The organism is Hyphomicrobium sp. (assembly GCF_047600905.1).
In the GTDB taxonomy this organism is placed as follows: Bacteria; Pseudomonadota; Alphaproteobacteria; order Rhizobiales; family Hyphomicrobiaceae; genus Hyphomicrobium_B.
On the sequence record NZ_JASGKD010000001.1, the window covers coordinates 2,335,943 to 2,451,285 of the forward strand.

Genomic DNA, 115,343 nt, shown 5'->3' on the forward strand with positions numbered 1-115,343 from the left:
GTACCTGTCCGCGAAATCATTCCCTGGGCGATCTTCGCGGGGCTCTTGTTCCTGCTGGCGATGTATTTCGTTGGTGTCGAGGAAGGCGCAACGGCGGTGTTCAACGGCATGTACGTGCACGAGTTCGTGCATGACGGCCGGCACCTCCTCGGCTTCCCTTGCCACTGATCGCAGCGGAGATTTTCAGACATGGGATCTTTGCTTGTGCGCGGCATGATTGCCGGGCTTCTCGCTAGCCTATTGGCGTTCGGGTTCGCAAAAGTCTTAGGCGAGCCTCAGGTCGACCGAGCCATCGGGTTCGAAGAGCAGATGGCGAAAGCCAAGGGTGAACCGGAAGAGGCGGAAATCGTAAGCCGCGAAGTGCAGGCGAGCATCGGTCTTCTGACCGGCGTGGCGCTCTACGGCACGGCATTGGGCGGACTGTTTGCGCTGGCCTTTGCGTTCCTCAACGGGCGGGTGGTCAATCATTCGCCGCGGACGACGGCCATCATCATTGCCGCACTTGGGTTTCTGGCGATCTATATCGTCCCGGACCTCAAATATCCGGCCAATCCGCCAGCGGTCGGTAATCCCGACACCATCGGGTACCGGACCCAGCTTTACTTCGGGATGATCGTGTTCTCGCTGGCGGCACTTGCGATTGCGGTCAGCGCGGGACGGCAGTTCTTCGCGCAAGTCGGAGGTTGGAATGCCATTCTGATTGCCGGAGCAATCTATGTGGCGTTGACCGCCCTTGCCGGCTACTTCCTGCCGCCGATCAACGAAGTGCCTGAAGGCTTCCCTGCGGATCTGCTTTGGAAGTTCCGCGTCGTTTCGCTCGGGATCCAAGGCATCCTGTGGGGTGCCGTGGCGATTATCTTTGGCGCATTGGTCGAGCGGACGAGCCTTAAGCCCGCTCACTAGACATTGCGGCCGGGCCGGATCGCTGCGGCGTTCCGGCCTATCTGCGCATCAGACGATCCATTTCAAAAAGGGCCAGACGCACGTGGCTCGCCATTCACCTTGCATCGGCATTTGCAAGCTCGACGACGCGACCGGCTTCTGCCTCGGTTGTGGTCGCACCGGGCGCGAAATCGGCGACTGGATCGCGATGAGCGAGAGCCAGCGCGATGCCATCTGGGCGGCGCTACCGCAACGCTTGGCGAAATTGTCGGTCCGTGTTCGCCTGTTGCCCTGGGTTCAGGAAGAGCTTGTCGATTGGGTGCGCGACACCATCGTCGCGCGGCAGGGGACTTGGGTCGCCGGTGTTCCCGGTGCGGTCGCGGAGTTTCCGTGCAAGGGAGATGGCGCGATCGACGTCGTTGTCGAAAACGGCGCTGTCACTGCGGTGCGTTCGGACGGCGCGTTTCGCGTCCGGATCAACGAGAAGGTTCGCGCCTTTGCTTTCAGTGAAGGTGGCCCGGTGGTTCTGGGATTGCCTAAAGGACGCGCCGGCATTCGCTCATCTGTTACGCTGCAATCGCTTGGGCCCGATACGGAAGCCATCGCCGAGACGTCACGCGCGGATTCTTTATTCGATATCGGAATCGGCCGAATGTATTCGCGGTTCTGCGTCCGTACCGACAATGAAGCGCTCGTCTCCCTGCTTTCGGATTTCGAAGGCAGGCACTGGTCCGAATTCATGCCGATTTTAGAGTGCCGGCTGATTGCCGCCAGCCCGCATCGTGTCGTCGAAAGCGCGGTTACGCGGATCGAGGTGTTCGCCAACTTACCGAGCGCCGGCCAATCATCGCCAAACGGATGTCATACGCTTTTCCTACCCGAATTCCTGAAATCGGGCGACGAAATCGCAGAAGGTTTGACGCCCCCGGATTATGCGGCGCCCGTCGCGATCTTTTATCCCAACAAAAGCTAAGCAAAACGGTGAGTTGAGGCGGGATAAGCGTCTTGTCCCCAGCTCTCGACCCGCGCTCTTGCGTTGGCGGGTTGAGAGGGCGCTCGCGCCGTAGTAGTGACGTTTTTATTGAATAGCCTGAGGCTTCGATAGTCAGAGAGGAATCGGATGCGCAGCATCGGCTTTGGACTTCGCGCTCGCTACCGCAGCGGCTTTGGTTTCGTCGCCCGTTTCAGCTGATGATCGGCTGCAATCCTCGTTCACCGAGCTGGTCGGCAAGGGTTTTGAGGTGAAGTCCGTCACACTCATTCCCCTCGAGGTCGCAAAGAGAGTGACCGAGAAGGTCAAGACCGACAACGTGATCGTCACGTTGCAGAAGCAGGAAGCCGTCGCAGTCTGCTACATCGCATTCGCGAACTGGGCGTTCATGAATAAGACGTCGCTCGACTCGCCGACGCTGTGCGAAGTTCGCGCGTCTACTACGGAGGAAAGTGCAGCGCCGGCTGCCGCTACTCCCCCGTCAGCGGCTGCAGAAGCGCCGCCAGCAGCGCCCACGCCCGAACCAACACCCGAAGCGACGTCGCCGCCGAGCCCGCCGGCTGCTCCGGCTACGAATCCATAGAACTCAGGCTTGATCCGTAAGGTCGCCACTCTTGACGAGTGATGCCTTCAACCGAGGCGTCGCAAAGTCGAGGAATGCCCGGAGCTTCAAAGGCAAGAGACCGTTGCCCGTGTAGACGAGGCTCACCGGAAGCGGCGCAGGTTCGAAGCGCGAAAGCACGATCGCGATCTTGCGGTCCGCAAGCGGCGCCGCGATCTGATAAGACAGCACGCGCGTTATTCCGATACCCGACACTGCCATGTCGATTGCCGCCTCCGCGGTGTTGACGACGAGGCGAGAATGCACGGGCACCGTCTGCGCTTGTCCGTTGCTCCAAAAAGTCCACGAGCGTGGGGACATCAGTCCTTCGAAAGTGATGCAATCGTGCGTCGCGAGGTCGTTCGGGCTTTCGGGTATGCCGCGCGCGTCGAGATAGCTGGGGCTGGCGCAAACAACCCTACGGATCGACCCAACTCGCGCGGCGACGAGGCTGCTGTCTGGAAGGTCGCCAATCCGGAGCGCGACATCGACATGCTCTTCCAGAATGTTCACCACGCGATCGCTTAGGGTAACGCGGACGTCTATTTCGGAATAAGCCCTGAGAAAGGCGCCGACGATTGGAAGGAGATGCAGGCGACCAAAAACGATCGGCGCGGTGATCGCCAGCTCTCCTCGTGGCGCGCGATATTCTCCAGAGGCGGTGCGTTCGGCCTCGACCACGTCTTCCAGGATTTTACGGCAAGCGGCGACGTAGGATTGGCCGGCGTCCGTCAGTTCCAATCGACGGCTGCCGCGGTTCAACAGCCGTGTGTGAAGGTGAGCTTCGAGCTCGGATACCTTTCTGCTGACGGTCGCCAGCGGCATTCCGAGACGACGTGCTCCTGCCGAAAGACTCCCCGCATCAGTAACGGCGAGCAGAACGGACATGGCCTCGAAGCGATCCATCGAGTCTCTCGAATTTCGGGAGGATGATTGCCGATAATGTCGTCTATTTCGCGAAATTGAAAGGATTTACCTGAGCGACGGCCAATTTGGGCCTGATCTCAGAGGAGTTGCCCATGTCACGCATCCCAACGCCAGCGACAATTGCCGATGCCCCCGCCGCCACTCACGCACAGCTCGAAGCCGTCAAAAAACAGCTCGGCACTGTCCCGAACATGTTCCGACTGATTGCTACGAGCCCAGCGGCTCTCGAAGGGTATCTCAGCCTTTCCGGGGCGCTCGCAAAAGGAAAGTTGCCGCCGCAGACGCGTGAGCGGATCGCTCTTGCCGTCGCGGAGATCAACGGGTGCAGCTATTGCCTTTCAGCGCACACTTATCTCGGCCGAAATCTTGCCAAGCTTGACGACGCTGAAATCACGGCCAATCGAAACGGCGCGTCAAACGATACTAAAGCCGATGCCGCTGTTCGTTTCGCGGTGCAGGTTCTCAAAGCTCGCGGCCATGTCAGCGATGCCGAGTTCGCCGCTGTCGGTGCGGCAGGCTACGACCATGATCAGATCATTGAGATCGTTCAGCATGTGGCGTTGAATGTGTGGACGAACTTTTTCAACGAGACGTTCAAAACGGACGTCGATTTTCCAGTCATCACTCCGGCTCAAAGCCGCGCGGCCTGACCTTGAACGAGTTCGCCGCCGCGCAGGAGTTGCGCGGCGATTTTAATCCGCGATGAGGGCATTAACTAGAATGCCCTTGACGACCTTTGATAACGAATAACTCCACGCTGACAAATTGCGATGGATGTGCCTTAGTCTCACCACCGAGTGAAGTCATATCAGACAAAAATCGGGCACATCACCACATCAATCCGCGAGCGAACGTGAGGATCGGAACAATTTGGGTGGGGCGCGCAATGGCGCGCGGTGCGGTTCTCGCGATCTCCATGTTGGCTGGCGCGGGAACGAGCTTCGCCTACAGCGGAAGCGCCGATGAGCAGCAGGCGTGCACTTCGGACGTATTCCGACTGTGCTCGGCCTACATCCCCAATGAAGACCGTATCGTTGCCTGCTTGAACAAGCACATGGCAAAGCTCAGTCCGGCCTGCCGGTCAGTGATGAAAGGCGAAAAGCCGAAATCGAAGTCCGGTGACACGCGCTAGTCCCGAGGTGATCGAAACCAATTCTGCGAGGTCTGAACCGTGCGAGGAACATTTCGACTTGGGACGATGCTGGCCGTTGGCATGGCAGCCGCACCGCTCACGGTTGCGAGTACGACGGCGTCATTCGCGCACAGCGGCACGCCCGAGGAACAATCGGCCTGCACGCCCGACGTTCTCAGCCTTTGCTTCTGGCAAATCCCGAACGAAGACAAGATCGTCGCTTGTCTCAACAAGAACATCAATCGTCTCAGTCCCGAATGCCGGAAGGTGATTGCGGGAGACGACGATAAGAAGGGCAAAAGCTCAAAGAAATAGCCCGCCGCCATTCGCCACGTGCCGCGAACGCATTGAGACGCTCGCGACGTGAAAAATCAGCGGGCGCTGCCGCGTGCGGCCCGGATGGCGGCCGTTTCGAGTTGGATGGCATCGCAAACTGTTTCGACGATGCCCTGCGCGGATAGTCCAGCGCGCTGGTTCATGATCTCGGGCTTGTCCTGATCGACGAAGACATCGGGCATGACTTTCGATCGAACCTTCAGTCCTCGATCGAGAAGACCATTTTCAGCGAGATAGTGGAGCACGTGGCTGCCGAAGCCGCCGACGGATCCTTCCTCGATCGTAATCAGCACGTCGTGGTTTTCTGCGAGCCGACGAATGAGATCGGTGTCGAGCGGCTTCATGAAGCGCGCGTCGGCGACGGTCGCAGACAAACCCAGCGCAGCCAACTGATCCACAGCCTTCATCGTCTCCTGAAGGCGGGTGCCGAGCGACAGCAATGCAATCGTCGATCCTTCGCGCAGGATGCGGCCCTTGCCGATTTCCAGCGGTACGCCGACTTCGGGGAGGGCAACGCCCGTGCCCTCGCCTCGCGGATAGCGGAACGCGCTCGGGCGATCGTCGATCGCGGCGGCAGTCGCAACCATGTGCACCAGTTCGGCTTCGTCGGCCGGGGCCATGATGACCATGTTTGGCAAGCAGCCAAGGTAGGCGAGATCGAACGATCCGGCGTGTGTTGCGCCGTCGGCGCCGACGAAACCGGCGCGATCAATCGCAAAACGAACCGGCAGGCTTTGCAGCGCGACGTCATGGACGACCTGATCGTATCCGCGCTGAAGGAACGTCGAGTAAATAGCGCAGAACGGCTTCATGCCTTCTGATGCCAGGCCCGCCGCGAACGTGACGGCATGCTGCTCGGCGATGCCGACGTCGAACGTGCGATCAGGGAACGAGCGTCCGAAGACGTCGAGCCCCGTTCCGTCGGGCATCGCCGCGGTGATGGCAACGATCTTGTCGTCTCTCTTGGCTTCGGCGAAGAGGCTGTCGGCAAACACGCGAGTGTAAGACGGTGCTGACGCCGCGGCCTTCGCCTGCACACCGGTGATGACATTGAATTTTGCGACGCCGTGATATTTATCGGGCGACGCTTCGGCCGGTGCGTAGCCCTTGCCCTTCTGCGTTACAACGTGAACGAGGATCGGGCCCTCTTCCGCATCGCGGACGTTGCGCAAGACAGGAACGAGCTGGCTCAGATCATGGCCGTCGATCGGTCCGATGTAATAGAAGCCAAGCTCCTCAAACCAGGCGCCGCCGTGCCATAGATTGCGGGTATATTCCTCGACGCGTGCGGCGCGCTGTTCCCAGCTCTTGGGCAGACGCTTTGCCAGCTGCTTCGCCAGATCGCGGACGTAGAGATAGGAACTGCTCGACGTCGTTCGTGCGAGATAAGACGACAAGGCGCCGGTCGGCGGCGCGATGGACATGTCATTGTCGTTCAGAACGACGATCAGCCGCTCGCTGCGCGCGCCGGCATTGTTCATGGCCTCGTAGGCCATGCCCGCGCTCATCGCGCCATCGCCGATGACGCAGACGACGTTGTTCTTGCCGCCCGACATTTCGCGCGCGACCGCCATGCCAAGGCCGGCGGAGATCGACGTCGAAGAATGCGCGGCGCCGAATGGATCGTATTCGCTTTCGGTGCGTTTCGTGAAACCTGATAAACCGCCCGGCTGACGAAGTGTGCGGATGCGATCGCGCCTGCCCGTCAAAATCTTGTGCGGATAGGACTGGTGGCTGACATCCCAGATCAGACGATCGCGGGGCGTATCGAAGAGATAGTGCAGAGCGACCGTCAGCTCGACGACACCGAGCCCGGCGCCAAGATGTCCACCCGTTTGAGATACCGCATCGATCAATTCCGTGCGCAATTCGGCGGCAAGCTGCGGAAGTTCGCTTTCAGCCAGCTGTCTCAGATCGTCCGGCGTATCGACTTGATCCAAAAGCGGTGTTTTGGAGAGCCGAGATACCCTTGCGTCCATTGACCGAACCCCCAACTGCCGACCGAGTCCCGCTCGATAACAAATTATGGACCGATGACTCGGCTCAAAAAATGGAACATCTGGCGCGCAACGGACTCTACGGGGATGTGTTGCATCCGTGCCTCACGAATCGGAGACACACTCGGCTAAATACCGCCATTGTGCCTGCCTAGGACCTTTTGGCCGAAACGCTGATAACAGCGGGGGCCGGCTTTTACTTTTCGAACACTCAGGGAGGGGCAATGGTCCCGATCAGAAAATTGCGTGCACTTTGGACATCGACTCTAGCTTTCGTGATGATGTCGGTAACCATGATTTCGCTCGCCGCCGCACAAGCGGCAGATTCACCGGAAGCAACGATCAGCAGCCTCAACGCGACGCTTCTCAGCACGATGAAGCAGGCGCAGACCTTGGGCGTGGAAGGGCGCTATCAGGTGCTCCAGCCCGTTCTTACCAAAACGTACGACACGCCTTTGATGACGCGTTTGGCGGTCGGCCAGACCTGGGCTTCGCTGCCCCCAGACCAGCAGGCTGCCATCACGGATGCGTTCCGGCGGATGATGATTGCGACGTATGCTAAGCGCTTCGACGGATTTTCTGGCGAATCCTTCCAAATCGTCGAGATTTCAAATCGCGGAACCGCGGACAAGATGGTCAAGACTCAGATCATCCAGAGCAACGGCAAGCCGGTCGCCATCAATTATCTGATGCGGAAATCGGGGCCAGACTGGAAGATTGTCGACATCTATCTTGACGGCACCATCAGCGAGTTGGCGAGCCGGCGCGCCGAGTTTTCGACGATCCTCAAATCGGGTGGACCGGACGCATTGATCGCTTCGCTGAAGAAGCAGGGCGACAAGCTGCTCTCTGGCAGCTGAGCGCGGCGCGGCCGCGATTAGCAATCACGTAATAAATAGGGCGCTGGCTGCACTCGGCCGGCGCCTTTTATTTTGCCCGTTTTAGAGCCTTTGCTGTGTGAGAGCGATCGATCGTGTGGTCGATCGGTTTCTTACTCTTCGGCGGGAGATTTCTGCTCTTGAGCGGGAGAGGTCTGCTCTTCCGCCGGAGACGTTTCCTCCTCGGCGGGCGATCTCTGCATTTCGGCAGGAGATGCCTGCGCGGGCATCGGCGGTCCGACGACAACGAGTGAACCGCGCTCGGCCGTACGCGTCATCTTGGGAACGTCGGTCACCTGACGCTTTTCGAGCATCATTGGCGACGACACCAGTTCGGTCACAGGCTCAATGGCGTTGGGATCGGGCGGCGGCGGTGTGCTTGTCAACGCGCTCGTATCCAGGGCTTCCTGCAACTCCGCCTGGCGCTTCTGCTGGCTGACGCTGCGCAGCATCGAATAGAAGTCGATCGAGCTGTCCTCGAGCGTCTTCATGTCCTCGGCTTTGCTGAGGTTCGAAAGCGGACTCGACACTGTTCCAGCGAGATCGACGCGGCTTGCGAGCGTTGCGAATTTGGTTGGGATCAAAGCGGCTGCCGGCAGCGTCGCTGCAAATTCGACGCCGCTGCCGATCGCATCACGATACGTTGTCGGTCCGAGTACGGGAAGCACGAGGTAGGCGCTGTCGCGATAGCCCCAGACGTACATCGTCTGTCCGAAATCACCTGACTGATGGGCCATACCCTGTGTCGCGGCGACATCGAACAAGCCGCCGAGGCCCAGAGTCGAATTGAGCGCAAACCGGCCAAACGTCGTCGCCGCCGCCTGCAGACGAAGCTGCAGGATGTTGTTGGCGAAGGTCATTGGCTCGGCAAGGTTGGTCGTAAATGCGTCGATCCGATCGCGGACGTTTTCGGGGACGTTGTTGTTATAGCTTTCCGCAGCCGGATAAAGGAAATCGTGATTGAATTGCTGGTTGTTGTCGAAGACCTTGCGATTGAACGTTTCGTTGGGATCAGCAACGGGCTTGGGCGTCGGATCGTCTTCCTTCGCGGCGAGGTGCTGCGGCGGCAGCCCAGGCGGGGACGCGCTGGCGCATGCCGACAGGCTTGCACCAGCCAAAACGCAGCCGACCCAATTTAGGATGGCGCTGGATTTCACGTCCCGATATTCCCCCTGCTTGGCCCCCACAGCCGAGCAAATTCAGATCTACCGCAGCTACTTGCAAACCGCTAGCCTTCCGGCCGCTGCCGACAGGTCTGCTTCACGAACTCACATCAGAAAGTAGCGTCCGAATGACGTCCTGTCTGTGGCTTGTATGCACCCTCGTTGCCATAATTGGCAGCGCCTATGCTGTGTTAGCTGCACTTTTGGTGGCACGATTTGCGCGCCGGCCCAAGCCGATTTTAGCCTCAGCCGAAAATGTCACGCTGATCAAACCTCTCTATGGCGCCGAAACCGGCCTGGAGGCGAGTTTAGCTTCGTTTTGCGCACAGAAATATCCAGCCGAATTGCAGATGCTTTGCGGAGTGCAGGATCCGACCGATCCGGCGATCAAAATCGTGCACACGCTTCAGAAGCAGTTTCCGTCACTCGATCTGGAGGTCGTTCAGGGCACTCGCCGGGCGGGAGGCAATCCGAAAATCGCAAATATTATCAGCATGTTTCCGCGCGCCAAGCACGACGTGATCGTCCTCAGCGACAGCGATATGCGCGTCGCACCCGATTACGTCGGCGAGACTTTGGCCTGCTTGCAGCAACCCGGAGTTGGGCTTGTTACCTGCCTTTATCGCGGCGATGCGCTCGAAGGCTTCCGGTCGCGGATGGCAGCGGCGGCGGTCAACCAGCATTTTCTGCCGAGCGTGTTGGTCGGCGTAGCGTTGGGCCTCGCGAAGCCTTGCTTTGGGTCTACGATCGCGCTCCGTCGCGATACTCTCGAGCGGATCGGCGGGTTCGAGGCCTTTGCTAATACTCTTGCCGATGACTACGCCATGGGGGAGGCCGTGCGCGGCTTAGGCCTGAAGGTCGAGATCGCGCCGTTCGTCGTCAGCCACACGTTCGCGGAAAAGTCGTTCGGCGAGCTTTGGGCGCACGAGATTCGTTGGGCGAGAACGATTCGCCTCGTCGATCCGATGGGATACGCGGGGTCGATCGTCGCACATCCCCTGCCCTTCGCGCTGGCCGCGTTGCCGTTAAGTGGCTTCAGCGCCATAGCGTGGATGATCCTCGCAGGGACGCTTGCCTGCCGCCTTTTCGTTCCGATACAAGTTCTACGGTTGGGCGGCGGGGATAAGAGTTCGATTTGGCTTAGCCCGCTTCGAGACGTGTTGAGCTTCGTGGTGTTCGTTGCGAGCTACATGCCCGGAGCCGTCAACTGGAGAGGCCGACGCTATAACGTCGGCTCCGATGGAACCGTTACGCCGATATGAAAGGCGCCAAGATGCGCACACTCTTTCTGCAGGCCCCTTCGTTCGATGGCTTCGATGGCGGAGCCGGTTCGCGCTATCAGGCGCGCCGCGAAATTCAGTCGTTCTGGTATCCGACCTGGCTGGCGCAACCGGCGGCGCTTGTTGAGAATTCGAAGCTGATCGATGCGCCGCCTCACCGCACAAGCCTGCAGGACGTGCTGGCGCAAGTGCGCGATTACGATCTTGCGGTGCTGCACACCTCGACGCCGTCGTTTGATTCCGACGTCAAAGTCATCGAGGCGATGAAGGCGACCAACCCGAACCTCAAGGTCGGGCTGATCGGCGCCAAGGTCGCGGTGCAATCCAACGAAAGCTTGCAGGACGCACCGATCGTCGACTTCGTCGCGCGCAACGAGTTCGATTTCACGATCAAGGATGTCGCCGACGGCGTGGCCTGGAGCGACATCAAGGGACTGTCGTACCGCAATTCGCAGGGCGTCATCGTGCACAACGAAGATCGTCCTGTTATGCACGACATGGATACGCTGCCGTTCGTGACGCCGGTCTACAAGCGCGACTTGGTGATGGAGAATTACTTCATCGGCTACCTGAAGCACCCGTACATTTCGTTCTATACGGGGCGCGGCTGCAAGAGCCGGTGCACGTTCTGCCTGTGGCCGCAGACCGTCGGCGGCCATCGTTACCGGACGCGCTCGGTCGGGCACGTCATCGAGGAAGTGAAATACATCCTCAAGGCGTTCCCGCAGATGAAGGAGCTGATGTTCGACGACGATACCTTCACCGACGACCTGCCGCGCGCGGAGGCGATCGCCAAGGAACTCGGCAAGCTCGGCGTGACGTGGTCGTGCAATGCGAAGGCGAACGTGCCGCGCGAGACTTTGAAGGTTCTCAAGGACAACGGCCTGCGCTTGCTGCTCGTCGGCTACGAGAGCGGCAATCAGCAGATCCTGCACAACATCAAGAAGGGCATGCGGGTCGAGGTCGCGGAGCGGTTCACCAAAGACTGCCACGAACTCGGCATCAAGATCCACGGCACCTTCATCCTCGGACTTCCCGGCGAATTCGAAAGAGACGATCGAAGAGACGATCAAGTTCGCAACGCGGATCAACCCGCACACGATCCAGGTTTCGCTCGCGGCGCCCTATCCGGGGACATTCCTCTACAAGCAGGCGTCGGAGAATGGCTGGCTCGATGTCGACAACGCCGAGCTCATCAACGCCAACGGAATCCAGATCGCGCCGCTGCACTATCCGGGACTGTCGCATACCGAGATCTTCTCGTCGGTCGAAGACTTCTATCGCAAGTTCTATTTCCGGGTGCCGAAGATCGCCTCGATCGTTGGGGAGATGCTGACCGAGAAGGACATGATGAAGCGTCGTCTTCGCGAAGGCGTCGAGTTCTTCCAGTTCCTGCGCGAGCGCCGCAGCGCGGCGGCCTGATCTTTTGCGTTGGGCGCGGACAACTTCACATAAGCGCAACCGGCCGACTCGCGGAACGCGAGTTGGGTGCACCAAACAACAAAGGGGCGGGACGGCACGGCCTCGCGCTTTGTATTTTTGATTGGGGATGCGGACCATTGCCGCCCCGCACATGCCAACTCTCCGCCTCGTCCCCGGCCCATATGTCCGGAGCCTCTCGTATGAGTGCGGATCGTTTCTTTCGAAGCGATCCCTGAGCCGTCGAACCCGCCATCCGCTCCCGCATCCCGATGCAAGAAGCGTTTCACCACGCCGCCTCCTCAAGAGGCCCAAGCGTGCAGGCAGCGAACCCGCGGCATACCGATTTCTCCGCGCGGCCCCACATGCTCTTCCCACCCACGTCTCGCGGCACGAGCTCATGCCCTTTGTTGAGCGCGGGAAGATGAGAGAAGTATGCGGGAGGTTCAGAGAGCGGGGATAAGTTTTTTTCCGTTCTTCTGCTTCGCAGTTAACGCCAACCCACCACCGTCATCCCGGCGACGGCCGGGATCCCGTCAAGCCTCAACAAACAGGATGATGACACTTGTCTGGGTGCCGACCCCGGCCTTCGCCGGTGCAGGCCCTGCGTCGGCATGACGTCAGAGAGGTGGGGCGGAGTGCGGTGGCGTTTCGTCTTCGCCGGCCGCGACTTGCCGTGGCGGGCCCATCAAGATCGGCTGGAAGAGAACGGCTGCCGCGAGCGTCGTGACGAGCGACAGCGCGAGCAGTTCGCCCATGCTCGATGTACCTGGATGGCTCGAGAAGAACAGACTTCCAAACGCTACCGCCGTCGTCATCGCGCTGAACATGACGGCGCGCGTGAGCGGCGATGCGAGCAGGCTCGTCTCGCCCTGACGCCAAGCCAAAACGTAGTAGATTTTAAAGGCGACGCCGACGCCCAGAAGTACCGGCAGGGCGATGATATTGGCGAAGTTGAGCGGCAGTTTCAGCAGCACGCACAGTTCGAGCGTCACCACGCCCGCGAGCAGCAGCGGCACGAGTGTCAGCAGTACGTCCGTCACACGGCGCAGCGCGACGAATAGAATGAGCGTGATCGAGACAAATGCCAGCAATCCTGCCTGAATGAAAGCGCGAACGACGGTCTTGGCCGATTCCTGGATGAGGATGGGAACGCCCGTCGCCTGCGGATCGACAGCGAGAACAGCCTGAGCAAAGCGGCGCAAATTGGCGTTGTCATTGCCGTCTCCTTTGGGGCCGACCTCGACGCGCGCGCGGCCGTTGGACGTCATCCAATCGGCGACGATTTCAGGCGGCAGGTTTTGCAGCGTGATCGGTTCGGCTTTCAATGCGGCGCGGATCTGCGACAGGCGAAGCTTCATGCCGTCGAGGAGCGTGGCACCGATCTTGGCTCGAACTTCCGGCGTCGCGGCGGCGAGCTGGCGCAGCGTGCTTGCCATGTGTGCGGCGAGCGGCGAAGCGCCCGGCAATTTACTGACATCTTCGAAGTCTTTGGCGGTATCGAGCAGCGTCTGCCGAGTGTCGGCATCCGTGGGCGTGGGTAGAATCTCGTCCGGCTCGATGGTCGGGCCGATCAGATCGTAGCAATCCTGAATAAGCGCGAGCTTTTCGTCCTGATGGTTGGGAACGAAGCTCGCGAGCGTGACCGTGCGGTCGACCTCCGGCAGCTTATCGAGCTTTGCAGCGAGTGCTTTTGCGGCGTCGAGGTTGGGCGTCAGAATTTCGATAGTGTTTGGCGCGGTATTGGGGTCGCGCATCAAGTCATTGAATGTCGAGACCGATTCGACCTTGGCGGAACGAAGGTTGATCGGATTGAAGTCGAACTCGAGCCTCGTCAGCAAAGGCAGGCCGGCAACGACGCCCAGCGCAGTCAGCGCCAGAATGATATGACGATGCCTGGCCATAAAGCGATCGGCGGGTCGAAGCCACTGATAGCCGACGTCGTGAAGTTCGCCGGGTGGATTGAGCACCTTGAGCAGTGCCGGGAGCAACGTGATGCTGGTCAAGAAGGCGACGATCATTCCACTACCGGCGATGAGGCCGAGTTCGGATACGCCGCTGTAGTCGGTCGGGAGAAAGGAATAAAATCCCGCCGTGGTGGCAGCCGCTGCAAGCGCGAGCGGCTTTCCCGCGTTACGTCCCGCCACCACGAGAGCGTCGCGCAGGCCCTGCCGGCTGAAGCGCTCATGCCGATAGCGAACGGCATACTGGATGCCGAAATCGACGCCGATGCCGACGAACAGAACGGCGAAGGCAACGGAAATGAGGTTCAAGGCGCCGACAAGATAGAGGCCTAGCGCGGCCGTTATCGCCAGACCCGAGAAGAGCCCGACAAGAACGGCAAAAATGATTTTGCCGGATCGCAGCGCAAGCCAGAGAATGCAAAGGACGGCGGCTATGGTGATGCTGGTATTGAGCGCCGCGCCCTCTGCAACGGTGCCGAATTCCTCGTCGGCCATGGGCACGGCGCCTGTCAGGCGAACGCGCACCCCGTTGTCCGGTGTTAGTCCCAATCGCTTGGCAGTGGCGCGAATGAGATCCGTCGCATCGGCGCCAGGCTGCAAATCGGAATAATTCAGGACCGGTTTCACTTCGAGGAAACGGCGGAGCTCACTGGGAGCAGGCTTGGTTCCCGCCAAAAGCTCACCCCAGGAGAAATATGTGGGCTTTCCCGCGAGCATGTCGTCGATGGCATTGCCGAGAACAGCCAAGGGCTTCTCGAAATCGATCCATTTGGCGCGGTCTTCCTTGATGCCGAGAGGGACGAGCGCGAGTGCCCTTGCAAGGCCGTTCAACGTCGGATCAGCGGACAGCGTGCCGAGCACGGGCTGCGCCTTGATCAAACCGGCGGTGATATCCTGGACTTCGGGAAGCGACAGATAGAGCAACCCGTTCTTGTCAAAGAAAGCGCCGCCGTCGCGACGCCGAACGATTTCAAACGGATCGGGCTTTGATTCGCTGAGCGCCGTCGCCAGCCGAGCGGCCGCGCTTTCGGTCAATTCGGGCGTCTTGCCGTCGATGACGATATCGATCGTGTCGGTGTGCTGGGGAAAGGCAGCGTCGAACTGGCGCTCGCGCTTGCGCCAATCGAGTTCCGGGGAGATCAGCTGGCTGGTGTCGGTGGTGATCGCGAAGTTATGGGCGACATAGTAGATGGCGCCCGCGGTTGCTCCGAGGGCCAGCAAGATCGTGAGCCATGACAGCCTCACGGCTGCCGCGACGATTGCGGCAACGGCGCGCTCGATCATGCACGGGCCGCCGTCACGTTCGTGTCGCATGCGGAGCGGAGATCGCGATCAGTCATCGGCGCCAGATTTCGTGATCTTCGTAAGCAAGTGTCGATCTCCAACCACTGCACTTTGGACGACCGTCATGTCGAGCCGCCGGGCAAAGGAGCGCGAGGCTTGTGTTGCTTTTGAGACACGTCATACAGCCCGGATGAACGACGCGACGCTGGCTCTGCTGCCTGCCACAGAGTTCGCGCGTAATGTCAGGTTTATTCGGCAGTTGGATCCTCGGCCGGCATGGGTTTCCGAGGCGCGATATTAGGGCATCGGCTCGCGAAAGCGATGGCGCGTTGGCAGAAAACGGGGGTTTCTGCATGAAGGTTATCTTGGCGCAACCCCGGGGTTTTTGCGCGGGTGTCGTGCGCGCCATCGATATCGTCGAGCACGCGCTCTCGCATCGCAATGGGCCCGTTTATGTGCGGCACGAAATCGTCCACAATCGCCATGTTGTCGAAGGCCTGAAGGCCAAGGGTGCCCGCTTCGTCGAAGATTTGGCGGACGTACCCAATGGCGCCGTCACGATCTTCAGCGCGCACGGTGTCTCGCATGCCGTCGAGGACGACGCGCAGCAGCGCCGCCTGAACGTCGTCGACGCGACATGCCCGCTCGTTTCCAAGGTTCACAAGCAGGGGCAGCGATATTCATCGCTCGGGCGCACCGTCATCCTGATCGGGCATGCCGGCCACGTCGAGATCGAGGGGACGCTCGGGAGGATTTCCGGGCCCGTTTACCTTGTCGAGAACAGCGAAGATGTCGCAAATCTCGATCTTCCCGATGATACGCCGGTGGCCTACATCACGCAGACGACGCTGAGCGTGGATGATACCCGCTCGACGATCGAAGCTGTCAAAAAGCGGTTCACGGACGTAATTGGGCCGGAAACGCGTGACATCTGCTATGCGACGCAAAATCGGCAGACGGCTGTCCGCGATCTTTGCCGGCATGTCGAGCTTCTGCTTGTCGTCGGGGCAAGCAACAGTTCGAATTCAAACCGCCTGAGGGAAATCGGAGCGGAATGCGGAGTACCAAGTCATCTCGTGGCTGACGGCAGCGAAGTCGATCTGTCGTGGCTCAACGGGGTGAAGACAATCGGCGTGACGGCGGGAGCTTCGGCACCCGACGTTCTTGTCCAGGACGTGATTGCGGCAATAGGTAAGACTGGGCCAATTGAAATCGAAACGCTGGACGGTATCGAGGAAAAGATAACGTTCCGTCTTCCGCCTGAATTGCTCGAAGCATCATGACCGGGATGAGTGCTGTTTCGGGGATCGTTAGAAGGAGCCCGTCGGGGTGGGAATTCCGTTAAACCAAGCTTTGTCTGTGGGTGCCTACGTCATCGGACAGCACCTCAGGGGGAATAAGCGCTATCCGCTCGTGCTGATGCTGGAGCCGCTCTTTCGCTGCAACCTCGCGTGCGCGGGCTGCGGCAAGATCGATTACCCCGACAAGATTTTGAACCAGCGCATCTCGGTGGCCGACGCGCTGCATTCGATGGACGAATGCGGTGCGCCTGTCGTGGTGCTCGCGGGCGGCGAGCCTCTGCTGCATAAAGAGCTTCCGGAGATCGTCGAGGGCGCGTTGAAGAAGGGCAAGTTCGTCACGGTGTGCACGAACGCGCTGCTGCTTGAGAAAAAGATCCACCTCTATAAGCCGCACAAGAACTTCAACTGGTCGATCCATCTCGACGGCGACAAGGAGATGCACGACCGCTCCGTCTGCCAGAAGGGCGTCTATGATCGCGCCATCGAAGCGATCAAGGTCGCAAAGGCGAAGGGCTTCCGCGTCAACATCAACACGACGCTCTTCAGTGACGCCAAGGCCGAGCAGGTCGCGAAGTTCCTCGATGAGATGAAGAAGCTCGACATCGGCGGCGTCACGATCTCGCCCGGCTATGCCTACGAGCGCGCGCCGGATCAGCAGCACTTCCTCAATCGGACGAAAACGAAGCAGTTGTTCCGCGACATCTTCAAACTCGGCAAGGGTGGTCGCGCGTGGCCGTTCTTCCAGTCGGCGCTGTTCCTCGACTTCCTGGCGGGGAACCAGACTTACAACTGCACGCCTTGGGGCAACCCGACGCGAACCGTGTTCGGCTGGCAGAAGCCCTGCTATCTGCTGGGAGAGGGCTATACCAAGACCTTCAAAGAGCTGATGGAAAGCACGGACTGGGACAAGTACGGCACCGGCAATTACGAGAAATGCGCCGACTGCATGGTGCATTCCGGCTTTGAGGCGACTGCCGTCATGGATGCCGTCAAGAAGCCGTGGAAGATCGCGGCCGTCGCGCTCCGCGGCGTCAAGACGGACGGGCCGATGGCTCCGGAGATCGCGCTCGATAAACAGCGACCGGCCGAGTTCGTGTTCTCGCGCCACGTCGAGAACAAGCTAGCCGAGATCAGCGCCGCCGAGGCCCGGGCCCAGAAGCCGGTGGCAGCGGAGTAAGCTCTTCATCGCGCGACGCGTCGCGCCCGCTATGCGGACGATGTCCCATAGCTGGCCGGGCTGTGTCGCGAGCGATTTCAGCACCGCCGAAATATTGGGCGAGCCATCGGGATTGAGGCCGTTGACCGCTGCGGGCGGCAGGCTCAGCGTCGCGGGATCGGCAACTGCGCGCAAGACAGCGAAGGGCAGGCCACGGTCGGTTGCGACCTGCGCCACGACGTGGCTTTCCATATCGGCGGCGAACGCTCCGGACGAGAGATAGATCGCGCGCTTCTCAACCTGGTTGGCGATGATCGTGCTGGAGCCGGCAACAGGTCCCGTCTCGGCGTTCGGGAGGGCTTCGAACAGCCGGTCGCTCCAGCGCGCATCGGATGAATAGATTCGACCGCTGCTATGAACCACCGACGTACCGATGACGATCGTTCCGGGCTTGAGGCCGGGTCGTAGTCCGCCCGCTATTCCGAAGCTGATGAGCCCGGTAACGCCATCGCCGATTGATTGCGTCAGGACAGACGCGAGATGGTCTTCGCGGGCTCCGCCGATGACGGCTTTGACGCCCGGCGAGCGCTCCGCGATGCGGGCCTCGGCTTTGAGGCCGGTCGCGGCGATGACGAAGCCTGAAACCACATTACATCCCGACAAGCACGGCCTTGGTGTTCGACGTCTTCAGATTGCGATAGCGGGCGAGCGCCCACATCGGGAAGAACTTCGAATACCCGTGATAACGAAGATAAAAGACGCGCGGAAAGCCCGTTGCCGTGAATCGCTTCTCGTTCCAGAAGCCGTCTTCGCCTTGAGTAGAGGTGAGATAGGCGACGCCCTTCTTGACCGCAGGGTTGTCGATTTCACCGGCGGCCATCAGGCCCATAATCGCCCACGCCGTCTGTGATGCCGTGCTGGGCGCCGGTTCGTAACCCTTGTAATCGAGCGCATAGCTTTCGCTGTCCTCTCCCCAGCCGCCGTCGCTGTTTTGGATGGCGAGCAACCAGGTCACCGCGTTTCGAACGACGGTCGAGGATGCGGGGACGCCAGCGGCATTGAGCGCGCACAGCACCGACCACGTCCCATAGACGTAGTTCAAGCCCCAGCGGCCATACCAGCTTCCGTCTTTCTCCTGCGTGCGCTCGAGATAATCGATGGCGCGGTCGAGTTCGTAGCTGTTGCCGCGACGCTCGCCGAGTTGCGCCAACATGGAAACGCAGCGTGCCGTGACGTCGGCGGTCGGCGGATCGAGCAAAGCGCCATGATCGGAGAACGGGATCTGGTTCAAATATTCGTAGGTGTTGTCGGCGTCGAAGGCTCCCCAGCCGCCGTTCTTGCTTTGCATGCCGACGATCCATTCGCGCGCCCGCGAAATGGCTTCGCGATACGAATTATCGGACTGCGGCATGCGGCCGAGGGCGCGATCCATCGCCATGACGACGACGGCGGTGTCGTCGGTATCGGGATAATGCGGATTTGCATATTGGAATGCCCAGCCGCCAGGGCGCACGTTCGGACGCGTCGCAGCCCAATCGCCGACGGTATCAAGCACCTGCAGCGGCTTCAGCCATTCGAGAGCGCGGTCGGACGCAGCTTCCGTCTCGGCATCGCCGACTTCCATCAGGGCGTGGGCCGAGAGCGCCGTATCCCAAACCGGCGACAGGCATGGCTGGCAATAGGCTTCGTCGCCGTTGACGGTGACAAGCTTCTCGATCGAGCCGCGCGCCGTTTTGTAGTTCGGATGGTCTTTCGAATAACCGAGTGCATCGTAGACGAGCAGCGCATTGACCATCGCCGGAAAGATCGCGCCCAAGCCATCCTCTCCGTTCAAGCGCTCATCGACGAAGGCGACTGCCTTGTCGATCGACTTCTTGCGCACCGATTTCGGAAAGAACGGTTCGGTGACACGGAGGACGCGGTCGATGCCGCCAAAGATTTCCGACCATGGTGATTTCTGATGCGGCCCCTTCGGCCACACTTTCACTTGGTCCGGCGGAATGGTGAAAAGCTCGGAGATGCCGACGCCTTTCGGATTGCGCGCCTTGGGCTTCAGCGCGTTCAATACTGTGAGCGGGATAAGAACAGTCCGCGCCCAGTAGGAAATCTTGTCGATGTGAAACGGAAACCAGCGCGGCAACACCATAATCTCGACCGGCATGACGGGAACACCGGTCCACGGAATGGCACCAAACAGGGCGAGCAGATTGCGCGTGAAGACGTTGCTGTGAGAGGCGCCGCCTTGTGAAAGGATCCAGCCGCGCGCCTTCTTCATATAAGGCTCGTCGATACCAACGCCGATCATCTTCAGCGCGAAGTAGGCTTTGACACTGGCGCTGATATTCGATGCGCCATCGTGGACCAGAGGCCAACCGCCGTCGCCCGACTGAATGCGGCGGAGATAATTGGCAATCTTGCGCTCGAGTTCCGCATCGACGGGCTCGGCGAGATAATGACGCATCAGGACATATTCGGCCGGGATCGTGGCGTCAGCTTCGAGTTCGAAAACGAAATGGCCGTCGTCGCGCTGAAGCGCCAACAGCGCATGCTTTGCGGCAGCAATTGCGCCTTCGATGTCGGATGGCGTGGATTCGCGCGCAGTTATCTCGGAAGCGAGGCGAGCGGACTGTGTTGCAGATTCGAAATTCATGTCGGCACTCCAAGCGTCCGAGCGTCGTATCAGAGTTAGGCGGCCAGGGCCAGATTGGCGGCTGTTTCGCCGGATCTTATCGCGCCCTCGATTGTCGCGGGCAGTCCGGTTGCGGTCCAGTCCCCGGCGAGGAAGAGGTTTTTCCACTGGGTCCCGGCGCTTGGCCGCAGGGCGTTCTGAGCCGGTGTCGCTGCGAATGTCGCACGACGCTCTTTGACGATCTGCCATTTCGGCAGTTCGGCATCGATACCCGCAATCGTGGAAATCTCGGACCAGATTTGCCGGGCAAGCGGCTCGCGCTCGGCTTCATTGAAGCGATCAGCCGAACTTACCGTGACGGATAATCGGTTCTCGAACGCAAACAGCCATTCGGTCGTCGCGTTGATGACGCCGGTGATCTTCGGCAGGTCTTTCGGTGAAGGGTGCGCAAAGTGGGCGTTGAAGATCGAGCGGTATTCGGTCGGCACCGACACTTGCGGCACAAGCGTGCGTGCGACCCACGCCGGCACCGCGAGAATGACGTGATCGTCGCGACCAAGCTCAATCGTTTCGTCGGAGAATTGCAGCGCGCGCGCACGGGCGTCAGACCGCTCGATTGCACGGAGCGCGTGGTCGAAGCGAAACTCGCCGCCTTTCCGAGTGATGAAGGAAAGCGCTGGATCGACCAACGCCGGGCCAAGCCCGTTTGCTGCAAAGAGCGGACGGCAGGCTTTGCCGCCTCGTCCCAACGTCTCGCGAATAACGGCTGCCGCGAGCTGCGCCGAGCCTTCCTTCGGATCGCAGTTCAGCGCGGCGAGAAGGACCGGCTCCATCAGCCGCTTGTAAAGCAACGAATTGGCGTCGATCTTATCCGTGACAGTTGCGAGGGCAGACCCGTTCAAGAGAGAGCCAAGGCGGATGTAATCGAGCGCAGCCGTTCCCGGGACACGCCGGTTCTTGGCGAAGATCCACCACGGCAGTGGACCATCATTCGGACGGAGAACCCAGCGTTCGTTGCTTGCGAGATCGATAAAGTTGAATTCGGCGTGCAGCGGTTCGTCGAGGAGATGCTTGCCGCCGATCGTGTCGAGAAACGCGAGCGCGCCGGAGTTTCCCGACAGCAGCAGATGGTTGCCGTTGTCGATCGTCATTCCAAGCGCAGGCTCAAAATACGAGCGGCAGCGGCCACCGGCGTGACGCGCAAGCTCGTGGACGATGACTTTCTGCCCCTTACTGGTTATCGCAACCGCCGCCGAGAGGCCGGCAAGACCGGCCCCGACGATGTGGATAGTGCCGGCGGTCATTCAGAAAATGCCGTCACGCAGGACCGCCCAGATCACGGTGCGTTTCGAGCGGCGCACGTCAACGCGCGGCGCTTTCCAACCGCGCGCGATAAGCTTTTCGAGAATGCCGCGGTAGACGGTCGCCATCATGCGCGGCGAGCGCACGGTCCGGCGCGGCGCATGGGCCATGATCGCTTCGGAGCGATCGTAATATCTCCGCGTCGTCTCGGCGATTCCCCGGCAGACGCGATCGAGCGCCGGGTGGGCGAGGATGGCATCGATCGACGTGTCGGCGATGCCAGCGTCGCGCAACGCTTCCTTCGGCAGATAGAGACGGCCCAAGGCGGCGTCTTCGTCGATATCGCGAAGAATGTTGGTCAGCTGCAAGGCGCGCCCGAGGTTGTGAGACAGTTCGATGCCGGGCTCTTCGTCCATACCGAAAATGCGGACTGACAGGCGCCCAACCGCAGAAGCAGCGCGATCGCAATAAAGGTCGAGCACTTTCCATTCCGGCGCCCGAAGATCGCGGACGATATCCATTTCCATGCCGTCGATCACGGCGATGAAATCGTCCTTTAGAAGTCCGTATTCTCGGATCGGGCCGAGAAGATCGCGCGTTCGCGGCGTCACGCGGCCGTTGGCGTAGAGCTGCTGGATGTCGGAGCGGTAGAGTTCCAGGTCGGCATGGCGAACCTCGCGCGAGCCACCATTGTCGGCAACATCATCGACGGCGCGGCAGAAGGCATAGACGTGATACATCGCGTCGCGCTGAGAGCGCGGTAGCACGCGCATCGCGGCATAGAATGAGCTGCTTGCCGCGGCCGGAATTTCGTCGGTGGCCAGCGTATCGACTTCAGCGCTCATGCGGCATCATCCCCGTCGACTTCGAATACGCAAAGCGCGCAACAGCGCGGTTCGCAAAAGTTGCGGCGGCGGCGCGCATTGCGATCATCACCGCCTGCGATTTTGAAAGATGTACGGGCTCCGCCAGCGGATCGCGGATTTTAAGGATCGCGATCAGCTTGCGCGCGAGTTCGACGATCGCGGCCGTTTCAGCTGCGAGCCTCAAGTCCGCGACGCTTGAGGGCAGTAAGCGGGCTTCCGGCATCAATGACTTTGTCCGGTCGGCGAGCGCGCGGATGCAGTCCAGCAATTGGGCGGAGGACCGTGGTGAAGCCAAGGCTTCGACGCCGAGACCGCGCGACGACAATTCGTCCAACGGAATATAAACGCGGTCGAGCGATCGGTAATCCTTGGCGCAGTCCTGCAGATGATTGATGACTTGGAGAGCGGCGCACAAAGGATCGGAATGCCGCCACGTCGATTTTGGCTCGCCGTGGACATCGAGGACGAACCTGCCGACGGGCATGGCCGAATAGCGGCAATAGTCGATGAGTTCTTCCCACGACTGGTAACGCCGTTTCGTCACGTCCTGACGAAATGCCTTCAGAAGATCGAGCGCGTGCTGCGCGCTCAGATTTCGGAGCGCGAGTTCTTCGCGAAGCGGGATCGCGTCTGCCGCAGCGTCCGAACGGCCAAGTAGCGTTTCTTCGAGCGCGGTGAGGATCGAAAGCTTCGATTGTGCATCGAGCGTCGGATGGTCGGCAGCGTCGTCGGCGGCGCGTGCGAAGCGATAGAAGGCGAGGATCGGCGCGCGATACCTGGCGGCAATCATCCGCGAGGCGACGGGAAAGTTCTCGTCACCTTCGGACTTGCCGGACTTGTATTTCGTATCGACCGTCATTGCCGTCCTACTTCGGCCTGGACGCGACCCTTCCACATGCCGCCCCGACCTCGCATATGCTGATACGCCGAATCTAGCGTGAAACCCACATAGGCCATTGCGATAAGTGGTAACCCAAAGCCCCAAATTGGCGAACGGTTGTAAAAGCGCAACGTCGGCTGATAAGCGAGAAACATCAAGAGGTACGTCGCGGCCGCGAGCATATTCGCGGGAGAGGCGGCGGATACAGCCAGAACGGGCGGCGCGATATATATCACAGCCATCGCAACGACAGTCGCTGCAAGCAAAATCGGCGAATAGCGCAATTGGGCGTATGCGGATCGCGCAACCATTCGGCGAATGTCTCCGAATGTCTCGTAGGCGCGCAGGCTGATCACTCTGTCAGATAGGCCAAGCCAAATTGGCCCCTGTGTTTTCAACAGTTTTCCGAGCGCGCAATCATCGATGAGCGCGCCGCGGATCGCGCCGATGCCGCCTGCACGTTCGAGCGCCGCGCGTTCGACCAGCATGCAGCCGCCTGCGGCTGCCGCGGTGCAATCGGCCGGACGATTGACCCGGCGGAAAGGGTAAAGCATCTGAAAGAAGAAGATGAATGCCGGTACGAGCCACCGCTCCGCGAGACTTTCGCATTTGAGCTTCGCCATCACCGAAGTCATCGCGCGATGGTTTGCAGACGCACCGACCGCCAAGGATTTCAAAACGCCTGGGAGGTATCCGATATCCGCATCGGTCAGGAGCAAATAGTCGGGCGGATTCGCGACAGCTGATGCTGCGGCGATGCCCTGGTGCATTGCCCAGACCTTGCCTGTCCAGCGTGGCGGAAGAGGCGCGCCGCGCACGATCTCGACGTCGCGATTTGAGGCTGCGGCGATGGTCCTGGCAACATCGGCGGTGCCATCGGTGCTCTGGTCATCAACGAGGACGATCGAGAATTCGCCCGGATAATCCTGCTTCACAAGCGAAGTTAAAGAGCCAGGGAGCATATCGGCTTCGTCGCGCGCGGGGATGACGGCGGTGATGCGCGGCCAAATTTTCGGCTCGGCATATTTGCCCTGTTCCAGTTCCTCGCGTTCGCTGCAAAGCCAAAACCCGCCGTTGGCAACGATCAGATATGCCCAGGCGGCAAGGCCAATGCCGGCAATGAGATCAAGGGCGGTCACGTCAGGTATCCTGCGCTCTTGAACCAGCGATACGCCTCATCAAGGGCTTCAACCGCCGGACGCGCATGATAGCCGAGTTCGCGCTCCGCCTTGGCGGATGAAAAGAACATTTTGTACTTTGCCATGCGCAGACCATCGACGGTGGCGAAGGGCTCTCGTCCTGTTAGGCGGGCAACTGCCTCCGCGCCATAGGCGAACGGATAGATCAACGAACGCGGCAGCTTGATCGTCGGCGGACGTCTGCCCGCCAAACGCGCTATCTCGGCAAGCATCTGCCCGAGCGTCATGTCCTGGCCCCCCAGAATGTAGCGCTCGCCAATTCGCCCCCGCTTCAAGGCGGCAACGTGGCCGTTGGCGACGTCGTCGACATGGACCAAATTCAAGCCGGTCTCGACATAGGCGGGCATCCGGCCCATCGCCGCTTCGACAACAATTCGACCCGTCGGCGTCGGACGGACGTCGCGCGGACCGATCGGCGTCGATGGGTTAACTATAACCGCGGGCAAATTCTCGTTGGCGACAAGGCGTTCGACGAGCCGTTCCGCCAGAACCTTGCTCTTCTTGTAGGCGCCAATGGCGGCCTCCTCCGAAAGAGGCATGGTTTCATCGGATGGCGTGCCATCGTCGCTCAGGCGAAGCGTGGCGACGCTCGAGGTGTAGACGACGCGTTCGACGCCAGCCTTCAGCGCCGCATCCATCACGGCGCGCGTTCCTTCAGTGTTGGTGCGAACGATCTCCTGCGGATCGGGCGCCCATAGCCGGTAGTCGGCGGCAACGTGGAACACATAACGCGCGCCCTGCACGGCTTTTTCGACGAGTTGCGCGTCGCGAATATCGCCTTCGATGATGTCGAGATCGACACCAGCGACATTGGCGCGGTTGCTCGATTTGCGGACAAGTGCGCGAACAGAAAATCCCTCGTCGATCAGTCTGCGCGCGACGGCGGATCCGACGAACCCCGATGCGCCTGTCAGGAACGCGATGTCTTTTGCTGCCAAGTTCCCGCGCCCCGCTCGCGATCGAAATTCGAAACGTCAGCCCTTATAGACGATGCGCCAAATGCGGCCGGCCGCGTCGTCGGCCACGTAAAGCGCACCATCAGGCCCCACGGCAAGTCCCGTCGGGCGATGCTCGGTACCTGATCCGTCTCCGTTGCGAAAACCGTCGGCGAAAATGACATAAGGACCGGAGGCTTTGCCGTCCTTTAACGGCTGAAACACGACATTGTAGCCCTGCTGACCGCCCTCCGAGCGGTTCCACGAGCCGTGAAAGGCGATGAACGCGCCGTCCCGGTAGGTCTCAGGAAATTGGCTTGCCTTGTAGATTTTGAGATCGTTCGGCGCCCAATGGGCCGGAAAGGCCGCGACGGGGCCAAGCTTATCGGCGCAGCGTCCGACCGCTTTGCCATCGCCGCCATATTCCGGAGCAAGGACGAGTTTTTTCTGGAAGCCGTCGTAATAACAATAGGGCCAGCCGTAGTCGCCGCCCTGCTTGACTTCGACAAGTTCTTCCGCGGGCAATTCCGAGCCTTGTTCGGAGGAATAAAGCTTCGGCCAATTCTGATAGAGCTGATCGCGGCCGTGCTGGGTCGCAAATAGTCGTCCGGACGAGTCGAAGTCGATGCCCTCAGCGTTGCGCAGTCCCGTCGCGTATCGGGTCGCAGATGAAAAGAGCTGGCCTGTTTTGTTTGCGTCGAAGCGCCAGATGCCCCCGCGCGTTTCGCGTTCGGTGCACGGATCGATGCCACGCGATTCCTTGGCTCGATTGTCCTCCTGGCAGGAATTCGTCGCGGAACCGAGATCGACGAACAGATTGCCTTTCGGGTCGATCGCGAAGGGGCGCGGGCGGTGATCGCCGTCTATCGGCAGTTCCAGAACGACCGCTTCGGGGTTTCCTTGCGGCACGATCGAACCAGGGTTGAGTTTGTATCGGACGATCTCGTCGCCGATTTCGGCGTATAGCCAATCGCGATAGATGCCGATGCCGGTTCCACCGCCATTTGCCGGACCGAACTTTTCGATGACGTCGGCGCGGCCTTCGCCCTTGGTATCTTTCAAAGCCAGAAGCGAACGCTGATTGTTGACGTAGACGGTTCCGTCGGATGCCACGACCAGATGGCGCGGAGCGCCGACGTGATCGGCGAAGATCGTGGCGCAAAAGCCTTTCGGCAGAGTCAGCCCGGCGTTCCCCGATTCGCATTGGGCTCCTGCGGTCGATGCGCCGGAGGCAAGAGGAACGAATGTTGCGGCGAAAAGAACAGTCGCTGCGATCGAACGTGTGCGTGATCGGTTTCCGGAAATCGATACGTTCGAGCCGTTGGACATGAAGACGTTCTCCGGAACCAGGAATTTCGGGTACTGCCGACACGTGGCGGTCGCGTTTGCGGCCTACAAGACCCGCTGAAGGTGGACAAGCCTTGTTCGCGCTTCCGTTTCGCTCAGTTCGGCCAAGCTTTCAGCGCCATATCCGCGACCGCGAGCAGATCCGCCCGCGAGGCGCCACCGGCGGCCTGAACCGACATGCCCTGCGTCACCGTGACGACGTAGCGTGCCAGGGATTCGGGGTTCTGCGCGGGGTCGAGGTCGCCTTCGGCCTTCGCGCGCTCGAAACGCCGGCGCAGGTTCTGCTCGCCTTCCGAGCGGCGCTTACAGAGTTCCTGCTTGATCGAATCAGCGGCCTGGCTGCACGTCAGCGCACCTTGCACGGCTAGACAACCGGCTGGATTGCACGGGTCGGTGAGCGACAGAGCGACAGAGCGCAGAAGGTGCTCGACGACCTTTCTTGCCGTTGGCTCGGACAGGGCTTCGCTTTGGAGCGCACCGGGGCCCTTTTCGGCATAGCGATCGAGCGCACGGCGAAACAGTTCTTCCTTGTTTCCGAAGGCGGCATAAAGGCTTGGGCGGCTAATGCCCATGGCGTCCGTCAGATCGGAGAGGGACGCGCCTTCGTAGCCGTGCTGCCAGAACACCCGCAGCGCTTTGTCGAGGGCCTCGTCGGCATCGAACTCTCGCGGGCGGCCTTTGTGCGCCGCTTCTTTTTGCACCAGTTCTCTCCCGGATCGCGTTTTCTTTATAATGGCACTATACATTTCAATACCCATCAGTACAAATAGTAGTTGACAGGCCGTTACGCTGACCTATATCCGTACCGTTCAGTACATATATAGGGAATGCGCGCGCCATGAAAAGCTCTCTCAATTCGACGACCGCGGCCGCCTTTCGGGGGTTTGTGGGATTGTTCGCGGATCGGACCAACGGTTCCGAGACCGAAGCGGAGCACATCCCTTTCGTTGTATCGGCCTGCGGGTATCACGCCGAGGACGCCGGCCGATCCGGCGAGCCTGCGCAATTCGAAAGCCGGCCCGAAGGTTGGCACCCGGGTCTCATCGTCGACAATTTTTCCTGACTCTCCACGCCTGACCAGCACGCGGCTGAGGCTCACAGACATTCGAGGGACTAAGCATGTACGTCCAAGCACAAACCAAATATCTGAAGAGCTTGCTGGGCTCGGTTGCCCTTGCGGCGCTTGTGGCACCGCCGCTCGACGCTTTTGCGCAAGATGCGCAAGCGCCGGGCGCCGTCGCGGTATCGGTTGCGACCGTGCAACCGCGAGAAGCCAATACCTGGGACGAATTTTCGGGCCGGCTGGAAGCGGTGGAAAGGGTCGACCTCCGGCCACGCGTCGCCGGGCAGATCGTCGCCATTCATTTTCGCGAAGGCGCTTTGGTCAAGGCGGGTGACTCGCTCGTTACCATCGACCCGGCTCCTTATGCCGCTGAAATCGATCGCTTGAACGGGGCGGTTGCAGCGGCTCAGGCTCAGGTCGTATTCACGAAGGCCGACGTTGCGCGTGCCCGACAGATCATCGGCGACGCGCTGTCGGAGCGTGAACTCGATACACGCGCCAATGCCTACGACGCCGCGGTTGCAAATCTGAAGAGTGCGCAAGCCGCGCTCAGGACCGCGAAACTCAATCTCGAATGGACCGAAGTTCGCGCTCCGGTTTCGGGCCGCGTCGGGCGGCGCGAGATCACCGTCGGAAACCTCGTCGAAGCCGGGCCAAATGCGCCTCTGCTGACGACGATCGTCTCGGTCAATCCGATCTACGCCAGTTTCAACGCCGACGAGAACGTCGTCGCGCGGGCGCTCGCAACTCTTTCGCCCGAAGCCAACGCAACGGCGCATGTCGAGAAGATTCCGGTCGAAATCGCGACGGCGACGGATGACGGCGGCTGGCGCTCGGGTGTGCTGCAGTTTGTCGACAACAAGGTTGACGTCTCGAGCGGCACGGTTCGGCTTCGGGCGACATTCGACAATAGCGATGGCCGTCTGATCTCGGGGCAGTTCGTCCGCGTTCGGCTGGCGCAGCCAAAGTCTGCGCCCGTGATCGCGATTTCCGAGCGCGCCATCGGGACCGATCAGGACAAGAAATACGTGATGGTCGTCGGCCCGGACAACAAGACTTCGTATCGCGAGGTGAAGCTCGGGGCGATGACGGACGATCTGCGCATCATCACCAAGGGGCTTCAGGCGGGAGATCGCGTGATCGTCGCGGGGCTGCAGCGCGTCCGGCCCGGCGTTCAGGTCGCGCCTGAACCGGTGGCGGTGAACGGCCAGCCTCTCTCGGAAGAGCATGCCGCAGCCGACTCGCGCAACGATAAGATCTCGCCCAACTAATCGAGCACGCATTATGAATATTTCGAAGTTCTTCATCGATCGCCCGATTTTCGCGGGCGTACTGTCGACGCTCATCTTCCTCGGCGGCCTGATCTCGCTGCCGGCGATGCCGATCTCGGAATATCCCGAGGTCGTGCCGCCTCAGGTCGTCGTACGCGCCAACTATCCGGGCGCCAATCCGAAGGTGATCGCGGAAACGGTTGCGACGCCGATCGAAGAACAGATCAACGGTGTCGAAGGCATGCTCTACATGAGCAGCCAGGCGACCACCGACGGCCTGATGACGCTCACCGTCACGTTTCGCCTCGGCACGGATCCGGACAAGGCGCAGCAGCTCGTCCAAAACCGCGTTTCGCAGGCTGAGCCGCGGCTGCCTGAAGACGTGCGTGCGCTCGGCATAACGACCGTCAAAAGCTCGCCCGACCTGACGATGGTCGTGCACTTGTTGTCGCCGAACAATCGCTACGACATGACGTATCTGCGCAACTATGCGGTGATCAACGTCAAGGACCGGCTGGCGCGCATCAACGGCGTCGGCGACGTGCAGCTCTTCGGCTCGGGCGACTATTCGATGCGCGTTTGGGTCGATCCCGCCAAGGCGGCGGAGCTTGGCCTTTCGGCAATGGACATTGTCAACGCGGTGCGCGCAGAAAACGTGCAGGCGGCGGTCGGCGTCGTCGGCTCATCGCCGTCGCTTCCCAATCTCGATTTCCAGCTTTCGGTGAACGCGCAAGGCCGCCTCGCCAGCGAAGAGGAATTCGGCAACATCGTCGTCAAGGCCGGGACGAACAATCAGGTGACGAGACTGCGCGACGTGGCGCGCATCGAGCTTGGCGCCGCCGATTATTCGTTGCGTTCGCTTCTCAACAACAAGCAAGCGGTCGCCATCCCGATTTTCCAGGCGCCTGGTTCCAATGCCATCCAGATCTCCGACGATGTCCGCAAGACGATGGCGGAGCTGAAGCAATACATGCCGGAAGGCGTCGACTATAGCATCGTCTACGATCCGACCCAGTTCGTGCGGGCTTCAATCGAGGCGGTCATTCACACGCTGCTCGAAGCGGTGGCACTGGTCGTTCTGGTGGTCATCATCTTTCTGCAGACGTGGCGGGCGTCGATCATTCCCCTCATCGCCGTTCCGGTATCGATCATCGGCACGTTCGCGGTGATGCACGCCTTCGGATTTTCTATCAATGCGTTGACGCTGTTCGGGCTCGTGCTTGCGATCGGCATCGTGGTCGACGACGCGATCGTCGTCGTCGAGAATGTCGAGCGCAATATCGAGAACGGCTTATCGGCGCGCGACGCCAGCATCCAGGCCATGCGCGAGGTTTCCGGTCCGATCATCGCGATCGCGCTGGTGCTCGTCGCGGTGTTCGTGCCGCTGGCGCTGATTACCGGCCTGACGGGCCAGTTCTATAAGCAGTTCGCGTTGACGATCGCGATCTCGACGGTGATTTCGGCGGTTAATTCGCTGACGCTTTCGCCAGCGCTCGCCGCGGTGCTGCTGAAGGGGCACGACGAGCCGAAAGATCGGCTGACGCGCGCAATGGACTTGCTGTTCGGCTGGTTCTTCCGAGGCTTCAATCGCGCGTTTGGCTGGGGCTCGAATGCCTACAGCGGCGGCGTCAAGCGCATCCTCGGTCATAAGGCGCTGGCGTTCTTCATTTACCTGATCCTCATCGGCGTCACCGCCGGACTGTTCAAGGCGGTGCCCGGCGGATTCGTGCCGGGACAGGACAAGCAATACCTGGTCGGGTTTGCGCAACTTCCGGACGGCGCCACGCTTGATAGAACCGAAGACGTCATTCGGCGCATGAGCGACATCACCCTCAAAACACCAGGCGTCGAGAGCGCGGTGGCGTTCCCTGGGCTGTCGATCAACGGTTTCACGAACAGCTCGAACTCGGGCATCGTGTTCGCGTCGCTGAAGGCGTTCGATGAGCGGCGTTCGCCTGAACTCAGCGGCCCTGCGATCGCGGCTAAGCTCAACCAGGAATATGCCGTCATCAAGGATGCGTTCATCGTCATGTTCCCGCCGCCGCCCGTGCAGGGCTTAGGGACAATCGGCGGCTTCAAGCTGCAGGTCGAGGACAAGGCGGGTTTGGGCTATGACGCGCTGACGGAAGCAATGACCGCTTTCACGGCGGCATTGAACAAGGCCCCGGAACTCGCGGGCATCTTCACGTCCTATCAGGTAAACGTGCCGCAGCTTTACGCCGCCATCGATCGGACGAAGGCGCGCCAGTTGGGCGTGGCCGTGCAGGACGTGTTCGACACGATGCAGATCTACCTCGGATCGCTCTACGTCAACGACTTCAACAAGTTCGGGCGGACGTACTCGGTGCGTGTCCAGGCCGACGCGAAATATCGCGCGCGGCCTGAGGATATCGGCTTGCTGAAAGTTCGTTCCAACACCGGCGCGATGATCCAGCTCTCGGCGCTGCTCGACATCAAACAGATCGCGGGGCCGGAGCGCGCCATGCGCTACAACGGGTTCCTGGCGGCCGACGTCAACGGCGGCGCAGCACCGGGATATTCGTCGGGCCAAGCGAAGGCAGCGGTCGAGCGCATCGCGGATGAAACGTTGCCGAAAGGCATCGGCTACGAGTGGACGGATCTCACCTATCAGGAAATCATCGCGGGCAACTCGGGGATCTGGGTGTTTCCGCTATCGGTCTTCCTCGTCTTCCTGGTGCTTGCGGCTCAATATGAAAGCCTCGTGCTGCCGTTGTCGATCATCATGATCGTGCCGATGGGGCTGCTCGCCGCGATCACGGGCGTTTATCTTTCGCACGGCGACAACAACGTCTTCACGCAAATCGGCCTTATCGTGCTGGTCGGCTTGTCGGCGAAGAATGCGATCCTGATCGTCGAGTTCGCGCGTGAACTGGAACTTTCGGGACGCAACCCGGTGCAAGCTGCAATCGAGGCGAGCCGCCTCCGGCTGCGGCCGATCCTGATGACGTCTATGGCGTTCATCATGGGTGTCGTGCCGCTCGTCACATCGATCGGCGCCGGCGCCGAAATGCGGCGGGCGATGGGCATCGCGGTGTTTTCGGGCATGATCGGCGTCACGCTGTTCGGCATCTTCCTGACGCCGGTCTTCTACGTGATCCTGCGCCGGTTGAGCGGCAACAAGCCGCTCAAACACGTCGGCGAAGTCGCGGCGCCCGTTCACGGTCACGTTGTGCCAACACCCGCGGAATAGTTGCAACAGTTCCGGTTCGGAAGCGTTGACAAGGCGGATGCGATACGTGATGCCCTGCCGATGCTTCCCCCATTTGCCAAGAGCATCAGGATGCCGCCGATCATTCGTGTCGCAAATCTTTCGAAAACGTACGCATCCGGATTCAAGGCTCTCAAGGACATCAATCTGGAGATCAGGCAGGGGGAGATCTTCGCTCTGCTTGGGCCTAACGGTGCGGGCAAGACGACGCTCATCAGCACGATTTGCGGTATCGTCAATCCCAGCACTGGTTCGATCGAAGTCGACGGCAAAGATATCGCGCGAGATTATCGCGCCGTGCGGGCAATGATCGGGCTCGTTCCGCAGGAACTTTCGACAGACATGTTTGAGACGCCGTGGGCGACGGTGAATTTCAGCCGCGGGCTTTTCGGCAAACCGCGAAATCACGCGCTGGTGGCGAAAGTCCTCAAGGATTTGTCGCTCTGGGACAAGAAGAATGCGCGCATCATGACGCTTTCTGGCGGCATGAAGCGGCGCGTTCTGATCGCGAAAGCACTGGCACACGAGCCGCGCGTTCTCTTTCTTGATGAGCCGACGGCGGGCGTCGATGTCGAGCTTCGCCGTGAGATGTGGGACGTCGTCCGGGAAATGCGCGAGAGAGGCGTCACCATCATCCTGACGACGCACTATATCGAGGAAGCGGAGGAGATGGCGGATCGTGTCGGCGTCATCGCGAAGGGCGAGATCATTCTCGTCGAGGAAAAGGATGAGCTGATGCGCAAGCTCGGCAAGAAACGCCTGCAACTGCAGCTTTCGGTGCCCCTCGATCATATCCCCGAAACGCTTGCACCTTACGACCTGCAGTATGGCGCCGACAAAAGCGAGCTGATTTACACCTACGATACGCGAACCGAGCGTACCGGCATAACTGCACTTCTCAACGACATGCGGGCGGCGGACATTTCGTTCAAGGACCTGTCGACGACGCAAAGCTCGCTCGAAGACATTTTCGTCGATCTTGTTAGGGCAAAGCGATGAACATCGAAGCGGTTCGGGCCATTTACAGCTTTGAAATGTCGCGGTGGGGCAGAACGCTGTCGCAAAGCGTCATTTCTCCGGTGCTGTCGACGTGCCTTTATTTCATCGTGTTCGGCTCGGCCATCGGCTCACGGATCTCGCAGGTCGAGGGCGTCGATTACGGTGCATTCATCGTTCCGGGCCTCGTCATGATGCTGCTGCTGACGCAGAGCACGCTCAATGCGTCGTTCGGCATCTATTTCCCGCGCTTCACGGGAACGATCTACGAGCATCTATCGGCGCCGGTGTCGCCATTCGAAATCGTTCTGGGCTATGTCGGATCGGCGGCGACGAAGTCGGTTATTCTCGGGCTGCTCGTGCTCGCCACGGCGAGCTTTTTCGTCAAGCTTCACATCGCGCATCCGATCTGGATGCTGACCTTTCTGGTGCTGACGGCCGTCACTTTCAGCATGCTCGGCTTCATCATCGGGATCTGGGCCGACGGCTTCGAGAAGCTGCAAATCATCCCGCTTCTCATCATCACGCCGCTGACATTCCTCGGCGGCACGTTCTATTCGATCAAGATGCTGCCGCCGGTCTGGCAGACCGTCACTCTCTTCAACCCCGTCGTTTATCTGATCAGCGGGTTTCGCTGGAGCTTCTTCGAAATTTCGGACGTGAACGTTGGCGTCAGTCTGCTGATGACCTTCGTGTTTCTTTTGGTGTGCATGAGTGTCGTTTGGTGGATCTTCAAGACGGGATACCGGCTCAAGGCGTGAAGCCAGCGATCAACTCTTGAGATACCAGCCCCAGGCATCGCTGCTCTGATATTTCAGGATCTGCTTGGGCTCCAAAAAGTTGTTGAGGCCCCACTTGCCCAGTTCGCGGCCGATGCCGCTCTTCTTGACGCCACCCCATGGCGCTTCGAGGAACGTCGGCTGCGAGCAATTGATCCAGACCACGCCGGCCTCAAACGCGTCGGCGACGCGCTCGGCGCGCGTGTGATCTTGCGACATGACGGCGGCTGCGAGGCCAAACTCGCTGCCGTTGGCAAGTTTCACGGCTTCGTCTTCGCTGGCGAAGGTCGATACGGCGAGGACCGGTCCGAATATTTCTTCATTCCAAATGCGCGCGGCCGCAGGCACATCGGCAAAGATCGTCGGTTCGAGGAAGTAGCCTTCGTTGAGATGAGCTGGACGCGCGCCTCCCGTCACCAGTGTCGCTTCGCTTTTGCCGACATCGATATAGCTCGTGACCTTATTGTACTGGGTCTTGCTGACGAGCGGGCCGAGCAGCGTCCCGGGCGTCATGCCGTCGCCGATCGTGATTTTCTTGGCTTCTTCCGACAGGCGATCGATTAGCTTCGGCGCGATGCCTTTCTCGACGATTAGCCGAGACGTGGCGCTGCAAACCTGCCCCTGGTTCCAGAAGATGCCGAACATCACCCATTCGACAGTCTGCTCGATATCGGCATCATCGAAGACCACGATCGGTGATTTGCCGCCCAGCTCCAGGCTAACGCTTTTAATGTCTCGCGCGGCGGCGGACGCGACCGCGATGCCCGTCGGGACCGAGCCGGTGAAGGCCAATTTGCGCACATCGGGATGAGCCGCGAGTCGTGCGCCCGCCGTCGCGCCGTAGCCGGTGACGACATTCAGCACGCCGTCGGGTAGACCGACCTCCGATGCAATCCGTGCCAGTTCCAGCGCGGTCAGAGGCGTATATTCCGAGGGCTTCAGCACCAGCGCGCAGCCTGCGGCAAGCGCAGGCGCGACCTTCCAGGCCGCCATCAGCAGCGGATAGTTCCATGGAACGATCAGACCTGCGACCCCGGCGGGCATGTATTTGACGCGTGCCCGGAAGCGCTCGTCGGGGACGCCGATGATCTCGTCCTGTCGACCGTCGAGTTCTTCGGCGTAAGTAGCGTAGAGATTGAAGCAGTAGGCGGAGTCGCCGATATCCCACAGTGCCTCGGGGAGCGGCTTGCCGTTGTCCCTCACTTCGATCTCGGCGAGTTCCGGTTTGCGCTCTTCGATTTTATCGGCGATGGCGCGGAGGTATCCTGCCCGGTCGCGGCCCGATGTGCGTGCCCACGGTCCGGTCATCGCGGACTTCGCGGCGGCGACGGCAGCATCGATATCGGCGGCAGTTCCCGCGGCGCAGGTATGGAACACACGCTCGTTCGCCGGATTGATGACGTCGAGCGTGCCACCCTCACGAGCGTCAACCCACTTTCCGTCGATGAAAAGCTTCGATTCCATCGTTGCTCCTGCTGTGAAATGCGATGCGGCGTTCAGGATGCGTCGGCTAATGCGCCCTTGAAGCCATCGAGGAAGATATCGGCGTGCGCGCGAGTAAAGCAGAGCGGTGGCCGGATTTTCAAGACGTTGCCGTGGCCGCCGGCTATGCCGATCAGGATGTTGCGATCGCGCATGCCGTTGACGATCTTCTCGGCAGCGACGCGATCGGGTTCGCGCGTCTGCCGGTCTTTGACGATATCGACGCCGATATAGAGCCCGGCGCCACGAACGTCGCCAACGCAATCGCCATCGGTTGAGGCGCTGCGGATTCCGGCACGAAGATAGTTGCCGGTATCGAAGCTGTTCTGCTGCAGGCCCTCGTCTTTCAGCACATCGAGCACGGCGAGGCCCGCCGCGGCCGCGACCGGATTGCCACCAAAGGTGTTAAAATATCCTGATTTCGAGCCGAAGGCTTGCAGCAGATCCGGCTTTATGGCGACGCCGCCCATCGGGTAGCCGTTGCCCATCGGCTTGCCCATCACGACCATGTCGGGAACGAGTCCGTGGCGGGCGAAGCCCCAGGTCTGCTCTCCTGTGCGGCAGAAGCCAGGTTGGACTTCATCGGCAATATAGACGCCGCCGGCGGCGTGGACGGCCTCCTGCGTCTCCTTCAGGAATCCCGGCTCGCCAGGGAATACGCCGTCGCTCGAGAAAATGCTGTCGGCGATAAAGCCTGCAAAACGAATGCCCTTCGTTTCCATGCTCATGATCGCGGTGCGGACATCTTCTGCCAGCCGGCGGCCGACACTTCCAGGCGCTTCGCGATATGTGTCCGGCGCGGGAATGAGAAAGACATATGGCGGGCGCGGTTCGGCACTGGCGGAGGACGGCGAAATCTCGGTCACCGCCGAGGTGTTGCCGTGATAGGCGTTGTCGGTCACGATGAAGCCGGTGCCACCGGTCACAGCCCTTGCGACACGAAGCGAGAAATCGGCGCTTTCGCTGCCGGTGCAGGTAAAGACGATATTCGCGACGGCATCCGGCATGGTGCCGAGAAGCCGCTCGGCATAGGTGTAAATGTTGGAATAGAGATAGCGCGTGTGGGTGTTGAGTGTGCCGATCTGCCGGGCGACCGCGTCGGCGACCCGCGGATGGCAATGACCGACAGACGGCACGTTATTGTAGGCGTCCAAATAGCGCGTGCCGTCGGCGTCATGCAGCCAAACGCCTTCACCCTTCACGAGATTGAGCGGGCGCTCGTAGAACAACATCGAGGTCGGACCGAACGTTTCCTTCCGGCGCCGGACGAGGTTCGCCGTCTCGGGCGAAAGCCCCTTGTCGGAACTCATGTCGAATGCATTGAGTTCGAGTATTTTCTTCGTTGCTTCCATGCAGTCCTCGGCAAGGCTCCCAGTCGATGTGGCGCGGCCGGGCTTGTTTCAGGGAACATATAGGCGCCTATGATCTCAACGCTTGACCGTCGCGCGGCGTAGCTGTTCAGTTCGCCCGGGCCGCACCCTGTGAAGCTTGACCGAAGCCCGTCAACTTCCGGGCAATTAAGGTCAAACTCCGCAGCGGTTCCCGGGAGTATCTTGACCGCCCGATCCAACTGGTCGCTTCATTGCCGAGATCCATGCCATGACGGAAGACTCGCACGTTCGCGCCAATCGCTGGAAGCGGTTTTCTGACTGGGACGAGCGGCCGCTTCGCCTCGACAAGTTCGCGATTGAAGACGCTTCGAGCGGATTTGCAGCCTTCAAAAGCCCGCATGATCCGAAGCCCGGGCTAGCTATGGGCAAGGGCGTCGTCGAATCCATGGACGGGATCGCCGTCCGTGACTTCGATATGATCGACATTTTCATTTCGAAGTATCATCTCGATCCCGAGATCGCACCCGAAGCGATGGCGATGCCCTCGATAGAGGTGGCGCGGATGCTCGTGGACATGAACGTTCCGCGCAGCACCCTTATCCGGCTGGCGCACGGCATGACGCCGGCAAAGCTCGCCGAGGTCGTCGCGCATCTCTCATCACTCGAAATCGCGTTCGCCTACAGCAAAATGCGGGCGCGGCAGACGCCCGGAAATCAGGCGCACGTCACCAACGCCAAGGACGACCCCCTGCAGATGGCGGCCGATGCAGCAACCGCCGTTGCGTTCGGCTTCGACGAGATCGAAACGACGATGCGGGTCGCGCGCAATTCTTGGTCGAATGCCGTCGCCTGCGCCGTGGGCGCCGCGGTCGGGAGATGGGGGACCTTGTTCCAGTGTTCGAGCGAGGAGGCGGAAGAGCTGAAGATCGGCATGGCCGGTTTCACGTCCTACGCCGAGACGCTGTCGGTCTACGGCACGGAGAAAAGCTTCATCGACGGCGACGATACGCCATGGTCGAAAGCATTTCTGGCGGCTGCCTACGCATCACGCGGCATCAAGATGCGGTGCACGTCTGGCGCCGGATCCGAGTTGCTGATGGGATTTCACGAGCGCAAATCGCTGCTGTATCTCGAAGCCCGCTGCCTCTGTCTGCAACGCGCCATGGGCGTACAGGGGACGCAGAATGGCGGCGTCGATGGCGCTCCCGTCACGTGCACGGTGCCGGGCGGCATGCGCGAATTGATGGCCGAAAACCTCATCGCGGTCTGGCTCGATCTCGAATGTGCGTCGGGCAATGACGCGCGGGCGACCGAATCCGAAATCCGGGTCGGGGCGAAGATCCTGCCTTATCTGATCGCCGGGTCGGACCTCATCTGCTCGGGCTTCGGCTCGATCCTGAAATACGACAACTCGTTCAATCCATCGCTTCTCAATGGCGAAGAGCTCGAAGATTACCTTGTCCTGCAGCGAGACTTCGAGGCGGACGGCGGATTGACGCCGGTCGGCGAGAGCCGGATCATGGATCTGAGAGCACGGGCGGTCGATGCCGTCAGCGCCGTGCTCGAAGAGCTTGGGCTCGCGAAGCCTACCGCCGACATGAAGCAAAGCGTCATCGCGGCGTCGGGCTCGGACGAGACGCGGACCTTCTCGGGCCGCGACGTGGCGATGATCAGCGAAGCCATTTTCGAACGATCGATCACTGTGATCGACGTCATCAAAGCCCTGGCCGCACGCGGCTTCCGGGAGGAGGCAGAGAACCTGCTGAAGGTCGTGCGGCTGCGCGTCTCCGGCGACTATCTGCAAACCTCGGCCGTCGTCAGGGACGGCAAGATCATCAGCGCCGTCAACGACCCCAACGACTATCAAGGCCCGGGAACGGGCTACAGGGTGAGCGAAGCCAGGCGCGAAGAGCTGGTCGCCATCCGGGACGTGCTGACACGGCAGGAAGTCCTGCGGGTGGAAGCCACTTATCGTCCGACGGAAATCACTCGGATCTCCTACCGGCCGCTCGGTCCGGCAGCGGTTACTGCCAATCCGCGCGAAGTGGTTATCGGCATCAGCCCGGCGTTTGGGGTCAAGCTGTTCCAGACGGTGGCCGGTCATCCGCTTTCGGCCATCCTGCGCGTGCTTATCTCGGGGATCACGGAAGGTGGGTGCACGGCGCGGGTGGTTCGCATGCGCCATACCGCCGACACGTCCTTCCTTGGCCTCAGCGCGGCGCGATTGGCCGGATCGGGTATCGGGATCGGCATCCAAGCCAAGGGGACAGCCGTCATCCATCAGAAAGACCGGCTGCCGCACAATAACCTGGAGCTTTTTTCCAATTCGCCCATTACCAAGCTTGAGCATTACCGGCGCATGGGTCTCAACGCCGCCGCCTACGCGCGCGGCGAGATGCCCGAGCCCGTGATCGTGCCGACCCGAGGCGAAGCGATGGGATCGCGCTACCATGCGCGGGTGTCGATGATCTATGCCATCGAGACCGAGATGACCTCCGAAGGTGCAGAACCCGAAGAAATCGACATCAAGTTCCTCGGAGCCGCGGCATGAGCGAGAAACCCCTGTCGGTCGCCGATTATCCTCTCGCCGAGATACGCCCCGACGCCGTCCGAACCAAGACGGGCAAGACCCTCGACGACCTGACGCTCGACGGTGTTCTGGGCGATCACGTCACCATGGAAGACCTGCGCATCACCGGACGGGCGCTCCGCCAGCAGGCCGAAATCGCAAACGCCGCGGGACGGCCGACGCTTGCCGCTAACTTCGAGCGAAGCGCCGAACTGGTCGACGTGCCGCAGGACGTCATCATGCGGACCTATGAGCTTTTGCGCCCGGGCCGGGCGGGATCAAAGGATGAACTGCTGGCGGCGGCCAAGGAGCTGCGCGAGGTCTATGGTGCCTCGGGCGTCGCAGCATTCATCGAAGAGGCCGCCGACGTCTACGAGCGCCGCTCCCTTTACAAAAAACGCTATTGAAAGGTCACGCATGAGCTGGAAGACAGCCTACCGTTCCATTTATTACGACGGCGCCCCGGAACCAGCCGATCCCGACCTTTCCAAAGCTCATACCGCCCTTCTCATCATCGACGTGCAGAACACCTACCTGGAGCGGCCGGACCGGGCGTCGCTCTCAGCTGAGGACCAGCGCCGCTATGATGCCTGGACGCCGTTCCACGAGCGCATGCACCAGACCGTGCTGCCGAGGACGAAAGACCTCATCGAAACGTTCCGGAAAAACGGCATCGAATGTCTTTTTGCCCGTATCGCCTGCCACACCAAGGACGGCCGGGACCGCTCGCTGTCGCAGAAAATGCCGGGCTGGAACAATCTGTTGCTGCCCAAGGACGAGTTACCGTCTCAACTGGTGGCGGAGCTGGCGCCGGTCGGCGACGAAATCGTCGTTACGAAGACAACCGACAGCGCCCTGACCGGCACCAACCTGCGGCTTATTCTTACCAACCTCGGGATCAAGACGGTTGTTTGCTGCGGGATCTTCACCGACCAATGCGTCTCGTCGACCGTCCGGAGCCTAGCGGACGAAAGCTTCGCCGTCGTCGTAGTCGAGGATTGCTGCGCGGCCGGTTCCGACGAGCTTCATCACAAGGAGCTCGAGATCATGAACATGATCTACTGCCACGTCATGTCGAGCACAGAACTCAAGGAGATCATGGGGCTCAGTTGACATAGGTCAAGTTTTGACAGCGCAATGTCAAACCGTGCCTTGCGCTGCACATATACGCTCGCAAACAATGTGCGACCCGCCTGTCTATGCAAGACCGAAGGCGATGGGCCGAAGATCACCGTCCGAAGGTACGTGTACGTTCCAAATCGCGCCGAACAGATCCTGGATGTTCGGATGACTGCAACCCAGGGGGAGTAGCCAACGTGACATCATCTAACACAAGTGCTCTCGAAGCCACCGAGAGTTTCGATGTAAGTAAGGATGCGTCGGTCGACAAGCTGCACGCCAAGGCCATCGGCTTGATCGGCGTGCTGTTCTTGACGGTTACCGGCGCGGCGCCGGAATCCGCCATGCTCGGCAACGTGCCGTTCGCCGCAGGCTTCGGTAACGGGATCTATGTTCCTGCAGCGTTCCTGCTTGCCACGATCGTTCTGACGATCTTTTCAGTGGGCTTTGCCGCGATGGCGAGCAAGGTTTCTTCCGTCGGCGGGTTCTACTCCTTCATCAGCCTGGGCCTCGGCCGAGACGTAGGCATGGCGGCGGGCATTTCGTCTCTGGCGTGCTACAGCATTTTCGAGGCGTCGTTGACTGGCCTGTTCGCCTATTTCGGCAACCAGTGGATACAGGCACATTTTGGCGTCAACGTACCCTGGCTCTATCTCGCGTTCTTCGTGATCGCTTTGAGTTCTTTCCTCTCCTATCAGGACGTGCAGCTCTCGGTGAAAGTTTTGGGGGCGGCGCTGGTGTTCGAAGTCATCATGCTGTCGATCTTTGATATCGGCGTGCTCGTCGCCAAAGGTCCTGGCGCTTTCAACCTCGAAGCCCTGAACGTCTTCCATGTCATGACCCCCGTGGTCGCTCAGAAAGTCGGAACGACCGACATAGCGGCCGGTGCTGCGGCGGTCGGCGTGTTCATGGCGTTCTGGTCGTGGGTCGGATTTGAAATGGCGCCGAACTACGCCGAAGAGTTCGGTCGATCCAAAGCGCATCATTCCCAAGTCGCTATATTACTCCGTCATCGGCCTTGGCCTTTTCTACATCGTCACCAGCTGGTGTGCGATTTCGGCCTATCCGACCGAAGGCGACATGTTGGCTAAGGCGGTTGCCGACTCGAGCAACTTCTTCCTGTCTCCTCTTGAGCAATTCGTCGGCTCATGGGCGAAAGAAGCAATGTTTCTCCTCATTCTGACGAGTTCGTTTGCGTGCAGCATGGCTTTCCACAACACCGCTGCGCGCTATATGTATTCGCTCGGCCGTGAGGGCGTGCTTCCGAAGTTCCTCGGCAAAACGCATCCGACGCACAAGAGCCCGCACATTGCCTCCGTCGTTCAGACGCTGCTTGCCGTGCTCTGGGTCGGGCTGTTCGCCTTGGTCTACGGTACGAACGATCCCAATGCCCAAGCCTACCTCGGCGTCTACACCATGTTCGCGGTTCTTGGCACGATGCTGCTTCTCATCCTGCAGGCCGTCGTCTCGATCGCGATCATCGTGTACTTCCGGGCCAACCATCCGGGTGAAGTGAATGTTTTCGCCGGCCTGATTGCTCCGGTGATTGCCTTTGTTTCGCAGGTCTATCTCGTCTACCTGCTCGTCGCGAACCTTGAAACGTTCGGCGGTACGGGCGGCTTCGGTGGCCGCATCCCGCTGATTGCCTTCATCATACTTGGTGTCGGTCTGGTCTGGGGCCTTGCTCTCCGAGTGATCTCGCCGGAAGCGCATGCCCGTATCGGCCGCATGGTTCTGAACGAGTAGCCTCGGAAGCACGGAAGAGAATACGATATGAGGCGGACGCTTTGCCGGCGTCCGCCTTTTCAACAGGAATCCCAGGGAGAGCAAATTCAATGCTCACGTCTATTGCAGGCCGATCAGTCATCGTCACCGGAGCAAGCAAAGGGATCGGAAAAGGCATCGCGCGTGTTTTCGCCAAGAACGGCGGCAAGGTTTTCGTGGTGTCACGCCATCTCGACGAGGCGGAGGCAACTGCCGAGGAGTTCCGCAAAGCAGGCGGCACGGCCAAAGGATTTGCGGCCGACATCACCAGCATGGGCGACATGCAGGTTCTCGCCGACACGGTTGCGAGCGACTACGGCGGCATCGACATTCTCTGCGCCAATGCCGGCATTTTCCCGCAGGCAAAGATCGAGGAGCTGTCGCCGGAGGATTGGGATTTCGTCCAGACGACAAACCTCAAGGGCACGTTTCTGCCGATCAAGGCGTGCCTGCCCTATTTGAAGAAATCGGATCAAGGACGCATCGTCATTACATCATCGATCACGGGTCCGGTGACGGGTTTCCCCGGCTGGTCGCACTATGGTGCGACCAAAGCCGGACAACTCGGCTTCATGCGCACCGCGTGCATCGAACTCGCGAAGTATGGCATCACAGTCAATGCCGTCCTTCCCGGCAACATCGCGACCGAGGGGTTGGCCGCGCTCGGGCCCGAATACGAGAAGTCGATGGCGGCATCCATTCCGCTGAAGAAGCTCGGCACGGTCGAGGATATCGGTTATGCGGCGCTGTTCCTGGCGTCCAAGGAGGCCGCCTACATCACCGGGCAGACGATCATCGTCGATGGCGGCCAAATCCTGCCGGAAAGCATGGATGCGCTGGCGCAAGCCTAAAAGCCGGTGCCGGCGAGCGCTCTTCGTTTCGTGAGATATCAGCCGTGGTTGCGAAAGACCTCGGCACGGAGCGCTCGCGGGGAAAGACCGGTCCAGCGGCGGACAGCGCGGCTGAACGCCGACAGCTCCGAGTAGCCGACGAGAAAGGCGATTTCAGAAAACGAGAGCTGGCGCTGGCGAACGTAAGATAGCGCGAGATCCCGGCGGGTGTTCTCAACCAGCGTACTGTAGCTCAGCCCATCGTAATGAAGCTCGCGCTGGATGGTGCTGAGCGGAAGGCGCAATTCGGCTGCAATGCCTTCGATCGCGGGAAATCCCTCCGGCAGGCGCGCCCTGACGGCGCTGCGCACGCGATCGGTGATGCTGAAGCGGACGTCCTGGCGTTCGGAAAGTCTTTCGAGGCAGAGCTTCATGGCCGACATCAACCGCGCATCGGCCGAGGGCATGCTGTGCTTCAAAATCTGTGGTCGAAAGACGATGGCGTTCGTCGGCTGGGAGAAGAATGCCGGAGACGCAAACGCCCGCTCGTGTTCGCGCCACTGCTCGGGCTTAGGATGCTCGAAGTGGACCTCCTCCGGCGCCCAACCCTGTCCCATCGCCTCACGAATGACATTCAGGAACATGCCGAGCGAAAGCTCAGCATCCTGGCGGCGCTCGACGATCTGCGGAGCGTCGACGCGATACTCGAGCTTCATCAAGCCCTCGGGCGTTCCCGCCAGCGCCATTGTCGAAGATTGCTGATGCAGAGGGAACAGATCGACGAGCGTTTCTAAAGCTGTGCCAAGGGTCGGCGCCGACAGCGCGGCATAACCCCAGAGACCGAGATCACGCGGATCGAACGAATGGCCGAACCAGAGGCCGAAATTGTCATTGCGGGTAATGCGGGCACTTTCTTCGAACAGCCGGCAGTAGGAGCTGAGGCTCAGTTGAAGCGTGGGCGAGCCCGCCATCTCCGGCGAAATCCCAGCGTTGCCGAAGATGCGGTCGACATCGCCGTTCAGCCGTTCGATGAATTTGACGATACCCGTCGCGGCCGATGCAAGGACGGAAGGATCAGCCTTCCTGCCGAGCACGCCCGCGGCCCCCGTCGCCATGGATTCGTTTATGCCGACGTCCATTCGTTCCTGGTGGGAAGGTGCCAATATCGCGAAGAAAAAAGCTAGCAGATGCGTTCGGCTGGTCAACTGCCGCGCACGATTAAATATTCGGCACTTTGCATCTGCAAATGCCTAATTGCACTGCAACATTCAGCCGAACAAGCGGCTCAAAATGCTTTTCTTGGCGGCGGGGGCGCCGGTTGGGGCGTTTCTCGGAAGGCCAAACTGAGAGAGATATTTTTCGCAGAGCGGAATCGAATCCTGCGTGTAGGCGACGCCCATCGATTTGGCGAGTTCGGTCTCGGAATGTGATCCGATCCACGCAACGAGCAGCAGCCTGCGTAGCATTACGAATGTCGGAATTTCGTTCTCGTCCGCCTCGCTCAATGTGCCGATCCGGCCGTAACCGCGGACCCATGCTTTGAGAAGATCGGGCACTTCGGGTGCGTGCTCGAAAAAGGATACCGTCGTGGCGCAATCATAGAGCAGCCAGGAAAAGCCGCAGTCGTCGAAATCGATGACTTTGACGGTGTTGCCGTCCATCAGAAGATTGGCAAGGCGCATATCGCCGTGGACTAGGTTGAAGCGGTCGGGCGCTTTGCCGAACGCCTCGAGACGCTGCTCGATCAGGGCGACGGTCTCGGAGATGGCTTCCATCGCCTCCGCCGTCATCCCCATTCCGTTCTTCCAGTAGCCCCAGTGCGGGCGACTGCCAAGGCTGGTCTCGAAATCCCACGTATGGCGCTCGAACCAGGCAGGGCGCCGCCATTTGCGGACGTGCGCATGCATGCGGGCGGCGGTTTCGCCCAACAGCTCGAAGCCGGCTACATCGGTCTGGTCGGGTTCGTTCCCGTTCTCCCATTCGAAGAGGACGACATTGCGCGGATTGGGCAGGCCTTCGACGGCTACCGTTTGAATGAATTCGCCGTCGGCGCCGCGCACGGCGGTCGGCGTCGCGACGCCGCCGCTTTCACGCAATGCCGCGAGCCAAGCAAGCTCCGATGCAATGGCGGTCCGCGAGTGATAACCTTCGCGGTGAATCCGCAAAGCCCATTTTCGGCCCGTTGCGTCTTCGACCTTGTAGGTCGCGTTCTCGGAAACGTTGATCAGCTTGACGGGAATGCCATCGGGAAGCCCGAAGCGACGCGTCGCGCGCTCGGCCAGGACCTGCAATTGTTGAAGCAGTTCGTCGTGAGTCAACGTAACCGTGCCCGTCATGTCGGCCATGACATCTCGTGTGCGTTTCTGGATGAGGCGGCTGTTCGGCAACCTCTGTTTTCTTGGGCCATAGTAGAAAACGGCGGCAAGGTCCACTTGACCTCGCCGCCGCTTCAGTTGACAGCTCGATAAATCGCGTCGTCGCGAGAGACGAGGATCAGAGCTTCACCATCACATGACGCGGGACGGTATAGTCTTCGAGGGCATACATCGAAAGATCTTTGCCGTAACCCGACATCTTGAGACCGCCGTGGGGCATCTCACTGCACAGCATGAAGTGCGTGTTGACCCATGTGCAGCCATATTGCAGCCGCGACGCAACCTTCATGCCTTTGGCGATATCATTGGTCCAAACCGATGATGCGAGGCCATAGTCGCTGTCGTTGGCCCAGGCGATGGCTTCATCGGCATCGTCGAACGGCGTAACCGAAACCACCGGACCGAACACTTCTTTGCGCACGATCTCATCTTCCTGCTGCGCGCCGGCGATGAGCGTCGGCTCGAAGAAGAAGCCCTTGCCCGACGGCGCTTTGCCACCGGCGGCGACATTGACATGATTCAGTTGGCTGGCTCGCTCGACGAAGCCTTGGACGCGCCCCTTCTGCGCTGATGAGATCAGCGGTCCGAGATCGTTGTCGTCATCGTTGGGCTGATTGTACTTCAAGCTTTTAACCGCGCTGGCGAGATCGGCGACGAGGTTGTCGTAGACTTTCTTGCCGGCGTAGATGCGGCACGCGGCGGTGCAGTCCTGGCCCGCGTTGTAATAGCCGAAGATTTTGACGCCATCGACGACGGAAGCGATGTCGGCGTCGTCGAACACGATGACGGGCGCCTTGCCGCCGAGTTCGAGGTGCGTGCGCTTGATATTCGAAACGGCGGCCTGAAGCACCTTCTGGCCGGTGCCGATGCTGCCCGTCAACGAAACCATCGCGACCTTCGGGTGGTTGATGAGGGCCGAGCCGGTGGTCGCACCCTTGCCGACGACGATGTTGACGACGCCTTCGGGGAAGATGTCGGCGATGATCTTACCGAGCTTCAGCAAGGTCAGCGGCGTTTGTTCGGACGGCTTCAAGACGATGGTGTTGCCACCGGCGAGAGCCGGGCCGAGCTTCCACGCCGCCATCATCAGCGGGTAGTTCCAAGGTGCGATCGAGCCGACGACGCCGACGGGATCGCGGCGGATCATCGAGGTGTGACCGGCGAGATATTCGGCAGCGACCGGGCCGTGCATCGTGCGTACGGCGGCTGCAAAAAAGCGGAAGCAATCGACAATGGCGGGCATTTCGTCCTGCAGGACGCGGATGCGCGGCTTACCGGTATTCAGCGCTTCGAGCGCCGCGAAGGCTTCTGCTTCCTTTTCGACCGCATCGGCGAGCTTCAAAAGCAGCGTCGAGCGTTCGGCAGGTGTCGTCTGCGACCATGTCTTGAAGGCTTTCTCGGCCGCGCTTACGGCGGCGTCGACCTGAGCAACGGACGCGTCCGGCAGATTGGTGATCACTTCTTCGGTCTTAGGGTTGACGATCGGCTCCGGTGAATCCGTTCCCGCGACGAAATCGGAACCGATGAGCATGTTGGTGTCGAGCATGGTTTCCTCCACTGATCGTTCCGGCGCCCCGCTACTTCGAGGAGCCGCCTGTGTGTTCGCCTTCCCGCGTCAAGTAGTAGGCCGCAAGGATCGGCAATAGCGTTACGAGAAAAACGAAGACGGCGACCACGTTCGTCACCGGTCGTTGCCGCGGCCGAATCAGTTCCGACAGCATCCAGATCGGAAGCGTCGTCTGCTGGCCGGCGGTGAATGTCGTGACAATCACTTCGTCGAAAGACAGCGCAAATGCAAGCATTCCGCCGGCGAGAAGCGCGGTGCCGATTTGCGGCAGGATGACGTAGCGGAAGGTCTGGAAGGAATCGGCGCCGAGATCCATCGACGCCTCGACGAGATTGCCCGAGAGCCGGCGGAATCGCGCAACCGCATTATTGTACACGACGACGATGCAGAACGTCGCGTGGCCGAGCATGATCGTCCAGACCGAGAACGGGATGCTCATGATGTCGAAGGCGGAGCGGAGCGCGATGCCGGTGATAATGCCGGGCAAGGCGATCGGAAGCACAAACAGCAGCGAGATCGTTTCGCGACCGAAGAATTTTGCGCGCGACAGTGCGGCGGCCGCCAGCGTGCCGAAGATCAACGCCAGGATCGTCGCGACGGCAGCGACCTGCAACGAAAGATAAAGCGGCGGCCAGATGTCGGGCCGCGAATTCCACGCCACCCCAAACCATTTCGTCGTGAGGCCCGGAGGTGGGAATTGGAAGCTCTTTTCCTCGGTCGTGAAAGCGTAGAGGAAGATGAAGAACAAAGGCAAATGCAGGAACAGAAGACCTGCGACCGCCGAAATGCGCAGACCGAAAGGCGACGGGTTTTTGCCGTTAGAGGACATCGAACGCCCCCATCCGCTTCGCCATCCAAAGGTAGGCCGCCATGATGACCATCGGGACGACCGTGAAAGCCGCCGCCAGCGGAATGTTGCCGGCTGTGCCTTGAAGCGTATAGACCGCCTGCCCGATCATCAGACGAGAATTCCCGACGATCTGGGGAATGATGTAATCGCCGAGCGTCAGCGAAAACGTGAAGATCGATCCGGCTACAATGCCCGGGAGTGCCAGGGGGAAAATCACTGTCCGGAAAGTCTGACCGGGCTCGGCGCCGAGATCGGCCGAGGCTTCGATGAAGTTCGCCGGAACGCGTTCCAACGCGGCTTGCGTCGGCAAGATCATGTACGGCAGCCAGATGTAGACGAAGACGAGGAAGGTTCCCAAATAGCTGAACGAAAGCGACGGACCGCCAACGACCGGCAGCGCCAGGATTCCGTCGAGCAGCCAGCCGAGGTGCAGAGTGTTCGCGAACCAGGTAATGACACCTTCCTTCGCGAGTATCAGCTTCCAGGCATAAACTTTGACGAGATAGCTCGACCAGAGCGGCATCATCACCGCGAGGTAGAAAAGCGCTTTCATCCAGCCGCGGGCGTAGCGCGCCGCGTAATATGCGATCGGAAACGCGATGATGGCGCTGGTGATCGTCACAAGCGCAGCCATAGTGACAGTTCTCAGGATGATCTGGACGTTCGAGCCCTCGAACAGCTGCTGATAGGTCGCGAGCGTGAACTGGTGAACGACGAGACCCGAGAAATCATCGAGCGAATAGAAGCTCTGCAGCAGAAGAGCGAATAGCGAGCCGACGTAGACGATGCCGATCCAGAGAAGCGGCGGCGTCAGCAAAAGGAACGTCAGCCATTGCGGGCGCGCAAAAAAGAAATCGGAGACGGCCCCAGCAGCCCCGCGAGGGCTTTCGTGAGCGGCGACCGTCACGCTCCGTCTCCCATCGCGACCATCGCCGATTTCGGCCAAGCGAGCGTGACCGCATCGCCTTTGTGGAGTGATGCTCCGGGCGGAATGGTCGCCACGATGGGAAGCTTGTCCGTCGCGACCGTGATGCGCGTCACGGCGCCCTGATAGCTGATGGAGCTGATCGTGCCGCGCGCGGAGGTATGATCGGCGGCAATCGACGCGGTTTCAGGAACGACGTCGATGCGCTCGGGGCGAAGGCTTGTCCAGGCGGCGACACCGCCGTGGGCGACGGCAAATTCCGGCGGCAGGACGTTCGAGGACCCGACGAAATCGGCGACGAAGCGGGATGTGGGCCGTTCGTAGACGTCGGAGGGAGTACCGACCTGCACGATTTTGCCGTCGTTGAAAATCGCGACGCGGTTCGCCATCGACAGGGCTTCACCCTGATCGTGCGTGACGAAGACGAAGGTGATGCCGAGGCTGGTCTGCAGCGATTTCAGTTCTTCCTGCATCTGTTCGCGCAGCTTCAAGTCGAGGGCGCCGAGCGGCTCGTCGAGCAACAGCACCTTGGGGCCGTTGACGAGTGCGCGGGCAAGCGCCACGCGCTGGCGCTGGCCGCCGGAAAGCTGGGCCGTGCGGCGCGTGTCGTAGCCTGCAAGCTTGACGAGCGCCAAGGCGTCCTTGGCTTTGGCTTCGCGCTCGGCTTTGGAGACGCCTTTGATCATCAGTCCGTAGGCGACGTTCTCACCGACGGTCATGTGCGGGAAAAGCGCGTAGTCCTGAAAGACGGTGTTGACGTTACGGCGATAGGGCGGAACGCCCTCGGCAGTTTCGCCGAAAATCTCGATGTGGCCTTCGTCCGGCTGCTCGAAGCCTGCGATGAGCCGGAGGCAAGTCGTCTTGCCGGAACCGGAAGGACCGAGAAGGGCGAAAAACTCGCCTGGCTCGATATCGAGCGAAACGCCGTCGACGGCGCGAACCGAACCGAACCGACGCGAGACATTCTGAAAGCGGACTGCTGGAGACATGAAACTCTTTTAGCGCCTTGCGGCCGACCGATGGCGGCCGGCCGCAGGAGACAGGACAACTACTTACCGAGGATGGCGATGTAATCTTTCGCCCACTGCGAATAGGGGACGCAAGAGCTTTCCTTTTCGCACTTTGCTGTCGGCGTGCGCCAGAACCAGATCTTTTCGAAGTTCTCCGAGCCGTTCGTCGCGCAGCCAGCGTCGGTCAGCAGGGCGTTGCCCTTGCAGGCTGCCGGGACGGTCGGCACGGAGCCGAACCATGACGCCAAATCGCCCTGGAGCTTGGGATTGAGCGAGTGCTCCATCCACTTGTAGGCGCAGTTGGGATGTTTGGCGTTTACATGCATCATCGTCGTATCGGCCCAGCCCGTCGCACCTTCCTGAGGGATGGTCGAAGCGATCGGCTTCTTGTCGGCCTGAAGCAGGTTTACCTGATAGGGCCAGGACGAGGATGCGACGACGCCTTCGTTCTTGAAGTCATCGACCTGAACGGTCGCATCGTGCCAGTAGCGGCCGATCAGGGCACGCTGCGATTGCAGCAACGCGATGACGGCGTCGTACTGTTCCTTGTTCAGCTCATATGGATTCTTGATGCCGAGTTCGGGCTTTTTCTTCGCAAGATAGAGAGCGGCGTCGGCGATGTAGATCGGCCCGTCATAAGCCTGGACGCGACCCTTGTTGCTTTTGCCGTCGGGCAGCGTCTGCTCCTCGAACACCACCGACCAGCTCGTGGGGGCTTCCTTGAACACGGTCGTGTTGTAGGCGAGTACGTTCGGGCCCCACTGATAGGGCACGCCATAGTGAACGCCATCGACTGTGTGCCATGGCGCATCCTGAAGCCGCGGATCGAGCGTTTTCCAGCTCGGGATCAAATCAATGTTGATCGGCTGGACTTTCTTGCCGGCGACGAGGCGGAGCGAGGCATCGCCCGAGGCGGTGACGAGATCGAAGCCGCCCTGGTTCATCAGCGTGACCATTTCATCGGAGGTGGCCGCGGTCTTGACGTTGACCTTGCAGCCGGTGTCCTTTTCGAAGCTTGTCACCCAATCGTAATTCTTGTCGGACTCGCCGCGCTCTATGTATCCGGGCCAAGCAACGATATCGACTTCGCCTTCGCCGGGGCCGACCGACGTCAAGGGCTCGCCCCAAGCTGAGAAGCTGCCCATCAAAAGAATTGCCGTCGATGCTACGAGTGTCTTCCGAGTGGGCGTCATGTGTGCTTACTCCTCCGATTTCACGCCGCGACGAAGCGGGCCGGGCGGCATGGCGACCGCCCATCCACCCTCAACGGGTTATACCGTCTGCGATGTTAGTTCAGGAATTTTAGCGACGCCAGAGAGGCGCGAAGCGACGCCATGCGGGGTGGCGCTCGAAATAGCCATTGATTAATTGAAGACCGGTCAGGGGCGTGGCGCTGCGTAAGCTTTGGATCTCGGCCCAACAGGGGCCTACCTTTCGACTTCTTGGGACATCGCCAAAACAGTCTGTGGTCGTGATTGGTTGTCGGGTAGAGTTATCAGCAGTCATCCGGCAAACGCAAAGCAGCAATGTGCGGACCGGCGGGTCGAATGGTAATAACAATTTTGAATGCAGCGCGGTGAAAAATGACAGTCGTTAAAATCCGCATCGACTTCGATGGCGATCGCTATATCGGCCACGGCCGCGTGCAGCTTCTGGAACTCATCGGACAGCACGGGTCGATCGCCAAAGCGGCGAAAGCCATGGACATGTCATACAAGCGCGCGTGGTACCTGATCGACGAATTCAATTCGATGTTCGCCGACCCGCTGATCGAGCGCCATCATGGCGGAAGAGGCGGAGGGGCCGCGAAACTGACGCCGTTCGGCGCCGAACTCATCCGTCATTACCGGGAGATGGAAGCCAAGGCCCTCACCGTTTTTGCCAAGCCGCTATCGTCGATCGAGAGGCATTTGGTGCAACTGGAAAAGCCCGGTCAAAAGGCGGCAAAGAAAGGCGTGCAGCCGGCGCGCGCGTAAGCGTTTCAGCGGGACAGGACCTCGGCCGGGGTTCCGGCCCCGGTCACGCGGCCATCGACAATGCGTATGACGCGCGAGGCGAGCCTTTTTACTTCTTCGGTGTTGTGGGTTACCAGGACGATCGGCACCGAGAACTCGTCGCGGACACGCTCGATCAAGCTCATGATCTCCATGCGGCGGTCATCGTCGAGGCCGGTCATCGGCTCATCCATCAACAGGATGCGCGGCGACGCCAGCAATGCCCGTGCAATCGCGACGCGATGCTTCTCGCCGCCCGACAGCGTGGCGGGGCGGCGCTTCAAGAGATCACCGATGCCGAGCACGTCGACGATCACGTCCTGCGGCAGCGCGTCTTTTTCCCCGCGCTTGAACCATTGCCCGAACTTGATGTTCTGGCCGACCGTCAGATGCGGAAAAAGCTGGGCGTCCTGAAAAACAAAGCCGACCCGGCGAAGGTGAGGCGGCACGAAAATTCCGGAGTCGGTATCGGTCAGGACCTTACCGGTGACGACGATGCGGCCCCTGTCCGGACGGTTGACGCCGGCGATCATGTTCAGAACTGAGGTCTTTCCAGATCCGGAAGGCCCGAAGAGAGCCGTCAGCCGGCTATCGCTTTCGAAGGCGACATCGAGCGTGAAGCCGTTTCGCTTTTGGAATGCCCTGACGCTGAGCGCCCAGTCCTCACTCGTCATTCGAACACGGCGATGCGCTTCTGAATACGGCGGTTCAGGATCTCGGACACGATCAGCGCGAGCATTGCAATGGCGATTGAAACGCAGGCGAGCCGGAACGCCTGCCCCTCGCCGCCGGGAACCTGGGTGTAGGTGTAGATCGCCGAAGGAATGGTTTGCGTCTCGCCGGGGATGTTCGACACGAAGGTAATCGTCGCGCCGAATTCTCCCAGCGCTTTTGCAAAACACAATATGACGCCGACCAGAACGCCGGGAAGCGCGAGCGGCATCGTGACGAGCAGGAATGTCCACCACGCGTTCGCGCCGAGCGTCGAAGCCGCGGTTTCAAGCCGCCGATCGATTGCTTCGAACGACAGTCTGATCGCCCGAAGCATGAGCGGAAAGCCCATGACGCCGCACGCCAGCGCGGCACCCGTCCAGCGGAACGAGAACGTTATGCCGAAAAGGTCGTAAAGCTGCTTGCCGATCGGCCCATGCCGCCCAAACGTCAGCAGAAGAATGTAGCCGGTTACGACCGGCGGAAGCACAAGCGGCAGATGCAGCAGGCCATCGAGCACGACCTTTCCCGGAAAGCGCCATCTCGCCAAAACGTAGGCGAGAAACACGGCCGCCGGAAGCCCGACAAGCGTTCCGACGGTCGCGACCCGGAGGCTGAGTTCGATCGCCGTCCACTCATCGGGAGAAAAGCCAAGCACTTGAGCGTCCTTTGCTGACCTGCGGCGACCGTGCAGTTACTTGAAAACAGTAAATCCCTGCTTGGTGAACATCGCCTGGGCGTCTGGGGTCTTCAGATAATCGATGAACGCCTTTGCGGCATCGCCATTCTTCGTTTCAGCCAAAATGGCGATCGGATAGATGATCGGCGGATGGGAATCTTCGGGGAAAACGTCAACGATTTTGACTTTGGGTTCGGCGGCGGCATCCGTCTCGTAGACGATTCCGAGCGGCGCCTCGCCTTGCGCAACGAGGGCAAGAGCGGCACGGACGTTATCGGCCTGGGCGACTTTCGGCTCGACATCTTTCCAGACGCCGAGCTTCGTCAAAGCGGCCGACCCATATTTGCCGGCCGGGACCGACTTCACATTCGCCATCGCGATACGATTATCGCCGAGGGTGGCGGCGAGAGGAAAGCCGTCGCCAATTTTAAGTGAAACGTTGCTGTCCTTCGGCGCGATCAGGACGAGGCGGTTGCCGAGCAGGTTGAAACGCGTGTCGTCTTTGACGAGCTTCTTTTTATCAACATAGTCCATCCAATCCAGGTCGGCGGAGATGAAGATGTCGGCGGGCGCGCCCTGCTCGATCTGCTTTGCGAGCGCCGACGAGCCTGCATATGAAATGACGACCTTGTTGCCCGTGCTCTTTCCATAGGCGGCAGCCGCGCTGTCGAGCGCGTTCTTCAAACTTGCGGCGGCAAATATCGTAATTGTTGTCGTATCGGTTTTCTGCGCCTGCGCATCGACGACCAGAAGGGTCGACACCAGCATCAAGCCAGCGAGAGCGATACGCAAAGAAAACCGTGAGAGGAACGAGGCCGAGAGCATCAAGATCTACCTTGCTGTTAATTCGCGATATAGCCGCAAGGATATCTAGGCCGTCGGCGTTTGCAACTGGCCCGTTTGGCAGCACAAAACTGTTATGAAACGGACGCGTTCGGCGGGGCGAATGTTTACTATAGCAGACAGGCTATAGAGAGCAGCAGGTCGAAGCTAGACAATCGCCCTCACCCCCAGTGCGGGCTGCACAAGAAGATCCGCAACCTCCTTTAGCGCATCGACAAGAGCGTTGCGGTCGGGCGCGACGCCGAGGGACAGGCGCAACGCCTCGGGCTCGTCGGAGCCGGTCGCGAACACCGAGCTTGGAACGACGGAAATTCCCGCCCGCTTGGCATGGTCGGCAAAATCGGCGGCCCGCCAATGCGGCGGCATCTTCAGCCAGATATGATGGCCGCAGCTATCGGCCACGATATCGGCGTGACCGAGTTCCTTTGCCGCCAAACGCTGGCGGGCGATGTTTTCATCACGAATGGCGACCGTCAGATCATCGATGATGCCGGTTGAAATCCAACGCGAGGCTACGGCGGCGTTGATCGGCGGCACCATGAGATTGACGGCGCGAATGATGCCGGCGAGCCGCATCGCTAGGGCGGCGCCCGGCGTGACGACGTAGGCAATCCGGAGCGCCGGCGTCGCGCACTTCGACAATGTGGCGATATGCCATGTGATCTCAGGCGCGAGCGATGCGAACGGCGGCAGATGATCGACTTGAAGAACGGAATAAGGGTCATCCTCGATAATTATCACGCCGTGACGGCGCGCGATCGCAGCGAGCTCGCGGCGGCGGTCATCGGGCAGCGTCGCAGTCGTCGGATTGTCGATGGCCGGAATGACGTAGAGGGCTTTTGGCGGCCGTTGCCGGCAACAGGCTTCGAATGCTTGCGGCGTGATGCCTTTGTCATCCATCGCTAAGGACTGAAGCGTCAGGCCGAGTTGCTGGGTGACCGCTTTCAGTCCCGGATATGTGACGCAGCCGGCGGCAATGGCGTCGCCGCGCGTAAGAATGCAGGTGCAGATGGCGTAAAGTGCGCTTTGGGCGCCGCTGGTCAGGACGATCGACGAGGGCTTCACCTGATCGATCCGGCGCGACAGCCATACCGCTGCGGCGGCACGATCGGCATCGCTGCCGGTGCTTTCCTGATAGTGGAGGTTCAACATCCCGTGCTCTTCGGAAAGGATGTTGGCGATGGTTTCGGGGATGAGGCGCTTGAGGTTAGCGCTCGCCGGTTGGGAAGGAATGTTCATGCTGAGATCGACGGCCGGGGGCGCACTCAATCCCAGAATGCGGCTGTCGTCGATGCGCCGGCGAACGAATGTGCCGCGTCCGGCATTGGCTTCGACCAAACCACGCCGCCGCGCCTCATTGAAGGCGCGTGTGACGGTGGTGAGATCGACGTCAAGGACTTCGGCGATCGATCTTTGCGGCGGCAAGCGATCGCCGGGCTGAAGCCGGCCCTCTTTCAAATCCGTTTCGAGAGCTTCGACGATGCCGCGATATTTGAGCTGACTGCCGTCAACGATCCAAGGCTTCCACGCCGTCATTGCCGCCCATCCACCATCAAAACCCATACATTTCCTACCATTCTCCTATCTTGTATGGAAGAACAAGTTTCTGATGACTGATAGATTTTGCCGTTCACTCTCATCGCTCCATCGGAAAATAGCATAATATATTGAAATAACGGGATATATATCGTTGTTATGAATATCCATACATTTTGCTGGTGACAGACCTCGCAACCATACAATAAACATACATAGTGGAGCAGCCTCAGCAAAAAGGACATCGGGCGATGTGTGCGGAACATAAGTGGCCGGAGCTTCCTCCCTCGAAAACCGGGGTGTGGGGCCTTTGTCCGCGCTGCGGAAAGGGCAAGATGTTCGACGGCTTCCTGAAGCTAAAGACGTCGTGCCCGGTGTGCGGTTTGGATTTCTCATTCGCTGATCCGGCCGACGGCCCTGCATTCTTCGTCGAGTGCTTTGCCTGCATCCCGAGCGCACTATTCGCGGTCTGGCTGGAGGTCGCGCATTCGCCGCCGTTCTGGGTGCATCTCATCACCAGTCTGCCGCTCATCCTGTTGACGTGCATTCCGCCGCTTCGGCCGCTCAAGGGGTGGCTGGTCGCGGCGCAGTACTTCAACAAGGCCGAGGAAGGGCGGCTCGTATTCGATAAAAAGCCGCCAGCCGCTTCGTAGCGGCTTCGCGAAGCCTGTGTTGGTGAGGATCTTCAACACAGGGTGTGAGGCGTTATATTTCACTCGATGGTTGACAAAGCCGATATTCGCCCGACCGTGCTGCTAACCGGCTTCGGGCCGTTTCCCGGCGTTCCGGTGAATGCGTCCGGAGAACTTGTCCGGCGACTTGTCCGGATTGCGCGCCGGGAGTTTCCCAACGTTCGCTTCGTTGCGGCCGTGCTGCCGACCGAATGGGGCCGCGCGCCCCGCCGCATTGCGGCGCTGCATGCGCGATATCATCCGGTCCTCGCTCTTCATTTCGGCGTTGCGAGCGGTTTGCAGTGCGTTCGACTCGAAACGACGGGGCGCAATGCTCTTCGTGCATCACCGGATGCCGCGGGAGTGTTGCCGGCGGACGAACTGCTATGTCCGGATGGCCTTGCCGAACGCCGGGCGACCATCGACATTCCTCGAATTTCACGCGCGCTCGAAGCACGCGGATGGCCGTGCTCGTCGTCCGACGATGCAGGCGGCTATCTGTGCAACGCAGCGCTCTATCAATCGCTCGCATGCGCGGAACACCATGGCGGTTCGGTCGGGTTCGTGCACATTCCCGCTGATCTGTCTCAATCACCGCTTGCAATGAAGCGAGGCGTCGAGACGGCGCTCGAAATTGTTCGTGCCGCGCTCGGTCCCAAGACGGAAACAGCGGAGGCACCGGCGTTGACCGGACCATAGTCGCGACGATTTTTTTGGGGAATTGATTGGCTGCGGCCCGGCCAAGCGGGGAAGACGGGGGGAGGTCTTGGCTCGGCCGGGCTCAGCAGCATCTGGTGCGCACGGGGGGAGGTGTCATCACCAGCTTGAGCAACACCTTATCGGGGAGAAGATGAACTCATTCTGAACGTGAGGTTAAAAAGCCGCAACGTTGCCGGTTCAGCGAAAGCTATCAATGAAATCAACGGGTTTTTGGTGTTGCACGGGCGCCTTTGAGGGACCGCCGGAGCGAATCAGATTAGCTTCCGGGCTTTCGATGTCCTGCGCATAGGAAATCCAATGCCGGCACGCGCCGCGCCGCTTTCGCTGCCTTTTGCGCCCGGTGCTGCCGATCAGATGGACGCGGCGCGGGCGACGCTCGAAAACATCTTCGGGTACAAGGGTTTCCGCTCGCACCAGAGCGACATCATCGCGACGCTGCTCGGCGGTCGAGATTGTCTCGCGCTGATGCCGACGGGCGGCGGCAAATCGCTCTGCTATCAGATCCCGGCGCTCGTTCGCCCCGGCACTGGCATCGTGATTTCACCGCTCATCGCGCTGATGCAGGATCAGGTCGATGCGCTGTGTGATGTTGGCGTCAAGGCCGCCTTCCTGAACTCGACGCAGGATCGCGCCACGCAGGATCGCATCGAGAGGGAATTCGCGGGCGGCGCGCTCGATCTGCTCTACGTCGCGCCGGAACGGCTGGTGCAGGAGCGCACGCTGAACCTGTTCGAGCGCAACGACATTGCTATCTTCGCAATCGACGAGGCCCATTGCGTGTCGCAGTGGGGCCATGACTTCCGCCCGGAATATCGCCAGCTCAAGATTCTGGCGCAGCGCTTTCCCAATGTGCCGCGCGTGGCGCTGACCGCTACGGCGGATGAGAGAACGCGGCAGGACATCGTCTCAGAGCTGTCGCTCGAAAACGCCGCGACGTTCATCGCGAGCTTCGACCGTCCGAATATCCGTTACACCATCGCGGAGTTGGGCAGCGTCAGCGCACGCGAACGGTTGTGGCAGTTCATCGAGAGCGAACATCCGGCGGACGCCGGCATCGTCTATTGCCTGTCGCGCAAGTCTGTCGAGGAAACGGCGGCGTGGCTATCGTCGAAGGGGCGCAAGGCGCTCGCATATCACGCCGGGCTCGATGCGCCGCTGCGCGCGGCGGCGCAATCCAAGTTCCTGACAGAAGACGGCCTCATCATCGTCGCAACGATCGCGTTCGGCATGGGCATCGACAAGCCGGACGTTCGTTTCGTCGCGCATTTGAATCTGCCGAAATCCATCGAGTCCTACTACCAGGAGACGGGGCGCGCGGGGCGCGACGGCGAGCCGGCAAATGCGTGGATGGCGTACGGTTTCCAGGACATCGTGCAGCTTCGGCAATGGATCAACCAATCCGACGGGTCGGAAGCGTTCAAGAAGGTACAGCGGCAGAAGCTCGACGCGCTGATCGGGCTCGCCGAAATGCCGGGATGTCGGCGACAGGCGCTGCTGTCCTATTTCGGCGAGACGCGCGCCGAGCCGTGCGGGAATTGCGACAACTGCCTCAGTCCGCCCCATACGGAAGACGGCACCGTGCTGGCACAGAAAGCGCTTTCCGCTGTTTATCGAACCGAGCAGCGTTTTGGCGTGACGTATCTCGTCGACGTTCTGATGGGCGTCGCGGACGAGCGCATCATCAGGAACGGCCATGATCGGCTGTCCGTCTACGGGATCGGCCGGGATGTGGCGCAGGCGACGTGGAAAGGTCTGTTCCGGCAACTGACGGCGCTCGGCTATCTTTCCATCGACCAGGAAGGCATGGGATCGCTGGAGCTGACGGATCGGGCGCGCCCGCTGCTTCGCGGCGAAGAGCGCTTTCTGCTGCGGGTGGCCCGCCACGCCGCCAAGCCCTCACGGCGCTCGGCGTCGGCAGCGCCGAAAGTCGCGCGCGAAAATCAGCCGCTGTTTGATGCCCTTCGCGCGGCCCGGCAGAAACTCGCCGCCGCCGCGAAGCTTCCGCCCTATGTCGTGGCGCAGGACAAAACGCTGATCGAGCTTTCCGAAAAGCGGCCGACGAGCGAAAACGCGCTGCACGACATTATCGGTCTCGGGGCCAGCAAGATCGCGCGGTATGGCGCGGCGTTCCTGGACGTGATCTCGCAATTCAAGAAGCATCCGGCGCTCAACAACCGTTTGTCGGCGACGGTCAACGTGACGCTGGCGGCGCATCTGCGTGGGCTCGATGCCGAAGCGATCGCGGCGGAACGCGGGATCGAAGCCTCGACCGTTTATGGCCATCTGGCGGAAGCGATCGAGGCGGGCATCATCACCGCGGACGACGCGCTGAAGCTCGATCCGGCGGAACGGGATGAGATCGAAGCGGCGTTCGAGCGCTGCGAGACGCGCGATACGGGCAAGCTCGGCCCGGCATTCGCGGCGCTCGATGGCCGTTATGACTACGGCATCCTCAAGTGCCAGCTCGCCGATAGCGTGTGAGTCTTACGCGAAGCGCACCGAATATAAACGTCATGCCGACGAAGAGCCTGCCCCGCAAAGGCCGGGGTCGGCACCCAGACAATTGTCAATAGGCGCGATGTCGAAGGTTGACTGGATCCCCGGCCTTCGCCGGGATGACGGTATTGGGAAGCGGGTGCGCAGGCGTGTTAGCGCGCTGCCACTTTCGCGGGGACGGAAGCCGAGAGCTTGGAGGTCAGTTCGCTGCACAAAGCTTCGAGTTCCGGCGTCCATTGTGCGGAGTTGGTCGCGAACAAGTTCGCCTGCGATTTCAAAATCACACCATCGTCGAGAATCTTGAGGCCATTGGCGCGCAAGGTTTCGCCGGTCGTCGTGATATCAACAATCAGCTCGGCCGTTCCGGATGAGGGCGCGCCTTCGGTCGCGCCCGCGCTTTCGATGATGCGATAATCGCCGAAGCCTTTCGAGCCGAAGAAGCGACGCGTCAGATTGATGTACTTCGTCGCGACGCGCGGCCAGCGGCCGTGCTGGCGGCGAAACGGAATGGCGATTTCTTCCAGATCGGCGACGGTCGACACATCGAGCCAGCACGTCGGCACGGCGACGACGACGTCGGCATAACCAAAGCCCAGCTTTTGCAGGAAGCGAATGCGCGTCGCGGCATCGGAGATGTTTTCGCGGATCATGTCTTCGCCGGTGATGCCGAGATGGACGCTACCGGACTTCAAAGCCTCGGCGATTTCGCCGGACGATACGTAGGCGACGTCGATGCCCGGCAGGCCTTCGATCTCGCCGCGGTAGCCGCGGACGTGGCCGACCTTGCGCACCACAAGCCCGGCGCGCGCGAACATGTCGGTCGTCTGATCCATCAGACGGCCCTTGGATGGAATGGCGAGCGTCAGCCTGCTCATCGCGACTTGCCTCCGACCGCCGCCAACAGGCGCTCCGAATGGATGGCCGCGCCGACGGCGGCAACGTCGACGTCCGATCCGGCGGCACGCAGCAGGCCGTCGTAGCGACCTCCTCCGGCGATCGGGCTTTTGGCGCCGAGGGAAGCTGCGTTCACCTCGAAGACCAAGCCGGTGTAATAGGCGAGCGTGCGTCCGAACTCGGCCGAGAACGTCACGCGTTCGAGATCGATACCGGCGTTGGCGAGGAGTGCCAGTCGGCGGTCATAGGTTTCGAGCGCATAGCCCGAGCCATTGGGAGCGCCCTTGATCAGCGCCGAAATCTTTTCGCCTGCCGTGATCGCGGGGCCGGAGACGCCGATGTAGCGTTCGATCAGCTCGATGGCGCGGCTATCGAGAGGGGCCTCCTTGGCATCCTCGGCGATATCGACGAGGTGCGCGGTGATGTCGGAGAGCGAGCGCGTGCCGATCAGGTCGATCGCCTCTTCCTCGAGATAGACGGCGACGGCGGCTTCGCTGGCCTCAACGTCATCGCGCCGAAGGGACGACAGAAGTTCCTGCGGAATGCTCGAAGACGGCGGCCGGACGCCGGTGGCGAAACCCTTCAATGCCTCGCGGAAAGAGAGCGGGCGTAGAAACGCATCATCCAAACGCTTCTTCCAATTGAGCGAGACGCCGGTGGCATCGAGCACGCTCGAGAACAGGCCGAGATCGCCGAGGCGCAGCGTCCAATCCTTGAAGCCGACCTTCTCGATGGCCTTGATGATGATGGCGACCGTTTCGGCTTCGGCCGCTTCGCGTGATTTGTCGCTGAAGCGTTCGATGCCGGCCTGGCGAAATTCGCGCGGGTGATCGGCGGTGGCGCCTTGCGGCTGAAATCGAAACGCGGGGCCATTGTAGCAATAACGCGCGGGCGTCGCCGGGTCAGCGTGGCGTTCGAGGTGGAGACGGCAGGTCGGAACGGTGATGTCGGGGCGCAGGCAAAGCTCGGCGCCGTCTTGATCGGTGAAGACGTAGGTGCGCGCGCGCAAGCTCTCGCCGATGACGTCGAGGAAGACGTCGGCGGGCTGGATGATGGCGGGCGCGACGGCGTCGTAGCCGGCTTTGGTGAAAACCGACATGATCGTCTGCGCCTGGGATGCCAGCGCTTCGAGATTGAGGACCGTCTCAGCGGTCATTTTCTTTTCATCTCCCTCTCCCCATCGCCCTGCCGCGATGGGGAGAGGGTCGGGGTGAGGGGCCGCAACGCGCTTGCTGCTGCCCCTCACCCTAACCCTCTCCCCGCAGACGGGGAGAGGGGATCAGTATGATCATCTCACGCTTGGTGACGCTTGATGAGGTTGTGAACTTCCTGCACGAGGTGACTTTCAGAAACGGAGAACTGCGCCGGTCGCGCTTCCTTCCATTCCTTGTTGTCCTTGATCGCGGCGGCGGCTTTCGCGCCTTCGATCAAATCCTTGATCGTGACTTCGCCCTTGGCGCGCTCGTCCGATCCCTGGATGATGACGCACGGGCTGTTGCGCTTGTCGGCGTATTTCATCTGCGCCTTCATGCCCGACGAGCCCAAGTACATTTCGGCGCGGATGCCGGCGTTACGCAGCGCCTGCGTCATTTTCTGATAGGTCGCGACCTCGCCCTTATCCATGACGAGGACGACGACTGGGCCGAGGGCTTGCGTCTTCTTGTCGTTGATGAGCGAGAGCGCGGCCTGCAGGCGCGAGACGCCGATAGAGAAGCCGGTGGCGGGGACTTTCTCTCCGGTGAAGCGGGCGACGAGATCGTCGTAGCGGCCGCCACCGCCGACGGAACCGAAGCGGACGGGTTTGCCGTCGTCGCCTTTGACTTCGAACGTCAGCTCGGCTTCGAAGACGGGGCCGGTGTAGTATTCGAGGCCGCGGACGACAGACACATCAAGCTTTATGCGTTTCGTGCCGTAACCGGCTGCACGCACAAGAGATGAGATCTGACGAAGCTCCTCTATTCCTTCCAACGCCGTGGCGCTGCCAGCAAAGATCGTCGCATAGGTATCAAGAAAACGAGGATGCGCCCACACAAATTGGTTGCCGGTATCTGAAGTGAAAATCTTATCATCATCAGAAGCTGGATCTGTAGCGTGCTTTGCGAGAAAGAAATCCTGTGATCCGGTTTCTTGATGCGCATAAAGCTTTTCAAGAATCTCGATCTGACCAGATGAAAGCCCAGCGCCTTTTGTGAAGTCGCCACTTTCGTCAGTCCGACCATTTCCCAGCAGCTGGCGGACGCCGTCAACTCCCAGGCGATCCAATTTGTCTATCGCACGCATGACTATCAATCGGCGAGCTGTATTTTCTTCGCCTTGAAGACCGATTGTCTCCATCGCGCCGTCCAATATCTTGCGATTATTGACCTTGATGACGTACTGGCCGCGCTTCACGCCGAGCGCTTCGAGCGTGTCGGCGGCGAGCATGCACATCTCGGCGTCGGCGGCGACGCTTTCGGCGCCCACGGTGTCGGCGTCGAACTGCATGAACTGGCGGAAGCGTCCGGGGCCCGGCTTCTCGTTGCGGTAGACGTTGCCGAAGGCGTAGCGGCGGAACGGCTTCGGCAAGGTCTGGAAATTCTGCGCGACGTAGCGGGCAAGCGGTGCGGTCAAATCATAGCGCAGGCTCATCCATTGCTCGTCCTCGTCCTGGAACGAGAAAACGCCGGCGTTTGGGCGGTCCTGGTCGGGCAGGAACTTGCCCAGCGCATCGGTGTATTCGATGGCGGGCGTTTCGAGGGCTTCGAAGCCGTAGCGCTCGTAAACCTCGCGGATCTTTCCCGTCATGTCGTTCAGCGCCTTGAGTTCGGGCGCCTCGATGTCGCGAAAACCCTTCGCGAGGCGCGCTTCGGGGCGCGAATTGGTATTTTGCTTGGACATGACGAGATCGGATAACCGGGCCGCAAATAAAAAAGTTGCCGAGACACCCTGCGGGGCGTCCGGCGCGAGAGCCCGCCTTATATCGGATCGACCGGCATGAGGAAAGTCGGGCGAAATCGCCCACGAAGCAGCCCATCTCTCAATCGAAACGGGGTATCGCTTTCTTCAAGACGGCGCGGAGATGTCGACTGGCGCGAAGGTGAACGGCGACCTCGTGCGCGAGGGCAGTCGGCAGGGCGGCGATATCCTGGGCGATGACCAGATCGTAGAGCGGGACTTCTTCGGTGCCGAAGCCGTGTTTCAGCGGATTGGAGTTAACGCCGAGGTCGAAGGACGTCACGCCGCGCTCGATCAGGTGCTTTACGACCTCCAGAACCACCAGCCGTCCCGGCGAGAGATTGCTCCATTGCTCCCCAGCGGTCGAGACGGCGAGCAGGCGGAAGGTGCCGGCGTGAACGAGGCCAAAAAGGGTCGCGACGACCCTGCCGCCCGCTTCGAGGGCGAAAAGAGACGTGAGGCCGACGTCAGCGCCGTCGATGGCCAAGCGTTCGTAAAACGTGCGACAGGCCGGGTCGGCGAGTACATCTGGTGTCCCGCGCGCGGCGTGCCAGACAGCCTGCTGTTCTTCCAGCGTGGCGAACACATGGGCGATCTCATCGTCGGTGGTGGCGCGATAGAGCCGCGGGGAACCTTCAGCCTGCCAAAGCCGGCGGGTGCGCTCAAAATCCTTGCGGTACTTCTTGCCTATGCTTCGCAGATAATCCTCGAAACTGCCGGGGACAAACAGGCGATTGCCGCTGGCGCGCGAACTGGCACTTCCGAAGAGGGCGAGAAGAGGATTGGGCCGGTCGCCGATCTCGGCGGGCATGCGCTCGAAGCGGACGAGATCGACATCGCGCATCGCCGAGCGGACCGCTCGCCAGGCTCGGCGCATTGAGGACGCGTCGCGAAGTGGCGTACGGCCCAAAAGCGGAATGCCATAGCCCGCGACGCCCAGGTCGGCCAATCGCGCGACGCGCAGATGGCCTTCCTTGACGATGACAAGCGGCAACGCGAGCACAACCTCGCCGCTCGTGCCGCCGGTTACGACGACAAGACGCGGCAGCGCGTGGCGGGCGGGCGCCAGTTCTTCATAGAAGACGGTCAGCCAGTCGATGGTCGGAAAAGCGGGAGAGGCGAGATCGTTTTCGATGGCTTCGAACGCGGTGAGCGCTTCGTCGGCGCCGTCGAAGATTTCGGCAACGAAGCGACGGTCGCGAGATGTCGGTCGCGCCGAATCTTCGGCATCCGCAAGGATGTCATTGCCCGTTTCCGCTGTCGCCATACGCACACACTCAACTGGCTCCGGGGCGAACTTCTACTCCCGGTGAGGTGATATTGCGACGAAACGAATGAGATTCAATGCAAACTTTATGCAGATTTATCCCGGACCGGCGATCATCGCGGCGGCGACGGCGATAAACGTCACTTCGTAGATTTGCTCGACGGCACCCAAAACGTCGCCGGTGTAGCCTCCGATCTTTTTGCGCGCGATCAAGGCGATAACGGCGGCAGCGAGAACGGCAGCGATCGTCGCGACGACGAAGACCAGCATGCCGAGCGCAAAAAACCCGGCGAGCACCGCGAATGCGAGCGCCAAGCCAAGCTCCTTCGCCGTCATGAGGGCGGGCGCACGGCTGACTTTGACGTTGTCGCCGCCCGCGTAGGGCAGCGCCGTCATTGCAGCGACGGCAGCGAAACGCCCTCCGGCATAAGCGGCGATCAGCACGCGTGCGATGGAGATCGGATCGATCGCGGCGAGCGAGGCAGCTTTCAGCGCCAGCACGACGATGAGAGCGAGCGCACCGTATATGCCGATGCGGCTATCCTTCATGATTTCGAGGCAGCGTTCGCGGCTGCCTCCGCCGCCGAACGCATCAAGAGTGTCAGCCAAGCCGTCCTCGTGCAGTGCGCCGGTCAGCAGAAGCGAAGCGGCAAGACCTATGACCACGGGAACCGGGGCGGGAAAGAAAAGGAACGAGGCAATAACGAGCAGTCCGACGACGGCGCCGATCAGCGCGCCGACGAGGGGCATGTATTTCGACGAACGCGGCAGCCAATCATCAGGAAAAGGATCGATCGCCGTGATGCGGATGCGCGTCAGAAATTGCAGAGCGATGAGGAAGAGCCGCGCCTCATTGGCGATCATACGGGATGTTCACCCGGGAGATCGGCCATCTCGCGCAACATCAGCTCGGCGGCGCGAACGATCGGAACCGCGAGCGCGGCGCCGGTGCCTTCGCCAAGCCGCATCTCAAGTTCGAGCAGCGGCTTTACGTGCAGATGACGGAGCAGCGCGGCATGGCCCGGCTCGGCCGAACAATGAGCGAAGACGCAATTGTCGAGGGTTCCTGGATGGAGTGCTTCGGCGGCGATGGCGCCGGCGGTCGAGATGAAGCCGTCGACGACGATGACGCGACCGGCCTGAGCCGCGGCCGTCATCGCGCCGGCCATCATCACGATCTCGAAGCCGCCGAACTGACGGAGGACTTCGAACGTGCGCCCTGCCTCCGTTGACGGTGCAATGGCGGCGCGGGCGAGCGTCTCTTTCAGAACCTGATACTTGTGATCGAGGCCGAGCGCAGGAGCACCCGCGCCCGGGCCGACAAGGGTTTTGAGTTCAATGCCGGTCAGCGCGTGAGCGATCAGCGACGCGGCGCTGGTGTTGCCGATGCCGATCTCGCCGTAGCCGATGATGCCGACGTTTTCAGCGCCAAGGCGCGCATCGAGGATGCGGCCGGCATCCAGCGCAGCCGTGCATTCCTCGACCGACATCGCGGGTTCGCGACGGGCGTTCTTCGTGCCCGGTCCGATGCGGCGATCGATCAGGGCATCATGCGGCGGGAGCGCCTCGAGAAGCCCGGCATCGACGAGTTCGACGCCGACACCGGCGGCGCGGGCCAGGACGTTGACGCCCGCTGTCCCGGCAAGAACGAATTTCGCGATCTCGCGCGAGACGACGGATGGATAGGCTGTGACGCCTTCAGCGGTGATGCCGTGGTCGCCGGCAAAGACGAGAATTTTCGCGAGGCCGAGATCGGGCCTGGTCGAACCTGCGATCAGGCCGATCTGGACGGCGAGTTCCTCAAGCCGTCCAAGCGAACCGATGGGCTTGGCTTTGCCGCGGATGAAGGCCTTGAGTTGGTCCGCGAGCAAGGCGCGGGACTTCGTGACTTCGCGAGCGATTGTCATGCGCTAATAAAATCCTCAACGCTATTCTTCGGCTGCGGAACGTCGGTGGAATACTTTTCGAGCGCTTCGAGCCCGGGTGGAACCGGACCGCCGTGCGCCCAATCGAGCAGTTCGATCGTGTGCACCACTGGGACCTCAAGCGCCGAGCCAAGCTGCGTGATGCATCCGATGTTGCCGGCGGCAACGATGTCGGGCCTCAGCGACTTGATATTTGCGGCTTTTCGATCCCTCAGGGCACCTGCTATCTCGGGCTGGACGATATTGTATATGCCGGCCGAGCCGCAACACAGATGCGACTCGGGGACGTCGAGCACGGTAAATCCGGCCTTCTTGAGCAGGGCTTTCGGCTGCACCGACACGCGCTGGCCGTGCTGGAGCGAGCAGGCGGCATGATAGGCGACCTTGAGGCTCGACCAGCGTTTCGGCGCGCCGATATCGTACTGATCGAGAAATTCCGTCACGTCCTTCGCCATCGACGAGATGGTTTTGGCGCGTTCGGCATAATCGGGATCGTGCTTCAGCAGATGGCCGTAATCCTTGACGGTCGTGCCGCAGCCGGACGTGTTGATGATGATGGCATCGACGCCGCCCTTGGCGATTTCCTTGCTCCAGGCATCGACATTGACCTTGGCGGCGGCGATCGCCTGATCTTCCTGGCCGATGTGCTGGCTCAAGGCACCGCAGCAGCCGGCCCCGGCCGAGACGATGACGTCGATGCCGCCGCGGGCAAAGATGCGGATCGTTGCGTCGTTGATGTCGGGCCGCAGGACCTGCTGCGCGCAGCCGGCGAGCATGATGACGCGTCCGGTGCGAACGCCGGTCGGCGACGCCGTGCCCGGGCCACGGAAGCGCCCGGTATTCGGCTTATGTGCCGGTGCGAGTTCGGCCATGGCGGCAAGCTCGGGAAAATTCAAAGCTCGCAGCGTCGGCGCCATGCGGCGGCCAAGCGGAGCAGCACGAAGGGCCCAGCGGAAGCGGCGTGGATGCGGCACGATCTGCGTCAACGCTCGGCGAATGATGCGATCCTTGAAGCTGCGGCGGCCCGTCGCTTCGATGTGCTTTCGCGCTACCTCGACCAAATGCATGTAATCGACGCCCGACGGGCAGGTCGTCATGCAGGAGAAGCAGGAGAGGCAGCGATCGATGTGGGTCGCGATCTCGGGTTTGGCGTCGAGGCCTTTCTCGAGCATGTCCTTGATGGCGTAGATGCGGCCGCGCGGGCTGTCGCGCTCATCGCCGAGCACAACATAGGTCGGGCATGTCGCCGTGCACAGGCCGCAGTGGACGCAGCGGCGAAGGATGCGCTCGGCCTCCTTGACGTCAGGATCGTTCAACTGTTCTGGCGAAAAATTTGTTTGCATTGCGCCTGGCTGCCGGGCTTCAGATTCTAAAAATTGGCGTACATGCGCCCGCGATTGAAAATGCCGCTCGGATCGAACGCCGACTTGATGCCGCGTGTCAATCGTTCGATCTCGGGCTTTAGCGGTTCGAAGACGTCGACGCTGCTGCGCACCTCGGGCTCGGCGCGGATCAGGGTTGCGTGGCCACCGCGAACGGCAACCGCGCGTCGGACATCCGCAGCTCCGGCATCGGCGGCGGCAGGCACTTCCAGCCAAATCAAGCCGCCCGCCCAATCGTAGAATGCGGCGGCGTGCATGAACTTCTGAATGGCGAATACGATCTCGGCGGCCTTGGTCGGCAGCGTCGCAATGCGCCAAAGGCTCGTTTCCGTTGAAAACGGCATCAGCGACAGCGAGCGAAATTCGGCCCAGAGGCCGAATGAATCCTCGGAATCGAGTTCGACCGGCGTGCCGTAGAACTCTGAGCGCCGCCTTGAGCTTCTGCTTGCGCTCTTCGATGGCGGTCGCGAACGTTTCGAGGCGCAGCAGCGTCAGCGGCTGATCAATTCCCCTGAGCTTCGGCGTTCTGAGGCGCGCGGCACAATTCCTTGGCAGATGGACCGCGCCTGAAACCTCGAGCGGCGTTCGCATCGCCAGGCTCAATGCTTCGAGCGCAAGATCATCTGGAAGGCCTGCGAAGGCGAGCGTCTGCATGGTTTGCGGCAGCGGCGCGACCTTGAACGTCACTTCCGACATGACCGCCAGCGTGCCCCAACTGCCCGTCAATCCGCGCGCGACATCGAGCCCTGTCACGTTCTTCATGACGCGGCCGCCGGATTTGAAAAGTTCGGCCCGGCCATTGATGCCACGCACGCCGAGAAGGTTGTCGCGGGCGCTGCCTGCCGAGATGCGGCGCGAGCCGGAAAAATTCGTCGCAAAGACACCGCCGATCGAAAGGGCGCCGCCGGGCGCGCCTGTGGTTGGCCCGAGATCGACCGGCTCGAATGCCAGCATCTGGCCCCTGGCGGCGAGCACGGCTTCGATTTCGTAAAGCGGCGTCCCGGCGCGCGCAGACATGACAAGCTCGGTCGGCTCGTAGAGCGTGATGCCTTTGAGGCCCGAGGTCGACAGCACGACGTCCGATTTCACGACGCGTCCGGTATTACGCAGTGCGCCATGGCCGACGACCTCCATGCCGCGCTTCTCGCGCGCGAGCTTGGCGATCATCGATTGCAATTCCCACTCTGCGGCGGGACGCCAAAGTTCGGTCACGGCCAGTTGTCTCCTAGGCGGCCTCGGGCGCGCTGGCGGCGTTACCGGCACGCATGACGTCGGTGTAGGCAAGTGGAAAGACCTTCGCCTGATTGAGCCGCCACGTCGGGTCGAACACGGTTTTGATGCGCATCTGCACCATCAGGTCGGTCTCGGAGAACTGCGTCGCCATCAGCTCGCGCTTTTCGATGCCGACGCCGTGTTCGCCTGTCAGGCAGCCGCCGAGCTCGACACAAAGCTTCAGAATGGCTTCACCCGCGAGTTCGGCGCGTTCGGCTTCATCCGGATTGTTGGCATCATAAAGGACAAGTGGGTGCAGATTGCCGTCGCCGGCGTGGAAGATGTTGGCGACCTTCAATCCGTATTCGGCGCAAATCTGGCTTATGCGGGTCAACGCGTGCGGAAGCTGCGCCAACGGAATGGTGCCGTCCATGCAGAGGTAATCGGCGACGCGGCCGATGGCGCCGAACGCTGCTTTGCGGCCTGCCCAGATGCGGGCGCTTTGATCGGGATCGGAGCTGATTTTGACGGTTTTCGGATCGAAGCGGGCGGCGATTTCGGCGACGCGGCCAAGAAGAATACCGATTTCGCTTTCGGAGCCTTCGACCTCTACGATCAGCAGGGCTTCGACATCGAGCGGATAGCCGGCGCCTGCGAACGCTTCGCAAACCTCGATGGCGGCGCGGTCCATGTATTCGATGGCGACGGGGATGATGCCGGCGGCGATGATGGCCGAAACACAGCTTCCCGCCGCTTCCGGCGAACGGAAGCCGATCATCATCGGACGGGCGCCTTCGGGCGAGGGAACGAGCTTCACGGTTGCTTCCGTTACGACGCCGAGCTGGCCTTCGGAACCGATGACGAGGCTCAGCAGATCATAGCCGTTGCGTTCGAGCGAGGAGCCGCCGATTTCGACGATCGTGCCGTCGATAAGGACCATCTTGACGCCGAGCACGTTGTGGGTGGTGACGCCGTACTTGAGGCAGTGGGCGCCGCCGGAGTTCATCGCGATATTGCCGGCGAGAGAGCAGGCGAGCTGCGAGGAAGGATCAGGCGCATAAAAGAAGCCTTCTTTGGCGACCTGCGCGGTGATCTGGAGATTGGTGATGCCGGCTTCGACGCGGGCGATGCGGTTCGGCGCGTCGATCTCGATGACGCGGTTCATTTTCGAGACGCAAAGGACAAGCGCGTCTTCGGTCGGCAACGAGCCGCCGCACAGCGACGTGCCTGCGCCGCGCGGGACGACCTTGATGTCGTTCTCGTGGCAATACTTCAGGATCTTGGAGACTTCTTCCGTCGTGCGCGGAAGAACGACGAGCATCGGCATACGACGGTAGGCGGTGAAGGCGTCGGTTTCGTACGCGCGCCGGCCTTCTTCATCGAGAATGAGGAGATCCTTGCCGACGCGGGCTTTCAAACCCTCGATCAGGATAGGAAGGCGCCGGATGACGCCGGCATCGGGCTCGGGTAGCTCGATATGCGGCATCGTCGTTGCTCTCCAGGCCAGAAATCTGCTGCCGTCTCGGGATGGCGGCGACCGCCATGTCCAAACCGCGCAACGACAGCGTTAAGCATCCTCGCACGGGTGCCCGCGACCGGCAATATGGCCGAGAGGCCCGGACCACAGGCTAGGTGTCTTCAGCGAAAACGAGTCCAGCGCAGCGGACCGCCGAGCCAGCGCGGACCTGCCGGATCGTGGAAATCCTGATTGCGGAATTCGCGGAAATTGCGTCCAGGTCCCCTTTCGGGACCAGGACCGCCCCCACCACCCGCATCCGGCGGCGCCCGCATTTCAGGCGGACCTCTGCGGTCGCGGTCGCGATCGCGGAATTCCCGGGGTTCGCGGTCTTCGCGTGCTCCGCGGTTGAAGCGGCCGGCGGCGAAGCACTGTGAGATACATGCCTGCAGCTGGGCATCGCAACGCGGCGTAAACAACAGCTTTGCCGCCATGCGACAGGCGTTGTGCTGAGAACGGCAAGCAATGGCACAGGGGTCGGCGAGTGCCGGGCTTACGGCCACGGCGAAGAGGATCCCGACGGCTAAAAGCGCCGCAAGGCTCGACTTCGTCGATGCCAATAAAGCCTGAGACACGTACCGCCTCCTCATCCCGGGCCTTGGCGCTCGGCGGCTGAGCATAGGAAAACGCGGAAGGCTAGTGAGCGGACCATGAACGCTCGCTGAACCGCATGGTGCCCGGAGCGCGGGCCAGCGCTCCATCAGAACGCAAACTCCTCGAAAATATGGTCAATGTTCCTTTGCCATTCGCCGGAATAACGGCGGAGCAGTTCGTCGGAGACCGTCTGGCCGTTGCCGGCAATTTTTTCCAGCGGCGCCAGATAGATCGTCTCGTCCTGATTCATCGCATTGATGCGGCGGCGGTTTTTGAGGCCAGCGCGCGAAATGCGGAGTGCGCGTCTTGCCAATGTTCTGACTGTCTCGGAGCGGAAGGGTGTCGCCAGCGCTGTTTCAGGGACGGCCTTGCGCAACTCTTCGCGTTCCTCTTGGGTCCAATCCCGGATCATCTCCCAGGCATGATCGAGCGCTTCTTCGTCGTAGAGGATTCCGGTCCAGAACGCGGGCAACGCCGTGATCGAACCCCAGCGTCCACCGTCAGCGCCACGCATTTCTAAAAAGCGTTTGAGGCGGACTTCCGGAAAAAGTGTGGTGAGATGGTCGGCCCAATCGTCGACGGTCGGCAGCTGGCCTTCGAAGCCGACAAGGCGGCCCGCCATGAAGTCGCGGAACGAGGAACCAGCAACATCGATATAGTTGCCGTCGCGATAGACGAAGTACATCGGCACATCGAGCGCATAATCGACGTAGCGCTCATATCCCATGCCATCCTCGAAGGCGAAGGGAAGCATTCCGGTGCGGCGCTTGTCGGTATCGAGCCAGACGGCGCTGCGCATGGACTGGAAGCCGTTCGGCTTGCCTTCGGTGAAGGGCGAGGAGGCGAACAGCGCTGTCGCGATGGGCTGAAGCGCCAGGGAGACCCTCAGCTTTTTCACCATGTCGGCTTCTGACGCGAAGTCGAGATTCACCTGGATCGTCGCCGTCCGGTACATCATGTCGAGGCCGTGGTGGCCGACCGTCGGCATGTAGCGCGTCATTACCTGATAACGCTTCTTCGGCATGTGCGGGATTTCGTCGAGCCGCCACTTCGGCGAGAAGCCGACGCCGAGAAATCCAATCGCTAAATCTTCGCCGACATCGAGAACCTCGCGCAGGTGCTCGTCAGTTTCGGCGGCCGTCTCGTGCAGGGTTTCGAGAGGCTCACCCGAAAGCTCGAACTGACCGCCGGGCTCGAGGCTGATGGTGCCGCCCTTTTCGCCAGCGGGGCGCTTCAAGGCGATGACGTTGTCGCCTTCGTTGATGGCAACCCAGCCGTAGCGGCGGATCAGCTCTTCCATCAGGGCGCGGATGCCGTCCGAGCCTCCATAAGGAACCGGATCGAGCGTCACGGTGCGGAAGACGAACTTCTCGTGCTCGGTGCCGATGCGCCAATCGGCCTTGGGCTTCTCGCCCGCCGCGATCCAGCGCACGAGATCCTCGCGCGTCTCGACCGTCGCGCTTGCTGCACCCTGTTCTCGTGTCGACATGCCCGAGCGGCCTAGCCTCCCCTGTCCTGACGCGAGGTGACGCCCGCGGCTTCAGCCTTATGGCGGGGAGGACGGGGAACGGCAATAGGTTCGCTGACGGCGTGCTTAGTTGCTGCGGCGCCAGTCGCCAACGGTCGCGTTGACAAGGGCCAACACGGCGACGGCGGCGGTATCGGCGCGCATGATTCTCGGCCCCAGCGACAAATGCGTCACGAATGTCTTGCCGATAAGCCGTTCGCGCTCGCGTGGCGAAAAACCGCCTTCGGGGCCGACGAGAACCGCCAACGGTCCCGCCCCAAGTTTTTCCAATGTGGCAATGGGATCGGCGCCCTCGTGCGCCTCGTCGCAAAAGACGATGCGGCGGCTTTGCTCCCAGTCGTCCAGGACGTCATCAAGCTTTGTCGGGGCTTCAACCTCGGGGACGCGAAGGATGCCGCACTGCTCAGCCGCCTCGATGACGTTGGCGCGCATGCGGTCGCTGTTAACCCTCTCAGCGATGGTGCGATCCGTGATGACGGGTCGCAGGCGCGCGACGCCCATTTCGGTGGCCTTCTGGACCATATAGTCGAGCCGCGATCGCTTCAGCGGCGCGAATAGATAGTCGATATCGGGGCCCCATTCCTGCGGACGCGTCAGGCTTTCTATACTGAGCGCGGCGCCGCGCTTGTGGGTTTCAGCAAGCGTTGCAAGCCATTCGCCGTCACGGCCATTGAAAACCAGAAGCTTGGCGCCGGGTTTCAGCCGCAGCACCGCCGTCAGATAATGGGCCTGGGGCGGCGGCAGGTCGACGCGGCTTCCGGCAGCGAGATCGTCGCCGATAAACAAACGTTCTGAGGTCAGGTCGCGAATTGCCATGCTGCGGTCTTATCGGAGCCGTGGCGGCAGTCAAATCAGCCGCTCCGGGATGGTGTTATTGCTTCCGAAAGCGAGGCCGGATAGGTCTGTCGGCAAGCGCAAGGAGAACTGTATTTGACGATGGGTGCGGAGATTTCGCCCAAGGCTCCAACAAGTGTTGCCGATGCATTGCCGTCGAACTGGGTCGATCGATGGGCCCCGGCGGCGTGGCGGCCGTATCTCAGAATCGGCCGCTTCGATCGCCCGATCGGCTCCTGGCTTCTGCTTTTTCCGTGCTGGTGGTCGCAGGCGCTCGCACAGATGAATTCCGGCGATCATTATCCGGACCCCTTCTATCTTCTGCTGTTCGCGATCGGCGCGATGGCCATGCGGGCGTCGGGCTGCGCCTATAACGATTATGTCGATCGCGACATCGATGCGCGCGTGCAGCGGACCCAGAGCCGGCCGCTTCCGTCGGGACAAATCTCACCGCAGGCAGCGCTGGCGTTTGTCGTCATCATGGCGCTGATCGGCCTTGCGGTGCTGATCAATTTCAACAGCTTCACGATCTGGCTGGCGATTTCGTCGCTCGTGATCGTTGCGGTTTATCCGTTCGCGAAGCGGATAACGGCCTATCCGCAAATCGTTCTCGGTCTGGCGTTCAACTGGGGCGCTCTCGTCGGATGGGCGGCGATCAAGGGATCGCTCGGGCTGCCGGCGCTCGCGCTCTATGCCGGCTGCGTGTTTTGGACCGTCGGCTACGATACGATCTACGCGCACCAGGACAGAGAAGACGATGCACTTTTGGGGCTGGGGTCCACGGCGCTCCGGTTCGGCGACGACACCGTTTCCTTTGTCGGCGGCATGTATGCGCTGGCAGGCGTGATGTGGATCATCGCCGGAGCGCTGGCCGGCGCGCATCTTGTCTACTTCCTGGCCGTGGTGCTGGTTTTTCTGCAGATGTCCTGGCAGGTTGCGACGCTCGACATCAACGATCCGATGAATTGCCTTTGGCGCTTCAAGTCAAATCGCGACGTCGGATTTGCGCTGCTCGCCGGGCTCGCCGCCGACATGGCCCTGTCGTGGTTCGCGGGTCTCAGCTGAACGCGTGCAATAAATAGATCGGCGCGAGAAAGACATCTCGCGCCGCGCTATTCGGCCTCACTGTCGACTTTTTCGAGCCGCTTGGAGCGGACATTGAGGCCCCAATATGTCGGAATTTTCTTCCGATCGGCTTAAGAAATAGCGTAAACAAACACTTATCGCGATCCGCAGGTGTTGTTCCGGCAGGAGGGACCGTTTGCGCCGTTGACGGTTCGACTGCGACGCAGGAAAAAAACCTTTCCCGGGAATTAACGTTCAGGAGACGAAAGCCGTCCATGCCCACATCTTCGCCCGAGTCTGCACCTCAGCTTCTGCATCTCGTGTTCGGCGGCGAACTCAAGGCCCTCGATGGCCAGGAATTTCGCGAACCTGACAGCCTGGACGTCGTCGGCATCTTTCCCGATTATCCGTCGGCATATGCGGCCTGGAAGAATGCTGCACAGCGTTCGGTCGACAACGCCATGATGCGCTATTTCGTGGTGCCGCTGCACCGTTTCCTGGATTTCTCGAAACCGATAACGTCGACGACGTGACGGATATTCGGAAGAAAGCTGAAAAGAAGCCGCGTCCGCGTCTCAGGCTTGATGCGGCTTCGCGTGCGCTGCTCGCGCGCTTCGTGCGCGATTGGGTATGGCCGCGACGATGGCAGCTCGCCTGGACCCTGCTTCTGACGACATGCCTTGCGGCCGTCACGGGCAGCTATCCGGGCGTCATCAAGAAGTCGTTCGATCTGCTCATGGGCGGCTTGCCCGGCGCTCTGCCATACGTTCTGGTCGCGATTATCGGGATCACGTTGACGCGTGCAGCGCTGCTGTACCTGCAGGCCGTGGCCACCAGCCGGTTCATCCTGCGAATGACGTCGGACATGCAGAAGCTTGCGTTCCGGCATCTCGTCAACGCGGATTTCGCACGGCTTTCGCGTGAGACGCCCGGCCGCCTGATGTCTCGGCTCACGAACGACATCGGCTTCATTCAAAACGCCATGACGGCGGCGCTCAACTCGATCTTCCGAGACACGTTTTCGGTGATCGCGCTGGTGATCGCGATGCTTTATCTCGATTGGCAGATGACGCTGATCGTGCTCGGCGTCTACCCGCTTGCGGCCATTCCCGTCGCCTCGATCAGCCAGCGACTGCGCCGTGTCGCCAAGCAAACGCAGAGCGGCCTCGGCGACATGACATCGCTGCTGACCGAGAAGCTGTCCGGTGCGCGGCTGATCAAGTCGTTTCAGCTCGAGAACTACGCGGCCGACAGGCTCGATAACATGTTCGAGCAAATCTATAAGCTGCGGATGAAATCGGTCAGCACGCGGGCGCGGATGGATCCGATCCTCGAAGTGCTCGGCGGCATCGCCATCGCTGGCGTCGTCGGCTTCGCCTACCTGCGCATTTCGAAAGGCATATCGACCGTCGGCGACTTCATGGGATTCGTGACCGCGCTGTTGATGGCGGCGCAGCCGATCCGCGCACTCGGCAATCTCGCGGGCCGTTTGCAAGAAGGCCTGGCAGCAGCCGAAAGCTTCTACGGCCTGCTCGACGAGATGCCATCGATCACGGACAGGCCCGGCGCAAAAGCGCTGGCTATCTCGGCAGGCGAGATCTCGTTTCGCAACGTTTCGTTCGCGTACGATCGGACGACCGAAGAGCGGGCGGTGCATTCCTTTACGCTTGATGTGCCCGGCGGATCGACGGTGGCGCTGGTCGGGCGTTCGGGCGCCGGAAAATCGACGATCATCAATCTCGTCCCAAGGCTTTTCGACGCCACCGAGGGACAGATCCTGATCGACGGCCAGAACGTCGTAGACGTCAGCCTCAAATCGTTGCGCGATCAGGTCGCGATCGTCAGCCAGGACATCACTTTGTTCGACGATACCATTGAAGCCAACATTAGGCTGGGGCGGCTGGATGCGAACGAGGCCGAGATTATCGAAGCGGCGAAAGCGGCGGCGGCGCATGACTTCATCATGGCGCTGCCGAGCGGTTATAAGACCATCATCGGTGATCGCGGCAGCCGGCTTTCGGGCGGGCAGCGCCAGCGCGTGGCACTGGCTCGCGCCATTCTGAAAGACGCGCCGATCCTCTTGCTCGACGAGGCGACGAGCGCGCTCGACAACGAGAGCGAGCAGCTCGTGCAGGAAGCATTGGCGAAATTCACGCGAACGCGGACGACGCTCGTCATCGCGCATCGCCTTTCGACGGTGCAGAACGCCGATATCATTTGCGTGATGGATGGCGGCCGCATCGTCGAACGGGGAAAGCATTCAGACCTGATCGCGCGCAACGGGTCCTATGCGCGTCTCAGCCGGTCGGCCCAGGGCCCGCAACAGATGATTGCCAGCTGAGCCTATTCGCGGCGAAGGATGCCGTTGACGAGCCGGTTGGCCCAGCCACGCGACTTGAAGGACTCATTCACTTCTTGCGCGCGGTAGACCGTCTGAATCCACTCCCAGAAGCCGACGCCGGTCTTTGCCTCCGCTTCGAGGTAGCGGTCGAAAACAGCGTCGATGACGCCGGTATCGGCGCTTTTGACGTGTCCGTAACGAAATGACAATTGCCGGACCGCCTCGCGAATCGGCACGCCGTCGTGGAGGTGGAGCACCATGACGCTCATAAGCCCGGCGCGATCGGAGCCCGACTTGCAGTGGATGAGGATTGGAAATTCGACCTTTTCCACAAGCTCTTTGATCGATCGAAATTCCGCGCGGGTGGGAGCCGCCCGGGATCGCAACCGCAGATCAGCCAACGCTATTCCGTGCCGAGCGCACGCCTGCTGCTCAAGCCAGCGGGTACCGAACGTCTGTTCAGGTCCGCGGAGGTTTACGACCGTTTTGATCCCGCGTTTCGCCGCCCAGGCAATATGGTGCGGCGCGGGCTGGGCAGAGCGCCAGACATCTTTCGATATACGATGACGATTGTTGTAAAGTATCCGAACGATGCCGTAATCGATGAATAGCATCTCGGCGTAGCAGAGGCTCGGCGCGAGGCGCGAGCGCAGCCACGGCGGCGAGGTGTGCACTACACTGTGCAAAAGCGCGCCAGTCGAACGGCGTAATTCACGTTTGGCTTGCTTCAGAGGGCTTGCCATCAGGAGTTGTCTCGATGCCCGCGGATAGCTGGTAGCCCTTCTTTCACTGTCATTTAAGGACGGATAGGCTGTTCATCTTACGTTACAAAACGCCCCCAAAACGCCACGCCCCATCGCGATTGAACTTGCTAGTTATTCGCTATAGCTACGTGCTGCAAGGGGCTTGAAGATACAAGAGCTTCGCCGCGCACAGTCTTCTCCCCCACTTCTATTCGAGGCACTTCCTACCGCATGGCAACATTCAAGAAAAAGCTTATGCGGCTCGGCGGTCGAACGGCCGCACACATGATCGGATTCGTGGCCCACTCCTCTAAAATCGTCCGTGAACCGCCCGATCTGATGGACCGGCTGCGCGATGCGCACCCTTGCATCGCGGCATGCTGGCACGGCCAGTTCATGATGGTTTCGACTCTCAGGCCGGAAAATGTCAAAATTTCCGCCATGGTCGCACGGCACGGGGATGCCGAGATCATCGGCGAAACGCTTAGTGCAATCGGCGTACAGCTTATTCGCGGCGCAGGCGCGGGCCATCGCAAGAAGGATCGTGGCGGGGCGTCAGCGCTTCGAGCGGGGTTACAAGCGCTTTCCAACGGCTCGTCCGTCGTCATGACGGCCGATGTGCCGCCGGGACCGGCGCGCGTCGCAGGGGCCGGAATTATCGCCATGGCACGAATGTCCGGTCGTCCGATCGTGCCGATTGCCATTGCGACGAATCGGTTCGCATCATTCGATACATGGAGCAGACTGACGATTAACCTGCCTTATTCCCGGTTGGCAGCGGTCGTCGGCGATCCTATCACTGTCTCGAGCACGGCCGACGCCAAGGAACTCGAATCCAAGCGGCTAGAACTCGAGACTGCGCTCAATGCAGCGACCCTTAGGGCTTATGAACTCGCGGGGGCAGATATTACACGGGCGACGCCACTCGACGTCCTGGCAGCAGACACACCTCCGGCGCCGGGATTAGCGCTCAAGACTTATCGCCTCGGGACCGCGGCATTGAGACCTGCCGTGCCGCTGCTGCTCAACATGCGCGGCAAACAAGGAAAAGAGGATGCGAGCCGGCGGGGCGAGCGTCTCGGCTTTGCAGGACGGCCGCGACCGGAGGGGCAGGTCGTGTGGATGCACGCTGCAAGCGTCGGCGAGACGAATGCCGTCCTTCCGCTGATCGACAGCATTCTCGGCGCCAATCCGCACGTCAACATTCTGCTCACCACTGGAACGAGGACTTCAGCGGAAATTGCCGCTCGCCGGTTGCCCGCAAGAGCCGTGCACCAATATGTTCCGCTCGACGTACCGCAATACGTGCAGCGCTTCCTGGATCATTGGAAGCCGTCGCTGGCGATCTTCACGGAATCGGATATCTGGCCTAATCTCATTCTGGGCACGTCGGAGCGGCGCATTCCACTCGTTCTCGTCAACGCGCGCATGTCACCGCGCAGCATCAGGCGCTGGCGCAAATATGCGGGTGTCGGACGGCCGCTGTTTTCGCGTTTCGCCGCGGTGCTGGCGCAGAACTCGCAGATCGCGCGCGCCGTCAAATGGCTCGGAGCGCCGAACGTCATCACGTCGGGAAACCTGAAGATCGATTCACCGCCGCCACCGATCAACGCCGAAACGCTTGCTTCGCTTAGAAACGCAGTCGGCCAACGGCCCTTGTTCCTGGCGGCGAGCACGCATCCCGGCGAAGATACGATGATCGCGGCCGCGCATTCTCTCATCCGCAATCAAATCGACGGTCTGCTGACGATCATCGTGCCGCGACATCCCGAACGCGGCAGCGGCCTTGCCGCGACGCTCGGCGGACTGGGGCTCAGGACGCAGCTTCGCACGCGCTCGTGGACGCCCGATGCCGATACCGAAATCTACGTCGCCGATACGATCGGCGAACTCGGCACCTTCTATTCGATCTCTCCCGTGGCGCTGGTGGGCGGATCGCTGGTCGAGCACGGCGGACAAAACCCGATCGAGGCGGTGCGGCTCGGCTCCTGCGTTCTGACCGGGCCGTTCGTACATAACTTCAAGGACGCGTATTCCGCTCTGTTCCGCGAAGGTGGCGCGGTCGAAGTGCGTTCGTCAGACGACATCGCGAAGCAGGTCACGCTACTGCTCGAAGACCAATCGGCAGCAAAGCGGATGCGGAGCGGCGCGGACGAAGCGTTGAAATCGCTCGGCGGGGCGCTTGCCAAAACGCTGGGCGCCATCCAGCCGCTGCTCGAAAAGCAGCGAGCCTGAACCGTGCCGGCCTCCGAACCCAGCTGGTGGTACGGGCGAGGCGCATCATGGCAAGCCATTCTTTTATCGCCCGCCGCAGCATTGTTCGCAGCGATCGCGAGCCGCCGCATATCGAAGGCACGACCCTATCGTTCGCGACTGCCGGTCATTTGCGTCGGGAATTTCACGGCGGGCGGATCGGGGAAAACGCCGCTTGCGATCCTGGTCGGTAAGCTCGTCGCGGATGCTGGGCGCGAACCCTGGTTTCTGTCGCGCGGCTATGGCGGCAAGCTGCAAGGACCGGTTCGCGTCGTCGCGGCGCGGCATTCGGCAAGCGATGTCGGAGACGAACCCCTACTGCTCGCCCGCACTTTCTCCACGGTCGTCGCGCGCGAGCGATGCGCAGGCGCCAAAGCCATCGAGAAAATGGCTCCTGATGACGCGGTCATCATCATGGACGATGGCCTGCAGAACCCTACGCTTCATAAGGATCTTACCATCGCTGCCGTCGATCGATCGCGTGGCTTCGGCAACGGGCGCGTCATTCCCGCCGGTCCGCTGAGGGCGCCACTCTCGGTGCAGGCGCCGCTGGTGCAATTGATCGTGTTGACGGGAAAACGTTCAAACCCCGAAAGCGCGATCCTTGAGAGAATCCGCCTGCTGACGTCTGCTCCGATCATCTCGTCCGAGACGAAGGCTGAAGCCGGGGCCATCAGGTTTCGCGGACGCAAGGTGCTGGCGTTTGCGGGCATCGCCAACCCAGAGCGTTTTTTCGCGATGCTCGGCGAGCTTGGTGCCGACGTCGCCGAAAAGCGAACGTTTGCCGACCACCATCAATTCACGGATGCAGAAGCCCGCCAGCTCCTCGAAACGTCGGAACGGATCGGCGCCACGCTCGTTACGACGGAAAAAGATCTCGCTCGGCTTTCCGGCGAAGCGGGTCACTGCGCCGATTTGAAAAGGCGTTCGCAGGCGCTGGCGATCGAAATGGCGATTGAAGGCGATGGGCTCGAGGTTTTGCGGTCTTCGGTGCTTCAGGCCACAGCGCGTTGAGACGACTTTCGCACGGATCATTGCCGATGGCTGGAGCGATGCAACGTTCTCAGCCGCTTTGGGCTTGGTCCTTTTCCTTGGCTTTGAGCTCAAGGTAACGCTTCGCCGATATTTCGGCCGACGCATAGGCTTCCTGGGCGTCGACGCTCCAATAGCGCAGGTCGGGCAAGGTGATCGGCTGGCCCGTTACCGCGCAACGCACAAAATCGCCGGGCGAGAGGACTTCGAATTCGCCGTCCAGATAGCGGATTTTCGCTTCGTTGCGCAGGCCAAAAAATTTCTCGATCCGATTCATCTGCTTCCGAGCCGTTGCTCTCCTTTTATGGCCGGATCATCTGCGATCTGATCGTCCAGCCTGACGCGAACCTACAATCTACCTCATGCGTATCAAAATAGTGAGCCTTGTCCGCCTCGGCCACTCGGCTTTTGGCGCGGCGTTTTACCTCCTCGGCCTTCCGTGTTCGGCGCGTCGGCGGTGCTGCCGGTTGTCTTCGGGCCGTTTACCGTCGCACCGATGCTGCCGTCGGAAAACTCAACGTCGATGATGGCGCCGGCCGAGACGGAGGCCGAATGGCGCACCATGCGGCCCGTCTCATCGCGTACGAGCGCGAAGCCGCGCGCCAGAACATTTTGATAGCCCAATGACTTGAGCAGCGCGGTTTTACCGTCGAGAACCCGGCGGCTGACAGCCACGCGATTGAGCAAGGCACGGCCCGCGCGCCGCTCCAAAACATCGAGCCGCTCGCGACATCTGGAATGCTTCTGAACTATTGGTCCCGGCGTCAAGCGGCCGCCGATCCGCGCCAGCCGTGTTGCATGGACGCTGGTGTTCGCAAGGAGCGCTCGCGACAGCCGGCGGTCGACGGCGTCGAAGCGCTGCCTCGGCAGTGCGACAAGATCCTGCAGCTTCGGCAAGCCACGCGAGGATGCCTTCAGATGCGTTCGCACGCTTTCGAGCACGCGACGCACCGCGGTTCGTTTGCGCAACATCAGCTTTTCGACGTTTTCGATCAGCTCGGAATATTTCGGCACCGCCCATTCGGCGGCTTTCGTCGGCGTCGGCGCGCGGGCATCGGCAACGAGATCGATCAAGGTCCAATCGGTTTCATGGCCGACGGCGGAGATCAGCGGGATCCGGCTTTCGGAGACCGCGCGAACGACGATTTCTTCGTTGAAGCTCCAGAGATCCTCCAGGCTGCCGCCGCCGCGAGCGACGATCAGAACGTCGGGCCGCGGGATTGCGCCCTCCGCGCCGAGCGCGTTGAAGCCGCGAATGGCAGCGGCGACCTCGGCGGCGCTGCCCTCGCCCTGCACGCGTACGGGCCAGAGCAAAACCCGCGTGGGAAATCGTTCGTTGAAGCCGTGGAGCATATCGCGGATGACGGCGCCGGTCGGCGACGTCACGATGCCGACGATCTTGGGCAGAAACGGACGCTGCTTCTTGCGACCTTCGTCGAACAGCCCTTCGGCGGCGAACTTGCGTTTACGCTCTTCGAGCAGCGCCATCAGCGCGCCGACGCCGGCAGGTTCGAGAGCCTCGATAACGATCTGATATTTCGATGAGCCGGGAAAGCTCGTGATCTTTCCCTGGGCGATCACTTCCATGCCCTCTTCGGGCTTGAAGCGGAGGCGGCTGAACGAGCCTTTCCAGATGACGGCTTCGATCTTGGCCTTATCGTCTTTCAAGGCAAAATAGCAGTGACCCGAGGCGTGGGGTCCGCGATAGCCGGAAATCTCGCCGCGCAAGCGCACGTAGCCGAAGTTGTCCTCGAGCGCGCGCTTGATTGCGCCGGACAGCTCGGACACCGAAAATTCCGGGGCATTGGCGCCAGGACGGCCCTGGCCTGTGTTTGGAATGGAATTCAAGAGTTTACTGTTCTCTTTCGCGGTCTTGCTTGTTTCGCGGCCGATGCTACACGGGATGCTACACTGAGACCCGGAATGCAACAGGCGACCTGATGAACGTTCTACTCCTCGGCTCCGGCGGCCGCGAGCATGCGCTTGCGTGGGCCCTGAGTGCGAGCCCTCTCCTGACAAAGCTTTTCTGCGCGCCGGGAAATGCCGGTATCGCCGAAATAGCTCAATGCGTTCCTCTCGATGCCGCCAATCACGACGCCATCATCGAATTCTGCCGCGACGAACGCATCGGGCTCGTGATGATCGGACCGGAAGCGCCACTGGTCGCCGGGTTGGGCGATGCGCTCGGCGATGCCGGAATCCGTTATTTCGGGCCGACCAAAAGCGCGGCGCAATTGGAAGGTTCGAAAGGCTTTACCAAGGATCTTTGCCGCAAGGCCGGAATTCCAACAGCGGCATATGGCCGATTCATGGACCGCGAGGCGGCCAGAACGTATCTCGCCTCGCAAAGCATTCCCATCGTCATCAAGGCCGACGGGCTGGCGGCCGGCAAGGGCGTCATCATCGCGGAGACGCGCGCGGACGCCGAAGCGGCGATCGACGCGTGCCTGTCTGGCGCATTCGGGACGGCGGGTGCGGAAATGGTCATCGAGGAATTTCTATCCGGAGAAGAAGCGAGTTTCTTTGCGCTGTGCGATGGCGTCGACGCGCTGCCGCTGGCGTCGGCACAAGATCACAAACGCGTCGGCGACGGCGACACCGGCCCCAACACGGGCGGTATGGGTGCCTATTCACCGGCGCCGGTCATGACAGACGACATGACCGACCGCGTGATGGACGAGATCATTTATCCGACAGTGAAAGAGATGGCGGCGCGCGGCACGCCGTTCAAGGGCGTACTGTTCGCCGGACTGATGATCACGGCGACGGGGCCGAAGCTGATCGAATACAACGTGCGCTTCGGCGATCCTGAAACGCAAGTCTTGATGATGCGGCTGAAGTCCGATCTGCTTTCGGCGCTGCTCGCGACAGCCGATGGCGTGCTGCGCAATTTCAACGTTCGCTGGAGCGATGACGCTGCATTGACCGTGGTCATGGCCGCCAACGGTTATCCCGGCACACCTCAGAAAGGAACCGAGATCAAGGGACTTGAGCTTGCGAAAGCCGTTCCCAATGTCGAAATCTTTCATGCCGGGACGCGCCGGGACGGCAATCGCATTCTCGCCGACGGCGGGCGCGTCTTGAACGTGACGGGACGCGGCAAGACGGTGAAGGAAGCGCGCGAGGCTGCCTACGCGGCGATTGCGAAGATCGACTGGCCGGGCGGTTTTTACCGGACGGACATCGGCTGGCGCGCCTTGGAGCGGGAAAACACTTGATCGGGATCATCGGATAGCGCGGCGCATGGCTGAGGGAGTTTCCCCACCTTCATCGACCAACGGCCGGCTGCCGGCGCGGCAACCGACCATCGGGCTGGCGCTTGGCGGCGGCGGCGCGCGCGGCCTCGCCCACATTGCCATGCTCGAAGCTTTCGACGAGTTGGGCGTCAAGCCGAGCGTGATCGCGGGAACGTCGATCGGGGCGCTGTATGGGGCGGCCTACGCGTCGGGCATTTCAGGCCGCGACCTGCGCGAACACACACGCTACATTCTTTCGCAGCGGTTCGGGCTCATTCGCGACCTTTTCGTCCGCAGGGCGCAGCCGTTCTCGCAGTTTCTGAGCCTCTTCGGCGCGCGCAACGCCATTCTCGATCCGCTGGCCGTTCTCGACATGATCCTGCCGACCGAGGTGAAGGAGACGTTCGAGGCCTGTGAAATTCCGCTGAAGATCGTCGCCTCCGATTTCTACGACCAGGAACAGAAGGTGTTCAGCGAAGGCGGCCTGCGCATGGCGGTCGCGGCGAGCATGGCGCTGCCGGTGATCTTTCAGCCGGTCATACAGGAAGGACGCGCACTGATCGACGGCGGGCTGACGAACCCCCTCCCCTTCGATCTGTTGCTGCCGGAAACCGACATCGTCGTTGCGATCGACGTTTCCGGCGCGCCCGTGCCCGATCCGAGACGCGTGGCGCCGACCGCATTCTCGGCGCTGTTTTCGAGCGCATTTCTGTTTGAACGGACGATCATCAAAGAGAAGCTCAAGACGCGGCAGCCGGACATTCTGATCTACTCGGGAACGAGCCAGTTTCAGGTTCTCGATTTCCTGAAGTGCGACGACATTCTGTCGGCGGCCGAGCCCGCGAAAGAGCGTTTGAAACAGCAGCTTTCACGGGTTTTGTCGGTGGAGACGCTTCCGGTGCTGGACGTGCCGCACGTCGAGCCGAAGGTGGTGGCGCCGCCCAAGCCAAAAAAGCGGAGGCTGCTGCCCAGGCCGCGCAAGACACGCGAGCACGACTAGACGCGACTGGCAATTGCTGCGAAATTTCCGCGGTCGCCGGGAGCCGACAAAGTAATGACCGCCTCCGCACCAGAGAAATCGCTGCCCATCGGCGTTATTGGAGCAAGCAGTCCTGCTGGCAACCATACGCTTGACCATATCGCAGCCAACAGCTTCGACGTTTACCAAGCGAATGCGGCAGACGCGCCCTCGATTATCGATCTCATGTCAGAGGCGTTCCTCAACGATCCCACTTGGTCCTGGGCGTTTCCCGATCCCGCAGTTCGACGTCAGTGGTGGACGTTCTGCATCATCGAGGCGCTTCGGTATCCGGCGACGTTCAGAACGCAAGACTTCGAGACCGCTTCCGTGTGGATCCCACCCTCGTGCGGAGAGTTTTCGGACGAGGGTGCAGAGAGCGTTCCCGGAAAACTAGCGGATCTCGTTGGTCCCCGGGCATCGGAGGTGATGGAACTCCTGCACCGTTTCGGGCAGGCGCATCCGAGTGAAGAACCTCACTACTACCTCAGCCTGCTCGGCACGCGCGCCAACTATCGAGGACGCGGCATTGGCATGGCGCTCCTTAGAGAGAATCTCGCTCGCATAGATGCCGAACACATGCCGGCTTATCTGGAATCTAGCAATCCGGGTAACAATCATCGCTACCAATCGGTCGGGTTCATGCCGATCGCCTCTTTCCAAGCTCCCGGCGATGGACCCGTCGTGACCGGCATGTGGCGGGCGGCTCAATAACGAAAAAAGGCGGTGGCGACACTGCGGTTTGCTCAAGCGCGGCGGGCGGCGAAGAAGTCTTTCAGGAGTGCGCCAGCTTCGGTCTCGCCGATGCCGGGATAGATTTCGGGGACGTGGTGGCACGTCGGCTGGCTGAAGATGCGTGCGCCCTGCTCGACACCTCCGCCCTTCGGGTCGCTTGCGGCGTAGTATAGCCGCTTGATGCGTGCGAACGAGATCGCCGCCGCGCACATCGGGCAAGGCTCCAGCGTGACGTAAAGGCTGCATCCGACCAGACGTTCGTCGGATAATTCGGCGCAGGCGGCGCGGATGACCAGGATTTCGGCGTGCGCGGTCGGATCGTTCAGCTCGCGGGTGCGATTGCCAGTGCTCGCCAGGATGCGGCCATCCGCCGACACGATGACCGCGCCGATCGGCACTTCGCCGCGCGCCTGAGCAGCTTCCGCTTCGGAAAGCGCTCGCGCCATATGGCTTCGGGCGTCCTTCGATGTCATAAGCTCGCTTCGCTCCTCAAGCCCCAATCCAAAGATGCCGAAACCACAACGATCCAAAACACCAGAGGCGGCCGCGCCCACTTCAATCCAAGGTGAACCCATGCGTATCGCAAAAGCGATGGCGCGCGCAGGGCTTTGCTCGCGCCGGGAGGCGGAGCGCTGGATCGCCGACGGCCGGGTCAGCGTCAACGGCAAGCTTCTGAAGACGCCCGCCGTCGAGGTGAAGCCCGGTGACAAGGTGATCGTCGACGGCAAGCCGCTGCCGTCCGCCGAGCCGCCGCAGCTCTGGCGTTACCACAAGCCGAAGGGCGTCGTCACGACGCATTCTGATCCGCAAGGCCGCCCGACGGTGTTCGAAAAGCTACCGCCGGAAATGCCGCGCGTGATTTCCATCGGTCGGCTCGATTTCAATACGGAAGGGCTGCTGCTCTTAACCAACGATGGGGCGCTGGCGCGGCATCTGGAACTCCCGGCCAACGGCTGGGTGCGCCGTTACCGAGCACGCGCGAAAGGCCGCGTTTCGCCGGACGATCTCGCGAAGCTCAAGGACGGCATCACCATCGACGGCGTCAACTATGGGCCGGTCGAAGCGAAGGTCGATAGCGTTCAGGGCGCCAATACGTGGCTGACGATCGCGATCAGCGAGGGCAAGAACCGCGAAGTGCGCAACGTGCTTTCGCATCTCGGTTTGACGGTGAACCGGCTGATCCGCGTTTCGTTCGGGCCGTTCCAGCTTCTCGATCTGCAGCCGGGAGCCGTCGAAGCGGTGCGGCGGAAGGTGCTCGTCGCGCAGCTTGGGCCGAAGGCGGCGCAGGCGCTTGGCCTTTCGGAAAGCCCCGAGGAGCGCAAAGTGCGCCAGGCCGGCGGGAAAGCCGTGCACAAGGCGGACGATAAATGAGGGTTGTCGCCGGACGGTTTCGCGGCCGCGCTTTGCAGGTGCCGGACGACATGAGCATTCGGCCGACGTCGGACCGCGTGCGCGAGAGCCTGTTCAACATTCTAGCGCACGGCGTTGAAGGCTTTTCGCTCAATGGTGCGCGCGTCATCGATCTTTTCGCCGGGACGGGCGCGCTCGGGATCGAAGCGGTGTCGCGCGGCGCGGCGTACTGCCTGTTCGTCGAGGACGCGCCGGAAGCGCGGGCGCTGATCCGCAAGAACGTTGAAGCGTTGGGATTGACAGGCGAGACGCGCATCTTCCGGCGCGATGCGACCGATCTTGGTCCCGCCGGCAACATGGAGCCCTACGATCTGGCGTTTCTCGATCCGCCCTACGGCAAAGGGCTGGGCGAGAAAGCGCTTGCGGTGCTGGCTGAGGGCAAGTGGCTGTCGCCGGGCGCGATCGCCGTGCTGGAAGAGAGGGCGGGAACAGCGGTCGCGATTCCAGCCGCGTTCGAACTGCTCGACACTCGTGCCTATGGCGATACCGAGATCAGGTTCCTGCGCCTCGCGGCATAGCCCGTCAGGCCATAAAACAGAATGTAGAGATAGCTCGGCACGGCGAGCAACGCATAGGCGAGTTGGAAATCGACGCGCTCTTTCAACAGCCCGAAGGCATACGGCATGAGCGCACCGCCCGCGATTGCCATGATCAGCAGCGCCGAACCCGTCTCCGTGTGCCGTCCGAGGCCGCGGATCGCGAGCGGAAAGATCGCGGGCCACATCATGGCGTTGGCGAAGCCGAGACTGGCGATGAAAGCGACGGACGTCTTGCCCGTCGTCAGATAGGCGCCGATGGTCAGCAAAACACCAAGGGCGGCGGACAGCGCGAGATAACTCTGCTGGGAGATGAAGCGCGGGATGACGAACAGGCCGGCGACGTAGCCGATCAGCATCGCCGTCAGCGTGTAGGACGTGAAAAATCGCGTTGCGGAAACGGGCAAGCCGAAGCCCGCGCCGTAGAGGCCGATCGCATCGCCCGCCATCACCTCGACGCCGACATAGAGAAACAGGCAGACGACACCGAGCCACAAATGCGGCGCGGCAAAGATGCTCGGGATTTCAGCGGCCGAGCCCGGCGTCTCCGATGGTCGGATGTCTGGAAGTTTCGAGCGCGCGATCCAAACGCCGAGCAATGCCAGCAAACCCGCCATCAGCAGATACGGCCAATGCACGCGCGCGGCGAAGGCGTCGAGCAGCGCTTCGCGCGCCTCGGCGGTCGGCGCATTGGCGACGGCGGTATCGAAATTTTCGACACCCTTCAGCACGAGCGCCGCAAACACGAATGGGGCGATGACGCCCGCGAACTTGTGGCAGATGCCCATCACCGCGATGCGCCGGGCGGCGCTTTCGTGCGGACCCAAAATGCAAACGTAAGGGTTCGACGCGGTCTGCAAGAGCGCGAGGCCCGCTCCAGTCACGAACAAGCCGGTGAGCGCGCCGGGGTAGTCGCGCATGGTTGTGAATTGGCCGAACAGCACGGAGCCTAGCGCCATCACGAAAAGCCCGATGGCCATGCCCTGTTTCATGCCGGTTCGGCGCAGGATCGCCGAAGCCGGCAGCGCCAGGAAGAAATAGGACAGGTAGAAGGCCATAGGGACGAGGAAGGCGTTGACGTCGTCGAGGGTGAACGCCAGCTTCACGAACGTGATGAGCGGGCCGTTCAGCCACGTCACGAAGCCGAAAATGAAGAACAGGACGCCGATGGCGACGATGCCGTTTGGTCCGCCGGTGGGTGTCGTCGGTGGCGCGTTGCTCACATCGTGTTCCCTGAGGTCATTTCCGCATGGCCATGGTGCGTCAACACCAAGGGCCCGGAATGCCCCTCTCCCTCCCCCCGGAGGCTACCTGAAAATCCACGAAAAGCGACGCGCTGCCGCAAGTGAACGTGTCAAAAAGTCGGCATTTTCCACGCCAAGGCTTTTGATTTTTCTCAAGGTCCGTACTATGTCGAATAATCGAAAAGGAATGACTTGACGAAAGTATACTTTTTCGGAAAACATAAGCTCGATAACCCGACTGGGTATCCGATGCCGGGGCCTTGAACCCCGTTTGATTGGAGCCGCAATTGATCGTTTGTTCGTGCGCCGTAATCACTGATCGCGACATTGATGTTGCGGTTTCGGAAATCATGAGCACCGGCCCGGGCATTTTGCCAACGCCGGGCGTGGTTTTCCGCCATCTTAACAAGAAGATGAACTGCTGCCGCTGCGCGCCCGTGACGGTTTCGGCAATCTATGCCGCCATGGACCGGCTGGAACGTTCGACGCGGGTTTGCCCGTTCGCCCTCGCCGAAGCCCGGGCTCGACTCGTCCGGATCGAGGAACGGCGTGAGCGCCGGCAGCGCCGCGTAGATGCAGAAATTGCGGAACGCCGGGCTCAGCGCCGCCGCCAGGTCGCCTAACCTTCTGGAAAATATTGTGATCTTCGTAGGATGCGGGAAAACTCGCAAGCCTCTGGTTAAACGCGTTCTAATCCGCTAGTTGTCTACTTTAGAATGTTTCTGGATTTCCAGGTCAGACGCATTCGCAGACAAACATTCGGCTTGGAGCGGTGCCATGAAAGGCAATACGGACGTCATCACCCGTCTCAACGAGGCACTGAAACTCGAGCTCGGCGCCATCAACCAGTATTGGTTGCATTATCGCCTTCTCGACAACTGGGGATTTAAGAAGCTCGCCAAGAAAGAGCGCAAGGAATCGATCGAAGAGATGGAGCACGCGGATCGCCTGATCGACCGCATCATTTTCCTCGACGGCCACCCCAACCTGCAGCACGTCGCGCCGCTCATGATCGGCGAGAACCTCAAGGAAGTGCTGGAGTGCGATCTCAAGGGTGAGAACATCGCCCGCGATCATTACAAGAAGTCGCGCGAGATCTGCCGCGACGTCGGCGATTACGTGACGATGATGCTGTTCGAGGACCTTCTGAAGGACGAAGAAGGCCACATCGATTTCCTCGAGACGCAGCTCGATTTGCTCTCGAAGATCGGCATCGAGAACTACGGCCAGCTCAACGCCGAGAGCGCCAACGACTCCGACGATCACTGAGTCCGTGCAATGTCATCCTCGGGCTTGGCCTGAGGATGACATTATCGGGCACAGCGTTCTGCCTGACGTGAAAAAGCGCGATTTGCGGTCCGTGCGCCGCTGACAAAACCCCTCTCCCAGCAATGGCCACTTGGCGCCCTTGGCCCGTCATCCGAAATGGGCTAGGCGGAACGGGACAAGAGCAGGGAGCGTTGAAGCGGCCATGCAGGACGGGCAACGGCACGGCGGGACTATGTTTCAGCAGAGCATCGAGGGATGCCTCGAAGGCGCGATCGGCCAGTATGGTCTGACGCCTTCAACCTACGAAACGTGGCTCGGCAAGATGGGGCCGCACGTCGAAAGCCTGAAGGGCGATTATCTTGACGGCTCCCTCGCGCTTCTGCGCATCGCCGACGACAATCAGGACATCTCCGACGCGGAAACGGCGCTGGCGAAGCTCAGCGAAGGGGCCAAGACGCTGGTTTTCTTCGGCACCGGCGGATCGAGCCTTGGCGGAGAAACGCTGGCGCAATTCGCAGGATGGAACATCTCGGGCGTTTCGCTTCCCGGACAAAGCAACCGTCCGCGTACGCGCTTTTATGCCAACCTTGACGGCGGCACGTTGCAAAGCGTGCTGGAAAGCCTCGATCTGCCGAGCACACGGTTTATCGTCACGTCGAAGTCGGGCGGTACGGCGGAAACGCTGGCGCAGGCGATCGCGACTTTGACGGCGGTGAAGGCCGCGGGCCTCGAAGCGCAGATCCCAAAACTGTTCTTGGGCATCACCGAGCCCGACAAGCCGGGCAAGTCGAATGGTCTGCGCACGCTATTCGCGAAATTCGGAATTCCGATGCTTGAACATCATACCGGCATCGGCGGACGGTTCTCGTGCCTGACGAACGTCGGGCTGATGCCGGCGATTGCGCGCGGGCTCGATGCGCGCGCCATCCGCGCGGGCGCTAAAAGCGTGATCGATGCCCTGCTCGCCGCCAAGTCGGCAAAGGATTTCGCGCCGGCGGTGGGGGCCGCGACCGCTATCGCACTGTCGAAGGAGAAAGGCATCGGCACGCTCGTGATGATGCCGTATGCCGACCGGCTCGGACGTCTTTCCGCGTGGTTCGTGCAGCTCTGGGCCGAGAGTCTCGGCAAGAATGGCGAGGGCACGACGCCGATCGGCGCGCTCGGGCCGCTCGACCAGCACAGCCAGCTGCAGCTTTTCATGGACGGCCCGCGCGACCATTACCTGACGATCCTGCGGGTCGCGAGCGAGGGCACCGGCCCCAGCATCGATCCGGAACTGGCGCGAATCGCCGGCGCAGCCATGCTTGGCGGCCACACCATCGGCGATATCGTTTCCGCACAATCTCATGCTCTGCCCGAGGCTTTGGCCCAGGCCGGGCGGCCGGTGCGAACAATCGACATTGCAAAACTCGACGAAAAGACCATCGGCGCCCTGCTGATGCACTTTATGATCGAAACGATTCTCGCAGGACGGCTGCTGGGCATCGATCCGTTCGACCAGCCCGGCGTCGAGCTTGCGAAAATCCTGACGAGAGAGCGCCTCGCGAAAGGCGCTTAGGCGCTTTTCGACGGGGGAAGATCAGGGTGGCGATCCGGCAATTATCGCCAGAAACGGTCAACCGCATCGCGGCGGGCGAAGTGATCGAGCGGCCGGCGAGCGTCGTCAAAGAGCTTGTCGAAAACGCGATCGACGCCGGCGCGATGCATATCGAGATCGTCATCGCGGGCGGCGGCCTGTCGCTCATCCGCGTGACGGATGACGGCTCGGGCATGAGCCCTGACGATCTCGCGCTCGCGGTCGAACGGCACGCGACCTCGAAGCTCGACGAAGAAGATCTGTTCGACATTCGCTCGCTCGGCTTTCGCGGCGAGGCGTTGCCCTCGATCGGTTCGATCGCGCGGCTCGAAATTCGGTCGCGGACGGAAGATAGCGCACAGGGCTCATCCGTCATCGTCACGCGCGGGGCGAAATCGGCGGTCGCGCCCGCCGCCGTCAATCGCGGCACGATCGTCGAGGTCCGCGATCTCTTTTCAGCGACGCCCGCGCGCTTGAAGTTCTTGAAATCCGAACGCGCCGAGGCAATGGCCGTGACCGACATCGTCCGCCGGCTGGCGATGGCGCATCCCGACATCGGCTTCTCGCTTCAGACCGGCGAGAAGCGGCCTGCCGTTTTCGCGCAGGGCGATCGCTCGTCGGCGGCGTGGCTCGAACGCATCGGCGCGATCATGGGCCGCGAGTTCATGTCCGATGCGCTCGAAGTTGCAGGGGCTGCGAGCGGCGCGTCGGCACCGATGCAAGTGTTCGGGTTCGCCGGATTGCCGACGCTGCACCGGAACGACTCGACGCAGCAATTCCTGTTCGTCAACGGCCGTTCGGTGAAAGACAAGCTGCTGATCGGCGCGGTGCGCGCGGCTTATGGCGATCTGATCCCGCGCGGGCGTTCGCCGCTGCTGGCGCTTTTTCTCGATGTGGCGCCGTCCGACGTCGATGTGAACGTGCACCCGGCGAAGGCCGAGGTGCGTTTTCGCGATGCCGGGCGGGTGCGGGCGATGATCGTTCGCGCCCTCGCCGATGCGCTTGCGGCGGCCGGCCATCGGGCATCGGCGCAAGGGGGCGTGCTGACGGTTGAAAGTTTCGAAGCCGGAATTCTTCCGAACGCAACGCTCTCGCCGCCTTTGCGGGAACCGCGCACCGACTATGCGTGGATGCCGCCGCAGTCGCCCGCATTTGCAGAACCGGCGCAGGCGCCGTTCGCCGTCCTTGATGCACCGAGCGCCAATGCGCCGGCCGTCTCCCGGCATATCCCGGAGCAGACGATCGACCGACCGCTCGGCGCCGTCCGCGCGCAGGTGCATGAAAATTACATCGTGGCGCAGACACGCGATGGGCTCGTCATCGTCGATCAGCACGCGGCGCATGAGCGCCTCGTCTATGAGAAGCTCAAGGCCGCGCTTGCGAACGGCGGAGTTGCGACACAGGGGTTGCTTATTCCGGCCATCGTGGAGCTGGAGGACGACGCCGCCGTTCTGCTCAGCGAGCACGCCGACGAGCTGGCCGAGCTTGGCCTCGTGCTCGAAAGCTTCGGCGAAGGAGCGGTGGCGGTGCGTGAGACACCGGCGCTGCTCGGCGAAACGGACGTCGAGGGCCTGGTGAAAGATCTGGCGGCGGAACTCGCCGCTGATGGCACGGCGCGGGCTTTGAAGGATCGTCTCGATAGCGTCGCCTCGCGCATGGCATGCCACGGCAGCGTGCGCTCCGGCCGAAGGCTGACAGTCGAAGAAATGAATGCGCTTTTGCGCCAGATGGAGGCGACGCCCTATTCCGGCCAGTGCAATCACGGACGGCCGACCTACGTCGCGCTGAAGCTTTCAGATATCGAGCGGCTGTTCGGGCGCCGTTGAGTCCTCGCTTTCGCGAGAAGGTCGACCGTCTTCGGGACTCTACCGTCATGCGGACGAAGGTCGGCACCCAGTCAATTACCGGCAAATGTGATGTTTCGGTTTGGCTGGATCCCGGCCTGCGCCGGGATGACGAAGATGTGGATACACGTGTCATACTCGGGACGAGCCCGAGCATGACATCGGGACTTCAGCCGCGGCCAGGAACGGCGGCGGCGGGCTGCAGCAAAGGCGGGGTTGCCGCCGAGTTCATGCCGACCGGTTTTCCGACGATGGTAACGACCAGATTTTCAGGCTTGAACAACCGAGCCGCGACGCGCTTGGCATCGTCCAACGTCACGGCGTTGATCATCGCATTGCGGTTCTCGACGTAGTCGGGACCGAAGCCTTCCTGCATCAGCCCCAAGAGCTGGGAGGCAATCTTCGAATTGGTGTCGAAGCGCAAGGCGTACGAGCCCGTCAGATAATCCTTCGCCGCCTGGAGATCCTGCGGGGTCGGACCGTTCTCCGCCATTTTCTTCATCTCGTCCTTGATGATCGCGAGGCTCTGCGCCATCGACGCGTTCTTCGTCGCGACGCTGCCGACCAGAATGGACGTCAGCTGATAGGGCTGGAGATAGGTGTAGACGGAATAGGCGAGACCGCGTTTCTCGCGGACTTCCTCCATCAGCTTGGCGGAAAAACCGCCGCCGCCGAGGATATGATTGACGACGAAGCCGGCCATGAAATCCGGGTCCTTGCGCGGCATGGCGCCAAGCCCGAAGACGGCGACGGACTGCGGCACCCCCATCTCGATGATTTTCTGGCTGCCGCCCTTCACCGGCTCGGTCTTGGAGACCGGGATCAGATCGGCGTGTTCCGGCAGCGCGCCGAAGACGTCGTCGAGCATCTTGCCGAGCTCGGCCGCCGTGATATCGCCGACCGCAACGACCTTCAGGTTGTCGCGCGCGAAGGTGCGCTTGTGATAATCGGCGAGATCATCGCGCGTAATCTTGGCAATGGTTTGCTGCGTGCCGTTGGCGGAACGGCCATAAGGATGATCCGGGAACGCCTGTGCGAACCATTCGCGCATCGCGACCTTGTCCGGGTCCTTGTCGGCATAGGCGAGATTGGCGAGAAGCTGCTGACGAATGCGATCGACGGCGTCCTGATCGAAGCGGGGCTTCTGTACCGAAAGCTTCAGCAGCTCGACGGCCTTGTCGCGGTTCTTCGACAGCGTTTCGAACGAACCGTAAAGCGAGTCCTTGCTGTCGTCGTAGCTCATGCGCATGGCGATGTCTTCCATGCGCTCCTGATAGTCCTCGGATTTGATGTCGCCCGCGCCCTCGTCCATCATCGCGGTGATGAAGTTGGCAAGACCTTCCTTGCCGGGCGGGTCTTGGCTGTTGCCGCCGTCGAAGGCGTAGCGAAGCGAGATCAGCGGAACGCTGTGCTCCTCGACGAGCCAGGCCTTAATTCCACCGGGTGATGTGATCTGCTGGATGTTCATTGCGGCCGCTGGGTGACTGACGGATAGGGTGAACAACATGGCCAGAGCCGGAAGGGCCGAGGCAACGGTGATGCGGGCTGCGTGGTGGACGACCTTGGCAGCCGCATGGGAAAATACTGTCATCAATATTACCTCAATACGCCGCCTGCGGATGGGGCTGGGAGATCATCGGCTGCCTGCGCCACGCCCGACTGATCGGGGACGAGGTAGCCGGTCACTGAATCTTTGATATCGAGATACTGTGCGGCGGCTTTCTTGACGTCGTCGGCGGTGACCTTGGAAATGTTCTCCGGCCACGCTTCGACTTCCGAGACCGTCCGACCGACGGCGAGATTCCAGCCGTAGCGGCGCGCGAGCGTCGCTTGGTTGTCGCTGTCGTAGACGTAGTCGGCGAGGTAGCTGTTCTTGGCGCGGGTCAATTCCGCATCGGTGACGCCATTTTTCACGATGTCGGCCATGACGTCGTCGATCGCCGCTTCGACCTTTTCGAGCGGCACTCCGTCGGCGGCGACGCCGTAGAGCGAGATCGTTCCGCCATCGAGGCCGTAGCCTGAATAGTCGCCGCCGGCGCTGGAAGCGAGCTTCTGCTCGACGACGAGCTTCTTGTAGATGCGGCTGGTCGAGCCCGAGCCCGCAATCTTCATCAGAATATCGAGCGCTTCGGCTTCGCCGGGCTTGGCGGTGACGTAGCTCGGCGCCTGATAATAGCGCTGGAGCATATAATTGCCGGCACGCGGATCTTTCAGCGTCAGGCGGCGGGCGACGATCGGCGGCGGCTCGCCCGGACGATGACGAACGCCGGTCACGGCCGGATTGCTCGGGATCTTGCCATACGTCTCTTCGGCGAGCTTGCGAACCTCGGCATCGGTAACGTCGCCGGAGACGACAAGGATGGCGTTGTTCGGGGCGTAGTAGTGCTTGTAGAAATCAAGCGCGTCCTGGCGCGACAGCTGCGCCATCTCGCGATACCAGCCGATGACCGGCTTGTGGTACGGGTGGTTCAGGTAGAGCGCGGCGTTCATCTGCTCGTCGAGCAGGGCCGAAGGATTGTTATCAATGCGCGAGCGCCGCTCCTCGAGGATGACATCGCGCTCGGTCAAAACTTCTTTCTCGTCGAGACGCAGATTGACCATGCGGTCGGCTTCCATCTCCATCATCTTGCCGAGACGGTCTTTGGCGACGCGCTGAAAGTAGGCGGTGGCGTCGTTGCCCGTGAAGGCGTTGTCCTGGCCGCCGAGACGGCTGACGATCTTGGAAAACTCGCCGACCGGGATCTTGTCGGTCGACTTGAACATCAGGTGCTCGAGAAAGTGGGCGATGCCGGATTTTCCCAACACTTCATCGGCGGCGCCAACCCGATACCAGACCATGTGGGTCACGACCGGCGAGCGGTGATCGGGAATGACGACGACGTCCATGCCGTTCGAGAGCTTGAATTCCGAGGCGCGGGTGGTGCCGTCGGCGGCGCGGGCGTGTGGGGTGACTGCGAGCATCAGAGTGGCCAATACCGTTAAGAGGCTGAGACGGGAGCACGTCGCAAGACGCATTATGGCGATCCTTCGAACCGAATACAGTAAGGTTTGCTCCCTAGCGTTTCTAATCCTACCCCGGCCCCGATGACCGGGGATTACTTTTTTTGCGGGAAGCCGTGCACGCCAGATGGCGGGAAGCCGCGACAGTGAGCGGTAGATGGGCCTTCAAAGTCAAATGACAAGGCGTTCATCTCGGGCCTTCAAGACGGGCGCGAGACAGCAAAATTTATCGCAGAAAAAACATTCAGTTATCGGAGAATGCCGACAATCATTGGCCGTCGGAATCGCCGTCCGCGTCGTCTTTATAGGCGGGCTTTTTCATCCAATTGGCGACGCCCGTTAGAACCGACGGATGGCAGGAGCCGAGCGGGCCCGATGCCGAATCGGCCGACGCATCGCCGCGCTGCATCGGCTCGGTGTAGTTCTTCTGACAATACTCGGCCTGCTGGCGCTCGAGTTCGGCCTGATTGACGGCTTTCGTCTTATCAGGATCCTGAATATCGGCGAGTGTCGGCCGATCGGCCTTGCCGCTTCCCGGAGGCGGCAGCGCTTCCGTCGTCGGCGGGATGGTCAGAGGCTGGCGCACCGCCATCTTCGGGTCGCCCTGAGGCTCGGAGCTGCCGTTGAGCCCCATGGCGTCGAAAACCTTGCCGTTCAGCTGAACGCCGTCGAAGCCGCCGCACCCGCCCAAAAGCAGTGTGATGGCGGCCGCGCAGAAACCGATTTTCGGACCAAATTTCAATGACATGCGTATATGCCCGTGTCTTGTGCCGACACGCCCCCAAGCCCAGTTAGGCCGACTTTACGGCGCTAATGCGACTCGCCCCTGAGAAACTCATACAACAGGCCAACAACACCGGCAACGATCGCCACATCTGCGATGTTGAAGACGTACCAGTGGAAGCCATAGGCGTGGAATGAGAAGAAGTCGGCGACGCCGCCAAGCCGCAGCCGGTCAATGGCATTGCCGAGCGCGCCACCGATGATCAGGCCAAGGCTGAGCGCCATCAGACGGGTTCCGCGGCTCCAATTGAGCCACGCCCAAAGTCCGACGCTGGCGACGAGCGCGAAGGCGACGAGCAGGTATTGGCCGGTCATGCTCTCCTGATTGAAGAGCGAATAGCTGATGCCGATGTTCTTGACGTAGACGAGGTCGAGAAACGGCGCGAGCTCGACGCGGCCCTTGGTTGCAATGTCATAGACGGACAGCATCCACCATTTGTGGAGCTGATCGATCGCCATCGTCGCCACAACGACGGCGAGCGCGAGTGGCGCAGAGCGGCTCCAGAAGATACTTCGCGAAGTCACTGCACCGGTCATACCGATGCTCCGGCGTCGATCTCGCGCATGGCGGCTGCGTCGCGGGCGGAGAGATCGGGATAGGCCGGATCGGAGCCGACGTCTTTGGTGATGCGCCACGAGCGGGCGCACTTCGTGCCCTCGGCGCGCTTCACGACAACGCCGACGCCCGGTTCGTTCGGCAGCGTGAATGCGCCTGCCGGAGGCGCATCGGACGAGATCGAAATGTCGGAGGTGATGCAGACCTCAGCCATATCGACGCCGTCGAGGCCGACCATCAGATCGGCATCGGTGACGAAGACGTCGGGCGCGGCTTCGAGCGAGGAACCGATTTTCTTTTCGGCGCGGGCGATCTCGAGCGCGCCAGTGACGACGCTGCGGACTTCCTTCACGCGATCCCACTTGGCGGCGAGGTTGTCGTCGCGCCATTCACGCGGAATTTTCGGGAACGGCACTAGATGCACGCTTTCGGCCTCGTCCGACCGATAGAGCAGCCACGCTTCCTCGGCCGTGAACGACAGGATCGGCGCGAGCCAGCGGATCAGCGCGTCGCAAAGCTTGTCGATGACTGTCAGCGCGGCTTTGCGCTTCAGGCTCGATGGCGCTTCGCAATAGAGCGTGTCCTTCCTGATGTCGAAGTAGAACGCCGACAGCTCGGTATTCATGAACTGCGACAGCAGGCCGACGATCTTGCGATAGTCATAGTGTTCGTAAGCCTTGCGGATGTCGTGATCGAGTTCGACCAGGCGGTGCAGCATCAAACGTTCGAGTTCGAACGGCTTCATTGCCGTGAACGGTACCGCATCCTCCGGCTTGAAGTGGGCGAGCGCGCCCAGCATCCAGCGCAGCGTGTTCCTGAGCTTGCGATAGGTTTCGGAGAACGTCTTCAGGATTTCGGGTCCGATGCGCAGATCGTCGGAATAGTCGGACGCTGCGACCCAGAGACGAAGAATATCGGCGCCGGACTTGGCCATCACGTCCTGCGGCGCGATGACGTTGCCGAGCGACTTCGACATTTTCTGCCCCTTCTCATCGAGCACGAAGCCGTGAGTGAGAACGATGTCGTAAGGCGCTTCGCCGCGCGTACCGCAGCTTTCGAGCAGAGAGGAATGGAACCAGCCGCGATGCTGATCCGAGCCTTCGAGGTACATGACGCGATCCTGGCCGCCGTCGCGCTTGCGCTTCAGGCCCTTGAAGCCGGGGAAGGCGGTTGGATCTTCAAGCGTGAAGGCGTGCGTCGAGCCCGAATCGAACCAGACGTCGAGAACGTCCTTCACCTGCTCCCATTTGTTTTTGTCCTTGGGCGAGATGAAGCCCTTGAGGAAGCGGTCCTTGGCGCCTTCTTCGAACCAGACGTCAGCGCCTTTTTCGTAGAAAGCTTTTTCGATGCGGGCGATCAATTCATCGGACTTGTCGAACGTCGGTCCGGGGATCACTTCGTCGGTTTCGACGTTGCGGAAGACGGTGATCGGCACGCCCCAGGCGCGCTGGCGCGAGACGACCCAGTCGGGCCGGTTCTCGATCATGCCGGTGATGCGGTTCTCGCCCGCCGCCGGCACCCAGGCGACGCGCTTGATCTCATCGAGCGCGAGATGACGGAGGGTGGGGGCGTTGTGGCCCATTCCCCTCTCCCCGCTGGCGGGGAGAGGGCTTGGGTGAGGGGCGGCAGTCGATTCCGGCGCGTGTGGCCGCCCCTCACCCTGACCCTCTCCCCGTGAGGACGGGGAGAGGGGAAGGTGAAGCGGCTTATCCATCGAAATGAACCACTGCGGCGTGTTGCGGAAGATGACGGGCTTCTTCGAACGCCACGAATGGGGATACTGATGCTTGAGCCGGCCGCGCGCGATGATGTTGCCGGCTTCGGCCAGCGCCTTGATGACGGCGTCGTTGGCGTCGCCCTTGTCGCCGTTCTCCTTCAGCACGCGCTTGCCCTCGAAGCCCGGCGCGGCTTTGGTCAGCACGCCGTCGGCATCGACGGTGAACGGAATGTCGGTATCGATGCCGCGATCGCGCAGCTTCTTCTGGTTGGCGATCCAGATGTTGTAGTCGTCAGCGCCATGGCCCGGCGCGGTGTGGACAAAGCCTGTACCGGTATCGTCGGTGACGTGATCGCCGTCGAGAAGCGGCACGTCGAAGGCGTAGCCGAGATACTTCAGCGGGTGCTCGCAGACGAGATGGCGCAATTCGAAGGCGCTGACGGTCGAGCGCTTCTCGAAAGCTTCGACTTTCGCAACTTTCATCACATCGGCGGCGAGTTTGTCAGCGAGGATGTAGCGATCGCCGACCTTGGCCCAGTTATTTTCGGGCGCCGCCGTGACTTCGTAGAGTCCGTATTCGATCCGCGACGAAAAGCTGATCGCGCGGTTGCCGGGGATCGTCCACGGCGTCGTCGTCCAGATGACGACCGAGGCGCCGAGCAGATTTTCCGGCGTCCACTCGGGGTGAAGCTCAGGCGGAAGATCGCCTTCCGATAGGTTCTCCAGAACCGGCAACGCTTTGGTCGGAAACTTCACCCAGATCATATCCGACTGATGGTCCTGGTATTCGACCTCGGCTTCGGCGAGCGCCGTCTTTTCGACGACCGACCACATGACGGGTTTCGAGCCGCGATAGAGTTGGCCGGTGGCGGCAAACTTCATCAGCTCGCGGGCGATGATGCTCTCGGCACGGTAGTCCATCGTCAGATACGGGCGTTCCCAGTCGCCGATGACGCCCAAGCGCTTGAACTCTTCGCGCTGGACGCCGACCCAGTGCTCGGCGAACTTGCGGCATTCGTCGCGGAAGGCGTTGATTGCGGCGGGATCGAGGAAGTTCGGCTTCTCCTTGCCTTTCGAACGGTATTGCTCCTCGATCTTCCATTCGATCGGCAGGCCGTGGCAGTCCCAGCCGGGCACGTAGTTGGAATCGGTGCCGAGCATCTGGTGGGATTTGACCACCACGTCTTTGAGGATCTTGTTCAGCGCGTGGCCGATGTGGATGTTGCCGTTGGCGTAGGGCGGCCCGTCGTGAAGCGTGAACTTCACCCGGCCCTTCGACTGCAGACGCAGCTTTTCATAGAGGCCGATCTCGTCCCAGCGCTTCAGGAGCTTCGGCTCGAGGTCCGGCAAGCCGGCGCGCATCGGGAAGTCGGTCTGCGGCAGGAACAGCGTTTTGCCCCAATCACGGCCACCGGCAGCGGCCGGGGCTTCGGTCTGGGCGCCTGCGTTGCCGGCGGCCTTGGCGTCTTTCGACATCAGTTGAACTTTCAATCCTTAAGGAAATCAGGGCGGGTTCTAGCAACTGCGCCGCGGCTTAGCAAAGGCGCCCCCGGGACATCCCCTCTCCCCGTGTTTACGGGGAGAGGGCTAGGGTGAGGGGCCGCAACAAACGAGCTCAATCCGCCCCTCACCCCAGCCCTCTCCCCATTCAAAGTGCAGGCGAATGGGGCGAGGGAGTTATTGCTTCGCCAAAACAGCCCTAACGGCGGCGATGTCCCTGTCCATCTGGGCGATGAGTTCCTCGACGGAATGGAATTTTCGGTCGGCGCGGATGAAGTCGATGAATTCGACTTCCATGTCGCGGCCGTAGAGATCGCCGTCAAAATCAAACAGGAAAACTTCGAGCACCGGCATGCCGTCATCGAACGTGGGGCGCGTTCCGAGGTAGGCGGCGGCATCGTGGGCAACGCCGTCGAAATGCGCACGGACGGCATAAATACCATGGCCGAGCGTCGTGCCTTTGGGCATCGGGAGGTTGGCGGTTGGGTATCCCATTCCGGTTCCACGCTTGGCACCGCCGACGACCTTGCCGGCGACCCGCCAGGAATTGCCCAGCACATGGGCGGCACCCTTGACGTCGCCCTGCGCGAGATAAAGCCGGACGGCCGAGGATGAGAACGGTTCGCCTGCTTCTGCGACGGGCGGCATGACGGTCACTCCAAAGCCAAGCTCTTCTCCGGCGCGCAACATCATCTCGGGATTGCCGCCGCGCTTATGACCAAAATAAAAATCGTAACCGATGACGACGTGACTGGCGCCCAGGCCAGCGACAATCACACGCTCGATGAAGTCTTCAGCGGGCAGCGCCGCAAGCTCCTGACCGAAGGGTTCGACGAAGACAAGGTCGAGGCCGAGGCGCTCGAAAATCTCGATCTTGCGCTTCAACGGCGTCAGGCGGAAATGGGCATCTTTCGGCTGGAAATACTCGCGCGGATAAGGTTCGAACGTCATCACCGACGAGAGCACGTTCTTTGCTGCTGCGCGCGACTTGGCTTCGGCGATCAGTGCGCGGTGGCCGCGATGGACGCCGTCAAAGTTGCCGATTGCGACGGCCGAGCCGCGGAATTCCGGCAAGACGTGTTTATGTCCATGGATGACGTGCATTGGAGCGCGGCCTCGTCGGTCTTCCCGGCGACGTAGCTAGCAAGGAGAACGATTGCAGGCGAGTTTGAATTTACCTCGGGCGGCCCGGAACCATCAGAACCGCTTCGCCGGTCAGAACGGGTTTGCCTGCGACGGAGCAGAGGCAATCGAAACGGGCGCGCTTCTTGTCTTGGATCAGTTCGACCAGACGAACGAGCGTCTCGACGCGATCATCGATTTTCACAGGCCCACGGAAATGGAGCGACTGGGAAATATAGATGGCGCCGGGGCCGGGAAGCTTCATGCCAAAAATGGCCGAGATGTAGCCCGCCGACAGGATGCCGTGGGCGATCCGCTCCTTGAATATCGTCTTGGCGGCGTATTCGGAGTCGAGGTGCACCGGGTTGTAGTCACCCGATAAAGCGGCGTAGGCAACGATATCCGCCTCGCTCACTATTCGCGACATCGAGGCTTCCTGGCCGACCTCTAAGTCCTCGAAATATTTCGTCCGGCCGGCTGTTGCGAGCATTCAGTCGTCCCTGCAATATATCGCGACAGGCCATTGGACCTGACGTTTTTTTCGACACTAACCCGCCGGAAACGCTGCCCGCAACTGGGGCATGCCCAATCTGGCTGCGGCCTTGTTGCATTTGATTAAGGCAATGAGCCTTGCATCAGGGCGGTCGGAGGCGCTATAAATGATCATTCCCTTTAATTTACCGTTTTAGCAGGCCTCCGCGAACCCATGCGAAGGACCGAAAGAGGATACCCATGAGTGACCGCCGCCCCCTGATGCCCAAAGCCACTGCCGTTTGGCTGGTGGAGAATACGGCGCTCTCGTTCGACCAGATTGCCGAGTTCTGCGGTTTGCATCCGCTTGAAGTCAAAGGCATCGCGGACGGCGAGGTCGCACAGGGCATCAAGGGCATGGACCCGGTCACGAACGGGCAGCTAACCCGCGAAGAGATCGCACGGGCCGAGAAAAACTCCGCGCACAAGCTGCAGCTGGCGGTCAGCAAGGTCGAGCTTCCGCCGATCGCGCAGACGCGCAAGGGTCCGCGCTATACTCCGGTTTCCCGCCGCCATGACCGGCCGAACGCCGTGCTCTGGCTGCTGCGTAATCATCCGGAACTGAAAGACAGCCAGATCATGCGGCTCGTCGGCACGACAAAGCCGACGATCGCTCAGATCCGCGACCGGACGCACTGGAATTCGGCCCAGCTGACACCGCAGGACCCGGTGACGCTCGGCCTTTGTTCGCAGATCGACCTCGACGCCGAGGTCAAGAAAGCGGCGCGCCGGACCGAGCGCGAGCGCAAAGAGGCGGGAGAAGAGCCGGATCGCGCCGGCACGCTGCTGCCTGCTTCGGAGACGACCGCTCCGTCGCGAGCCGAGATCCTGACGCCGAAGGCTTCGCCGGAAGCGGCGGAAGAAACCCCGGAGCAAGAACAGGCACGCGTTTTCGCCAAGCTCAAGGGCATGACTTCTGCCAACAAGCCGGAAGAGGGCGAGGAAGAGTAATCGTCCGGCCGCACATCGATCCGGGCGGCTTTATTTCCCGCCCGGTTTTTCGCCCCGGCTGAGGGCGATGGCTTCGTCGATGCTCGCCGCATAACGGACGAGCGGGGTTCTGAGGCCCGCCGACAATAGCGTGCGGCGGACGTTGCGGCTGGCGGACGTCAAATAGAGTTTGGTTCCGGCGCGCTCGAGTTTGTGCGCGAATCTTTCAAGCGTTCGCGCGGCCGTGCTGTCGACCAGGGGAACGTCGGCGAAATCCAGAACGAAGGTCTTGGGGTGGGCGCCGATCCGGTCGAGGACGGCGTTGACGGATGCGGTCGCGCCGAAGAAGAACGCGCCGGAAATGCGATAGACGATGACGTCGTTTCCGATCGTGGCGATCCGTTCCCGGGCTTCGTCGGTCTCGATCGTGTCAGCGATATCGTCTTTGATGAGTGACGTTCCGACCTCGACCTCGATCGCTTCGGCCATACGATGCAGAAACAGGAACGCGCCGAGCGTGACGCCCACCGCAATTGCCGTCGTCAGATCAACGAAGATGGTCAGAAGGAATGTCGCCAGAAGGACGGCGGCGTCGCCCCATGACGATCGCAGGAGCGCGGCGAACTCGTCCTTCTCGGCCATGTTCCAGGAGACGACGGCAAGCACGCCGCCGAGACTGGCAAGCGGGATATAAGCGGCAAGCGGCGCCGCGACGAGCATGAACAGCAGGACGAACAACGCGTGCAGCATCCCCGAAACGGGGCCATGAGCGCCGGCACGCACGTTGGTCGCAGTGCGGGCGATCGTGCCGGTCACGCACATGCCGCCGAAGGTGACGGACGCGACGTTGGCGACGCCTTGAGCAACAAGCTCGCAATTGGAGCGATGGCGGCGCCCCGACATGCCGTCGGCGACGACGGCGGAAAGCAGGCTTTCGATCGCGCCCAGCAACGCGATCGAAATCGCATCGGGCAACGCTGCCTGTAACTTCGCCAAGTCGAACGCCGGCAGATGGGGAGCAGGCAGCGTGCGCGGGACTTCGCCGAAGCGGGACCCGATGGTCGCGACGTCGAGGCCGCAGAGCCAGGCGAGAAGTGAGGTAACCGCGACCGCGATCAGCATTCCGGGCCAGGTCGGCCGCCATCTGCGAAAGCCGACGATCATCGCGATCGAAGCGAGCGAAATGGCGATGGTCGCGGGATTGAAGGTTGCGATGTTGGAGGCAAGCGCGACGAGTTTGGGCATCAAGGCGGCTGGTTCATGGGCCAATTGGAGGCCCAGCAGATCCTTGATCTGGCTCGCGAAGATGATGACCGCGATGCCTGCGGTGAAACCGACAGTAACGGGAAACGGAATGTATTTGATGTAGGTGCCGAGGCGCAGAAAGCCCGCCGCGATCATGATCAGGCCGGCCATCGCGGTCGCCAGCACAAGCCCGTCATAACCGCGATGCTCGACGATGGTGGCTATCAGCACAATGAAGGCGCCGGCGGGTCCACCGATCTGAAACCGACTGCCGCCGAGCGCAGATATCAAGAAGCCGCCGACGATGGCGGTGAACAGGCCCTTTTCCGGCGACAGTCCGGAGCCAATGGCGATGGCCATCGAGAGAGGGAGGGCGACGATGGCGACCGTCAGTCCGGCGATGGTATCGGCGCTGAAATCCTTGAGGTGATAACCCTCGCGCAAAACCGTTACGAGTTTCGGCGTGAAGAGTTCGACCCAGTTCGGGCGAGCGCGCGCCGGCAGATCGGTTGCCGAGCCATGCATCGTTGCGTCTCCTAGAAAATGCGGAGCGGCGAGATCGTCGGCATGCGCTGTCGGCGGTCTTCGTCGCGCGTGATCAACTGCCCGGGACCGTCCGAGCGCCCCCTTTTTTTCCGCGCCCCTGGGCGGGCGACGACGTGACGGACGCCTTGACGGGCTGGCGTTCCTTGAAGCGCACGCCGCGGCCCTGACCGACGCTCGGCGTATTCTCGCCGATGAGTTCAATGCCGGCAGCTTCGAAGGCGGCCACCACCTTCATCAGCGTATCGACGACGCCGCGGACATTGCCGCTGCTCGCTTCCATGCGCTGGATCGTCGGCAGAGAAACACCGGCGCGGTCGGCCAGCGTTTGTTGATCCATACCGAGAAGCGCGCGGCCGGCGCGCATTTGCCAGGACGTAATCAGGCGCCAATCTCCCTGAGTTGCTGCGTCATGGCTTGTCTTTAATTGTTGATGTTTGGTACATCAATATAAATCTTCAAAACATGATATCGGCCGCCTGCGCGTTTTTTCTTTCCGGGGACGGACGACGGGCTTTCGCCAATTCCGGCATTGTCGGCGGGTAGCGCTTTCGCTAGCGTCGAGGCGATGTCGAAGGCGCTTCGGTTTCAGAAGCCCGACGTTCGCATGCAGGAAGAAGCAGGGCCCGTGATCGTGTCGAACCCATTTGAGCACCACCTCGATAAGAACCCAGCGAACTATCAGCCGCTGACACCGCTATCGTTCCTGTCGCGCTCGGCGGTCGCCGCGCCGAACCACACGGCGATCATTCACGGCAACAGGCAGATTTCGTATTCGGAATTCTACACGCGCTGCAAAAAGCTCGCCTGCTCGCTGGCGATGAACTACATCGGCCCGGGCGATACCGTCGCCGTCATGCTGGCCAACACGCCGGCGATGCTCGAAGCGCATTATGCCGTGCCGATGACCGGCGCGGTTCTTCTGACACTCAACACCCAACTCGATCCGGCGATCCTTGCATTCCAGCTCGACCACGGCGGAGCGAAGGTCCTGATCACCGACCGGGAGTTCTCCAGCGTGATCAAGTCGGCGCTGTCGATGGCGAAGGTGAAGCCGGTCATCATCGATTACAATGATCTCGAATTCCCGCAGACGGGCGAAGCGCTGTCGTCGCTGGATTACGAAGCGTTCTTGTCGAAGGGCGATCCGGACTTCAAATGGCGCTGGCCGCAGGACGAGTGGGAGGCGATCTCGCTCAACTATACGTCAGGCACCACCGGAAATCCGAAAGGCGTCGTCTATCATCATCGGGGCGCGGCGTTGATGTGCTATGCCAACGCCATCTCGACGGGGATGACGCGGTTTCCGGTGTATCTGTGGACCCTGCCGATGTTCCATTGCAACGGCTGGTGCTTCCCGTGGACGATCACGATGGTGCAAGGCACGCACGTCTGCCTCAGATGGGTGCGCGCCAAGGCGATGTATGAGTACATCGTCGCGCACAAGGTCACGCATCTTTCCGGCGCGCCGATCGTGATGGCGACGCTGCTCAACGCTCCGGACGACGAGAAGCAGAAGATCGAGCACGTCGTCGCCTTCAATCATGCCGCGGCACCGCCGCCCGCCGCGGTCATTTCGGCAATGACGGACGCAGGCTTCCACCTCACACATCTTTACGGGCTGACGGAAACCTATGGTCCCGCGACCATCAACGAATGGGACCCGTCTTGGAGCGATCTCGAGCCCGCCGAACGCAGCGCCAAGCGTATTCGTCAGGGCGTGCGTTACGTCGCCCTCGAAGGGCTCACCGTCCGCGATCCAGAGACGATGCGCGAAGTGCCACCCGACGGCGAGACGCTGGGCGAAGTGATGTTCCGCGGGAATATCGTGATGAAGGGCTATTTAAAGAACGAGAAGGCGACGGACGAAGCCTTCGCCGGAGGCTGGTTCCATTCCGGAGATCTCGGCGTCATGCATCCCGACGGATACATCCAGCTCAAGGACAGGTCGAAGGACATCATCATCTCGGGCGGCGAGAACATCTCGTCGATCGAGGTCGAGGAAGTGCTTTACAAGCATCCGGCGGTGGCCTTCTGCGCGGTCGTTGCCAAGCCGGACGAGAAATGGGGCGAGACACCGTGCGCGTTCATTGAGCTCAGGCCCGGCTCGTCGGCGACCGCCGATGAAATTCTCGAATGGTGCCGCGCGGGGCTCGCGCGATACAAGGTTCCGCGCCACATCGTGTTCGCCGAAGTGCCGAAGACTTCGACCGGCAAGATCCAGAAATTCAAGTTGCGCGAGATGGCGAAAGAGGCTTGATCGCGCACTCTCTCCCGGTCTGAGCTAGCGTTCGAAACGGAGGTTGGAGAGCGAAGGTTCCGGCCAGATGACCGGGACGAGCACACGGTTGGCGATCAGCTGCGCGCCGCTCATCGAGAGATGATTGTTGTCGAAGTACAGAACCGCGCCGTCGGCGTATGGTTTGCAGCGCGTCTCGGAGCAGAACTGCGGCGATATCGGCACGAAGATCGCGCCATTGGCGGTCGCTATCGCGCTCAGGCGCGCTTCAAGCTCGCCCAAATCCTTTGCAGGAAATGAGAAGTCTTTGGGATCGCGGCCCTTGGCTGTCCATCGCGCGACCGCCGCTGGAATGCTCGCGGCATCAGGCATATCCGGCACCGGTCCGACGACGATGACGCGATGACCGGCGGAGCGCAGGGCCGCAATCGAGCGTTCCATGGCGGGCAAGAACTGCTCGGGGTATTCGCGATTCCAGCCGAGCGCGTATGTTGCAAGCACGACTGTCGTCGGCGAAATGGAACTCAATCGATCGATGATTGCGGCGTTGTAGCGCTCGCAGTGGTCATCATTGGGGAACGAAAAACCAACAGCCGGCGGGCAGCCGGAGGCCGTGACCTGGCGGATGCTGGCATGGCGGGCTTTCGCGATGTCGCCGAGCACGGCGCTGAGTTCGGCGCCATGGCTGTCGCCATAGACGATGACGCTCGGCGCGACGCTGTCTCCGATGATGCAGGTGTCATCGTAGGAGTGTTGGAGTTTAAAATCATAGTGGCACTTCGCACGCAAAGGACTGGAATCGGCGCGGGCGGCATCGATTTCCAGTACGGACGCGGGGAACCGCTGAGGCATACCGTTCAACGTGATCAGGCCAGCGGCGGCGGCCGTCAGCGCACCGAGACTGAGCGCTCCGCCCTTGAAGATTTCAGCGCGAGAAAAGCCTGCGGGGCCGCGGCGGCGGAACGGTTGTTCGATGAAATACCAGGTGCCTGTCGCGAAAACGACGGCGATCACCGCGATCGCGACCTGATGCTCGAGATGGAGAGGCCCGGACATCGCGAGCTTGGTGAAGACGATCAGCGGCCAATGCCAGAGGTAGAGGCTATAGGAAATGAGGCCCAGCCAGGTGAGCGGCCTAAAGCTCAGAGCGCTGGTCGCGCGTGCGCCGCTGCGCTCGCCGGCCCAGATCGCCATCGCGGTTCCGATGCACGGAAGAAGTGCGGCGGCGCCGGGAAACGGCGTCTTCGTCGTATAAGCGAATATCGAAACTGCAATGGCGGCGATGCCGAGTGTAGCAGCTGCTTCGCTTTGAGCGCGCGACGCCGGTGGCGGAACCAAGCCCAGTGCGACGACGGCGCCGGTCAGCAGCTCCCAGGCGCGGGCGTGCAAAAGGTAGAACGTGGCGAGGGGGTGTTGCGGCAGAAACACGATGCTCGCGATCAGCGATGCGGTGAATGCCAGCCAGATGATCTTGCCGAGCGCTTGCGGCCACCAGCGGTAGACGGCCATGAGCATCAAGGGAAAGACAATATAGAACTGCTCCTCGATGCCGAGGCTCCAGGTATGGAGCAGCGGCTGGCTGCCGCTGACCGCATCGAAGTAGCCCGAATGCGCGTAGAACCAGATATTGCTGACCGAGAATGCGGTGGCGATCAGGCTTTTGGCATAGCGCAGCAATTCGTCGGGGAGCAGGAATGTAACGGCCACGGCCGTGGTGCAGGCGCAGACGAAAACCAGTGCGGGCACGATGCGGCGAATGCGGCGCTCGTAAAATCGCGCGATGCTGAAGTCGCCGGTCTGAAGTTCGGCGGCGATCAGCCGGGTGATGAGATAGCCGGAGAGAACGAAGAAGACGTCGACACCGACAAATCCGCCGGACGCGAACGGCAGATCGAGATGATAGGCGACGACCGCCAGAACGGCGATGCCTCGCAAGCCATCGAGGTCGGGCCGATAGGCGTTTTTGGCCCTGACAGCCTGCTCAAGCACGCGCGCCGGCTCCGGCCATGGCTGAGGCCGCCATCGCAGCATTTGCTGTCATTTGATCCCTCATTTACCACTTTTCGGTGCATGCGTGCGAGGTGCAAGCACAGGTAGTATCGCGATTCCGCGAGCGAGGCTCAAACGATTTTTTTGAGCTTCTCCGTCGATGCATTCAATGCCAGTTCAGAAATGCTTTGAGGATCCGACCAGCGGCGCACGGCCGCGAAAATCCTACGATGAAATTGCGATCAGAACTCGACTTCGAGTTCAACGATCTCGTCGGGTTCGACGAGTGCGCCCTGCGTCCATTCCTGCATCAGCGGCCAATGGAAAATGGTTTCGCAGTATTCCGCGAGCCGTGGTTCGAGCGGGACGGCGTAAGTCCGGAAGCGGGTGCAGACAGGTGCGTACATGGCATCGGCGACAGTCGGCTTGGCGCCGAAGAGATAAGGTCCGCCGTATTTCTCCAGACACTCCACCCAGATGGTCTTGATGCGTTCGACGTCGGGGCGGGCGCCTGAAAAGATCTTGAAGAACTGATGGCGCGCCTTGAGGTTCATCGGCAGCGCCGAACGAAGATTGTAGAATCCGGAATGCATCTCGCCGGAGACCGCGCGGCAGTGTGCTCGCGCTGCCTGATCTGCGGGCAGGAGGCCTGCTTTTGGAGCAATCTCGTTCAAGTACTCGGCGATCGCCAGCGTATCCCAGACGGTGACGTTGCCATCGGTCAGCCGAGGCACGCGGACCGACGGCGAGAGCAGCAACAGCTCCTGGCGAACCTCCTGATCGTCCGTCGTAACAAGCTCTTCGTCGAAATCGAGCCCGGCCATGCGGCAGAGAAGCCACCCCCGCAACGACCAGGACGAATAGTTCTTCGAAGATATCGTCAGCGTTGCATTCGCCATCGGCGACCAGCTCCGTCCCACCAAAACCTGCCTAAACAATTGTCTCGCAGGCCAACACACTATGCACTACGTTTTTCAGTCGCATGCATTTTTCGGTTACCGACGGGGACTTTTCGGCGAGATGCTTTATCAGGCCTATCAGCTTCAAGACGACCTGCTTGCTCCCTTCCGCGACGCCGCCAAGAGTTCCAAGGCCGTGGTCGAGCAGCAGCTTTTGCCGACGGTCGATGCCTTGAGGCAGCACCTGTCGGCGGGGCTGGAGATGATCTCGCGTTTTCAGCTGACGCACGCACGGCCGGAATTCGATATCCCGAAGGTTCGAGTCGGCAATCGCGACGTGCCGGTGACGGAAGAGGTGGCGCTCAGCCTGCCGTTCGGAAACCTGCTGCACTTCCGTAAGGATATCGATACGCCGCAGCCGAAGATTCTGGTTGTGGCGCCGCTGTCGGGACACTTCGCGACGCTGCTTGCGAAAACGTGCGAAACCCTGCTGCAGGATCACGATGTCTATATCACCGACTGGACGAACGCGCGCGACGTTCCGCTCGAAGCCGGCCGGTTCGGTGTCGATGAGTACGTCGATTATATCATTCGCTTCGTCGAAGAAATCGGACCGGATACGCATCTTCTCGCCGTGTGTCAGCCGTGCGTGCAAACGCTCGTCGCCGTTGCCGTAATGTCGGAAGACAAGCATCCGGCGACGCCGCGGTCGATGACGCTGATGGCCGGGCCGATCGACGTGCGCGAAAGCCCGACGACGGTCAACAAGCTCGCATCCGATAAGCCCCTGTCATGGTTCAAGGCGAACGTGACCGCGCGCGTGCCGGTGCGATACGAAGGGCGAGGCCGCCGGGTTTATCCGGGCTTCGTTCAGCTCTTCAGCTTCGTCGCAATGAACGTCGACCGGCATCGCGCTCAGCATCAAAAGCTCTATGACCATCTGGCGAACGGCGAGATCGCCGAAGCTCAGAAGATCAAAACGTTCTACGACGAATATTTCGCCGTTCTCGATCTGACGGAGGAATTCTACATCGAAACGATCGACCGGATTTTCCAGCGCGCAGAACTCGCGACGGGTGAATTCACCTATCACGGGCGCAAGGTCGATCCGGGCAAGATCCTGAAGACGGCGCTGCTGACCGTCGAGGGTGGTCGCGACGACATTTGCGCTTTGGGGCAAACGTCAGCGGCGCATGATCTCTGTCAATCGCTGCGGCCGCATCTCAAGCGCCATCACATGCAAGCCAACGTCGGCCACTACGGCACATTCAACGGCAAGCGGTGGGAGCGCGAGATCTATCCGGTGGTGCGCAACTTCATCCTGTCGATGGAATAGAGCTGGGCGCTGACCCGTCCCTACTTCACCCAGACTTTATGCTGGCAATCTAGCCATTTCGCGATCACGGAGCGATCGTGGAATTGGATGGCTCCGCAATTCTGGCAAACGATCATCAGGACGTTGACGGGCGCATTGCTCGAAGACGATTTGCGCTCGCATGTCAGCATGTGAATGTCGACATCGCAATTGGAGCGGAAGCGTCCGCAGACCGGGCAAGCCGTGATGTGTTTTCCGAACAGGAAGCGATCGACCTCGGCTTTGGTGAGGTCGCGCATCGGAGTTGCGTCGGCTTTCGGTTCCACTGTGGCGGTATCTGTCATCGCGATCACCGTGGTTACATTGAAGATACTTGGAATCGTAAGATGATAACCCGGCGACGACAAGAAGAGTTCGCGCCACTAGCCAAGATTTGATGGCGATTCATTGCTCTAATTCTTGTGCAGCGCAGTATTGGCGTCACAACGCCGGCTCAAGCCAGCGGGCGATTTGAGGGTCTGTTTTCCTCAAATAATGCGCGCGAGAATCTTTCAGCACACGTTCCACATTATTGGATGGGAACGGCGCCCCTCCGAGCACGTTGACCAAGCGAACGCGAGTTACTCGCGGTTCGCGCATCAACACATTTCGTGTGTCAACGCATGGAGATGCTCATGCTGAAGTATTCTATTGTTGCGGTCGCGCTCTTTGCGGGCTCGACATTCGCACTGGCCGATCCCAACAACGGTGGTCCTGCAGGTGCCATGAAAGGCGACGCAGGGCCGGCGATGAAGGGAAGTGAGGCCGCCCCGTCAAAGAATTTTGGCGGCGGCGAAATGAAGAGCGATCGAAAAGCTTCCGAAAATTTCGGCGAGAAAAGCGATCGCCAGGCGGCGGGTAGCGAGCAGAAAGAACTCAAGCGCGATCGGCAGGCAGAAGGAAACAATCAAAAGCTCAAGGAAAGCGATCGCCCCGATGGCAATGATCGCGCAGACAGCAACGAGCGCAAAAACTCCGAACAGGCGCTAGATAAATCGCGTACGGAGAAGGGAGCCACCGGCGCCAGCGAAGGAACGGAAGGCAAGGCTCGCCCGAAAGGGTCGCTGACCAACATCAGTCCGGAGCAGAAGACCCGCGTCCGCGCAGCGTTTTCGGGCCATCGCGTCGCTCCGGCGCGCGACATCGGCATTGCCGTGAATGTCGGCGTCGTCGTGCCGCGCTCGGTGCACTTCTACGCCGTACCTGAAGCGATCATTGCGATCGTGCCGGATTACAGTGGCTATGAATATTTCATGATCGACGAGTCGCACGTTGCCATCGTCGATCCCGACACGCTCGAGGTGGTCGACATCATCGTGGTCGCATAACCGTCTAAAGGCGTTCAGAGCGAAAAACGAGAAGGCCGCCGAGCCACCCGGCGGCCTTTTCAGCGATCTCGTTATCTGCCGTTTGCATACATTCGCACATGTACGGCCGCGCTCTCGTGAACGTCCGCGCCGACATATGTTTTTTCGATTGGAATGATCTCGGCGCGCGTGGCCAAGAGCCGCGCATGGTGCGTTGCCCATATTGCAACATCTGTTCGATATGCGCCGGAGGGGGTATGAGACTAGCGTCTTTCGGCGAGATTTCCGTTCATACAGAATTGCAATGGAGAAGCGTCCAATGGTTTCCTATCGGCGTGTAGCTGCCGCCACGCTCGTCGCGGCCTTTTCAATCTTCCCACTCGCTCGGGCCCATGCCGAAGCGGACGCGGAAAGTCTCGTCAACGCCCTCAACGCCGTCTTCGGCGCACATCCAGGTCAGCGCGCGGCGCACACGCACGGCATCTGCGTGAAGGGAAATTTCGTCGCCTCCGCGGATGCCGCGACGTTGACGAAGGCGCCGCACTTCAATTCGAAAACGCCGGTCGGTGTCATCGGCCGCTTCTCGATGGGCGGCGGCAATCCCGAGGCTCCTAACGGCCAGAAAGACAATGTCCGCGCCATCGCATTGCATTTCGATCTCGGCAAGGGCAACACCACCGACCTGCTGATGATCTCGGCGCCGGTATTCGTCGCCAAAGATCCCGATCAATTCCTGAAACTGCTGACGACAGTCGCGACGAAGGACAAGGAAAAAATCGGGGAATATTTCAAGGAGAATCCGAACTCGACGCGCCAGGCGCAGTGGCTCAATGCGCGACCAGTGCCGGCAAGCTTTGCAACCGTCGACTACTGGGGCGTGCACGCTTTCACGTTCACAAACGCCGAGGGCAAGAAGCAGATCATCAAGTACAAGGCCCTCCCGCTGGCAGGCGAGGCTGCCATCTCGGATGAAGACGCAAAAAACAAAGATCCGGACTTCTACCGGCCCGAGCTCAAGGAACGGCTGGCGAAAGGTCCGGCTCAGTTCAAGCTGATTGCCATTCTAGGCGAAGCCGGAGACCCGACGGATGATCCGACCGCGCTTTGGCCGGAGGACCAGCGCAAGACGGTGACGCTCGGCACGCTTTCTATCACCGACTTCGAGGATGCGAAGACGTGCGACGCGGGAATCTTCGATCCGACGAATGTCGTCGACGGCATCGAAGGGCCGGAGAACGACAAGATCTTTCCCATGCGCTCGCAGGCCTACGCGGTTTCGTTCTCGCGCCGGGCCGCACCTTAACGGGCGAACTCTAGACAAATGTCATCCTCGGGCTTGTCCTGAGGATGACATTCGCGATTTCGCGATATAGCCGGTCGGCCTTGTGTCGCCGCACCAAACGTTACAGGCGCGGAATTGAATACCTCGGCCAAAAATATAAAAGCCCCGCCCGGATTGTTGCCGGCGACAGGGCTTCGATCAAAATATGTTTTGGTTTTCTTCTTCGAGCTAGTGTCGCGTCTCGCGCCGCAAGCGCTCAATCTCATCTTTGAGTTTCAGCTTTTCCTGTTTCCATCTGCGGATTTCGATGTCATCGGAGCCCGGACTTGCCGCCGCTTGATCGATTTTTTGTTCGAGTGCCCGATGCTTCTCTGCGAGTTCCACAAGATGAGCCGTAATCGTCATCAGTTGCCTCCTACGGAGATTGCCGACGTTGAAATCGTGCCACACGTTTCGCATGTTGTCCAACGGGTCGTAGGATGAGGCTTGGATGTTTGAATTTTGTTACGCTGCAGTGCATAGCTGCGGCTATTAGTGATTCGTAAAATAAATCCAAACGATTAGAAGGTTTGCCCGGAGTCGAGCTCGGAAAGGATTGCCAGAACGTAGGCAATCGCCCAAAAGGCATCGGCTTTGAGTGGTAGCGGCAGGGAATCGGCATGGAGCGGCGTGACGAACG

At 61.1% G+C, this 115,343-nt stretch carries 100 protein-coding genes and 4 pseudogenes (2 of these 104 running past the window's edge); 48 read left to right on the forward strand and 56 right to left on the reverse strand.

All coding sequences use genetic code 11. The annotated features are described in order from the left end of the window. The 4 genes from QM780_RS11260 to QM780_RS11275 form a co-directional block, all read left to right on the forward strand. Positions 1-168, forward strand: the 3' portion of a protein-coding gene (locus tag QM780_RS11260) for a CbtB domain-containing protein (RefSeq protein ID WP_415070568.1). It extends 42 nt beyond the left edge of the window; 168 of the gene's 210 nt are visible here — the last part of the coding sequence; its start codon lies off the left edge, out of view; the stop codon is at positions 166-168. A 21-nt stretch (positions 169-189) separates the two neighbouring features. Beyond that, on the forward strand, positions 190-903 hold the full coding sequence (locus QM780_RS11265; protein ID WP_415070569.1) for a CbtA family protein: 714 nt from the start codon (positions 190-192) through the stop codon (positions 901-903). A gap of 82 nt (positions 904-985) precedes the next feature. Further along, complete coding sequence (locus QM780_RS11270; RefSeq protein ID WP_415070570.1) at positions 986-1,855, forward strand: DUF1289 domain-containing protein; 870 nt, start codon at positions 986-988, stop codon at positions 1,853-1,855. A 163-nt stretch (positions 1,856-2,018) separates the two neighbouring features. Then, the gene (locus tag QM780_RS11275; protein WP_415070571.1) at positions 2,019-2,456 is read left to right on the forward strand and encodes a hypothetical protein; all 438 of its coding nucleotides are present in this window, start codon (positions 2,019-2,021) and stop codon (positions 2,454-2,456) included. Positions 2,457-2,459: 3 nt separating this feature from the next. Here the strand turns inward: QM780_RS11275 and QM780_RS11280 are convergent, their stop codons facing one another. Further along, positions 2,460-3,380, reverse strand: a complete 921-nt coding sequence (locus QM780_RS11280) for a LysR family transcriptional regulator (RefSeq protein WP_415070572.1) — start codon at positions 3,378-3,380, stop codon at positions 2,460-2,462. Between the two features lie 113 nt (positions 3,381-3,493). Here QM780_RS11280 and QM780_RS11285 point away from each other — a divergent pair, with 113 nt between their 5' ends. The 3 genes from QM780_RS11285 to QM780_RS11295 all read left to right on the forward strand — a co-directional run bounded on the left by QM780_RS11285 (position 3,494) and on the right by QM780_RS11295 (position 4,848). Next, on the forward strand, positions 3,494-4,051 hold the full coding sequence (locus QM780_RS11285; protein WP_415070573.1) for a carboxymuconolactone decarboxylase family protein: 558 nt from the start codon (positions 3,494-3,496) through the stop codon (positions 4,049-4,051). A 236-nt stretch (positions 4,052-4,287) separates the two neighbouring features. Further along, on the forward strand, positions 4,288-4,533 hold the full coding sequence (locus tag QM780_RS11290; protein WP_415070574.1) for a hypothetical protein: 246 nt from the start codon (positions 4,288-4,290) through the stop codon (positions 4,531-4,533). Between the two features lie 81 nt (positions 4,534-4,614). Then, the gene (locus QM780_RS11295; protein WP_415070575.1) at positions 4,615-4,848 is read left to right on the forward strand and encodes a hypothetical protein; all 234 of its coding nucleotides are present in this window, start codon (positions 4,615-4,617) and stop codon (positions 4,846-4,848) included. Positions 4,849-4,904: 56 nt separating this feature from the next. On the opposite strand, the gene dxs is transcribed toward QM780_RS11295, so the two are convergent. Continuing rightward, positions 4,905-6,848, reverse strand: a complete 1,944-nt coding sequence (gene dxs, locus QM780_RS11300) for a 1-deoxy-D-xylulose-5-phosphate synthase (RefSeq protein ID WP_415070576.1) — start codon at positions 6,846-6,848, stop codon at positions 4,905-4,907. A gap of 242 nt (positions 6,849-7,090) precedes the next feature. On the opposite strand from dxs, the gene QM780_RS11305 reads away from it, so the two are divergent. Then, positions 7,091-7,726 (forward strand): ABC transporter substrate-binding protein, encoded by a 636-nt coding sequence (locus tag QM780_RS11305; protein WP_415070577.1) that lies wholly within the window; start codon positions 7,091-7,093, stop codon positions 7,724-7,726. Between the two features lie 131 nt (positions 7,727-7,857). Here QM780_RS11305 and QM780_RS11310 read toward each other — a convergent pair whose 3' ends face one another. Continuing rightward, complete coding sequence (locus QM780_RS11310; protein WP_415070578.1) at positions 7,858-8,901, reverse strand: VacJ family lipoprotein; 1,044 nt, start codon at positions 8,899-8,901, stop codon at positions 7,858-7,860. A gap of 134 nt (positions 8,902-9,035) precedes the next feature. Between QM780_RS11310 and hpnI the strand changes: the two genes are divergently transcribed. Then, the gene (gene hpnI, locus QM780_RS11315) at positions 9,036-10,169 is read left to right on the forward strand and encodes a bacteriohopanetetrol glucosamine biosynthesis glycosyltransferase HpnI (RefSeq protein WP_415070579.1); all 1,134 of its coding nucleotides are present in this window, start codon (positions 9,036-9,038) and stop codon (positions 10,167-10,169) included. An 11-nt stretch (positions 10,170-10,180) separates the two neighbouring features. Continuing rightward, positions 10,181-11,609 (forward strand): annotated as a pseudogene (gene hpnJ / locus QM780_RS11320) (hopanoid biosynthesis associated radical SAM protein HpnJ). A 617-nt stretch (positions 11,610-12,226) separates the two neighbouring features. On the opposite strand, the gene QM780_RS11325 reads toward hpnJ, so the two are convergent. Continuing rightward, positions 12,227-14,854 carry an MMPL family transporter gene (locus QM780_RS11325; RefSeq protein ID WP_415072019.1) on the reverse strand — a complete coding sequence of 876 codons (2,628 nt, stop codon included), beginning with the start codon at positions 14,852-14,854 and terminating at the stop codon, positions 12,227-12,229. A gap of 353 nt (positions 14,855-15,207) precedes the next feature. On the opposite strand from QM780_RS11325, the gene ispH reads away from it, so the two are divergent. Both ispH and hpnH read left to right on the forward strand, forming a co-directional pair. Continuing rightward, positions 15,208-16,137 (forward strand): 4-hydroxy-3-methylbut-2-enyl diphosphate reductase, encoded by a 930-nt coding sequence (ispH, locus tag QM780_RS11330; protein WP_415070580.1) that lies wholly within the window; start codon positions 15,208-15,210, stop codon positions 16,135-16,137. A gap of 46 nt (positions 16,138-16,183) precedes the next feature. Next, entirely contained in the window at positions 16,184-17,332 is a 1,149-nt protein-coding gene (hpnH, locus tag QM780_RS11335; RefSeq protein WP_415070581.1) for an adenosyl-hopene transferase HpnH, read from the forward strand. Here the strand turns inward: hpnH and QM780_RS11340 are convergent. From QM780_RS11340 to QM780_RS11380, 9 genes are all read right to left on the reverse strand, one after another. Then, on the reverse strand, positions 17,276-17,959 hold the full coding sequence (locus QM780_RS11340; RefSeq protein ID WP_415070582.1) for a phosphorylase: 684 nt from the start codon (positions 17,957-17,959) through the stop codon (positions 17,276-17,278). The genes hpnH and QM780_RS11340 overlap by 57 nt on opposite strands. Before the next feature lies 1 nt (position 17,960). Beyond that, positions 17,961-19,961 carry a squalene--hopene cyclase gene (gene shc, locus QM780_RS11345; RefSeq protein WP_415070583.1) on the reverse strand — a complete coding sequence of 667 codons (2,001 nt, stop codon included), beginning with the start codon at positions 19,959-19,961 and terminating at the stop codon, positions 17,961-17,963. A 35-nt stretch (positions 19,962-19,996) separates the two neighbouring features. Continuing rightward, entirely contained in the window at positions 19,997-21,244 is a 1,248-nt protein-coding gene (gene hpnE / locus QM780_RS11350) for a hydroxysqualene dehydroxylase HpnE (protein ID WP_415070584.1), read from the reverse strand. Continuing rightward, complete coding sequence (gene hpnD, locus QM780_RS11355; RefSeq protein WP_415070585.1) at positions 21,245-22,087, reverse strand: presqualene diphosphate synthase HpnD; 843 nt, start codon at positions 22,085-22,087, stop codon at positions 21,245-21,247. Further along, entirely contained in the window at positions 22,077-22,967 is an 891-nt protein-coding gene (gene hpnC, locus QM780_RS11360) for a squalene synthase HpnC (protein ID WP_415070586.1), read from the reverse strand. Before hpnC ends, hpnD begins: the two co-directional genes overlap by 11 nt. After that, positions 22,964-24,127 carry a glycosyltransferase gene (locus QM780_RS11365; RefSeq protein ID WP_415070587.1) on the reverse strand — a complete coding sequence of 388 codons (1,164 nt, stop codon included), beginning with the start codon at positions 24,125-24,127 and terminating at the stop codon, positions 22,964-22,966. Before QM780_RS11365 ends, hpnC begins: the two co-directional genes overlap by 4 nt. After that, the gene (gene hpnA, locus QM780_RS11370) at positions 24,124-25,125 is read right to left on the reverse strand and encodes a hopanoid-associated sugar epimerase (RefSeq protein ID WP_415070588.1); all 1,002 of its coding nucleotides are present in this window, start codon (positions 25,123-25,125) and stop codon (positions 24,124-24,126) included. Before hpnA ends, QM780_RS11365 begins: the two co-directional genes overlap by 4 nt. Before the next feature lie 36 nt (positions 25,126-25,161). Next, on the reverse strand, positions 25,162-26,451 hold the full coding sequence (locus tag QM780_RS11375; RefSeq protein ID WP_415070589.1) for a PQQ-dependent sugar dehydrogenase: 1,290 nt from the start codon (positions 26,449-26,451) through the stop codon (positions 25,162-25,164). Between the two features lie 113 nt (positions 26,452-26,564). Then, positions 26,565-27,215: a TetR/AcrR family transcriptional regulator gene (locus QM780_RS11380; protein ID WP_415070590.1), complete on the reverse strand. Its 651-nt coding sequence runs from the start codon at positions 27,213-27,215 to the stop codon at positions 26,565-26,567. Between the two features lie 92 nt (positions 27,216-27,307). On the opposite strand from QM780_RS11380, the gene QM780_RS11385 reads away from it, so the two are divergent. The 5 genes from QM780_RS11385 (at position 27,308) to QM780_RS11405 (ending at position 33,789) form a co-directional block, all read left to right on the forward strand. Beyond that, positions 27,308-27,532, forward strand: coding sequence for a hypothetical protein (locus QM780_RS11385; protein ID WP_415070591.1), 225 nt, complete (start codon positions 27,308-27,310; stop codon positions 27,530-27,532). Between the two features lie 56 nt (positions 27,533-27,588). Then, entirely contained in the window at positions 27,589-28,803 is a 1,215-nt protein-coding gene (locus QM780_RS11390; protein ID WP_415070592.1) for an efflux RND transporter periplasmic adaptor subunit, read from the forward strand. 13 nt (positions 28,804-28,816) lie between these two features. Then, positions 28,817-32,014, forward strand: a complete 3,198-nt coding sequence (locus tag QM780_RS11395) for an efflux RND transporter permease subunit (protein ID WP_415070593.1) — start codon at positions 28,817-28,819, stop codon at positions 32,012-32,014. 90 nt (positions 32,015-32,104) lie between these two features. Then, the gene (locus tag QM780_RS11400) at positions 32,105-33,031 is read left to right on the forward strand and encodes an ABC transporter ATP-binding protein (RefSeq protein ID WP_415072020.1); all 927 of its coding nucleotides are present in this window, start codon (positions 32,105-32,107) and stop codon (positions 33,029-33,031) included. Continuing rightward, positions 33,028-33,789, forward strand: a complete 762-nt coding sequence (locus tag QM780_RS11405; protein WP_415070594.1) for an ABC transporter permease — start codon at positions 33,028-33,030, stop codon at positions 33,787-33,789. Before QM780_RS11400 ends, QM780_RS11405 begins: the two co-directional genes overlap by 4 nt. A 9-nt stretch (positions 33,790-33,798) precedes the next feature. Here the strand turns inward: QM780_RS11405 and QM780_RS11410 are convergent, their stop codons facing one another. Beyond that, positions 33,799-35,271, reverse strand: a complete 1,473-nt coding sequence (locus QM780_RS11410; RefSeq protein WP_415070595.1) for an aldehyde dehydrogenase family protein — start codon at positions 35,269-35,271, stop codon at positions 33,799-33,801. 32 nt (positions 35,272-35,303) lie between these two features. After that, positions 35,304-36,641 (reverse strand): aspartate aminotransferase family protein, encoded by a 1,338-nt coding sequence (locus QM780_RS11415; RefSeq protein WP_415070596.1) that lies wholly within the window; start codon positions 36,639-36,641, stop codon positions 35,304-35,306. 247 nt (positions 36,642-36,888) lie between these two features. Here QM780_RS11415 and QM780_RS11420 point away from each other — a divergent pair, with 247 nt between their 5' ends. From QM780_RS11420 to fabG, 6 genes are all read left to right on the forward strand, one after another. Next, entirely contained in the window at positions 36,889-39,171 is a 2,283-nt protein-coding gene (locus QM780_RS11420; protein WP_415070597.1) for a propanediol/glycerol family dehydratase large subunit, read from the forward strand. Beyond that, positions 39,168-39,596: a diol dehydratase small subunit gene (locus QM780_RS11425; RefSeq protein WP_415070598.1), complete on the forward strand. Its 429-nt coding sequence runs from the start codon at positions 39,168-39,170 to the stop codon at positions 39,594-39,596. Before QM780_RS11420 ends, QM780_RS11425 begins: the two co-directional genes overlap by 4 nt. 10 nt (positions 39,597-39,606) lie before the next feature. Beyond that, positions 39,607-40,302, forward strand: coding sequence for a cysteine hydrolase family protein (locus tag QM780_RS11430; protein ID WP_415070599.1), 696 nt, complete (start codon positions 39,607-39,609; stop codon positions 40,300-40,302). Positions 40,303-40,505: 203 nt separating this feature from the next. Beyond that, on the forward strand, positions 40,506-41,399 hold the full coding sequence (locus QM780_RS11435; RefSeq protein WP_415070600.1) for an APC family permease: 894 nt from the start codon (positions 40,506-40,508) through the stop codon (positions 41,397-41,399). Then, complete coding sequence (locus tag QM780_RS11440) at positions 41,320-42,054, forward strand: APC family permease (protein WP_415072021.1); 735 nt, start codon at positions 41,320-41,322, stop codon at positions 42,052-42,054. Before QM780_RS11435 ends, QM780_RS11440 begins: the two co-directional genes overlap by 80 nt. Positions 42,055-42,143: 89 nt before the next feature. Next, positions 42,144-42,923, forward strand: coding sequence for a 3-oxoacyl-ACP reductase FabG (gene fabG / locus QM780_RS11445; RefSeq protein WP_415070601.1), 780 nt, complete (start codon positions 42,144-42,146; stop codon positions 42,921-42,923). A gap of 38 nt (positions 42,924-42,961) precedes the next feature. Here the strand turns inward: fabG and QM780_RS11450 are convergent, their stop codons facing one another. The 7 genes from QM780_RS11450 to QM780_RS11480 all read right to left on the reverse strand — a co-directional run bounded on the left by QM780_RS11450 (position 42,962) and on the right by QM780_RS11480 (position 50,774). Further along, positions 42,962-44,041 (reverse strand): AraC family transcriptional regulator, encoded by a 1,080-nt coding sequence (locus QM780_RS11450; protein ID WP_415070602.1) that lies wholly within the window; start codon positions 44,039-44,041, stop codon positions 42,962-42,964. Between the two features lie 129 nt (positions 44,042-44,170). Continuing rightward, positions 44,171-45,247 carry a phosphotransferase enzyme family protein gene (locus QM780_RS11455; protein WP_415070603.1) on the reverse strand — a complete coding sequence of 359 codons (1,077 nt, stop codon included), beginning with the start codon at positions 45,245-45,247 and terminating at the stop codon, positions 44,171-44,173. Between the two features lie 148 nt (positions 45,248-45,395). After that, entirely contained in the window at positions 45,396-46,823 is a 1,428-nt protein-coding gene (locus QM780_RS11460; RefSeq protein ID WP_415070604.1) for a gamma-aminobutyraldehyde dehydrogenase, read from the reverse strand. A gap of 31 nt (positions 46,824-46,854) precedes the next feature. Next, positions 46,855-47,673: an ABC transporter permease gene (locus tag QM780_RS11465; protein ID WP_415070605.1), complete on the reverse strand. Its 819-nt coding sequence runs from the start codon at positions 47,671-47,673 to the stop codon at positions 46,855-46,857. Further along, positions 47,663-48,601, reverse strand: a complete 939-nt coding sequence (locus QM780_RS11470; RefSeq protein WP_415070606.1) for an ABC transporter permease — start codon at positions 48,599-48,601, stop codon at positions 47,663-47,665. The genes QM780_RS11465 and QM780_RS11470 overlap by 11 nt, the downstream gene beginning before the upstream one ends. Next, the gene (locus tag QM780_RS11475) at positions 48,598-49,608 is read right to left on the reverse strand and encodes an ABC transporter ATP-binding protein (protein ID WP_415070607.1); all 1,011 of its coding nucleotides are present in this window, start codon (positions 49,606-49,608) and stop codon (positions 48,598-48,600) included. Before QM780_RS11475 ends, QM780_RS11470 begins: the two co-directional genes overlap by 4 nt. A gap of 59 nt (positions 49,609-49,667) precedes the next feature. Continuing rightward, positions 49,668-50,774: an ABC transporter substrate-binding protein gene (locus QM780_RS11480; protein ID WP_415072022.1), complete on the reverse strand. Its 1,107-nt coding sequence runs from the start codon at positions 50,772-50,774 to the stop codon at positions 49,668-49,670. Positions 50,775-51,212: 438 nt separating this feature from the next. Between QM780_RS11480 and QM780_RS11485 the strand changes: the two genes are divergently transcribed. Beyond that, on the forward strand, positions 51,213-51,605 hold the full coding sequence (locus QM780_RS11485) for a winged helix-turn-helix domain-containing protein (protein ID WP_415070608.1): 393 nt from the start codon (positions 51,213-51,215) through the stop codon (positions 51,603-51,605). A gap of 5 nt (positions 51,606-51,610) precedes the next feature. Here QM780_RS11485 and QM780_RS11490 read toward each other — a convergent pair whose 3' ends face one another. The 4 genes from QM780_RS11490 to QM780_RS11505 form a co-directional block, all read right to left on the reverse strand. Further along, positions 51,611-52,297, reverse strand: a complete 687-nt coding sequence (locus tag QM780_RS11490; protein WP_415070609.1) for a molybdenum ABC transporter ATP-binding protein — start codon at positions 52,295-52,297, stop codon at positions 51,611-51,613. Further along, on the reverse strand, positions 52,294-52,992 hold the full coding sequence (gene modB, locus QM780_RS11495) for a molybdate ABC transporter permease subunit (RefSeq protein ID WP_415070610.1): 699 nt from the start codon (positions 52,990-52,992) through the stop codon (positions 52,294-52,296). The genes QM780_RS11490 and modB overlap by 4 nt, the downstream gene beginning before the upstream one ends. Before the next feature lie 36 nt (positions 52,993-53,028). Then, positions 53,029-53,838: a molybdate ABC transporter substrate-binding protein gene (modA, locus tag QM780_RS11500; RefSeq protein WP_415072023.1), complete on the reverse strand. Its 810-nt coding sequence runs from the start codon at positions 53,836-53,838 to the stop codon at positions 53,029-53,031. Between the two features lie 165 nt (positions 53,839-54,003). Next, positions 54,004-55,392 (reverse strand): PLP-dependent aminotransferase family protein, encoded by a 1,389-nt coding sequence (locus tag QM780_RS11505; protein ID WP_415070611.1) that lies wholly within the window; start codon positions 55,390-55,392, stop codon positions 54,004-54,006. 251 nt (positions 55,393-55,643) lie between these two features. Here QM780_RS11505 and QM780_RS11510 point away from each other — a divergent pair, with 251 nt between their 5' ends. The 3 genes from QM780_RS11510 to recQ all read left to right on the forward strand — a co-directional run bounded on the left by QM780_RS11510 (position 55,644) and on the right by recQ (position 59,264). Next, positions 55,644-56,045: a DUF983 domain-containing protein gene (locus tag QM780_RS11510; protein WP_415070612.1), complete on the forward strand. Its 402-nt coding sequence runs from the start codon at positions 55,644-55,646 to the stop codon at positions 56,043-56,045. Between the two features lie 66 nt (positions 56,046-56,111). Next, a complete protein-coding gene (locus QM780_RS11515) occupies positions 56,112-56,762 on the forward strand; it encodes a pyroglutamyl-peptidase I (protein WP_415070613.1) in 651 nt (216 codons plus the stop codon). Between the two features lie 318 nt (positions 56,763-57,080). After that, entirely contained in the window at positions 57,081-59,264 is a 2,184-nt protein-coding gene (gene recQ, locus QM780_RS11520; protein ID WP_415070614.1) for a DNA helicase RecQ, read from the forward strand. A gap of 167 nt (positions 59,265-59,431) precedes the next feature. Here recQ and hisG read toward each other — a convergent pair whose 3' ends face one another. From hisG to hisS, 3 genes are all read right to left on the reverse strand, one after another. Further along, the gene (hisG, locus tag QM780_RS11525; RefSeq protein WP_415070615.1) at positions 59,432-60,154 is read right to left on the reverse strand and encodes an ATP phosphoribosyltransferase; all 723 of its coding nucleotides are present in this window, start codon (positions 60,152-60,154) and stop codon (positions 59,432-59,434) included. Then, positions 60,151-61,329: an ATP phosphoribosyltransferase regulatory subunit gene (locus QM780_RS11530; RefSeq protein ID WP_415070616.1), complete on the reverse strand. Its 1,179-nt coding sequence runs from the start codon at positions 61,327-61,329 to the stop codon at positions 60,151-60,153. Before QM780_RS11530 ends, hisG begins: the two co-directional genes overlap by 4 nt. Before the next feature lie 137 nt (positions 61,330-61,466). After that, positions 61,467-63,050 carry a histidine--tRNA ligase gene (gene hisS, locus QM780_RS11535; protein ID WP_415070617.1) on the reverse strand — a complete coding sequence of 528 codons (1,584 nt, stop codon included), beginning with the start codon at positions 63,048-63,050 and terminating at the stop codon, positions 61,467-61,469. A gap of 181 nt (positions 63,051-63,231) precedes the next feature. Here hisS and QM780_RS11540 point away from each other — a divergent pair. Further along, positions 63,232-63,375, forward strand: a pseudogene (locus tag QM780_RS11540) (hypothetical protein); the annotation flags it as partial. Here the strand turns inward: QM780_RS11540 and QM780_RS11545 are convergent. From QM780_RS11545 to QM780_RS11585, 9 genes and pseudogenes are all read right to left on the reverse strand, one after another. Beyond that, positions 63,361-64,374, reverse strand: a pseudogene (locus QM780_RS11545) (GNAT family N-acetyltransferase); the annotation flags it as partial. The pseudogenes QM780_RS11540 and QM780_RS11545 overlap by 15 nt on opposite strands. A gap of 96 nt (positions 64,375-64,470) precedes the next feature. Further along, positions 64,471-65,238, reverse strand: a complete 768-nt coding sequence (gene cobS / locus QM780_RS11550) for an adenosylcobinamide-GDP ribazoletransferase (protein ID WP_415070618.1) — start codon at positions 65,236-65,238, stop codon at positions 64,471-64,473. Beyond that, positions 65,235-66,281, reverse strand: coding sequence for a nicotinate-nucleotide--dimethylbenzimidazole phosphoribosyltransferase (gene cobT, locus QM780_RS11555; protein WP_415070619.1), 1,047 nt, complete (start codon positions 66,279-66,281; stop codon positions 65,235-65,237). Before cobT ends, cobS begins: the two co-directional genes overlap by 4 nt. Further along, positions 66,278-67,642, reverse strand: a complete 1,365-nt coding sequence (gene glcF / locus QM780_RS11560; RefSeq protein WP_415072024.1) for a glycolate oxidase subunit GlcF — start codon at positions 67,640-67,642, stop codon at positions 66,278-66,280. The genes cobT and glcF overlap by 4 nt, the downstream gene beginning before the upstream one ends. Before the next feature lie 882 nt (positions 67,643-68,524). Continuing rightward, a pseudogene (locus QM780_RS11565) lies at positions 68,525-68,848 on the reverse strand (FAD-binding protein); the annotation flags it as partial. 58 nt (positions 68,849-68,906) lie between these two features. Beyond that, positions 68,907-70,379, reverse strand: a complete 1,473-nt coding sequence (locus QM780_RS11570; protein ID WP_415070620.1) for an FAD-binding oxidoreductase — start codon at positions 70,377-70,379, stop codon at positions 68,907-68,909. Positions 70,380-70,531: 152 nt separating this feature from the next. After that, entirely contained in the window at positions 70,532-70,984 is a 453-nt protein-coding gene (locus QM780_RS11575; protein WP_415070621.1) for a hypothetical protein, read from the reverse strand. Between the two features lie 125 nt (positions 70,985-71,109). Beyond that, a complete protein-coding gene (locus QM780_RS11580) occupies positions 71,110-72,492 on the reverse strand; it encodes a glutamate--cysteine ligase (protein ID WP_415070622.1) in 1,383 nt (460 codons plus the stop codon). A 105-nt stretch (positions 72,493-72,597) separates the two neighbouring features. Next, entirely contained in the window at positions 72,598-73,347 is a 750-nt protein-coding gene (locus QM780_RS11585; protein ID WP_415070623.1) for a 16S rRNA (uracil(1498)-N(3))-methyltransferase, read from the reverse strand. A gap of 120 nt (positions 73,348-73,467) precedes the next feature. Here QM780_RS11585 and ubiA point away from each other — a divergent pair, with 120 nt between their 5' ends. The 3 genes from ubiA to QM780_RS11600 all read left to right on the forward strand — a co-directional run bounded on the left by ubiA (position 73,468) and on the right by QM780_RS11600 (position 76,771). Continuing rightward, positions 73,468-74,430 carry a 4-hydroxybenzoate octaprenyltransferase gene (gene ubiA, locus QM780_RS11590; protein WP_415072025.1) on the forward strand — a complete coding sequence of 321 codons (963 nt, stop codon included), beginning with the start codon at positions 73,468-73,470 and terminating at the stop codon, positions 74,428-74,430. 275 nt (positions 74,431-74,705) lie between these two features. After that, positions 74,706-74,963 carry a DUF4170 domain-containing protein gene (locus QM780_RS11595; RefSeq protein ID WP_415070624.1) on the forward strand — a complete coding sequence of 86 codons (258 nt, stop codon included), beginning with the start codon at positions 74,706-74,708 and terminating at the stop codon, positions 74,961-74,963. Continuing rightward, a complete protein-coding gene (locus QM780_RS11600) occupies positions 74,960-76,771 on the forward strand; it encodes an ABC transporter ATP-binding protein (protein WP_415070625.1) in 1,812 nt (603 codons plus the stop codon). Before QM780_RS11595 ends, QM780_RS11600 begins: the two co-directional genes overlap by 4 nt. A gap of 2 nt (positions 76,772-76,773) precedes the next feature. Here QM780_RS11600 and QM780_RS11605 read toward each other — a convergent pair whose 3' ends face one another. After that, positions 76,774-77,514 (reverse strand): fused DSP-PTPase phosphatase/NAD kinase-like protein, encoded by a 741-nt coding sequence (locus tag QM780_RS11605; RefSeq protein WP_415070626.1) that lies wholly within the window; start codon positions 77,512-77,514, stop codon positions 76,774-76,776. A gap of 231 nt (positions 77,515-77,745) precedes the next feature. Here QM780_RS11605 and QM780_RS11610 point away from each other — a divergent pair, with 231 nt between their 5' ends. Together QM780_RS11610 and lpxK are read left to right on the forward strand one after the other, a co-directional pair. Further along, positions 77,746-79,749, forward strand: a complete 2,004-nt coding sequence (locus QM780_RS11610; RefSeq protein ID WP_415070627.1) for a glycosyltransferase N-terminal domain-containing protein — start codon at positions 77,746-77,748, stop codon at positions 79,747-79,749. A 3-nt stretch (positions 79,750-79,752) separates the two neighbouring features. Next, positions 79,753-80,781 (forward strand): tetraacyldisaccharide 4'-kinase, encoded by a 1,029-nt coding sequence (gene lpxK, locus QM780_RS11615; protein ID WP_415070628.1) that lies wholly within the window; start codon positions 79,753-79,755, stop codon positions 80,779-80,781. Positions 80,782-80,830: 49 nt separating this feature from the next. On the opposite strand, the gene QM780_RS11620 is transcribed toward lpxK, so the two are convergent. Together QM780_RS11620 and xseA are read right to left on the reverse strand one after the other, a co-directional pair. Then, positions 80,831-81,076, reverse strand: coding sequence for a DUF2093 domain-containing protein (locus tag QM780_RS11620; protein WP_415070629.1), 246 nt, complete (start codon positions 81,074-81,076; stop codon positions 80,831-80,833). Between the two features lie 92 nt (positions 81,077-81,168). Next, complete coding sequence (gene xseA, locus QM780_RS11625) at positions 81,169-82,638, reverse strand: exodeoxyribonuclease VII large subunit (protein WP_415072026.1); 1,470 nt, start codon at positions 82,636-82,638, stop codon at positions 81,169-81,171. Positions 82,639-82,739: 101 nt separating this feature from the next. Between xseA and purD the strand changes: the two genes are divergently transcribed. The 3 genes from purD to QM780_RS11640 are packed head-to-tail and all read left to right on the forward strand — an operon-like array spanning position 82,740 to position 85,767. After that, on the forward strand, positions 82,740-84,017 hold the full coding sequence (gene purD, locus QM780_RS11630) for a phosphoribosylamine--glycine ligase (protein ID WP_415070630.1): 1,278 nt from the start codon (positions 82,740-82,742) through the stop codon (positions 84,015-84,017). Positions 84,018-84,042: 25 nt separating this feature from the next. Beyond that, the gene (locus QM780_RS11635) at positions 84,043-85,035 is read left to right on the forward strand and encodes a patatin-like phospholipase family protein (RefSeq protein ID WP_415070631.1); all 993 of its coding nucleotides are present in this window, start codon (positions 84,043-84,045) and stop codon (positions 85,033-85,035) included. Positions 85,036-85,089: 54 nt separating this feature from the next. Continuing rightward, the gene (locus tag QM780_RS11640) at positions 85,090-85,767 is read left to right on the forward strand and encodes a GNAT family N-acetyltransferase (RefSeq protein WP_415070632.1); all 678 of its coding nucleotides are present in this window, start codon (positions 85,090-85,092) and stop codon (positions 85,765-85,767) included. A gap of 32 nt (positions 85,768-85,799) precedes the next feature. Here the strand turns inward: QM780_RS11640 and QM780_RS11645 are convergent, their stop codons facing one another. Next, positions 85,800-86,261 carry a nucleoside deaminase gene (locus tag QM780_RS11645; RefSeq protein ID WP_415070633.1) on the reverse strand — a complete coding sequence of 154 codons (462 nt, stop codon included), beginning with the start codon at positions 86,259-86,261 and terminating at the stop codon, positions 85,800-85,802. A 100-nt stretch (positions 86,262-86,361) separates the two neighbouring features. On the opposite strand from QM780_RS11645, the gene QM780_RS11650 reads away from it, so the two are divergent. Next, on the forward strand, positions 86,362-87,159 hold the full coding sequence (locus QM780_RS11650; RefSeq protein ID WP_415070634.1) for a pseudouridine synthase: 798 nt from the start codon (positions 86,362-86,364) through the stop codon (positions 87,157-87,159). Then, positions 87,156-87,716 carry a 16S rRNA (guanine(966)-N(2))-methyltransferase RsmD gene (rsmD, locus tag QM780_RS11655; protein WP_415070635.1) on the forward strand — a complete coding sequence of 187 codons (561 nt, stop codon included), beginning with the start codon at positions 87,156-87,158 and terminating at the stop codon, positions 87,714-87,716. The genes QM780_RS11650 and rsmD overlap by 4 nt, the downstream gene beginning before the upstream one ends. Here the strand turns inward: rsmD and QM780_RS11660 are convergent. After that, positions 87,674-88,957: a sugar MFS transporter gene (locus QM780_RS11660; RefSeq protein ID WP_415070636.1), complete on the reverse strand. Its 1,284-nt coding sequence runs from the start codon at positions 88,955-88,957 to the stop codon at positions 87,674-87,676. The genes rsmD and QM780_RS11660 overlap by 43 nt on opposite strands. A 371-nt stretch (positions 88,958-89,328) precedes the next feature. Between QM780_RS11660 and QM780_RS11665 the strand changes: the two genes are divergently transcribed. The 4 genes from QM780_RS11665 (at position 89,329) to mutL (ending at position 93,649) form a co-directional block, all read left to right on the forward strand. Continuing rightward, entirely contained in the window at positions 89,329-89,601 is a 273-nt protein-coding gene (locus QM780_RS11665) for a hypothetical protein (protein WP_415070637.1), read from the forward strand. A gap of 154 nt (positions 89,602-89,755) precedes the next feature. Beyond that, positions 89,756-90,247 (forward strand): bacterioferritin, encoded by a 492-nt coding sequence (bfr, locus tag QM780_RS11670; RefSeq protein WP_415070638.1) that lies wholly within the window; start codon positions 89,756-89,758, stop codon positions 90,245-90,247. Between the two features lie 202 nt (positions 90,248-90,449). Beyond that, positions 90,450-91,805: a glucose-6-phosphate isomerase gene (locus QM780_RS11675; RefSeq protein WP_415070639.1), complete on the forward strand. Its 1,356-nt coding sequence runs from the start codon at positions 90,450-90,452 to the stop codon at positions 91,803-91,805. Between the two features lie 26 nt (positions 91,806-91,831). Further along, complete coding sequence (mutL, locus tag QM780_RS11680) at positions 91,832-93,649, forward strand: DNA mismatch repair endonuclease MutL (protein ID WP_415070640.1); 1,818 nt, start codon at positions 91,832-91,834, stop codon at positions 93,647-93,649. A gap of 187 nt (positions 93,650-93,836) precedes the next feature. Here mutL and QM780_RS11685 read toward each other — a convergent pair whose 3' ends face one another. The 7 genes from QM780_RS11685 to QM780_RS11715 all read right to left on the reverse strand — a co-directional run bounded on the left by QM780_RS11685 (position 93,837) and on the right by QM780_RS11715 (position 102,835). Beyond that, positions 93,837-95,258 carry a M16 family metallopeptidase gene (locus QM780_RS11685; RefSeq protein WP_415070641.1) on the reverse strand — a complete coding sequence of 474 codons (1,422 nt, stop codon included), beginning with the start codon at positions 95,256-95,258 and terminating at the stop codon, positions 93,837-93,839. Between the two features lie 5 nt (positions 95,259-95,263). Then, complete coding sequence (locus tag QM780_RS11690) at positions 95,264-96,682, reverse strand: M16 family metallopeptidase (RefSeq protein WP_415070642.1); 1,419 nt, start codon at positions 96,680-96,682, stop codon at positions 95,264-95,266. Positions 96,683-96,935: 253 nt separating this feature from the next. Then, on the reverse strand, positions 96,936-97,415 hold the full coding sequence (locus QM780_RS11695) for a hypothetical protein (RefSeq protein ID WP_415070643.1): 480 nt from the start codon (positions 97,413-97,415) through the stop codon (positions 96,936-96,938). A 62-nt stretch (positions 97,416-97,477) separates the two neighbouring features. Next, on the reverse strand, positions 97,478-97,987 hold the full coding sequence (gene lspA / locus QM780_RS11700; RefSeq protein ID WP_415070644.1) for a signal peptidase II: 510 nt from the start codon (positions 97,985-97,987) through the stop codon (positions 97,478-97,480). After that, positions 97,984-101,199: an isoleucine--tRNA ligase gene (gene ileS / locus QM780_RS11705; protein WP_415070645.1), complete on the reverse strand. Its 3,216-nt coding sequence runs from the start codon at positions 101,197-101,199 to the stop codon at positions 97,984-97,986. Before ileS ends, lspA begins: the two co-directional genes overlap by 4 nt. Positions 101,200-101,400: 201 nt before the next feature. Continuing rightward, positions 101,401-102,327 carry a bifunctional riboflavin kinase/FAD synthetase gene (locus QM780_RS11710; RefSeq protein WP_415070646.1) on the reverse strand — a complete coding sequence of 309 codons (927 nt, stop codon included), beginning with the start codon at positions 102,325-102,327 and terminating at the stop codon, positions 101,401-101,403. A gap of 70 nt (positions 102,328-102,397) precedes the next feature. Next, positions 102,398-102,835 (reverse strand): MaoC family dehydratase, encoded by a 438-nt coding sequence (locus QM780_RS11715; RefSeq protein ID WP_415070647.1) that lies wholly within the window; start codon positions 102,833-102,835, stop codon positions 102,398-102,400. 242 nt (positions 102,836-103,077) lie between these two features. Here QM780_RS11715 and QM780_RS11720 point away from each other — a divergent pair, with 242 nt between their 5' ends. Beyond that, positions 103,078-103,827 (forward strand): DUF1013 domain-containing protein, encoded by a 750-nt coding sequence (locus QM780_RS11720; protein WP_415070648.1) that lies wholly within the window; start codon positions 103,078-103,080, stop codon positions 103,825-103,827. Positions 103,828-103,857: 30 nt separating this feature from the next. On the opposite strand, the gene QM780_RS11725 is transcribed toward QM780_RS11720, so the two are convergent. Together QM780_RS11725 and QM780_RS11730 are read right to left on the reverse strand one after the other, a co-directional pair. Continuing rightward, positions 103,858-105,576 carry a SulP family inorganic anion transporter gene (locus QM780_RS11725; RefSeq protein ID WP_415070649.1) on the reverse strand — a complete coding sequence of 573 codons (1,719 nt, stop codon included), beginning with the start codon at positions 105,574-105,576 and terminating at the stop codon, positions 103,858-103,860. 73 nt (positions 105,577-105,649) lie between these two features. Continuing rightward, positions 105,650-105,979, reverse strand: coding sequence for a helix-turn-helix domain-containing protein (locus QM780_RS11730; RefSeq protein ID WP_415072027.1), 330 nt, complete (start codon positions 105,977-105,979; stop codon positions 105,650-105,652). Positions 105,980-106,228: 249 nt separating this feature from the next. On the opposite strand from QM780_RS11730, the gene QM780_RS11735 reads away from it, so the two are divergent. Beyond that, positions 106,229-107,854, forward strand: a complete 1,626-nt coding sequence (locus QM780_RS11735) for an acyl-CoA synthetase (protein ID WP_415072028.1) — start codon at positions 106,229-106,231, stop codon at positions 107,852-107,854. Between the two features lie 24 nt (positions 107,855-107,878). Here the strand turns inward: QM780_RS11735 and QM780_RS11740 are convergent, their stop codons facing one another. Continuing rightward, on the reverse strand, positions 107,879-109,822 hold the full coding sequence (locus tag QM780_RS11740) for an acyltransferase family protein (protein ID WP_415070650.1): 1,944 nt from the start codon (positions 109,820-109,822) through the stop codon (positions 107,879-107,881). Positions 109,823-110,064: 242 nt separating this feature from the next. Further along, positions 110,065-110,721, reverse strand: a complete 657-nt coding sequence (locus tag QM780_RS11745) for a glutathione S-transferase family protein (RefSeq protein ID WP_415070651.1) — start codon at positions 110,719-110,721, stop codon at positions 110,065-110,067. A 121-nt stretch (positions 110,722-110,842) separates the two neighbouring features. On the opposite strand from QM780_RS11745, the gene QM780_RS11750 reads away from it, so the two are divergent. Beyond that, positions 110,843-112,057, forward strand: coding sequence for a polyhydroxyalkanoate depolymerase (locus QM780_RS11750; protein WP_415072029.1), 1,215 nt, complete (start codon positions 110,843-110,845; stop codon positions 112,055-112,057). A 20-nt stretch (positions 112,058-112,077) separates the two neighbouring features. On the opposite strand, the gene QM780_RS11755 is transcribed toward QM780_RS11750, so the two are convergent. Further along, positions 112,078-112,380, reverse strand: a complete 303-nt coding sequence (locus QM780_RS11755; RefSeq protein ID WP_415070652.1) for a hypothetical protein — start codon at positions 112,378-112,380, stop codon at positions 112,078-112,080. Between the two features lie 330 nt (positions 112,381-112,710). On the opposite strand from QM780_RS11755, the gene QM780_RS11760 reads away from it, so the two are divergent. After that, on the forward strand, positions 112,711-113,403 hold the full coding sequence (locus QM780_RS11760; protein ID WP_415070653.1) for a DUF1236 domain-containing protein: 693 nt from the start codon (positions 112,711-112,713) through the stop codon (positions 113,401-113,403). Positions 113,404-113,701: 298 nt separating this feature from the next. Then, positions 113,702-114,685, forward strand: a complete 984-nt coding sequence (locus QM780_RS11765) for a catalase family peroxidase (protein WP_415070654.1) — start codon at positions 113,702-113,704, stop codon at positions 114,683-114,685. A gap of 207 nt (positions 114,686-114,892) precedes the next feature. Here the strand turns inward: QM780_RS11765 and QM780_RS11770 are convergent, their stop codons facing one another. Next, positions 114,893-115,069, reverse strand: a complete 177-nt coding sequence (locus tag QM780_RS11770) for a YdcH family protein (RefSeq protein WP_415070655.1) — start codon at positions 115,067-115,069, stop codon at positions 114,893-114,895. 254 nt (positions 115,070-115,323) lie between these two features. Here QM780_RS11770 and QM780_RS11775 point away from each other — a divergent pair, with 254 nt between their 5' ends. After that, a protein-coding gene (locus tag QM780_RS11775; RefSeq protein ID WP_415070656.1) for a DUF465 domain-containing protein crosses the window boundary here: on the forward strand, positions 115,324-115,343 show its 5' portion. Its footprint extends 187 nt past the window's final position; the window shows 20 of its 207 coding nt (coding positions 1-20); it begins with the start codon at positions 115,324-115,326; its stop codon lies off the right edge, out of view.

Coding starts and splice junctions, on each gene's coding strand:
- QM780_RS11265 (WP_415070569.1), top strand. CDS start 190: ATGGGATCTTTGCTTGTGCGCGGCATGATTGCCGGGCTTCTCGCTAGC.
- QM780_RS11280 (WP_415070572.1), bottom strand. CDS start 3,380: ATGGATCGCTTCGAGGCCATGTCCGTTCTGCTCGCCGTTACTGATGCG.
- QM780_RS11285 (WP_415070573.1), top strand. CDS start 3,494: ATGTCACGCATCCCAACGCCAGCGACAATTGCCGATGCCCCCGCCGCC.
- QM780_RS11290 (WP_415070574.1), top strand. CDS start 4,288: ATGGCGCGCGGTGCGGTTCTCGCGATCTCCATGTTGGCTGGCGCGGGA.
- QM780_RS11295 (WP_415070575.1), top strand. CDS start 4,615: ATGGCAGCCGCACCGCTCACGGTTGCGAGTACGACGGCGTCATTCGCG.
- dxs (WP_415070576.1), bottom strand. CDS start 6,848: ATGGACGCAAGGGTATCTCGGCTCTCCAAAACACCGCTTTTGGATCAA.
- QM780_RS11305 (WP_415070577.1), top strand. CDS start 7,091: ATGGTCCCGATCAGAAAATTGCGTGCACTTTGGACATCGACTCTAGCT.
- hpnI (WP_415070579.1), top strand. CDS start 9,036: ATGACGTCCTGTCTGTGGCTTGTATGCACCCTCGTTGCCATAATTGGC.
- QM780_RS11325 (WP_415072019.1), bottom strand. CDS start 14,854: ATGATCGAGCGCGCCGTTGCCGCAATCGTCGCGGCAGCCGTGAGGCTG.
- ispH (WP_415070580.1), top strand. CDS start 15,208: ATGAAGGTTATCTTGGCGCAACCCCGGGGTTTTTGCGCGGGTGTCGTG.
- shc (WP_415070583.1), bottom strand. CDS start 19,961: ATGAATTTCGAATCTGCAACACAGTCCGCTCGCCTCGCTTCCGAGATA.
- hpnE (WP_415070584.1), bottom strand. CDS start 21,244: ATGACCGCCGGCACTATCCACATCGTCGGGGCCGGTCTTGCCGGCCTC.
- hpnD (WP_415070585.1), bottom strand. CDS start 22,087: ATGAGCGCTGAAGTCGATACGCTGGCCACCGACGAAATTCCGGCCGCG.
- hpnC (WP_415070586.1), bottom strand. CDS start 22,967: ATGACGGTCGATACGAAATACAAGTCCGGCAAGTCCGAAGGTGACGAG.
- QM780_RS11375 (WP_415070589.1), bottom strand. CDS start 26,451: ATGTCCAACGGCTCGAACGTATCGATTTCCGGAAACCGATCACGCACA.
- QM780_RS11380 (WP_415070590.1), bottom strand. CDS start 27,215: ATGTATAGTGCCATTATAAAGAAAACGCGATCCGGGAGAGAACTGGTG.
- QM780_RS11385 (WP_415070591.1), top strand. CDS start 27,308: ATGAAAAGCTCTCTCAATTCGACGACCGCGGCCGCCTTTCGGGGGTTT.
- QM780_RS11390 (WP_415070592.1), top strand. CDS start 27,589: ATGTACGTCCAAGCACAAACCAAATATCTGAAGAGCTTGCTGGGCTCG.
- QM780_RS11395 (WP_415070593.1), top strand. CDS start 28,817: ATGAATATTTCGAAGTTCTTCATCGATCGCCCGATTTTCGCGGGCGTA.
- QM780_RS11400 (WP_415072020.1), top strand. CDS start 32,105: ATGCCGCCGATCATTCGTGTCGCAAATCTTTCGAAAACGTACGCATCC.
- QM780_RS11405 (WP_415070594.1), top strand. CDS start 33,028: ATGAACATCGAAGCGGTTCGGGCCATTTACAGCTTTGAAATGTCGCGG.
- QM780_RS11410 (WP_415070595.1), bottom strand. CDS start 35,271: ATGGAATCGAAGCTTTTCATCGACGGAAAGTGGGTTGACGCTCGTGAG.
- QM780_RS11415 (WP_415070596.1), bottom strand. CDS start 36,641: ATGGAAGCAACGAAGAAAATACTCGAACTCAATGCATTCGACATGAGT.
- QM780_RS11420 (WP_415070597.1), top strand. CDS start 36,889: ATGACGGAAGACTCGCACGTTCGCGCCAATCGCTGGAAGCGGTTTTCT.
- QM780_RS11425 (WP_415070598.1), top strand. CDS start 39,168: ATGAGCGAGAAACCCCTGTCGGTCGCCGATTATCCTCTCGCCGAGATA.
- QM780_RS11430 (WP_415070599.1), top strand. CDS start 39,607: ATGAGCTGGAAGACAGCCTACCGTTCCATTTATTACGACGGCGCCCCG.
- fabG (WP_415070601.1), top strand. CDS start 42,144: ATGCTCACGTCTATTGCAGGCCGATCAGTCATCGTCACCGGAGCAAGC.
- QM780_RS11450 (WP_415070602.1), bottom strand. CDS start 44,041: ATGGACGTCGGCATAAACGAATCCATGGCGACGGGGGCCGCGGGCGTG.
- QM780_RS11455 (WP_415070603.1), bottom strand. CDS start 45,247: ATGGCCGACATGACGGGCACGGTTACGTTGACTCACGACGAACTGCTT.
- QM780_RS11460 (WP_415070604.1), bottom strand. CDS start 46,823: ATGCTCGACACCAACATGCTCATCGGTTCCGATTTCGTCGCGGGAACG.
- QM780_RS11465 (WP_415070605.1), bottom strand. CDS start 47,673: ATGTCCTCTAACGGCAAAAACCCGTCGCCTTTCGGTCTGCGCATTTCG.
- QM780_RS11475 (WP_415070607.1), bottom strand. CDS start 49,608: ATGTCTCCAGCAGTCCGCTTTCAGAATGTCTCGCGTCGGTTCGGTTCG.
- QM780_RS11480 (WP_415072022.1), bottom strand. CDS start 50,774: ATGGGCAGCTTCTCAGCTTGGGGCGAGCCCTTGACGTCGGTCGGCCCC.
- QM780_RS11485 (WP_415070608.1), top strand. CDS start 51,213: ATGACAGTCGTTAAAATCCGCATCGACTTCGATGGCGATCGCTATATC.
- QM780_RS11490 (WP_415070609.1), bottom strand. CDS start 52,297: ATGACGAGTGAGGACTGGGCGCTCAGCGTCAGGGCATTCCAAAAGCGA.
- modA (WP_415072023.1), bottom strand. CDS start 53,838: ATGCTCTCGGCCTCGTTCCTCTCACGGTTTTCTTTGCGTATCGCTCTC.
- QM780_RS11505 (WP_415070611.1), bottom strand. CDS start 55,392: ATGACGGCGTGGAAGCCTTGGATCGTTGACGGCAGTCAGCTCAAATAT.
- QM780_RS11510 (WP_415070612.1), top strand. CDS start 55,644: ATGTGTGCGGAACATAAGTGGCCGGAGCTTCCTCCCTCGAAAACCGGG.
- QM780_RS11515 (WP_415070613.1), top strand. CDS start 56,112: ATGGTTGACAAAGCCGATATTCGCCCGACCGTGCTGCTAACCGGCTTC.
- recQ (WP_415070614.1), top strand. CDS start 57,081: ATGCCGGCACGCGCCGCGCCGCTTTCGCTGCCTTTTGCGCCCGGTGCT.
- hisG (WP_415070615.1), bottom strand. CDS start 60,154: ATGAGCAGGCTGACGCTCGCCATTCCATCCAAGGGCCGTCTGATGGAT.
- QM780_RS11530 (WP_415070616.1), bottom strand. CDS start 61,329: ATGACCGCTGAGACGGTCCTCAATCTCGAAGCGCTGGCATCCCAGGCG.
- hisS (WP_415070617.1), bottom strand. CDS start 63,050: ATGTCCAAGCAAAATACCAATTCGCGCCCCGAAGCGCGCCTCGCGAAG.
- cobS (WP_415070618.1), bottom strand. CDS start 65,238: ATGATCGCCAATGAGGCGCGGCTCTTCCTCATCGCTCTGCAATTTCTG.
- cobT (WP_415070619.1), bottom strand. CDS start 66,281: ATGACAATCGCTCGCGAAGTCACGAAGTCCCGCGCCTTGCTCGCGGAC.
- glcF (WP_415072024.1), bottom strand. CDS start 67,642: ATGCAAACAAATTTTTCGCCAGAACAGTTGAACGATCCTGACGTCAAG.
- QM780_RS11570 (WP_415070620.1), bottom strand. CDS start 70,379: ATGCCGCATATCGAGCTACCCGAGCCCGATGCCGGCGTCATCCGGCGC.
- QM780_RS11580 (WP_415070622.1), bottom strand. CDS start 72,492: ATGTCGACACGAGAACAGGGTGCAGCAAGCGCGACGGTCGAGACGCGC.
- QM780_RS11585 (WP_415070623.1), bottom strand. CDS start 73,347: ATGGCAATTCGCGACCTGACCTCAGAACGTTTGTTTATCGGCGACGAT.
- ubiA (WP_415072025.1), top strand. CDS start 73,468: ATGGGTGCGGAGATTTCGCCCAAGGCTCCAACAAGTGTTGCCGATGCA.
- QM780_RS11595 (WP_415070624.1), top strand. CDS start 74,706: ATGCCCACATCTTCGCCCGAGTCTGCACCTCAGCTTCTGCATCTCGTG.
- QM780_RS11605 (WP_415070626.1), bottom strand. CDS start 77,514: ATGGCAAGCCCTCTGAAGCAAGCCAAACGTGAATTACGCCGTTCGACT.
- QM780_RS11610 (WP_415070627.1), top strand. CDS start 77,746: ATGGCAACATTCAAGAAAAAGCTTATGCGGCTCGGCGGTCGAACGGCC.
- QM780_RS11620 (WP_415070629.1), bottom strand. CDS start 81,076: ATGAATCGGATCGAGAAATTTTTTGGCCTGCGCAACGAAGCGAAAATC.
- purD (WP_415070630.1), top strand. CDS start 82,740: ATGAACGTTCTACTCCTCGGCTCCGGCGGCCGCGAGCATGCGCTTGCG.
- QM780_RS11635 (WP_415070631.1), top strand. CDS start 84,043: ATGGCTGAGGGAGTTTCCCCACCTTCATCGACCAACGGCCGGCTGCCG.
- QM780_RS11640 (WP_415070632.1), top strand. CDS start 85,090: ATGACCGCCTCCGCACCAGAGAAATCGCTGCCCATCGGCGTTATTGGA.
- QM780_RS11645 (WP_415070633.1), bottom strand. CDS start 86,261: ATGACATCGAAGGACGCCCGAAGCCATATGGCGCGAGCGCTTTCCGAA.
- QM780_RS11650 (WP_415070634.1), top strand. CDS start 86,362: ATGCGTATCGCAAAAGCGATGGCGCGCGCAGGGCTTTGCTCGCGCCGG.
- rsmD (WP_415070635.1), top strand. CDS start 87,156: ATGAGGGTTGTCGCCGGACGGTTTCGCGGCCGCGCTTTGCAGGTGCCG.
- QM780_RS11665 (WP_415070637.1), top strand. CDS start 89,329: ATGAGCACCGGCCCGGGCATTTTGCCAACGCCGGGCGTGGTTTTCCGC.
- bfr (WP_415070638.1), top strand. CDS start 89,756: ATGAAAGGCAATACGGACGTCATCACCCGTCTCAACGAGGCACTGAAA.
- QM780_RS11675 (WP_415070639.1), top strand. CDS start 90,450: ATGCAGGACGGGCAACGGCACGGCGGGACTATGTTTCAGCAGAGCATC.
- QM780_RS11685 (WP_415070641.1), bottom strand. CDS start 95,258: ATGACAGTATTTTCCCATGCGGCTGCCAAGGTCGTCCACCACGCAGCC.
- QM780_RS11690 (WP_415070642.1), bottom strand. CDS start 96,682: ATGCGTCTTGCGACGTGCTCCCGTCTCAGCCTCTTAACGGTATTGGCC.
- QM780_RS11695 (WP_415070643.1), bottom strand. CDS start 97,415: ATGTCATTGAAATTTGGTCCGAAAATCGGTTTCTGCGCGGCCGCCATC.
- lspA (WP_415070644.1), bottom strand. CDS start 97,987: ATGACCGGTGCAGTGACTTCGCGAAGTATCTTCTGGAGCCGCTCTGCG.
- ileS (WP_415070645.1), bottom strand. CDS start 101,199: ATGTCGAAAGACGCCAAGGCCGCCGGCAACGCAGGCGCCCAGACCGAA.
- QM780_RS11710 (WP_415070646.1), bottom strand. CDS start 102,327: ATGCACGTCATCCATGGACATAAACACGTCTTGCCGGAATTCCGCGGC.
- QM780_RS11715 (WP_415070647.1), bottom strand. CDS start 102,835: ATGCTCGCAACAGCCGGCCGGACGAAATATTTCGAGGACTTAGAGGTC.
- QM780_RS11720 (WP_415070648.1), top strand. CDS start 103,078: ATGAGTGACCGCCGCCCCCTGATGCCCAAAGCCACTGCCGTTTGGCTG.
- QM780_RS11725 (WP_415070649.1), bottom strand. CDS start 105,576: ATGCATGGCTCGGCAACCGATCTGCCGGCGCGCGCTCGCCCGAACTGG.
- QM780_RS11745 (WP_415070651.1), bottom strand. CDS start 110,721: ATGGCGAATGCAACGCTGACGATATCTTCGAAGAACTATTCGTCCTGG.
- QM780_RS11750 (WP_415072029.1), top strand. CDS start 110,843: ATGCTTTATCAGGCCTATCAGCTTCAAGACGACCTGCTTGCTCCCTTC.
- QM780_RS11755 (WP_415070652.1), bottom strand. CDS start 112,380: ATGACAGATACCGCCACAGTGGAACCGAAAGCCGACGCAACTCCGATG.
- QM780_RS11760 (WP_415070653.1), top strand. CDS start 112,711: ATGCTGAAGTATTCTATTGTTGCGGTCGCGCTCTTTGCGGGCTCGACA.
- QM780_RS11765 (WP_415070654.1), top strand. CDS start 113,702: ATGGTTTCCTATCGGCGTGTAGCTGCCGCCACGCTCGTCGCGGCCTTT.
- QM780_RS11770 (WP_415070655.1), bottom strand. CDS start 115,069: ATGACGATTACGGCTCATCTTGTGGAACTCGCAGAGAAGCATCGGGCA.